Origin of the sequence: Natronomonas salina (assembly GCF_013391105.1) — an archaeon.
Lineage (GTDB): Archaea > Halobacteriota > Halobacteria > Halobacteriales > Haloarculaceae > Natronomonas > Natronomonas salina.
The window spans coordinates 165,876-271,910 of record NZ_CP058335.1 but is presented as its reverse complement, the minus strand read 5'-3'; the positions used below and the strand labels follow the sequence as shown (position 1 = coordinate 271,910).

Annotated in this window: 121 protein-coding genes, 4 tRNA genes and 1 pseudogene (1 of these 126 cut by a window edge); 62 read left to right on the top strand and 64 right to left on the bottom strand. The window is 69.0% G+C overall.

Annotated elements, in window-relative coordinates; genetic code table 11:
• From glmU to HWV07_RS01515, 8 genes are all read left to right on the top strand, one after another.
• A protein-coding gene (glmU, locus tag HWV07_RS01550; RefSeq protein WP_178332608.1) for a bifunctional sugar-1-phosphate nucleotidylyltransferase/acetyltransferase crosses the window boundary here: on the top strand, positions 1-17 show its 3' portion. 1,168 nt of this gene lie to the left of the window's left edge; only the last 17 of its 1,185 coding nucleotides appear in the window; its start codon lies beyond the left edge, outside the window; the stop codon is at positions 15-17.
• A 91-nt stretch (positions 18-108) separates the two neighbouring features.
• Complete coding sequence (locus tag HWV07_RS01545) at positions 109-975, top strand: SDR family oxidoreductase (RefSeq protein ID WP_178332607.1); 867 nt, start codon at positions 109-111, stop codon at positions 973-975.
• A gap of 81 nt (positions 976-1,056) precedes the next feature.
• Positions 1,057-1,239, top strand: coding sequence for a DUF7576 family protein (locus HWV07_RS01540; protein ID WP_178332606.1), 183 nt, complete (start codon positions 1,057-1,059; stop codon positions 1,237-1,239).
• A gap of 102 nt (positions 1,240-1,341) precedes the next feature.
• Positions 1,342-1,773: a hypothetical protein gene (locus HWV07_RS01535; RefSeq protein WP_178332605.1), complete on the top strand. Its 432-nt coding sequence runs from the start codon at positions 1,342-1,344 to the stop codon at positions 1,771-1,773.
• An 81-nt stretch (positions 1,774-1,854) separates the two neighbouring features.
• Complete coding sequence (locus tag HWV07_RS01530) at positions 1,855-2,289, top strand: CBS domain-containing protein (RefSeq protein WP_178332604.1); 435 nt, start codon at positions 1,855-1,857, stop codon at positions 2,287-2,289.
• Positions 2,290-2,351: 62 nt separating this feature from the next.
• Positions 2,352-3,506 carry an acyl-CoA dehydrogenase family protein gene (locus tag HWV07_RS01525; RefSeq protein WP_178332603.1) on the top strand — a complete coding sequence of 385 codons (1,155 nt, stop codon included), beginning with the start codon at positions 2,352-2,354 and terminating at the stop codon, positions 3,504-3,506.
• A 265-nt stretch (positions 3,507-3,771) separates the two neighbouring features.
• On the top strand, positions 3,772-5,235 hold the full coding sequence (locus HWV07_RS01520) for an RtcB family protein (RefSeq protein ID WP_178332602.1): 1,464 nt from the start codon (positions 3,772-3,774) through the stop codon (positions 5,233-5,235).
• Between the two features lie 4 nt (positions 5,236-5,239).
• Complete coding sequence (locus tag HWV07_RS01515; protein WP_178332601.1) at positions 5,240-6,466, top strand: lactate racemase domain-containing protein; 1,227 nt, start codon at positions 5,240-5,242, stop codon at positions 6,464-6,466.
• Positions 6,467-6,470: 4 nt separating this feature from the next.
• Here the strand turns inward: HWV07_RS01515 and HWV07_RS01510 are convergent, their stop codons facing one another.
• The 3 genes from HWV07_RS01510 to HWV07_RS01500 form a co-directional block, all read right to left on the bottom strand.
• Positions 6,471-6,821 (bottom strand): hypothetical protein, encoded by a 351-nt coding sequence (locus HWV07_RS01510; protein WP_178332600.1) that lies wholly within the window; start codon positions 6,819-6,821, stop codon positions 6,471-6,473.
• 110 nt (positions 6,822-6,931) lie between these two features.
• Positions 6,932-7,138, bottom strand: a complete 207-nt coding sequence (locus tag HWV07_RS01505) for a hypothetical protein (RefSeq protein WP_178332599.1) — start codon at positions 7,136-7,138, stop codon at positions 6,932-6,934.
• Positions 7,139-7,242: 104 nt separating this feature from the next.
• On the bottom strand, positions 7,243-10,038 hold the full coding sequence (locus HWV07_RS01500; RefSeq protein ID WP_178332598.1) for an ATP-dependent helicase: 2,796 nt from the start codon (positions 10,036-10,038) through the stop codon (positions 7,243-7,245).
• Positions 10,039-10,147: 109 nt separating this feature from the next.
• On the opposite strand from HWV07_RS01500, the gene HWV07_RS01495 reads away from it, so the two are divergent.
• Positions 10,148-10,909 carry an MBL fold metallo-hydrolase gene (locus tag HWV07_RS01495; protein ID WP_178332597.1) on the top strand — a complete coding sequence of 254 codons (762 nt, stop codon included), beginning with the start codon at positions 10,148-10,150 and terminating at the stop codon, positions 10,907-10,909.
• Here the strand turns inward: HWV07_RS01495 and HWV07_RS01490 are convergent, their stop codons facing one another.
• The 3 genes from HWV07_RS01490 to rqcH form a co-directional block, all read right to left on the bottom strand.
• Positions 10,910-11,977: an mRNA surveillance protein pelota gene (locus tag HWV07_RS01490; RefSeq protein ID WP_178332596.1), complete on the bottom strand. Its 1,068-nt coding sequence runs from the start codon at positions 11,975-11,977 to the stop codon at positions 10,910-10,912. It lies immediately after the preceding gene.
• Positions 11,978-11,999: 22 nt separating this feature from the next.
• Positions 12,000-12,923: a DUF4013 domain-containing protein gene (locus HWV07_RS01485; protein WP_178332595.1), complete on the bottom strand. Its 924-nt coding sequence runs from the start codon at positions 12,921-12,923 to the stop codon at positions 12,000-12,002.
• 108 nt (positions 12,924-13,031) lie between these two features.
• On the bottom strand, positions 13,032-15,140 hold the full coding sequence (gene rqcH / locus HWV07_RS01480; protein WP_178332594.1) for a ribosome rescue protein RqcH: 2,109 nt from the start codon (positions 15,138-15,140) through the stop codon (positions 13,032-13,034).
• Positions 15,141-15,236: 96 nt separating this feature from the next.
• On the opposite strand from rqcH, the gene HWV07_RS01475 reads away from it, so the two are divergent.
• Positions 15,237-15,596 carry a hypothetical protein gene (locus HWV07_RS01475; RefSeq protein WP_178332593.1) on the top strand — a complete coding sequence of 120 codons (360 nt, stop codon included), beginning with the start codon at positions 15,237-15,239 and terminating at the stop codon, positions 15,594-15,596.
• A gap of 16 nt (positions 15,597-15,612) precedes the next feature.
• Here the strand turns inward: HWV07_RS01475 and HWV07_RS01470 are convergent, their stop codons facing one another.
• Positions 15,613-16,758: a S8 family peptidase gene (locus HWV07_RS01470; RefSeq protein ID WP_211694202.1), complete on the bottom strand. Its 1,146-nt coding sequence runs from the start codon at positions 16,756-16,758 to the stop codon at positions 15,613-15,615.
• 306 nt (positions 16,759-17,064) lie between these two features.
• Between HWV07_RS01470 and HWV07_RS01465 the strand changes: the two genes are divergently transcribed.
• The 3 genes from HWV07_RS01465 (at position 17,065) to ddfA (ending at position 18,712) form a co-directional block, all read left to right on the top strand.
• Positions 17,065-17,673, top strand: coding sequence for an MBL fold metallo-hydrolase (locus HWV07_RS01465; RefSeq protein ID WP_178332591.1), 609 nt, complete (start codon positions 17,065-17,067; stop codon positions 17,671-17,673).
• 48 nt (positions 17,674-17,721) lie between these two features.
• A complete protein-coding gene (locus HWV07_RS01460) occupies positions 17,722-18,375 on the top strand; it encodes a helix-turn-helix domain-containing protein (protein ID WP_178332590.1) in 654 nt (217 codons plus the stop codon).
• A 61-nt stretch (positions 18,376-18,436) separates the two neighbouring features.
• On the top strand, positions 18,437-18,712 hold the full coding sequence (gene ddfA, locus HWV07_RS01455) for a DdfA family disk-determining factor (RefSeq protein ID WP_178332589.1): 276 nt from the start codon (positions 18,437-18,439) through the stop codon (positions 18,710-18,712).
• 13 nt (positions 18,713-18,725) lie between these two features.
• Here ddfA and HWV07_RS01450 read toward each other — a convergent pair whose 3' ends face one another.
• From HWV07_RS01450 to HWV07_RS01435, 4 genes are all read right to left on the bottom strand, one after another.
• Positions 18,726-19,760, bottom strand: coding sequence for an NAD(P)/FAD-dependent oxidoreductase (locus HWV07_RS01450; RefSeq protein ID WP_178332588.1), 1,035 nt, complete (start codon positions 19,758-19,760; stop codon positions 18,726-18,728).
• A gap of 42 nt (positions 19,761-19,802) precedes the next feature.
• Positions 19,803-20,480, bottom strand: a complete 678-nt coding sequence (locus HWV07_RS01445) for an MBL fold metallo-hydrolase (protein ID WP_178332587.1) — start codon at positions 20,478-20,480, stop codon at positions 19,803-19,805.
• Positions 20,481-20,557: 77 nt separating this feature from the next.
• Positions 20,558-20,989, bottom strand: coding sequence for an SHOCT domain-containing protein (locus HWV07_RS01440; protein WP_178332586.1), 432 nt, complete (start codon positions 20,987-20,989; stop codon positions 20,558-20,560).
• Between the two features lie 90 nt (positions 20,990-21,079).
• Entirely contained in the window at positions 21,080-22,738 is a 1,659-nt protein-coding gene (locus tag HWV07_RS01435; RefSeq protein WP_178332585.1) for a tRNA uridine(34) 5-carboxymethylaminomethyl modification radical SAM/GNAT enzyme Elp3, read from the bottom strand.
• Positions 22,739-22,871: 133 nt separating this feature from the next.
• Between HWV07_RS01435 and HWV07_RS01430 the strand changes: the two genes are divergently transcribed.
• The 5 genes from HWV07_RS01430 to HWV07_RS01410 all read left to right on the top strand — a co-directional run bounded on the left by HWV07_RS01430 (position 22,872) and on the right by HWV07_RS01410 (position 27,546).
• The gene (locus HWV07_RS01430) at positions 22,872-23,882 is read left to right on the top strand and encodes a succinylglutamate desuccinylase/aspartoacylase family protein (protein WP_178332584.1); all 1,011 of its coding nucleotides are present in this window, start codon (positions 22,872-22,874) and stop codon (positions 23,880-23,882) included.
• A 168-nt stretch (positions 23,883-24,050) separates the two neighbouring features.
• Positions 24,051-24,440 carry a succinate dehydrogenase, cytochrome b556 subunit gene (gene sdhC, locus HWV07_RS01425; protein ID WP_178332583.1) on the top strand — a complete coding sequence of 130 codons (390 nt, stop codon included), beginning with the start codon at positions 24,051-24,053 and terminating at the stop codon, positions 24,438-24,440.
• A gap of 1 nt (position 24,441) precedes the next feature.
• Positions 24,442-24,807 (top strand): succinate dehydrogenase/fumarate reductase transmembrane subunit, encoded by a 366-nt coding sequence (locus HWV07_RS01420; protein ID WP_178332582.1) that lies wholly within the window; start codon positions 24,442-24,444, stop codon positions 24,805-24,807.
• 2 nt (positions 24,808-24,809) lie between these two features.
• Entirely contained in the window at positions 24,810-25,679 is an 870-nt protein-coding gene (locus HWV07_RS01415) for a succinate dehydrogenase/fumarate reductase iron-sulfur subunit (RefSeq protein WP_178332581.1), read from the top strand.
• A 37-nt stretch (positions 25,680-25,716) separates the two neighbouring features.
• The gene (locus tag HWV07_RS01410; protein WP_178335958.1) at positions 25,717-27,546 is read left to right on the top strand and encodes an FAD-binding protein; all 1,830 of its coding nucleotides are present in this window, start codon (positions 25,717-25,719) and stop codon (positions 27,544-27,546) included.
• 69 nt (positions 27,547-27,615) lie between these two features.
• Here the strand turns inward: HWV07_RS01410 and HWV07_RS01405 are convergent, their stop codons facing one another.
• Both HWV07_RS01405 and HWV07_RS01400 read right to left on the bottom strand, forming a co-directional pair.
• The gene (locus HWV07_RS01405) at positions 27,616-27,813 is read right to left on the bottom strand and encodes a hypothetical protein (protein ID WP_178332580.1); all 198 of its coding nucleotides are present in this window, start codon (positions 27,811-27,813) and stop codon (positions 27,616-27,618) included.
• A gap of 96 nt (positions 27,814-27,909) precedes the next feature.
• A complete protein-coding gene (locus tag HWV07_RS01400; RefSeq protein ID WP_178332579.1) occupies positions 27,910-28,473 on the bottom strand; it encodes a DUF420 domain-containing protein in 564 nt (187 codons plus the stop codon).
• A gap of 115 nt (positions 28,474-28,588) precedes the next feature.
• On the opposite strand from HWV07_RS01400, the gene HWV07_RS01395 reads away from it, so the two are divergent.
• On the top strand, positions 28,589-28,723 hold the full coding sequence (locus HWV07_RS01395; protein WP_178332578.1) for a rubrerythrin-like domain-containing protein: 135 nt from the start codon (positions 28,589-28,591) through the stop codon (positions 28,721-28,723).
• Positions 28,724-28,846: 123 nt separating this feature from the next.
• On the opposite strand, the gene HWV07_RS01390 is transcribed toward HWV07_RS01395, so the two are convergent.
• Positions 28,847-28,931 (bottom strand) — tRNA-Leu (locus HWV07_RS01390).
• A gap of 306 nt (positions 28,932-29,237) precedes the next feature.
• On the opposite strand from HWV07_RS01390, the gene HWV07_RS01385 reads away from it, so the two are divergent.
• Positions 29,238-29,657 (top strand): hypothetical protein, encoded by a 420-nt coding sequence (locus HWV07_RS01385; protein ID WP_178332577.1) that lies wholly within the window; start codon positions 29,238-29,240, stop codon positions 29,655-29,657.
• A 661-nt stretch (positions 29,658-30,318) separates the two neighbouring features.
• On the opposite strand, the gene HWV07_RS01380 is transcribed toward HWV07_RS01385, so the two are convergent.
• Entirely contained in the window at positions 30,319-30,639 is a 321-nt protein-coding gene (locus HWV07_RS01380; RefSeq protein ID WP_178332576.1) for an antibiotic biosynthesis monooxygenase family protein, read from the bottom strand.
• Positions 30,640-30,688: 49 nt separating this feature from the next.
• Complete coding sequence (locus tag HWV07_RS01375; protein ID WP_178332575.1) at positions 30,689-30,946, bottom strand: hypothetical protein; 258 nt, start codon at positions 30,944-30,946, stop codon at positions 30,689-30,691.
• A 102-nt stretch (positions 30,947-31,048) separates the two neighbouring features.
• Between HWV07_RS01375 and HWV07_RS01370 the strand changes: the two genes are divergently transcribed.
• Genes HWV07_RS01370 through HWV07_RS01350 form a run of 5 tightly spaced genes read left to right on the top strand, consistent with a single transcriptional unit; the run spans position 31,049 to position 34,930 of the window.
• On the top strand, positions 31,049-31,552 hold the full coding sequence (locus HWV07_RS01370) for a helix-turn-helix domain-containing protein (protein ID WP_178332574.1): 504 nt from the start codon (positions 31,049-31,051) through the stop codon (positions 31,550-31,552).
• A 48-nt stretch (positions 31,553-31,600) separates the two neighbouring features.
• Complete coding sequence (locus HWV07_RS01365) at positions 31,601-32,773, top strand: alanyl-tRNA editing protein (RefSeq protein WP_178332573.1); 1,173 nt, start codon at positions 31,601-31,603, stop codon at positions 32,771-32,773.
• Positions 32,774-32,821: 48 nt separating this feature from the next.
• Positions 32,822-33,949 carry an acyl-CoA dehydrogenase family protein gene (locus HWV07_RS01360; protein ID WP_178332572.1) on the top strand — a complete coding sequence of 376 codons (1,128 nt, stop codon included), beginning with the start codon at positions 32,822-32,824 and terminating at the stop codon, positions 33,947-33,949.
• Between the two features lie 43 nt (positions 33,950-33,992).
• Complete coding sequence (locus HWV07_RS01355) at positions 33,993-34,400, top strand: DUF7522 family protein (protein WP_178332571.1); 408 nt, start codon at positions 33,993-33,995, stop codon at positions 34,398-34,400.
• Positions 34,397-34,930: an HAD family hydrolase gene (locus tag HWV07_RS01350; RefSeq protein ID WP_178332570.1), complete on the top strand. Its 534-nt coding sequence runs from the start codon at positions 34,397-34,399 to the stop codon at positions 34,928-34,930. The genes HWV07_RS01355 and HWV07_RS01350 overlap by 4 nt, the downstream gene beginning before the upstream one ends.
• Here the strand turns inward: HWV07_RS01350 and HWV07_RS01345 are convergent.
• Positions 34,891-35,133, bottom strand: a complete 243-nt coding sequence (locus HWV07_RS01345) for a DUF5822 domain-containing protein (protein WP_178332569.1) — start codon at positions 35,131-35,133, stop codon at positions 34,891-34,893. The genes HWV07_RS01350 and HWV07_RS01345 overlap by 40 nt on opposite strands.
• A 92-nt stretch (positions 35,134-35,225) precedes the next feature.
• On the opposite strand from HWV07_RS01345, the gene panB reads away from it, so the two are divergent.
• A complete protein-coding gene (panB, locus tag HWV07_RS01340) occupies positions 35,226-36,032 on the top strand; it encodes a 3-methyl-2-oxobutanoate hydroxymethyltransferase (protein ID WP_178332568.1) in 807 nt (268 codons plus the stop codon).
• Here the strand turns inward: panB and HWV07_RS01335 are convergent.
• On the bottom strand, positions 36,029-36,442 hold the full coding sequence (locus tag HWV07_RS01335; RefSeq protein ID WP_178332567.1) for an archease: 414 nt from the start codon (positions 36,440-36,442) through the stop codon (positions 36,029-36,031). The two genes, panB and HWV07_RS01335, sit on opposite strands and share 4 nt — an antisense overlap.
• Positions 36,439-37,314, bottom strand: a complete 876-nt coding sequence (locus HWV07_RS01330) for a DUF502 domain-containing protein (RefSeq protein ID WP_178332566.1) — start codon at positions 37,312-37,314, stop codon at positions 36,439-36,441. The genes HWV07_RS01335 and HWV07_RS01330 overlap by 4 nt, the downstream gene beginning before the upstream one ends.
• A gap of 104 nt (positions 37,315-37,418) precedes the next feature.
• On the opposite strand from HWV07_RS01330, the gene HWV07_RS01325 reads away from it, so the two are divergent.
• From HWV07_RS01325 to HWV07_RS01315, 3 genes are read left to right on the top strand one after another with little or no spacing between them, the layout of a single operon-like run.
• Positions 37,419-37,907 carry a GNAT family N-acetyltransferase gene (locus HWV07_RS01325; RefSeq protein ID WP_178332565.1) on the top strand — a complete coding sequence of 163 codons (489 nt, stop codon included), beginning with the start codon at positions 37,419-37,421 and terminating at the stop codon, positions 37,905-37,907.
• Positions 37,908-37,943: 36 nt separating this feature from the next.
• Positions 37,944-39,125, top strand: coding sequence for a DNA primase small subunit PriS (gene priS, locus HWV07_RS01320; RefSeq protein WP_178332564.1), 1,182 nt, complete (start codon positions 37,944-37,946; stop codon positions 39,123-39,125).
• Complete coding sequence (locus HWV07_RS01315; protein WP_178332563.1) at positions 39,122-40,144, top strand: DNA replication complex subunit Gins51; 1,023 nt, start codon at positions 39,122-39,124, stop codon at positions 40,142-40,144. The genes priS and HWV07_RS01315 overlap by 4 nt, the downstream gene beginning before the upstream one ends.
• On the opposite strand, the gene HWV07_RS01310 is transcribed toward HWV07_RS01315, so the two are convergent.
• The gene (locus tag HWV07_RS01310) at positions 40,136-40,897 is read right to left on the bottom strand and encodes an alpha/beta fold hydrolase (RefSeq protein ID WP_178332562.1); all 762 of its coding nucleotides are present in this window, start codon (positions 40,895-40,897) and stop codon (positions 40,136-40,138) included. The genes HWV07_RS01315 and HWV07_RS01310 overlap by 9 nt on opposite strands.
• A gap of 158 nt (positions 40,898-41,055) precedes the next feature.
• Between HWV07_RS01310 and HWV07_RS01305 the strand changes: the two genes are divergently transcribed.
• The 4 genes from HWV07_RS01305 (at position 41,056) to HWV07_RS01290 (ending at position 44,929) form a co-directional block, all read left to right on the top strand.
• Positions 41,056-41,901, top strand: coding sequence for a M48 family metalloprotease (locus tag HWV07_RS01305; protein ID WP_178332561.1), 846 nt, complete (start codon positions 41,056-41,058; stop codon positions 41,899-41,901).
• 132 nt (positions 41,902-42,033) lie between these two features.
• Entirely contained in the window at positions 42,034-42,270 is a 237-nt protein-coding gene (locus HWV07_RS01300; protein WP_178332560.1) for a DUF7127 family protein, read from the top strand.
• Position 42,271: 1 nt separating this feature from the next.
• Positions 42,272-44,545 (top strand): CDC48 family AAA ATPase, encoded by a 2,274-nt coding sequence (locus HWV07_RS01295; protein WP_178332559.1) that lies wholly within the window; start codon positions 42,272-42,274, stop codon positions 44,543-44,545.
• 105 nt (positions 44,546-44,650) lie between these two features.
• On the top strand, positions 44,651-44,929 hold the full coding sequence (locus tag HWV07_RS01290; RefSeq protein ID WP_178332558.1) for a DUF8106 domain-containing protein: 279 nt from the start codon (positions 44,651-44,653) through the stop codon (positions 44,927-44,929).
• On the opposite strand, the gene HWV07_RS01285 is transcribed toward HWV07_RS01290, so the two are convergent.
• Positions 44,888-45,739, bottom strand: a complete 852-nt coding sequence (locus HWV07_RS01285; protein WP_178332557.1) for an eIF2B alpha/beta/delta subunit family protein — start codon at positions 45,737-45,739, stop codon at positions 44,888-44,890. The genes HWV07_RS01290 and HWV07_RS01285 overlap by 42 nt on opposite strands.
• A gap of 80 nt (positions 45,740-45,819) precedes the next feature.
• Here HWV07_RS01285 and HWV07_RS01280 point away from each other — a divergent pair, with 80 nt between their 5' ends.
• The 3 genes from HWV07_RS01280 to HWV07_RS01270 all read left to right on the top strand — a co-directional run bounded on the left by HWV07_RS01280 (position 45,820) and on the right by HWV07_RS01270 (position 48,916).
• Positions 45,820-46,113: a DUF7969 family protein gene (locus HWV07_RS01280; protein ID WP_178332556.1), complete on the top strand. Its 294-nt coding sequence runs from the start codon at positions 45,820-45,822 to the stop codon at positions 46,111-46,113.
• A gap of 261 nt (positions 46,114-46,374) precedes the next feature.
• Entirely contained in the window at positions 46,375-48,318 is a 1,944-nt protein-coding gene (locus HWV07_RS01275; RefSeq protein ID WP_178335957.1) for a DEAD/DEAH box helicase, read from the top strand.
• 31 nt (positions 48,319-48,349) lie between these two features.
• Positions 48,350-48,916: an acyltransferase gene (locus tag HWV07_RS01270; protein WP_246279806.1), complete on the top strand. Its 567-nt coding sequence runs from the start codon at positions 48,350-48,352 to the stop codon at positions 48,914-48,916.
• 3 nt (positions 48,917-48,919) lie between these two features.
• Here the strand turns inward: HWV07_RS01270 and HWV07_RS01265 are convergent, their stop codons facing one another.
• Complete coding sequence (locus tag HWV07_RS01265) at positions 48,920-49,183, bottom strand: hypothetical protein (protein ID WP_178332554.1); 264 nt, start codon at positions 49,181-49,183, stop codon at positions 48,920-48,922.
• Between the two features lie 158 nt (positions 49,184-49,341).
• Here HWV07_RS01265 and HWV07_RS01260 point away from each other — a divergent pair, with 158 nt between their 5' ends.
• The gene (locus HWV07_RS01260) at positions 49,342-49,635 is read left to right on the top strand and encodes a hypothetical protein (RefSeq protein ID WP_178332553.1); all 294 of its coding nucleotides are present in this window, start codon (positions 49,342-49,344) and stop codon (positions 49,633-49,635) included.
• Between the two features lies 1 nt (position 49,636).
• Entirely contained in the window at positions 49,637-49,852 is a 216-nt protein-coding gene (locus tag HWV07_RS01255) for a hypothetical protein (protein WP_178332552.1), read from the top strand.
• A gap of 35 nt (positions 49,853-49,887) precedes the next feature.
• Here the strand turns inward: HWV07_RS01255 and HWV07_RS01250 are convergent, their stop codons facing one another.
• Positions 49,888-50,679 (bottom strand): mechanosensitive ion channel domain-containing protein, encoded by a 792-nt coding sequence (locus HWV07_RS01250; protein ID WP_178332551.1) that lies wholly within the window; start codon positions 50,677-50,679, stop codon positions 49,888-49,890.
• A complete protein-coding gene (dacZ, locus tag HWV07_RS01245; protein WP_178332550.1) occupies positions 50,679-51,488 on the bottom strand; it encodes a diadenylate cyclase DacZ in 810 nt (269 codons plus the stop codon). The genes HWV07_RS01250 and dacZ overlap by 1 nt, the downstream gene beginning before the upstream one ends.
• A gap of 175 nt (positions 51,489-51,663) precedes the next feature.
• Between dacZ and HWV07_RS01240 the strand changes: the two genes are divergently transcribed.
• On the top strand, positions 51,664-52,197 hold the full coding sequence (locus tag HWV07_RS01240; protein ID WP_178332549.1) for a hypothetical protein: 534 nt from the start codon (positions 51,664-51,666) through the stop codon (positions 52,195-52,197).
• 1 nt (position 52,198) lies between these two features.
• Here HWV07_RS01240 and HWV07_RS01235 read toward each other — a convergent pair whose 3' ends face one another.
• Entirely contained in the window at positions 52,199-53,419 is a 1,221-nt protein-coding gene (locus tag HWV07_RS01235; protein ID WP_178332548.1) for a hypothetical protein, read from the bottom strand.
• Between the two features lie 211 nt (positions 53,420-53,630).
• Between HWV07_RS01235 and HWV07_RS01230 the strand changes: the two genes are divergently transcribed.
• The gene (locus HWV07_RS01230; RefSeq protein WP_178332547.1) at positions 53,631-55,064 is read left to right on the top strand and encodes an NAD(P)/FAD-dependent oxidoreductase; all 1,434 of its coding nucleotides are present in this window, start codon (positions 53,631-53,633) and stop codon (positions 55,062-55,064) included.
• A gap of 14 nt (positions 55,065-55,078) precedes the next feature.
• On the opposite strand, the gene HWV07_RS01225 is transcribed toward HWV07_RS01230, so the two are convergent.
• Complete coding sequence (locus HWV07_RS01225) at positions 55,079-55,645, bottom strand: type 1 glutamine amidotransferase domain-containing protein (protein ID WP_178332546.1); 567 nt, start codon at positions 55,643-55,645, stop codon at positions 55,079-55,081.
• A 66-nt stretch (positions 55,646-55,711) separates the two neighbouring features.
• Positions 55,712-56,341 carry an FAD-dependent oxidoreductase gene (locus tag HWV07_RS01220; protein WP_178332545.1) on the bottom strand — a complete coding sequence of 210 codons (630 nt, stop codon included), beginning with the start codon at positions 56,339-56,341 and terminating at the stop codon, positions 55,712-55,714.
• A 134-nt stretch (positions 56,342-56,475) separates the two neighbouring features.
• On the opposite strand from HWV07_RS01220, the gene HWV07_RS01215 reads away from it, so the two are divergent.
• Positions 56,476-57,210 (top strand): esterase/lipase family protein, encoded by a 735-nt coding sequence (locus HWV07_RS01215; RefSeq protein ID WP_178332544.1) that lies wholly within the window; start codon positions 56,476-56,478, stop codon positions 57,208-57,210.
• Between the two features lie 15 nt (positions 57,211-57,225).
• On the opposite strand, the gene HWV07_RS19695 is transcribed toward HWV07_RS01215, so the two are convergent.
• Positions 57,226-57,630: a hypothetical protein gene (locus HWV07_RS19695; protein ID WP_246279805.1), complete on the bottom strand. Its 405-nt coding sequence runs from the start codon at positions 57,628-57,630 to the stop codon at positions 57,226-57,228.
• A 139-nt stretch (positions 57,631-57,769) separates the two neighbouring features.
• Between HWV07_RS19695 and HWV07_RS01205 the strand changes: the two genes are divergently transcribed.
• Positions 57,770-58,618 carry a hypothetical protein gene (locus HWV07_RS01205; protein WP_178332543.1) on the top strand — a complete coding sequence of 283 codons (849 nt, stop codon included), beginning with the start codon at positions 57,770-57,772 and terminating at the stop codon, positions 58,616-58,618.
• Positions 58,619-58,683: 65 nt separating this feature from the next.
• On the opposite strand, the gene HWV07_RS01200 is transcribed toward HWV07_RS01205, so the two are convergent.
• The 3 genes from HWV07_RS01200 to HWV07_RS01190 form a co-directional block, all read right to left on the bottom strand.
• Positions 58,684-59,331 carry a hypothetical protein gene (locus HWV07_RS01200; RefSeq protein ID WP_178332542.1) on the bottom strand — a complete coding sequence of 216 codons (648 nt, stop codon included), beginning with the start codon at positions 59,329-59,331 and terminating at the stop codon, positions 58,684-58,686.
• A 357-nt stretch (positions 59,332-59,688) separates the two neighbouring features.
• A tRNA-Leu gene (locus HWV07_RS01195) sits at positions 59,689-59,773 on the bottom strand.
• Between the two features lie 39 nt (positions 59,774-59,812).
• Positions 59,813-60,277: an MOSC domain-containing protein gene (locus HWV07_RS01190; RefSeq protein ID WP_211694270.1), complete on the bottom strand. Its 465-nt coding sequence runs from the start codon at positions 60,275-60,277 to the stop codon at positions 59,813-59,815.
• 118 nt (positions 60,278-60,395) lie between these two features.
• Here HWV07_RS01190 and HWV07_RS01185 point away from each other — a divergent pair, with 118 nt between their 5' ends.
• The gene (locus HWV07_RS01185) at positions 60,396-60,704 is read left to right on the top strand and encodes a cyclin family protein (protein WP_178332540.1); all 309 of its coding nucleotides are present in this window, start codon (positions 60,396-60,398) and stop codon (positions 60,702-60,704) included.
• A gap of 24 nt (positions 60,705-60,728) precedes the next feature.
• On the opposite strand, the gene HWV07_RS01180 is transcribed toward HWV07_RS01185, so the two are convergent.
• The 11 genes and pseudogenes from HWV07_RS01180 to HWV07_RS01130 all read right to left on the bottom strand — a co-directional run bounded on the left by HWV07_RS01180 (position 60,729) and on the right by HWV07_RS01130 (position 69,138).
• Positions 60,729-61,220, bottom strand: coding sequence for a phosphopantetheine adenylyltransferase (locus tag HWV07_RS01180; RefSeq protein ID WP_178332539.1), 492 nt, complete (start codon positions 61,218-61,220; stop codon positions 60,729-60,731).
• A gap of 51 nt (positions 61,221-61,271) precedes the next feature.
• Positions 61,272-61,772: a winged helix-turn-helix domain-containing protein gene (locus HWV07_RS01175; protein ID WP_178332538.1), complete on the bottom strand. Its 501-nt coding sequence runs from the start codon at positions 61,770-61,772 to the stop codon at positions 61,272-61,274.
• A gap of 55 nt (positions 61,773-61,827) precedes the next feature.
• Positions 61,828-62,904 (bottom strand): glutamate--cysteine ligase, encoded by a 1,077-nt coding sequence (locus HWV07_RS01170; RefSeq protein ID WP_178332537.1) that lies wholly within the window; start codon positions 62,902-62,904, stop codon positions 61,828-61,830.
• A gap of 83 nt (positions 62,905-62,987) precedes the next feature.
• Positions 62,988-63,614, bottom strand: coding sequence for a fibrillarin-like rRNA/tRNA 2'-O-methyltransferase (locus HWV07_RS01165; RefSeq protein ID WP_178332536.1), 627 nt, complete (start codon positions 63,612-63,614; stop codon positions 62,988-62,990).
• A pseudogene (locus HWV07_RS01160) lies at positions 63,611-64,449 on the bottom strand (NOP5/NOP56 family protein). Before HWV07_RS01160 ends, HWV07_RS01165 begins: the two are co-directional and overlap by 4 nt.
• Positions 64,450-64,510: 61 nt before the next feature.
• On the bottom strand, positions 64,511-64,798 hold the full coding sequence (locus HWV07_RS01155; RefSeq protein WP_178332535.1) for a hypothetical protein: 288 nt from the start codon (positions 64,796-64,798) through the stop codon (positions 64,511-64,513).
• A gap of 108 nt (positions 64,799-64,906) precedes the next feature.
• Positions 64,907-65,836, bottom strand: a complete 930-nt coding sequence (locus HWV07_RS01150) for a ring-cleaving dioxygenase (RefSeq protein ID WP_178332534.1) — start codon at positions 65,834-65,836, stop codon at positions 64,907-64,909.
• Positions 65,837-65,899: 63 nt separating this feature from the next.
• Positions 65,900-66,826, bottom strand: a complete 927-nt coding sequence (locus HWV07_RS01145; protein ID WP_178332533.1) for a VOC family protein — start codon at positions 66,824-66,826, stop codon at positions 65,900-65,902.
• Positions 66,823-67,479: an alpha/beta hydrolase gene (locus tag HWV07_RS01140; protein ID WP_211694201.1), complete on the bottom strand. Its 657-nt coding sequence runs from the start codon at positions 67,477-67,479 to the stop codon at positions 66,823-66,825. The genes HWV07_RS01145 and HWV07_RS01140 overlap by 4 nt, the downstream gene beginning before the upstream one ends.
• A gap of 86 nt (positions 67,480-67,565) precedes the next feature.
• Entirely contained in the window at positions 67,566-68,192 is a 627-nt protein-coding gene (locus HWV07_RS01135) for a ferritin family protein (RefSeq protein WP_178332531.1), read from the bottom strand.
• 85 nt (positions 68,193-68,277) lie between these two features.
• Positions 68,278-69,138: a sulfurtransferase gene (locus HWV07_RS01130; protein WP_178332530.1), complete on the bottom strand. Its 861-nt coding sequence runs from the start codon at positions 69,136-69,138 to the stop codon at positions 68,278-68,280.
• Between the two features lie 258 nt (positions 69,139-69,396).
• Here HWV07_RS01130 and HWV07_RS01125 point away from each other — a divergent pair, with 258 nt between their 5' ends.
• Positions 69,397-70,182 (top strand): sulfurtransferase, encoded by a 786-nt coding sequence (locus HWV07_RS01125; RefSeq protein ID WP_178332529.1) that lies wholly within the window; start codon positions 69,397-69,399, stop codon positions 70,180-70,182.
• Between the two features lie 175 nt (positions 70,183-70,357).
• The gene (locus tag HWV07_RS01120) at positions 70,358-71,596 is read left to right on the top strand and encodes a hypothetical protein (protein WP_178332528.1); all 1,239 of its coding nucleotides are present in this window, start codon (positions 70,358-70,360) and stop codon (positions 71,594-71,596) included.
• Positions 71,597-71,919: 323 nt separating this feature from the next.
• Here the strand turns inward: HWV07_RS01120 and paaE are convergent, their stop codons facing one another.
• From paaE to paaA, 5 genes are read right to left on the bottom strand one after another with little or no spacing between them, the layout of a single operon-like run.
• Positions 71,920-72,090, bottom strand: coding sequence for a 1,2-phenylacetyl-CoA epoxidase subunit PaaE (gene paaE, locus HWV07_RS01115; RefSeq protein WP_178332527.1), 171 nt, complete (start codon positions 72,088-72,090; stop codon positions 71,920-71,922).
• Complete coding sequence (paaD, locus tag HWV07_RS01110) at positions 72,087-72,515, bottom strand: 1,2-phenylacetyl-CoA epoxidase subunit PaaD (protein ID WP_178332526.1); 429 nt, start codon at positions 72,513-72,515, stop codon at positions 72,087-72,089. Before paaD ends, paaE begins: the two co-directional genes overlap by 4 nt.
• Entirely contained in the window at positions 72,508-73,398 is an 891-nt protein-coding gene (gene paaC, locus HWV07_RS01105) for a 1,2-phenylacetyl-CoA epoxidase subunit PaaC (RefSeq protein WP_178332525.1), read from the bottom strand. The genes paaD and paaC overlap by 8 nt, the downstream gene beginning before the upstream one ends.
• A complete protein-coding gene (locus HWV07_RS01100; RefSeq protein ID WP_178332524.1) occupies positions 73,395-73,724 on the bottom strand; it encodes a phenylacetic acid degradation protein PaaB in 330 nt (109 codons plus the stop codon). Before HWV07_RS01100 ends, paaC begins: the two co-directional genes overlap by 4 nt.
• 2 nt (positions 73,725-73,726) lie before the next feature.
• Entirely contained in the window at positions 73,727-74,668 is a 942-nt protein-coding gene (gene paaA, locus HWV07_RS01095; protein WP_178332523.1) for a 1,2-phenylacetyl-CoA epoxidase subunit PaaA, read from the bottom strand.
• A gap of 200 nt (positions 74,669-74,868) precedes the next feature.
• Between paaA and HWV07_RS01090 the strand changes: the two genes are divergently transcribed.
• A complete protein-coding gene (locus HWV07_RS01090) occupies positions 74,869-75,921 on the top strand; it encodes a hypothetical protein (RefSeq protein WP_178332522.1) in 1,053 nt (350 codons plus the stop codon).
• A gap of 120 nt (positions 75,922-76,041) precedes the next feature.
• Here HWV07_RS01090 and HWV07_RS01085 read toward each other — a convergent pair whose 3' ends face one another.
• Both HWV07_RS01085 and HWV07_RS01080 read right to left on the bottom strand, forming a co-directional pair.
• Complete coding sequence (locus HWV07_RS01085; protein ID WP_178332521.1) at positions 76,042-76,206, bottom strand: zinc ribbon domain-containing protein; 165 nt, start codon at positions 76,204-76,206, stop codon at positions 76,042-76,044.
• A gap of 108 nt (positions 76,207-76,314) precedes the next feature.
• A complete protein-coding gene (locus HWV07_RS01080) occupies positions 76,315-76,779 on the bottom strand; it encodes a MaoC/PaaZ C-terminal domain-containing protein (RefSeq protein ID WP_178332520.1) in 465 nt (154 codons plus the stop codon).
• A gap of 187 nt (positions 76,780-76,966) precedes the next feature.
• Between HWV07_RS01080 and HWV07_RS01075 the strand changes: the two genes are divergently transcribed.
• Positions 76,967-77,116, top strand: coding sequence for a hypothetical protein (locus tag HWV07_RS01075; RefSeq protein WP_178332519.1), 150 nt, complete (start codon positions 76,967-76,969; stop codon positions 77,114-77,116).
• Here HWV07_RS01075 and HWV07_RS01070 read toward each other — a convergent pair whose 3' ends face one another.
• From HWV07_RS01070 to HWV07_RS01060, 3 genes are all read right to left on the bottom strand, one after another.
• Complete coding sequence (locus HWV07_RS01070; protein WP_178332518.1) at positions 77,117-78,811, bottom strand: hydantoinase B/oxoprolinase family protein; 1,695 nt, start codon at positions 78,809-78,811, stop codon at positions 77,117-77,119.
• Positions 78,808-80,811, bottom strand: coding sequence for a hydantoinase/oxoprolinase family protein (locus tag HWV07_RS01065; protein ID WP_178332517.1), 2,004 nt, complete (start codon positions 80,809-80,811; stop codon positions 78,808-78,810). Before HWV07_RS01065 ends, HWV07_RS01070 begins: the two co-directional genes overlap by 4 nt.
• A 107-nt stretch (positions 80,812-80,918) precedes the next feature.
• Positions 80,919-81,620, bottom strand: a complete 702-nt coding sequence (locus HWV07_RS01060) for a hypothetical protein (protein ID WP_178332516.1) — start codon at positions 81,618-81,620, stop codon at positions 80,919-80,921.
• 168 nt (positions 81,621-81,788) lie between these two features.
• Between HWV07_RS01060 and HWV07_RS01055 the strand changes: the two genes are divergently transcribed.
• Both HWV07_RS01055 and HWV07_RS01050 read left to right on the top strand, forming a co-directional pair.
• Positions 81,789-82,964, top strand: coding sequence for a thiolase domain-containing protein (locus HWV07_RS01055; protein WP_178332515.1), 1,176 nt, complete (start codon positions 81,789-81,791; stop codon positions 82,962-82,964).
• On the top strand, positions 82,961-84,343 hold the full coding sequence (locus HWV07_RS01050) for an ACP synthase (protein WP_178332514.1): 1,383 nt from the start codon (positions 82,961-82,963) through the stop codon (positions 84,341-84,343). The genes HWV07_RS01055 and HWV07_RS01050 overlap by 4 nt, the downstream gene beginning before the upstream one ends.
• Here the strand turns inward: HWV07_RS01050 and HWV07_RS01045 are convergent.
• On the bottom strand, positions 84,340-84,936 hold the full coding sequence (locus HWV07_RS01045) for a hypothetical protein (protein WP_178332513.1): 597 nt from the start codon (positions 84,934-84,936) through the stop codon (positions 84,340-84,342). The two genes, HWV07_RS01050 and HWV07_RS01045, sit on opposite strands and share 4 nt — an antisense overlap.
• A 102-nt stretch (positions 84,937-85,038) precedes the next feature.
• Between HWV07_RS01045 and HWV07_RS01040 the strand changes: the two genes are divergently transcribed.
• The 7 genes from HWV07_RS01040 to HWV07_RS01010 all read left to right on the top strand — a co-directional run bounded on the left by HWV07_RS01040 (position 85,039) and on the right by HWV07_RS01010 (position 92,443).
• Positions 85,039-85,515: a YbaK/EbsC family protein gene (locus HWV07_RS01040; RefSeq protein WP_178332512.1), complete on the top strand. Its 477-nt coding sequence runs from the start codon at positions 85,039-85,041 to the stop codon at positions 85,513-85,515.
• A gap of 98 nt (positions 85,516-85,613) precedes the next feature.
• Entirely contained in the window at positions 85,614-86,615 is a 1,002-nt protein-coding gene (locus tag HWV07_RS01035) for a metal ABC transporter solute-binding protein, Zn/Mn family (RefSeq protein ID WP_178332511.1), read from the top strand.
• Positions 86,612-87,352 carry a metal ABC transporter ATP-binding protein gene (locus HWV07_RS01030; RefSeq protein ID WP_178332510.1) on the top strand — a complete coding sequence of 247 codons (741 nt, stop codon included), beginning with the start codon at positions 86,612-86,614 and terminating at the stop codon, positions 87,350-87,352. Before HWV07_RS01035 ends, HWV07_RS01030 begins: the two co-directional genes overlap by 4 nt.
• Complete coding sequence (locus tag HWV07_RS01025) at positions 87,352-88,392, top strand: metal ABC transporter permease (protein WP_178332509.1); 1,041 nt, start codon at positions 87,352-87,354, stop codon at positions 88,390-88,392. The genes HWV07_RS01030 and HWV07_RS01025 overlap by 1 nt, the downstream gene beginning before the upstream one ends.
• 84 nt (positions 88,393-88,476) lie before the next feature.
• The gene (locus HWV07_RS01020; protein ID WP_178332508.1) at positions 88,477-90,570 is read left to right on the top strand and encodes an acetate--CoA ligase family protein; all 2,094 of its coding nucleotides are present in this window, start codon (positions 88,477-88,479) and stop codon (positions 90,568-90,570) included.
• Positions 90,567-91,622: a phosphotransacetylase family protein gene (locus HWV07_RS01015; RefSeq protein WP_178332507.1), complete on the top strand. Its 1,056-nt coding sequence runs from the start codon at positions 90,567-90,569 to the stop codon at positions 91,620-91,622. The genes HWV07_RS01020 and HWV07_RS01015 overlap by 4 nt, the downstream gene beginning before the upstream one ends.
• 110 nt (positions 91,623-91,732) lie before the next feature.
• The gene (locus HWV07_RS01010; RefSeq protein ID WP_178332506.1) at positions 91,733-92,443 is read left to right on the top strand and encodes a methyltransferase domain-containing protein; all 711 of its coding nucleotides are present in this window, start codon (positions 91,733-91,735) and stop codon (positions 92,441-92,443) included.
• A 90-nt stretch (positions 92,444-92,533) separates the two neighbouring features.
• Here HWV07_RS01010 and bioD read toward each other — a convergent pair whose 3' ends face one another.
• The 5 genes from bioD to trxA form a co-directional block, all read right to left on the bottom strand.
• Entirely contained in the window at positions 92,534-93,214 is a 681-nt protein-coding gene (gene bioD / locus HWV07_RS01005) for a dethiobiotin synthase (RefSeq protein ID WP_178332505.1), read from the bottom strand.
• A complete protein-coding gene (locus HWV07_RS01000; RefSeq protein ID WP_178332504.1) occupies positions 93,211-94,410 on the bottom strand; it encodes an aminotransferase class I/II-fold pyridoxal phosphate-dependent enzyme in 1,200 nt (399 codons plus the stop codon). Before HWV07_RS01000 ends, bioD begins: the two co-directional genes overlap by 4 nt.
• Before the next feature lie 4 nt (positions 94,411-94,414).
• Positions 94,415-95,491 carry a (S)-8-amino-7-oxononanoate synthase BioU gene (gene bioU / locus HWV07_RS00995; protein ID WP_178332503.1) on the bottom strand — a complete coding sequence of 359 codons (1,077 nt, stop codon included), beginning with the start codon at positions 95,489-95,491 and terminating at the stop codon, positions 94,415-94,417.
• Positions 95,492-95,523: 32 nt separating this feature from the next.
• The gene (gene bioB, locus HWV07_RS00990; RefSeq protein ID WP_178332502.1) at positions 95,524-96,642 is read right to left on the bottom strand and encodes a biotin synthase BioB; all 1,119 of its coding nucleotides are present in this window, start codon (positions 96,640-96,642) and stop codon (positions 95,524-95,526) included.
• A 191-nt stretch (positions 96,643-96,833) separates the two neighbouring features.
• Positions 96,834-97,223 carry a thioredoxin gene (gene trxA / locus HWV07_RS00985; RefSeq protein ID WP_178332501.1) on the bottom strand — a complete coding sequence of 130 codons (390 nt, stop codon included), beginning with the start codon at positions 97,221-97,223 and terminating at the stop codon, positions 96,834-96,836.
• 119 nt (positions 97,224-97,342) lie between these two features.
• On the opposite strand from trxA, the gene HWV07_RS00980 reads away from it, so the two are divergent.
• Complete coding sequence (locus tag HWV07_RS00980) at positions 97,343-97,636, top strand: PRC-barrel domain-containing protein (RefSeq protein ID WP_178332500.1); 294 nt, start codon at positions 97,343-97,345, stop codon at positions 97,634-97,636.
• Here the strand turns inward: HWV07_RS00980 and HWV07_RS00975 are convergent.
• On the bottom strand, positions 97,633-99,102 hold the full coding sequence (locus HWV07_RS00975) for a DHH family phosphoesterase (RefSeq protein ID WP_178332499.1): 1,470 nt from the start codon (positions 99,100-99,102) through the stop codon (positions 97,633-97,635). The two genes, HWV07_RS00980 and HWV07_RS00975, sit on opposite strands and share 4 nt — an antisense overlap.
• A gap of 124 nt (positions 99,103-99,226) precedes the next feature.
• Between HWV07_RS00975 and HWV07_RS00970 the strand changes: the two genes are divergently transcribed.
• A tRNA-Lys gene (locus HWV07_RS00970) sits at positions 99,227-99,300 on the top strand.
• A gap of 441 nt (positions 99,301-99,741) precedes the next feature.
• Here HWV07_RS00970 and HWV07_RS00965 read toward each other — a convergent pair.
• From HWV07_RS00965 to guaB, 3 genes are all read right to left on the bottom strand, one after another.
• On the bottom strand, positions 99,742-100,329 hold the full coding sequence (locus HWV07_RS00965; protein ID WP_211694198.1) for a metal-dependent hydrolase: 588 nt from the start codon (positions 100,327-100,329) through the stop codon (positions 99,742-99,744).
• 72 nt (positions 100,330-100,401) lie between these two features.
• On the bottom strand, positions 100,402-100,833 hold the full coding sequence (locus HWV07_RS00960; protein WP_178332498.1) for a MaoC/PaaZ C-terminal domain-containing protein: 432 nt from the start codon (positions 100,831-100,833) through the stop codon (positions 100,402-100,404).
• Between the two features lie 519 nt (positions 100,834-101,352).
• Complete coding sequence (guaB, locus tag HWV07_RS00955) at positions 101,353-102,831, bottom strand: IMP dehydrogenase (protein WP_178332497.1); 1,479 nt, start codon at positions 102,829-102,831, stop codon at positions 101,353-101,355.
• A 259-nt stretch (positions 102,832-103,090) separates the two neighbouring features.
• Between guaB and HWV07_RS00950 the strand changes: the two genes are divergently transcribed.
• The 4 genes from HWV07_RS00950 (at position 103,091) to HWV07_RS00935 (ending at position 104,850) form a co-directional block, all read left to right on the top strand.
• Positions 103,091-103,279, top strand: a complete 189-nt coding sequence (locus HWV07_RS00950; protein WP_178332496.1) for a DUF8099 family protein — start codon at positions 103,091-103,093, stop codon at positions 103,277-103,279.
• Between the two features lie 3 nt (positions 103,280-103,282).
• Positions 103,283-104,185 carry a DUF5794 domain-containing protein gene (locus HWV07_RS00945; protein WP_178332495.1) on the top strand — a complete coding sequence of 301 codons (903 nt, stop codon included), beginning with the start codon at positions 103,283-103,285 and terminating at the stop codon, positions 104,183-104,185.
• A 41-nt stretch (positions 104,186-104,226) separates the two neighbouring features.
• Positions 104,227-104,451, top strand: a complete 225-nt coding sequence (locus HWV07_RS00940; RefSeq protein ID WP_178332494.1) for a DUF5795 family protein — start codon at positions 104,227-104,229, stop codon at positions 104,449-104,451.
• 218 nt (positions 104,452-104,669) lie between these two features.
• Positions 104,670-104,850 (top strand) — tRNA-Trp (locus HWV07_RS00935).
• A gap of 224 nt (positions 104,851-105,074) precedes the next feature.
• Here HWV07_RS00935 and HWV07_RS00930 read toward each other — a convergent pair.
• Both HWV07_RS00930 and HWV07_RS00925 read right to left on the bottom strand, forming a co-directional pair.
• A complete protein-coding gene (locus tag HWV07_RS00930; protein WP_178332493.1) occupies positions 105,075-105,278 on the bottom strand; it encodes a hypothetical protein in 204 nt (67 codons plus the stop codon).
• Between the two features lie 350 nt (positions 105,279-105,628).
• Entirely contained in the window at positions 105,629-105,787 is a 159-nt protein-coding gene (locus HWV07_RS00925) for a hypothetical protein (RefSeq protein WP_178332492.1), read from the bottom strand.
• Between the last annotated feature and the right edge of the window lie 248 nt (positions 105,788-106,035).

Below are 106,035 nucleotides of genomic sequence, written 5' to 3'. Positions count from 1 at the left end.
TCACGAAGGACCGCTGAACCGCCAGCGGGGGTCCGACGGCCCATCGAGGGCTCGCAGACGTTACCACTCTTCTCGGGATTTAAGGCGGAGCCCGCGGATGGGAGGGGTATGTCGCTGAATCCACCGGATCTTTCGGGACAGACCGCCTTCATCACCGGCACCACCCGCGGTATCGGGAAGGCCCTCGCGCTGTCGCTGGCCGAACAGGGCTGCAACATCGTCTCCACGGGCAAGACCAGCGAGGAGGACGACTACGGCGAGGACAAGGACCTCGAGGGCACCATCGAGCAGACCGCCCGGGAGTGCCGCGAGAAGGGCGTCGAGGCCTACCCGATCCAGCTGAACGTCCGCGAGGAGGAGAACGTCGAGGCCGCCGCCCAGGAGGCCATCGACCACTTCGGCGAGGTCAACATCGTCATCAACAACGCCAGCGCCATCCAGATGGCTAACGTCGAGGACCTGCCGGCGAACCGATTCGACCTGCTGACCGACGTGAACGTCCGGGGCACCTACCTCACCACCCGCGCGTTCATCGACCACCTCAAGGACGTCGAGGAGGACGCCTGGATCCTCGCGAACGCGCCGCCGGTGACCGTCGACCGCGCGCCCGGCGAGGCCCCCTACGCCTGGTCGAAGATGGGCATGTCGTTCATCACGCTCTCGCTGGCGACCGAACTCGGCGGCTACGACATCGGCTGCAACTCCTTCTGGCCCGTCACGGCCATCGACACCCGCGCGACACGGTACTTCGGGATGGGGACCGAGGACGACTGGCGGACGCCCCAGATCGTCGCCGACACCGTCCTCGAGATGCTGGGCCGCGACCCCGCGGAGTTCACGGGGCAGGCGGTCTACGACGAGGACTTCCTGAAGGAGGCCGGCGTCGACGACTTCTCGGAGTACAACCTCACCGAGGGCGACCCGGCGCCCATGTCCGCACAGATGTTCGATTCCAGCTACGAACGGCCGGAGTGACCGCCCGTACGAGCGGTCGCGGGCCGGGAGGCCTGCGCGAACATAATCGTTCATATGGGTGCCTGCCGACCGTACCACAAGATGGTCGACCCCACTTCGGACCTCGGCGAGGACGTCACCGAGGACGACGCGCCGAGATGCGAGGTCTGCGGAGAACCGATCGTGAGCGAGTCGACACACCGGGTCGTCACGTGGACCGAGGACGACCAGGTCGAGACGGCCCACTTCTGCGACGACGACTGCCGGAGCGACTGGGACCCCTGACCGCACCGGTACCGCCGCTCCCGGTTCGCTTCAACTGGTTGAATATTTTGACTCGACGTCTACAAAAATTATTATACGAGGGGCCCTACCAGCCGCTGAGTGATGACCCCGGCAACGCGGCGCGAGCGACGACCGGTGACCGTCTACGTCACCGCCCAGGTCGTCGGGATCTTCTTCGCCCTCGGGGCGGGATGGACGCTGCTGCGAGCCGACGTCGCGCCGTGGGGGGCCGCAGCCTGCTGGCTGGTCGTGTCCGCGTACCTGTCGCGCAAGCGCCTCCCGTCGGAAGCCCTCGGCACCGCCCTCCAGTTCGGCGCCGTCGTCGCCGTCTTCGCGCCCGCGGTACAGTACCTACCGGCGGTCCTAAAGGGCGCTGACCTTCGCGCGGTCTCGGTCGCCCGGGAGCTGTTCGGACCTGCCCTCCTCCTGGTCGTCGTGGCCGCCGCGGCCTACGTCGTCGGCCTCCTCCTCAAGCGCCGGGCCGAGCGGAAGCTGACGAGGCGGGCCCGGAAGGGCGTCTACCGGTCGGGGTGACCCAGGACCGGAGTCGACTCGGATAGGCGACCAGCGACTACAGGGCGTAGGCTTATGGCCGTTCGCTCGGTCTGTTGGAGTATGCCGGAACAAGACTCTAACGTCGAGGAGTTGATGACCTCGCCCGTCCAGACGGTCTCCCCGGAGGCCACGATGGCCCAGGCCGCGCGCCTGCTCGACGAGAACAGCATCGGTTCGCTCATCGTCGGCGAGGGCCGCATCGAGGGCATCATCACCGAGACCGACATCGTCGCCGCCGTCGGCGACACGCGAGACCCCTCGACGCCAGTCTCGGACCTCATGTCGGACCCGGTCGTGAGCATCCAGCGCCACGAGACCCTCAGGGCCGCCGCCGAGCGGATGGGCCACAACGGCGTCAAGAAGCTCCCAGTCGTCGAGGACGGCTCCGCCGTCGGCATCGTCACGACCACCGACCTCGCGCTCCACCTCCCGGACTACGAGGTCAAGATGGCCCACCAGGCGGAACCCGACATCGTCGACGGCGAGTTCGAGTGACCGCTTCTTTACACTGTTAATCGGACACGGGGTTTTAACGTACATCGGTCACAGTACGGGGTATGGAGTTCGAGCTGACCGACGAACAACGCCAGATAACGGAGGAGGTCGGCCGCTTCGCCGACAACGAGATCCGCCCCGAGGCCAAGGAGTACGACCGCGAGGAGAAAGCGCCGCTCGACCTCGTCGAGAAGGGCGCCGAGATGGGCCTGACCGGCGCGCAGATCCCCATCGACTACGGCGGCGCGGGCTACGACATGCTCACCGTCGCGCTCATCGTCGAGGAGCTGTACTCGGCCGACCCGGGCATCGCCGGCAGCATCCTCGGCACCGCCTTCGGCAGCGAGGCGATCATCGCCTTCGGCACGGAGGACCAGAAAGAGCGGTGGCTGCCCGAACTCGCCGCTGGCGAGGCCATCTGCGGCTCGGCTATCTCAGAACCCCACGCCGGCAGCGACGTCTCCTCCATCTCCACGCGCGCGGAGAAGGACGGCGACGAATACGTCATCGACGGCAACAAGATGTGGATCACCAACGGCTCCATCGGCGACTTCTTCGTCGTCCTCTGCAAGACGGACCCGGACGCCGAGGGCCGCTACAACGGTTTCAGCCAGATCGTCGTCGAATCCGACCGCGACGGGTTCGAATCCGACAAGATCACGGGGAAGATGGGGATTCGCGCCTCCGACACGGCCGAGCTCATCTTCGACGACGTCCGCGTCCCCGAGGAGAACCTCGTCGGGACGGAAGGTGCGGGCTTCCTCCAGCAGATGCAGTTCTTCGACGAGACGCGCACCCAGGTCGCGGCCCAGGGGATCGGCATCGCCAAAGGCGCAAACGAACGCGCCCTGGAGTACGCCCAGGAGCGCGAGCAGTTCGGCCGGCCGATCGGCGACTTCCAGGCCATCCAGCACAAGCTCGCCGACATGCACACCCGGACCGAGGCCGCCCGGCAGCTGACCTACAAGTCCGCGTGGTCCGTCGAGAACCGGGACGACCAGTTGACGATGCTCGCCTCGATGGCCAAGGAGTTCGCCTCCCGGGTGGCGGTCGACTGCGCCAACGAGTGCGTCCAGATCCACGGCGGGTCGGGGTACGTCGACGACTTCGACGCCGAGCGGTTCTACCGCGACGCGAAGATCACCCAGATATACGAAGGGACCACCGAGATTCAGAAGAACATCATCGCCCGCGAGCTGCAGGGGAAGGGGATGTAAGGACCCCAGTGAGAATCCTTCGGGTATCGAACGGACAGCGATCACGAGCATCCGCGAGCGAACGGAGTGAGCGAGCGGTTCCCGGCGACGAACGAGCGTAGCGAGTGAGTCGCCGTAGCGCGCGCGGACTGGAGCGAGCGCAACGAGCGGAAGGAGCACGCGCGCATATTTTCCCCACGTTTTTGCCGGCCCCCGAGCGACAGCGAGGGGGCCGTGCAAAAAGTGGGTCGTAACTTATTGGACGCGGCACCGCGAACCTCCGGGTATGACCACCTTCGAAGCGGGCGATATCACGCTGCACAAAGTCCGCGACTACGTCTGGGAGATCCCGCAGGACCAGGAGGCGGGAATGCGCGTCCCGGCCCGGGTGCTCGGCAGCGAGGCGCTGCTCGAGGAGATCTCCGACGACAAGACCCTCGAACAGCTGAAGAACACCACCCACCTCCCGGGCATCCGGAAGTATGCCCTCTGCATGCCGGACGGCCACCAGGGGTACGGTTTCCCCGTCGGCGGGGTGGCCGGCATCGACGCCGAGGACGGCGTCATCTCGCCCGGCGCAGTCGGCTACGACATCAACTGCGGCGTCCGGATGGTGAAGACGGACCTCACCTACGGCGACGTCGAGGGCAAAGAGGAGGAGCTCGTCGACGCGCTGTTCGACGCCGTCCCGTCGGGACTGGGCGGCGGGGGCGTCGTCCAGGGCGACGCCGCCACAGTCGAGGCGGTCCTCGAACGCGGCGTCGACTGGGCTCTGGAGGAGGGCTACGCCGTCCAGTCGGACCTCGACCACTGCGAGGACGAGGGGATGCGCCCGGACGCCGACGCGTCCGCTGTCTCACAGAAGGCGAAGGACCGCGGGCGGAACCAGATGGGGTCGCTCGGCTCCGGGAACCACTTCCTCGAGGTCCAGCGCGTCACCGACGTCTTCGACGAGGAGATCGCCGGCGCCTACGGCCTCCGGGAGGACCAGATCGTCGTCCTCATCCACTGCGGGTCGCGTGGGCTGGGCCACCAGGTCTGCAACGACTACCTCCGGGAGATCGAGCAGACCCACAGCGGCCTCCTCTCGCAGCTGCCGGACAAGGAACTCGCGGCGGCGCCCGCCGGCTCGCAGCTCGCCGAGGACTACTACGGTGCGATGTGCGCCGCCATCAACTTCGCGTGGGTGAACCGCCAGCTCATCACCTTCCGGACCCGCAAGGTCTTCGAGGAGGTCTTCGGCGAGCCGTGGGAGGACCTCGGGATGGAGCTGCTCTACGACGTGTCCCACAACATCGCGAAGAAGGAGGTCCACGACGTGGACGGGGAGGAGACGGAGCTGTTCGTCCACCGGAAGGGCGCGACGCGGGCGTTCCCGGCCGGCCGTCCGGAGGTGCCGTCGGCCTACCGCGACGTCGGCCAGCCGGTCATCATCCCGGGGAGCATGGGCGCGGGGTCGTACGTCCTCTGCGGCGGCGCCGAGTCGATGGACCAGACGTTCGGCTCGACGGCCCACGGCGCCGGCCGCCTGATGAGCCGGACGCAGGCGAAAGACGAGTTCTGGGGCGGCGACGTCCAGGACGACCTCCGGAACCAGCAGGTGTACGTGAAGGCCCAGAGCGGCGCGACCATCGCCGAGGAGGCCCCGGGCGTCTACAAGGACGTCGACGAGGTCGTCCGCGTCAGCGACGCGCTCGGCATCGGCGACAAGGTCGCCCGCGTCTACCCGGTCTGCAACATCAAGGGCTGACCCGATGGCGCCCTTCGAACTGCCGCTCGGCGACGGGACCGTCTCCGTGGACCTGCCGGACTGCGAGGTGACGGTGGCCGAACCCGCCGGCGGCGAGGCGGTCGACGTCCGAGCGGCGGCGGAACGGGCCGTCGATTCCCCGCTCGGCCCCGCGCTCACCGAACTGGTCGATCCCGACGACACGATCGCCATCGTCGTCACCGACGTCACGCGCGCGACCCCCGACGACGTCCTCGTCGACGTGCTCCTCGAGGAACTCCAGCAGGTCGGCGTCTTCCGCGAGCAGGTCTCCGTCGTCGTGGGGCTGGGCCTTCACCGTCCGATGACCGACGCCGAACTCGAGGAGATGCTCGGCGACCGCGCCGACCTCGCGGAGAACCACGACCCCGACGACACCGTCGACGTGGGCGAGGTCGACGGCGCGACCGTCGAACTGAACCGGACCGTCGCGCAAGCCGACCGGGTGCTCTCGACGGGGATGGTCGAACCCCACCAGTACGCCGGCTTCTCCGGCGGGGGGAAGACGGTCGCCATCGGCGCGGGCGGCGAGCCGATCATCCGCTACACGCACGGCCCCGAGATGCTCTCCCGCGATGGCGTCCGACTGGGCAGCATCGAGGAGAACCCGTTCCGGGAGGCCGTCGACGAGGCGGGCGACCTCTGCGGGCTGGACTTCTGTCTGAACGTCACGCACGGCCCCGCAGGAATCCTCGACGTCGCCGCCGGCGAGCCGCGACTCGTCGTCCGAGAGCTCGCGGACAGCGCGACAGAGGCGCTGTCCGTCGAGGTCGCGGACCGGTACGACGCCGTCGTCGCCGGCGTCGGCGCGCCGAAGGACGCGAACCTCTACCAGGCGACCCGCGCGGCGACGTACGTCGTCCTGGGGGCCACCAATCCGCTTCGAGAGGGGGGCCGCGTGGTCGTTCCGGCGGCGCTCCCGGAGGGCGCCGGCGAGGGTACCGGGGAGCAACGCTTCTACGAGTGGCTCTCCGGCGCGGAGAGCGCCGAGTCGTTGTACAAGGAGATGCGCGAGGGCTACGAACCCGGCGCCCAGCGCGCGTTCGTCGTCGCACGGGCTCTCAGGGACCACGACGTCTACGTGACGAACAGCGAGGCGCCGGACGTGGTCGACGAGTGCCTGCTGCACGCCCGCGCGTCGGTCGAGGACGCCGTCGAATCCGGCAGCGACGTCCTGGTCGTCCCCGACGCCCTGAACACGCTGCTGGTCTGAGCGCTCAGAGTCGCTCGGGGCCGTCCCCGTCGTCCGTCTCCTCCTCGTCCTCCCCGCCGATGGGGAGCTTCCCGCGGATGTCGTCGGCGAAGGACTGGACCTGGTTGCGGATCGTCTTGATCTCCTCCTCGAACTTCTCGACCGACCGCTCGACGTAGTACACCTTGTGGTCGGGGATGCGCCGGACCACGTCGTTGCCCTCGCTGTCCTCGCCGGCCTTCAGCAGCCAGTGGTCCTGGAAGTAGACGATCTGCTCGTTCTCGACGGTGCGCTCGACCGTCCCGTCCTCGGGGTCCTCGTAGACGATGGTGGCCTGTCCGATGTCGCGCTCCAGCTCCAGCGTTTCGCTTGACATGAGTGGAGACGTAGCCGCGGGAGGGGGAAGAGTCGCGGGATAGTTCAACCGCGGCGGCTGACCGTACGCCCGCCGTACCGGCGGTAGGGACACCGTTCGCCCCGGCGAGGCTAGTCGCGGTGACGGAGCGCGACCTTATCGACGTTCGAGGAGCCGCAGACCGGACACTCCTGGTGGGGCGAATCGGTCAGCCACTGCCCGCACTCCCGGCACTCCGAGCGGTCGGTGGCCGCCCCGACGGTCCCGCAGTACTCGCAGCGCTTCCGGGAGCCGGTGAACTCGGCGCCGCAGTCGCCGCACCTGTACGTGTGTTGCACGTTACCAGGGAGTTAGGGGCGGAGGGCGATAAGTCCGTTCCCGACGGCGGGGCGGGCGGTCGTCCAGTCGTCGATCTCGACGCCTCTCGTGGCTCCGGAACTGGTCAGTCGTCCGTTCCCACGGTGAGGGCGCCCGGCCCGTCGTCGCCGATCTCGTCCATGACCCGGTCGTGAAACTCCTGGAGGACGGCGGACTCGTCCTCCGCGAGCACGACGTCGCTGGCCATCAGCGTCGCCAGGCCGAACGCCCGCGGCGACGGCGACTCGACCTGGTGGAGCGCGACGTCGACCTCGCCGGTCTGGACGCTCGCGACGAAGTTCTCGAGGGCGTCCACGTCGAGTTTGTCCTCGAGGATCTCCCGGTAGGTCTCCTCCATCACCGCGAACTCCTCCCTGTCCTGGGCGAAGCCGATGAGCATCTCGCTGGAGACCTGCTGCTGGCTCGCGGACTTCTCGTAGCCCTTGTAGCGCTTGAGGATCATCAGCGACCGCGTCGCGTTGATGCGGAAGTACCGCTTCAGGAGGTCCGTCCCGTCGAGCGACGCCCGGAGGTCCGGGCGGACGTCCGTCGGGTCGATGTCCCGCAGGATGCCCCGGACGTTGATCTTCCGGTTGAGCGGCATCGAGAGGGTGAAGCCGTGGTCGGCGACGGCGACCTTGACGTTCGCGTTGGCCTCCTGCGCGCAGCGGTAGGCGAGCAGCCGCGAGAGGCCGTCGTTGAACCGCCGGCCGTAGTTCGAGTGGACGTAGTAGTTGCGCTTGTAGTCGTCGTGGTCCAGTTCCACCTCGATGGTGAGTCGGCTGTCCGTCGAGACGCTCTCGACGCCCGCGTACTGGATCTGGGCGTCGAACATCCGGGTGATGGCCCGGACGGTGTTCTCGTCGAGCGGGAGGTCCCGGAGCCACCGGCGGACGGCGGGCGGGCCGCGCTCCTCGTACCGTTCGAGGAGGTCGCGCTGGAAGGCGAGTATCTCGCGGCCGAGGTCGTAGGAGAGTGGCAGCCGCTCGGAGAACCACGAGGGGACGGTCGGGCGGGCGCTTGTGTGGTCGACGTAGACCTTCGAGCCGCGGCGGTAGCGGTACTCGAAGTGCGAGCCCCCGAGGACGAAGACGTCGCCGGCCTCCAGGGTGTCGAGGTACTCCTCGTCGAGTTGGCCCACCCAGTCGTCGCTGCCGCGGACGTAGACGTCGCAGGTGAAGGAGTCCGGGATGGTGCCGATATTCGTCATGTAGATGACGCGGGCCATCCGGCCGCGCTTGCCGACCAGCGGCGTCCCGGGTTCGTACTCGTCGTAGTAGTGCTCGCCGCCGGGCGCGTCGTTCTCGTCCCGCCAGATCTTCGCGTAGACGTTCTTCTCCTCCATCCCCTCGTAGTCGGCGGTGAGGTAGCGGAACAGCTGCTCGAACCGGTGGTCGTCGTAGTCGCGGTACGGGTACGCGCTCCGGAGGGTGGCCCGCAGTTCGGCCTCCGGGAGCGGGCCGTTGATGGCCATCCCGTAGACCTGCTGGACGGCGACGTCGTGGGCGTTCTCGGGGACGAACACCCGGTCGACGAACCCCTCCTCGGCCTTCTTCAGCATGACGGCACACTCGATCAGCTCGTCTCGGTCGAGGGCGACGACCCGGCCCTTGACGGTCTGGCCGAGCTGGTGGCCGGCGCGGCCGATCCGCTGGAGCAGCGAGGCGACGGACTTCGGTGAGCCGACCTGGACGACGAGGTCGACGTGCGGCATGTCGATGCCGAGTTCGAGCGACGTCGACGTCGTGACGACGTCGAGGTCGCCGGCCTTCAGCCCCTCCTCGATCTCCCGGCGCCGGCCCTTCGCTAGCGAGCCGTGGTGGCAGCCGGAGTTCGACTCGTCGTAGCCGCCGCGCTCCCGCAGGTTGTGCAGGACGCGCTCGGCGCCCGAGCGGGTGTTCGTGAACACGATGGTGTTCTCGTGCTCGGCGACGAGGTCGTCGAGTTGCCGGTAGAAGCGGTCGGTGACCCGGTCCCGCGGCGTGTTGACGAGGTCGTCGGTCGGGCAGGTCAACTCGACGTCGAACTCCCGGACGAACCGGGCGTCGACGATCTCGTAGTCGCGGGGCTCCCAGTCGCCGGTGGCGGGGTCGTAGTCGCCGCCGACGAGGAACTCGCCCATCGTCTCCAGCGGCTCGACGGTCGCCGAACAGCCGATGCGCGTCGGCGAGGTCTCGCAGAGCCGCTCCAGCCGCTCCAGCGACACCGAGAGGTGGGTGCCGCGCTTGTTGTCGGCCAACGAGTGGATCTCGTCGACGACGACGTACTCGACGCTCCGGAGCTTCTCCTTGAACTTCGGGCTGTTGAGCAGGATCGCCAGCGTCTCCGGCGTCGTGTTGAGGATGTGCGGCGTCTCCTCCAGCATCTTCTGGCGGTCGTTGCTGGAGGTGTCGCCGTGGCGGATGGCGTGTCGGATGTCGACGGCCTCCCCCCGGTCCTCGAGGTTCTCGGTGATGCCCTCGAGGGGCTCGGTGAGGTTGCGGTGGATGTCGTTGGCCAGCGACTTCAGCGGCGAGACGTAGAGGCAGTAGACGCTGTTCTCGAGGCCGTCCTCGGAGGACTCCGCCTGGTGAAACAGGTCGTTGATGATGGCCGTGAACGCCGAGAGGGTCTTCCCGGACCCGGTCGGCGCACAGACCAGCGTGTTCGTCCCCTCGTCGATGAGCGGGACGGCCTCCTTCTGCGGCGGCGTGAAGAATCCGCCGTTCTCCGGGACGAACGCGCCGAACTGGTCGACCCACCACTCCCGGACGGCGGGGTCGAGCCTGGCGAACACGTCGGCGTCGTCGACGGCCACCGACCCGGGGTCGAACCCGAGGTCCCGCCCCGACAGGTGCTCCCGTGCGACGGCCTCGGCGTCCTCCGACGCGGCGTCTCCCATCGGTTTCTCGTTGGGCGCCAGACGACAAGTGGGTTTGGACTCCGGAGTGAAAGTGAAACCCGGGCGGGCGACCCCAGCGCACTTCCGCCGGGCCGCCGAACCCCGGCCCATGCGCGTGACATTCCTCGGTACGGGCTCCGCGATGCCGACCGGCGAGCGCTACCAGACCGGCCTGCTGCTGGAGGACCCGGACGGCGACGCCGACCCCCTCATGGTCGACTGCGGCAGCGGCGCCCTCCACGGCCTCGCCGAGACGGACGTCGGCTACGAGGGCGTCGATACACTGCTGTTGACCCACCACCACCTCGACCACGTCTCGGACCTCATGGTCCTGCTGAAGGCCCGCTGGCTGTCCGGCGAGACCGAGATGGAGATCGTCGGTCCCGAAGGCACCGAGGAGCTCGTCCGCGACCTCCTCTCGGTGCACGAGTACATGCAGGACCGCTTCGAGTTCACCTTCCGGGAGGTCGCCCCCGGCGAGTTCTCTGTGGCCGGCTACGACGTCGAGGCCGTCGAGACCGTCCACTCGATGTACTGTCTGGCCTACCGCTTCGAGACCGACGACGCGGTCTTCACGTTCTCCGGCGACAGCGAGGCCATCGACGAGATAGCCGACCTCGCGGACGGGTCGGCGATCCTGGCCCACGACTGCTCCTTCCCCGACGACGTCGACGTCGACAACCACCCGACCCCGTCGCAGCTCGGCGAGACCCTCGCCGGCCACGACCTCGGCCGGGTGTACCTGACGCACCTCTACCCGCACACCGACGGGCGCCACGAGGAGATGCTCGAGTCGGTCCAGGAGGCGGGCTTCGACGGCGACGTCCGGATGGCCGAGGACGGGCTGACGGTGGACCTCCGGCGGCGCTGATCAGTCCAGTCGGTACCGCAGCAGGGCGGCGATGCCACCGAGGTTCGCCAGCTGTCGGCCGGGGTCGAACTCGTGGGAGAAGACGGTCACCTCGCCGCCCTGCCGCTCGACGCTCTCGACGACGTCGTTGACGTCGACGTCCCAGTCGCCCTCGCCGGAGCGCTCCTCGCGGAGCCGCTCGTCGAGGACGAGCAGCGTCTCGACGGCGCCGTACTCGGTGGCGGTCTCGACCTCGTCGATGCCGTAGGCGGCCTTCGCGCCCTCGCCGATGCGCTCCATCAGGTCGTCGATTAGTTCGGCCTCCTTCGAGATGCGGGTCTCCGTCTGGACGCGGTCGACCGCGCCGCGCTTGAGCACCTCGTGGACGCCGCGCTCGCCCACGGCGGAGGTGTCGACGGTCTGAATCTTCTCGGCGACCTGGGGGGCCTCGTCCTCGATGTAGTCCAGGGCGTCCTGTTTGGTGAACCCCGGGCCGGCGAGGATGATGGCCTCGACGTCCATCCGCTCGAGGACCTCGGTCACCTGCTCGAACAGCTCGTCGCGGCCGCGGGCGTACTCGCCCTTGCCGGTCGTGCCGGTGATGGAGGCGCGCTCGTCGACGCCGTACTGGGCGACCGTGTGGACGTGGGCCTCGCCCTCCTCGACGGTGGCGATGGCGACGGTCGGGTTCTCGGCGGCCTCGACGGCCTCCTGGAGGCGCTCGAGCTGGTCGACCTGCCAGACCTTCTCGACGGTCAGCTCGTCGTGCTCCTCGACGTTGAGGGTGTGGTGGAAGCCGAGCTGGTCCTCCCGCGAGCAGTCGACGATCTCGCCGCCGACGCGGAGCCGGTTGGCGAACTTCGCGAACTCGACGTCCTCGACCTCGATCTGGAGCCACATCGGTTCGCGCTGGCCGCCGGTGTCCCGCATCTTGTCGTCGTCGCGCTGGATGCGCCGTGTGGTGTCCCCCGAGACGAGGTCGCCCGGCTCGAGGACGTAGGTGAGGTGCCAGAGGTCGTCGAGGCTCTCGGGGACGACGGTGATCCGTTCGCCCCGGCCCTCGACGGACTGGCGGTCGGCGATGCGCATACCGGGAGTCCGGGCGGGACCCCTAAGTGCGCTCCCCTTCGCCGCGCTCCCGGGCGGGGTACTCGAAGGGGTCGTCCTCGGCCTCGGTCGGGTCGGTCGCCTCGGTCCCGCCGGAAGCGCGCAGCGCCGGTTCGTCGGACTCCTCGATGGGGCGGACCGCCGTCCGGAGGTCGCCGGCGTCTATTTCGCCGGCGGACTCGTCGAGGAACGAGTCGACGGGGTCGAGATCGAGTGCGGCGCCGACGCCCTGGCCGTAGCAGTACCGGACGCCCATCGCGACGAGGAAGTGGAGGTAGAAGCCCACGAGGACGACCTTCAGGGCGTACGCGACGGGCAGCACGAGCAACTGCAGGAGCAGCGAGACGGCCCAGGCGACCACGTAGTCCTCGGTGGCCGCGCCGGAGACGACGGTCCGGACGTCGAGGGCGGCCCGCAGTCGACCGGTGTGGGCGAACCGCGTCACGGCGACGGGGAGGACGTACAGGCCCCCGATGACCGCGAAGAGGGCGAACAGCGCGACGACGCCGGCGCCGGCGGCGACCCCCGCGGCGACCGCCTCGGGAACGCGGCCGCCGAGCACCAGCGTCACGAGGTCGCTCCCCTGGGCCCGCACGTAGACGAAGGGGGCCAGCACCGCGACCCCCGGGAGGAGGTAGGCGACGGCGATCAGCGCGGCCGCAATCCCGTCGCGAAGGAGGCCGAAGAGGTCGTCGAACGCCGGGGGCGTCGGGTACTCGTGGCCGGCCGTCGTCCGGAGCACCCGGACGTAGTAGCCGCGGACGAGGAGCCACGGCACGAGCGCGACGAGCGCCGCTGGGGCTAGGAGGGTATGTAGGGTCGCGACGGCGGCGACCACCTCGGTGACGAGGAGCAGCGTCCCCCCGACCAGGACCGCCCGACCGCCGCGGGGCGGCCGCGTCGAGTAGTCCAGGGCGTCGCGAAACATGGCGAGAACCACGCGAGGGCGGCGCTTATACCTCCCGGAGTGTTCCGGGACTGAGCTTTGGCCGCCGGCGCCGACCGGGAGTCGCTCCCGCTCTCTTCCGATCGGCTCCTACTGGTCTTTCATCCGGCTGCCGCCGTTCGGACAGAACTCCTGGATCCGGTCGGCGCTGGCGACCTTCCGGACGAAGCTGGTGTCCTCGAACCGCTCGCGGAGCGTCCGGTAGATGCGCTTGGCGATGTCGTTCTGGGCGTACTGGCCGGGTTCGAGCCGGACCGAGGTCTCGACCCGCGGCTCGATGGCCGACGGCGGCCCGCCGATCACCCGGGTGTCCGGCTCGCACTTGACGCCGACGGCGACCCCGACCGGGACGTCGCGGTAGTACTCCCGGTCGCCGCGGATGACGAAGCTCCCCTTCTCGATGTACTCGCCGCTCTCCGGCGTCTTCGAGACCTGGTCGGGGTCGACCTCGTAGGCGTCGCCCTCGAACTTGCCGTCCTTCCAGACCGACGAGTACGAGACGGCGAACTGCGCGGCCTCCTCCCTGCTGGAGTCGGGGATGTCGACGTCGCGGGCGGCCTCGTCGGGGTCCGTCGCCTTCAGGATCGTCACCGGGGCGCCGTGGGCCTGTGCGTGGAAGAACCGGTCGGAGGGCTCCATGTACTTCTTGACGAGCGCCTCGTTCTGGTCGGCGTTCCGGCCGCCGATGACGAGGAAGTCGTCGGAGGTGCGGAACCAGCGGAACTGCTCGTACCACTTCTCGTCGTACCGGATGGGGATCGACCCCATCGAGAGGTAGTCGCGCTCGACGGGCTCGCCGTCGTCATCGTCGTCCTCCTGGTCGGCCTGCTCCCAGCGGTCGCGGCGCTCCTTGACCGCCTCGAGGTCCTCGCGGGTGTCCTCGATGGCCGCCAGCGCCCCCTCCTTCTTCTCCCGGATGCGCTTGGCTTCGGTGTAGAGGCGGTCGGCGTTCTTCTCGACGCCCATCGAGGGGTCGACCTCGATCCGCGTGCCGTCGATCTCGACGGTGACCGTCCCCTCGGCCGCGTCGACGTCCGCGACCGCTTCGGCCTCGGGGATGCCCTGTTCGGCCCCCTGCTCGAACTTCGCCTCGATGTCCTCCCAGGGGACGCCCTCCTCGCGGGCCTCGCGGACCGTCGAGCAGATGTCGTCGACGAGGTCGTAGTTGCCGTAGAGCATGTCGGCCTTCTCCTGTTCGGCCTCGGCCTGCTCCTCGAAGTCGTCGATGGCGCCCTGCTGCTGCTCGATGATGCGCTCGTGCTTCTCGATCTCGGCCTCGAAGTCCGGCCGGTCGGTCCCGTCCTCCTGGGAGACGTCCTCGGCCTCCCGCTCCAGGCGGTGGAAGTACTCGTCGATGGCGCCGTTGAAGTTCTCGAAGGCCGTCGCCGCGTACCCCTCGGCCTCGTGTTCCTCCAGCGGCAGCGGCGTCGCGTCGACGACCTGTTCGTCCTCGTTCTCGTAGAGCCGCGGCTCCGTCCGCCCGGCGAGGATCGGTTCCCGGAGCCGCTCGAGGGCGTCGAACAGCGCCTCGTACTGCTCCTCCGTCGCGTCCTCGATATCGACGGTCTTCTCGACGCCCGCCCGGGTGCAGAGCTCCTCGGCGTAGAGCCCGCCGAAGTTCAACTGCGTCGCCAGCGTCCGCACCAGGTCGGTGTCGGATTCCTCCATCTTCGCCGCGAAGGCGTCGTAATCGCAGTCCAGGGGGCTGAACCGCTCGTCTGGATAACCGTACTGGGCGCCGGGGGCGACGGTCCGCGAGCGGAGCCGGACGGTCTCCAGGGAGTCGATGACCTCCAGGTCCTCGTTGGTGACCGCGACGTTGCCGTCGCCGAACAGCTCCGCGACGATGAGCGTCGTCTGGTCCTCGCGCTCGAACCGGAAGGTGAGGATGCGGTCGAAGCCGTACTGCTCGACGCCGACGAAGTTCGCGCCGGCGATGCGGTTCCGCAGCATCATCGCGAAGTTCGGCGGCCGACCGGGGGCGTCGGGGACGTGCTCCGGCGCGGCGACGTGGGCGCGCTTGGGGTCGCCCACCTCGACGAAGAGTTCGATGCGGCCGCGTTCGTAGTCCCGCATCTTCAGCCGCACGAGGTCGTCGCCGTAGAGGTAGGCCTTGTCGACGACCGCCCCGGCGTAGTCCCGCAACTCGCCGACCAGCGCCGCGAGGTCGACGCTGGTCATCGCCCGCTTTCTGTCCATGTCGTCGCCTGGCGCGGCCCGGAGAAAGGCCTGACGGGTTCGCGCCGCCGCGACGCGCTTCGCAACCCCTTAGGCGGCCCTGCCCGGAGCGACGGTATGGACGACCGCGTCACCGGAGCCGTCGCCGTCGTCGTCGGCCTCGCGCTGGCCGCCGTCGGCACCGCAGAGTACGTCCTGCCGGGGCTGGTCCCGCCGCCGGTGGACCCCTTCGTCAGCGGCGTGCTCGTCGTCGCGGCCGGGCTCTCCCTCGTCGTATCGGGCGCGCTCGCGGTCTCGGCGACCGTCGACCACCTGGCGCTCCGGGCGGCGACCGCCGTCGGCGCGGTCGCGCTGCTCCTCGCCGTCCGCGTCCCGGAGTCGCTCCTGATCGGCGGCGTCTTCTGGCTCGCGCTCGTCGCGGGCGGGCTGGTCGCCGCCGGCGCCTACCGGACGGTCGCACACGTCCGGGAAGAGTGAGCCGGCGATTTGCCCACTAAACCTCGTCGAGCGCGTTCGCGACGTTGAGCCGCCCGGCTCCGAGTTCGGCGTCCCCCTTCCCCTCGACGAGGTCGGCGCCGGCTTCGAGTGCACGTTCCACCTCGTTCGCGTTCGCACCGGGGGCCAGTTCCCGCACCGCCGCGACGGCGCCGGTGACCTGCGGTGCGGACATCGAGGTCCCGGCGAGGTAGGCGTACCCCGAATCGTCCAGGTCCTTGGGGAACGTCGAGAGCACCAGGTTCGTGGGGTAGGGCCACTCGACTGTGTCATCCTCGAGCGTCTTTTCCAGTGTCTCGTAGCCACCGCCCGGGGCTCCGAGGTCTATCTCGTTCGTCCCCCAGTTCGAGTAGAACGTGAGTTCGTCGCTCGGTCCGGTCGCGCTGACGCTCACTACGCCCGCCAGACTGTTGGGGAGCGTCCACCGGCCCTCCTGCTGGAGGCTCTCGCCGTGATTCCCGGCACTGCCGACGACGACCGTCCCCCGTCTCGCCGCGTGCTGCATCACCGGTTCGGTTACCCCACGAATCCCGCCGGCGTTTGCCCCGCCGTCGAGCGTCTCGACGGTCCCGATGCTCATGTTGAGGGAGTCCGCACCGAGGTCCACCGCCGCGTACTCGATGGCTCGCAGGAGGTCGCTCCAGAAGTTGTCCTGTTCTTCGTCTTCGGACGGGAAGACGCGGAGCGAGACAAGTTCGGCGTCGGGTGCAGTCCCGACGACCCCGACCTCGCCGGTCGCGGCCGCGATGCCGCCGACGTGGGTCCCGTGGCCGTGGACATCTCCCGTGTGGTCGTGGACCTCCCCACCGATGAAGGCGGCACTCGCGGTCTCGTTGACATAGAGGTCGGGATGGGTGTGGTCGATGCCCGTATCCAGGATGGCGATAGTGGTCCCGTCCCCGGTCGCCGATTCGTGGGCGGTCTCGACGTCGGTGACGTGTTTGTCCCATTGGCTGTCGTAGTACGCTGGGTAGCCGCTGTCTTCTTTCGACCCATCCGAATCGGTGCTCTTCGGTTCAGAGAGCTCCGGCCTGCTCAACTCGAAGCTGAAGTCAGGGATGGCGACTTCGACGCCGTCGGTACCTTCGAGTTCGTCGCTGGCGCTGTCGGTTCCGGTCACGACGAGCACTTCGCCGTCCGCCATGCTCCTCTCCACACTGAACCCCCGGCGTCCGAGGTTGCTTTCGGCGGCAGGGTCACTCCGCTGGACGAGGTAGCGCGTCTCTCCGTCCGCTGACGCGATCCCGGTTACTGCGACAGTCAGTCCACCTCCGGCGATTCCCCTCAGGAGGTCACGTCGATTCGGTGTCGTGTTAATCATACTCACTCACGGCTAATATGGAGCGATTATTGCATGATAAAACCTCGGCTATGACCGGAATCAACACGCCAATTATGTACAACCAATCGGCGACAGAGGACCTATGTGAATCACCCGCGTGGGTGAGGTATGCCGACCGAGATCCTCCCGGGCGTCCACGACGTCACGTGTTCGGAGACCGAGACGGGCCGGATCCGCGCGTTCCTCTTCGACGACGGCACGCTCGTCGACTGCGGGCTCCCCGGGACCGCCGGGGCCCTGACCGCCGGCATCGCCGAGACGGGCGTCGAGGTCGAGCGGCTGATCGTCACACACGACCACCGCGACCACGTCGGCGGCTTCGACGAGGTCGTCCGCACCCACTCGGCCGAGACGTACGTGCCCGAAGGTGCCGCCCTGGACACCGAGTACGAACCCGACGAACGCTACGGCGACGGCGACCGGATCGGCCCCTTCGAGGCGGTCCACGTCCCCGGCCACCGCGACCACCAGCACGCCCTCGTCGACGAGGACCGCGGCGTCGCCGTCCTCGCAGACGCGCTCTCCGGAGCCGACCAGCGCGGGCTCCCGCAGGGCTTCTTCCACCTGCCGCCGGCGGTGTACACCGACGACCTGCAGCAGGCCGAGGCGTCCCTGGAGCGGTTGCTGGAGTACGAGTTCGACGCCGGCCTCGTCTACCACGGGTCGTCGGTGCTGTCCGACGCCGACGAGAAGCTCGACGCCTACGTCTACGGGTAACGGCCGGACGGACCGCCCCGTTTTCACCGTGGGGGCCCAAGGGTTCCCATGCTCATCGCGTCCTTCCGGCTCGACCCGGAGGCCGTCGCCCTCCGCGAGACGTTCGAGCGGCTGCCCGACCTGGAGGTCGAGGTCGAGCGGATCGCCGCCCACGGGACCGAGTCGACGATGCCCTGCCTGTGGGCCAGCGGCGTCGACTTCGCCGCCCTGGACGAGGCCCTCGCGGCCGACGCCTCCGTCGCGGGGGTCATCGAGGACCTCGCGTTCCCCGAGGAGAAGTACTACCAGATCGACTGGAGCGAACTCGTCGAGCGCCGCGTCGACGCGTTCATCGACCACGAGGCGTCGATCCTGCAGGCCGAGGCCGACGCCGAGGGCTGGCGGCTCCGGTTCCGGTTCGTCACCCGCGACCAGTTCGACGACTTCCGGACGTTCCTCGCCGAGCGCGACTACCCGTTCAGGCTGCTGGACCTCGCGGAACCCGAGGCGCCCCGCCGCTGGTACGGCGACCTCACGGCCGCCCAGCGCGAGGCGCTCGTCGTCGCCTGCGAGCGCGGCTACTTCGAGGTGCCGCGGGACGTCACGACCCGCGAACTCGCCGCCGACCTGGACGTCTCCCACCAGGCCCTCTCGGAACTCCTCCGGCGGGCGACGGCGAACCTCGTGCGGTCGACCGTCGCCGACGGCCGGCGCGACGACTAGTATATAACGTCCGGCACGGGCAAGGCGAGACCTCATCCCCCGCTGGCCACTACCCCCGCTGATGCAAGGGAACGACGATCGCACGCACATCGAGTCGGACGCGACCGCCAGCGAGGCGGTCGTCGCGACGGTGGCCGACCGCGCCGACGCGGACCCGACCGACCTCCCGCCGCTGTACGACGCGATCGACCCCGACGCCCTCGACGCCATCTTCCGGGACGGCCGCCCCGGCCGCGTCTCCTTCGAGTACGCCGGCTACGAGGTGACCGTCTGCGGCCGCGACCAGGTGACCGTCGTCTGCGAAGCCCCGGCGGCCGAGACCACGACCCAGGGGTGAGCGGAGCGCCGAATCACGATGGCCCCGCGGCGTCGGCGATTCGCTCGCCCGCCTCGAGCCCGCTCTCGATAGCGAGGTGGACGCGACCGTCGCCCGCGACCCAGTCGCCGGCGAAGTAGAGGCCTGTTCTTTCTGCCTCCCGCAGCGGTTCGGTCTCGACACCCTCGTTCGGCAGCGCGTCCCGCCACGGTTCGTGGTCGGTCCAATCGGGGGCCGCGAACCGCTCGTCGTCGAGGAGCTCCGCCACCGAGTCCGCGACGTCGACGGTCAGTTCTCCCGGGTCGTCGCTCCGCCCGTCGGCCCATCCGGGCGCCATCTGGACGACCAGCAGCGTCTCGCCGGGCGGTACGTGCCCGGACTTCAGTTCCTCCCGCGAGAGCCAGCCGATGTCGTGCTCCCGGTCCGTGTTCACCAGCGCGTACCACGGGTAGTCGACCGCGAAGGGGTAGTGCAGCACCGCGGCGTAGATCGACCGGTAGGAGACGGCGTCGACGGCCGCCTGGAGGTCGGCGAGGAGCGGACTGTCCCACTCGGTCGCGGCGAGGACGTCGGCGGTCCGCGGCGCCGGCGGCGTGAGCAGCACCGCGTCGAACGTCCCGAGGTCCGCGCCGGCGTCGTCGAGCAGCCACCACGTGCCGCCGCCGTGAGAGAGCCGCCCGACGCGGGTTCCGAACTCGAGCGTCGCGTCCGTCTCCGCGAGGAGCCGCTCGGGCAGCTCCGCGATGCCCGCCTCGTAGGTCCACTTGTGCGCGTCGCGGTCGTCACCCGCCGAGATCGCCCCCGACGCGTCGAAGGTCCAGACCGGTTCCGCCACGTCGACCAGCCCCGTCGTCGGGAGTTCCTCGGTCACTAGTTCGGCGACGCGGGCGCTGTCGGCCTTCACGTAGTTCGCCCCGTAGTCGTACCGACAGTCGTTCTTCCGACCGGACGCCGCGCGACCGCCGACGCCCTCGTCCGCCTCGAAGATGGTCACGTCGACCGGCGCGTCCCGGAGCGCGTAGGCGGCCGCGGCGCCCGCGGCGCCGGCGCCGACGATGGCGAGGTTCATACCGCCGGTACGGCCCGGGGGGTCGAAAAACGTCCGCTCGGGTCAGATCTCCGCCGCCAGCTCCCGGAGGACGACGTCCGCGTCGGGGGTCAGCGGATCGCCGTGGGCGACGCAGGCGTGGTCGAACCGCTCCTGGGAGACCCGGCGGACGCTGGCGGCGATGCGGTCGGTGTCGTAGGAGTCGAACCACATGGGCGGCGTGAACGCGCCGTCGTCCTCCCAGACGAGGTCGCCCAGCAGCGCCGCCCCCGAGTCCGCGTGGACGTACACCGTGTGTCCGGGGTTGTGCCCGGGGGTGTGGATCGCCCGGAACCCCCCGATCTCGTCGCCGTCCTCGACCGGCCGGAGGTCGACGTCCGACAGCGGGAAGAGCCTGCGCGTCAGCCGGTGGAAGGCCCCCTTGTGGTGGGTCCACGACGGCGACCACTCCCGGCGGACCAGGCCGACGTCGCGGGCGCCGAGGTACACGGGGACGTCGGCGCCGAGCCTTCCGAGCGCGCCCACGTGGTCGACGTCGTAGTGGCTCAACAGCACGCGGTCGAGGTCGTCGACGGCGTACCCGGCCCGCCGGATCTCGGTGGCGACGCGGCGCCTCGGAATCGGCATCCCCGCGTCGGCGAGGGTCAACTCGCCGTCGTCGATCAGGTAGACGTTCGAGCCGAGCGGCTCCGGCCAGCTCACCTCCAGCAGGTACACGCCGGCCGCGACGCGCCTCACCATGTTGGGCTCCCTTCTGCGGCCGCCCATATCACCCTGGCGAGTCGCTCCCCGCCGCGGTCGCTCCGGTGGGCCGTCATTCAGCGCTCCCGCTCCGTCCGGTTCCGGCGTCCGTTCCGGGCGTCCGCTCCATCGCCGACTCGGTCCGCATCCACTCGTCGTCGGGCGTCCTCGACGTCCTCGATGGTCTCTGTCTCGAGCAGGCGCTCCAGCTTCCGCTCGAACTGCTCGTCGGTGAGTTCGCCCCGAGCGTACCGGTCCCGGAGGGTCTCGAGCGCGTTTCGGCTGTCGCTTCGCTCGGAGACCGGTTCCGCTGCCGGTTCGACGTCCGACTCGCTGTCGTCCTCCACGCCGAGCAGGACGGACAGGAGTGGGACGACCACCGCGAAGCCCAGGACCCAGACAATCCAGAACCTCGATATCCCGAGGAATATCGCCAGGAACCCCGCCCCCAGGACGAGCAGCGTGACGACCGCGACGGCGCGGTTCCGCCAGTCCTCGTCGTCGCTCATGCGTCGGGGCTGGGCACCCTGCATAATATCACTACTGCAACCCGCATCGAGGAACTGTCAAATGAGACCGAACGACGACCGTCGGGGCCGCTACAGCCGCTTCGAGACGTACGGACCGTCCTGGTAGTAACCGAGCTTCTCCCGGTAGTACTCGCGGACGCCGATGCCCGAGATGACCGAGAGCTTCTCGAAGCCGGCGTCGGCGGCCAGGTCCTCGGCCGTCTCCAGGAGCCGGCGGCCGTAGCCGCGGTGCTGGTGGTCGCCGTCGTCGCCGCCCTGCCCGACGCCGACCTCGTTGCCGTAGACGTGGAGCTCGCGGACGAGCGCGGCGTTCTCCAGCTCCCGGCGGACCGGATTATTGGGGAACCGGAGCCGACAGAAACCGACCAGCAGGTCCTTCTCGAAGTCCTCGAAGGAGATGAAGTGCTCCCTGCCGCCCGCGGCCTCGTAGGTCATGACGTCCAGTTCGACGTCCTCGGGCTCCTCGTCGTTCATCCCGACCTCACGGCAGCGGATGCACTCGCACTCCCACCCGTGTTCCTCCATCCGCTGGCGGGCGAGCTGGCGGAGGTTAGACTTCCAGACGCCGGCGTCGATGAAGTCGGCGGGGATGTCCCGCTGGACGCGCTGGAGGCGCGTGTACCGGGGGATCATCGACTTGATCTCGGCGACGAGTTCAGCGGCCTCCTCGTTCTGCAGCGGCTCGTACTCGTCGCGGCGCCACATGTCGTAGGTGACGGTGTCGCGGACGACGAGCGTCGGGTAGATCTTCAGGTAGTCGGGTCGCCAGTCGGGGTTCTCGAAGATCTCCCGGAAGTCCTGCAGGCACATCTCCCGCGACATGCCGGGCTGGCCGGGCATCATGTGGAAGCCCACCTTGAACGCCGAGTCGCGGAGCCGGCGGTTGGCGTCGAGGCTGGCCTGCACGCCGTGGCCGCGGTGCATCTCGCGGTTGACCCGCTCGTAGGTGGTCTGGACGCCGACCTCGACCTTGGTGCCGCCGAGGTCGAGCATCCGGTCGATCTGCTCGGGGTCGCACCAGTCGGGCTTCGTCTCGAACGTCGTCCCGATGTTGCGGATGTCGTTCGTCTCGTTCTCGGCGATGACGTCCTCGAGGTAGGTGAACTCGGTCTCCCCGGGGTCCGGCTTGAAGGACTCCTCCTCGCTCGGCTGGGGCTCGCTGTCGAGGTCGTAGTCGTTCATCGCCTCGAGGGCGCGCTTGACGAACCACTCCTGGTAGTCGTGGGAGCGGGCCGTCATCGTCCCGCCCATCAGGATGAGTTCGACCTTGTCGACGGGGTGGCCGATCTCCCGGAGCTGGTGGAGCCGCAGCGTCACCTGCCCGTAGGGGTCGTAGTCGTTCTGGACGCCGCGGGCCGCCGCCGGCTCGTGGCCCGTATAGCTCTGCGAGGAGGAGAACTCCGAGGCGGGACCGCCGGGACAGTAGAGGCACTTCCCGTGCGGGCACATGTGCGGCGACGTCATGATGGCGACGGGCGAAACGCCCGAGGCGGTCCGCACCGGCTTCCGGCGGACGACCGACTCCAGCTCCTCGCGGCGCTCCTCGGGGGCGTAGTCGAGCAGGTCCGTGTTCTTGGGGACCTTCGGCGAGGAGTACTCCCGGCAGGCGTCCATCTTGGCGGACTCGAGGTCGTCACCGTCGATCTCGCCCGCCAGGATGTCCTCGACGAGGGACTCACAGACCCGCTCGAACGCGTCGGACTCGGCCGGGTCGGCGTCGGTGCTCATTCGCTGTCGGGACAAGGACCCCCGGCGGTAAGTGGCTAGCGGTTGCGAGCCCGCCGGGCCGGCCGGAGATTCCGCCCGGATCGACGACGTACCGAGTGCGTGCCCTTTTGTAGCAGACCCGCCTGGGTCGGATATGGCGGAGGCGTTCACGTACGACGGCGGGTCCGTCGCGCCGGGGGAGCGGGTCAACGTCAGGTACACCGTCAGCGAGACCTACCTGGGCGACCCGGTCAGGATCCCCGTGACCATCATCAACGGCGAGCGCGAGGGCCCGACGCTGTTCCTCTCGGCGGCCGCCCACGGCGACGAGCTCAACGGCATCGAGATCGTCCGCGAGGTCGCCCACGAGTGGGACCTCGAGGACCTCCACGGGACGCTCGTCTGCCTCCCCGTCCTCAACGTGCCCGCGTTCATCGCCCAGCAGCGCTACCTCCCGATCTACGACCGCGACCTCAACCGCTCCTTCCCGGGCAACGACTCGGGGACCAGCGCCAAGCGCATCGCGGCCCGCATCTTCCGGAACTTCATCGAGCCCTGCGACTACGGCCTCGACTTCCACACGTCGACCCGCGGCCGGAGCAACATGCTCCACGTCCGCGGCGACACGGACACCGAGGCCGTCGAGCGGCTCGCGAAGGCCTTCGGGTCCAACGTCATCATCTCCAGTGAGGGGCCCAGCGGGACGCTCCGCGGCGAGGCTACCGACGCCGGGACGCCCACCGTGACGATCGAGCTCGGGGAGGCCCACCGCTTCCAGCGCAACCTCATCGACAAGGCCCTCGAGGGGGTCCTCTCGGTGATGGCGGAGTTCGGCATCCGGCCGACCGAGACGGTCAAGTGGCCGGGCTGGCGGACCGTCATCGACGGCGCCGACGAGAAGACGTGGCTCCGCGCCGACGCGGGCGGCGTCGTCGAGATGCACCACGGCCGCGGCTCGCTCGTCGAGGAGGGCGACGCCGTCTGCTCTATCACGAACCCCTTCAAGACGGACACGACCGTCGTCGAGGCGCCGTTCACCGGACTCGTCGTCGGCATCCTCGAGAACCCGCTGGTCTACCCGGGCAACCCCATTTGTCACCTCGTCGCGCTCGACGACGTGACGACCCGCGCCCTCCGGCTCAGCCAGACCGGCGAGCGGGCCTGACCGGCGACCGCCGGAACGGCGGCCACCGGACCGCGGACCGCCCGCGAACGTCCCTCGACGGACGTGGGGTTCCGCGGGGCGATTCGCCGGCGAACGTTGCTGCTTCGCGCCTGTGAGACGTTCGCAGATAGTTACTACTATACCAGCGCGGTACTGACCCTTCGATGCATGAGTCAATCGTACGACCGGGGTCTGATCGAGGACTTCGGGCGGTGGCAGGAGTTCTCCGCCGGGATGTGGGCCTGGATCTTCCACAAGTTCACCGGCTGGGTGCTCATCGGCTACCTCTTCACCCACATCGCCGTGCTCAGCACGGCCACGGTGAACGGGGAGGTGTACACCGCGACGCTGCAGGGCCTCGAGGAGCTGATGCTCGTCCGCTTCCTCGAGGTCGGACTGCTGGCCGTCGCCGTGTTCCACATCCTCAACGGGGTCCGCCTGCTGTTCGTCGACCTCGGCGTGGGGCTGGACGCACAGGACAAGGCGTTCTACGCCGCACTGATCGCTTCCGCGGCCATCACGGTCGCGAGCATCCCGACGTTCCTCGGAGGGTTCTGACATGGCTGAACACTACTCCTCGTTCGACCGGAAGGGCACCCGCTGGCTGCTCCAGCGGGTCACGGCCGCGTTCCTCGTGGTCGTGCTGGCGTATCACTTCATGTTGCTGCACTTCGTCAACCACGCGGCCGAGATCACCTTCGCCGGGACGACGGCCCGGATGACGCAGGTCGGGTACTTCTCGACGATGGTGATGTTCCTGATCACGGCCGCCTTCCACGGGGTCAACGGCGTCTACAACGCACTCATCAACCAGGGCCTCGAGGGCACACAGAAGAGCGTCGTGAAGTGGGTGCTCGTCGCCGCCGGCGGCCTGCTCGTCGTCCAGGGCGTCCGCGTCGCACTCGCCATGACGAACATCGTCTAACTATGAGCACGCAAGTCACCGAACAAGAGACCGAGACGGAACCGGAGACCGAACAGGAGTCGGCCCACCAGCAGCGGCGGATGGCCGAGAAGCGCGAGCGCGCGGACATGCGCAAACGCGCCGAAGAGGAGCTGGACGAAACCGAGGAGACGGTCCGCATCAAGGTCTTCCGCTACGACCCCGAGGTCAAGGGCAAGCGGGACCCGCGGTTCGACACCTTCCGCATCCCCTTCAAGAAGGGGATGACGGTCCTCGACGCGCTCATCTACGCGCGCGACCACTTCGACTCCAGCCTGACGTTCCGGCACTCCTGCCGGCAGGCCATCTGCGGCTCCGACGCGCTGTTCATCAACGGCCGCCAGCGGCTCGGCTGCCAGACGCAGATGTCGGACCTCGACTGGCCGGTCCGCATCGAGCCGCTCCCGCACGCCGACGTCGTCAAGGACCTGGTCGTCGACATGGAGCACTTCTACGACCAGATGGAGTCCGTCGAGCCGTACTTCCAGACGAACGACCTGCCGACCGGCAAGCTCGACGAGCAGCGACAGGACCGCGAGAACCGCGAGAAGGTCAAGATGTCCACGCGCTGCATCTGGTGTGCGGCCTGCATGTCCTCCTGTAACATCGCCGCCGGGGACAACGAGTACCTCGGCCCGGCGGCCATCAACAAGGCCTACCGGTTCGCGATGGACGAACGCGAGGGCGAGGACATGAAGGAACACCGGATCAACATCATCGAGCAGGAACACGGCGTCTGGCGCTGCCAGACCCAGTTCTCCTGCACCGAGGTGTGCCCGAAGGACATCCCCCTCACCGAGCACATCCAGGAGCTGAAGCGCGAGGCTGTCAAGAGCAACCTGAAGTTCTGGTAACCGAACGCCGAGTACACCACCCATTCAAACTATGACGATACACGAACACGACGTCATCGTGGTCGGTGCCGGCGGCGCCGGCCTCCGTGCGGCCATCGCGGCCCACGAGGCGGGCGCCGACGTCGCCATGGTCACGAAACTCCACCCGGTCCGGAGCCACACCGGCGCCGCGGAGGGCGGCATCAACGCCGCGCTCCGGGACGGCGACGACTGGGAACTGCACGCGTACGACACGATGAAGGGGTCCGACTACCTCGGGGACGCCCCGGCCATCGAGACGCTGGCCCAGGACGCCCCCGAGGAGGTCGTCCAGCTCGAGCACTGGGGGATGCCGTTCTCCCGCGAGGAGGACGGCCGGGTCTCCCAACGGCCCTTCGGCGGCCTCTCGTTCCCCCGGACGACCTACGCTGGGGCCGAGACCGGCCACCACCTCCTGCACACGATGTACGAGCAGGTGGTCAAGCGGGGCATCCAGGTCTACGACGAGTTCTACGTCTCCCGGCTGGCCGTCACGGACCACGACGACCCGGAGGACCGCGAGTGCCACGGCGTCGTCGCCTACGACATCAAGAACGGCGAGGTCGTCGGGTTCCGCGCCACCGGCGGCGTCATCCTCGCGACCGGCGGCGACGGCCAGGTATTCGACCACACGACGAACGCGGTCGCCAACACCGGCGACGGGCCGGCGATGGCCTACCGCGTCGGCGTCCCCGTCGAGGACATGGAGTTCGTCCAGTTCCACCCGACGACACTCCCGTCGACCGGCGTGCTCATCTCCGAGGGCGTCCGCGGCGAGGGCGGCATCCTCTACAACAGCGAGGGCGAGCGCTTCATGTTCGAGTACGGCTACGCGAACAACGCCGGCGAACTCGCCTCCCGCGACGTCGTCGCCCGCGCCGAGTTGACGGAGGTCAACAACGGCCGCGGCATCGAGGACGAGTACGTCTACCTGGACATGCGGCACCTCGGCGAGGAGCGCATCTACGACCGCCTGGAGAACATCATCCACCTCGCCGAGGACTTCGAGGGCGTCAACCCCGTCGACGAACCGATGCCCGTCAAACCCGGCCAGCACTACCACATGGGCGGCATCGAGACGAACGAGCACGGCCAGACCTGCATCGACGGCCTCTACGCCGCCGGCGAGTGCGCCTGCGCGTCGGTCCACGGGTCGAACCGCCTGGGCGGCAACGCGCTGCCGGAACTCATCGTCTTCGGCGCCCGCGCCGGCCACCACGCCGCCGGCCGCGACCTCGGCGAACCCGAGGTGCCGACCGGCCTCGGCGCGAAGAGCGAGGACGAGGACAGCCTCGACACGCCGGTCGAACCCGGCGCCGTCGCGGGCAGCGACGAGGACGTCGCCGCCGACGGCGCGCTGGTCGAACCGCGCGAGGTCGTCGAGCACGCCGTCGAGACCGAACGCCAGCGCATCGAGACGCTGCTCGAACGCGACGGCACCAACCACGCCGAGATCCGCGCCGACCTCCAGAAGGCCATGACGGAGAACGTCAACGTCTTCCGGAACAAGGAGGGCCTCCAGGAGGCCCTCGAGGTCATCCGCGAGTGCCGGGAACGCTACCAGGACGTCGCCGTCTCCGACCCCTCCCGGACGTTCAACACCGACCTCATCCACACCATCGAGACGCGGAACCTCATCGACGTCGCCGAGACCATCACCCTCGGCGCCCTCGCACGCGAGGAGTTCCGCGGCGCCCACTGGCGACAGGAACACCAGGAGCGCAAGGACGAGAACTGGCTGAAACACACCATGATCGCCTGGAACGACGGCACCCCCGAACTCTACTACAAGCCCGTCATCCTCGAGGGCGAGGACAAGGAGTACGAGCCGAAGGTCCGCTCGTACTGACCCGACTCTCGGGTTCCTCGCTCCGGAGAAGAAGTTCGTTTTGCGTCGATCCGCCCGTTCTCGCCGACGTTAGTCGCCGTCCAGCCCTGCCCGCGTCTCGACCATCGAGGAGACCTGGTTGGGGTTGCGGTCGGCGACGGACTCCGCGGCGTCCTCGTCGAGGACGCGTTCGCCGACGTCCAGCGTCGTCTCGTCGCCACAGGCGTTCCTGGCGACCAGCAGCGTCGTCGACTCGATGGCCCAGCGGGGGAGGTCGAAGAATGACATTTCGACAATAGGAACGTCGGGTCGGCGGGGGGTAACGGCTGAGCCTAAAATCCAAGGCAGGGCAAGCGCGTCGATCGTTCGTCGCAGGATCGCCGGTCAGAACACGTGGTAGAGCATCGCGTATATGGAGACGCCCATAGCGAAGGAGACGAGCCACAGCGCGGCGGCGACGCGGCCGGCAGTCCGGTGGCGCGTCTCGTAGATGTCGGCGACCGGCCGCGTCCCGGCCGTCAGCAGCGCGTAGAAGACGAACGGGACGCAGACGATGGCGAAGGCGATGTGGACGAGGAGGAACGGGTAGTAGACGTACGTCCGGATCGTCGCCGGCCCCGGGAACTCCGTCGGTCCGACGATGGCGACGCGGTAGAGGTAGAGCCCGAGGAACAGCGCGAACAGCCCGAAGCTCGCCACCATCAGCAGCCGGTGGCGGGCGACGTCGCCTCGGCGGATGGCCCGGACTCCCGCGACGATCGTCCCGATGGCGGTGAGGCTGATGACGGCGTTGAGGTGCGGGATCGCCGCCAGAAGCGCGTCGGGGCTCGGCAGGGCGTCGACCGGGAGCAGTTGGAGTGCGGCGCCGAACACGAGCGCCAGCGAGACGGCGGTCAGGAGGGCCGTCAGGGCCGGCACGTGCTCTCTGGCCCACGTCCGAGTTTGCATGTCTCGGGATAGGGCGGGCCGCCGAATAGGTGTTGGTGGTTCGGCCGGGACAGCCGGATGCTCGAACCCATCCGTGATAACGTTTAACACACCTCGGTACGAAATGGTGCTCGATATGCGGGGAACGCAACCGACGGGAGAGAGCCTCTACGAGTGCATCGACTGCGGAGACCGCCAGCGAGATCCGGACGGCCGGCTCTGTTCCTGCGGCGGGTACCTGAAGAACATCAGCGTCTCGCGGAGTCTGTAGGGACTGGCCACGGGAGAGCCGTTCTCGCCAGCCGTCGCTGTTCGACGTGGCTTCGGTAGGAATTTGCGTGGGTGCTGTCTTCGAGCACCCGCACTGAGTGGGCGGCCTGTGGGCCGCCTGCAGTGCGTGGGACCGGATTTGAACCGGCGGACCTCTACAGGACAGCGCCCTCAACGCTGCGCCGTTGGCCTAGCTTGGCTACCCACGCACACGTGGTCTCTTGCTGCATCTCTTGTTGAGCAGTGGGGACTTATATTGGTTCTGATTCCACCGCCGTATGCCCCTCTGCAACGCACGCGGGCCTGGGTTAGAGGCCTGTCTGGACCATCCGGCATCGACCCGTCAGTCCGTGTCTGACCCACGAGCAGGTTCACACAACTGATGCAGTCTCTCGTCCCTGGACCCATCCACACTCGTGTCGGTCGATACAGGAGGTAGACGAGGCAATTTCTGGTGGCCATTGATGAACTGAGTACCCAGAAAGAGTTTACGCCGTTTCATCGATTCGCAGATCATGGCCCTCCAGAGACGAACGCTCCTCCACGTCGCCACTGGAGTCGGTATCGGACTCGCCGGGTGTAGCAGTATCGACGGAACGACTACGGGGACGCCGACAGACTCGCCCGACCCGAACCCAGCGGCCCAAGCCATCCACGTCGTCGTCCACAACGAGATCTCCCGGCCCATCACGGTCACTGTAGAACTGACCTCCGGGGATACCGCACTCCTCGAAGACCAGGCGACCATTAGACCGAGCGAGTTCACGGGGTTCGAGACGGGCATCGACGAACCGGGTGACTATACTCTCAAGGTCGCCAGGAAGGACCGCGTAGAGGATACTAGCTTCGATATCGGGGCGTTCGACCTCGATTCCGGCTCGGATATCATCGTCCGGATCTACGAGGACGAGATTCGATTTCTCACAGAGGACTGAACGGACGGGGGGCGATGCGTCAGCGGAGCTCGACTTCGAGCGGCTACTGGGCCAGCCTAGTCGTTCGGCTGATTCGTCTCATCACGATCGGTCCATACCACTACCGAGTCGGTCGGAACAGGGGTGCTATTCCTCGGTTCGGTAGAAGACGATGAATTTGGAATCACAAGGTCGACAGTTGACCCAGACCTTTCCATCGGCCTCATCTTCCCGTTCGATAATCGTGCTCTCTCTCGGGACTATAGCGACGGCATCTGACCCACACTCGGGGCAAGTGACTTCTAGCCCGATTGGGGGGTTGGCCATTATAGCCCCCATGAAGACAGGGTATAAAAGTAGTTCGAATATCGAAATCCATCCCCCAAATTGAAGTGGTAACTATGTGTAACTCGAAGTCTGTAGAAAGGATATCTCGAGTTTCTAAATTGAAGCTCCCTCGGCAGACTACTTCACGTGGCTGGTTTAGTTTCGTTGCGTTGACACCTGTCCCCTCCGAATCGGTCTGTACGCAGTCCTGGTCGTTTGGCCCGTCCAGTCTCGTCGAACTGGAACCATCCCTTCAGGCGTCGGGCTCTGGAGGGAAGATACCGCACGGTCGGTGAAGAGAGGGAAGCTTGTTCTACCACCACATATCGCACCAATCGAAGACGCCCCGATGGTCCTATACAGGTGGGTCTGCATCGTCCCCGAACCCGCTCCCGTATGCCTCGACAACTTCTGTAATAGTGACTTCGTACGCGTCGTACCACTCTGTCCACCGTTGTTTCGCCCGTTCGTGGTCAGAGTCCTCCCCGAAGGAGTCCAGTGCGTCCAGCGACTCCCAGTAGTACACGACGAGAACCTCCTCACTCTCCGGGGCGTGCCACGTCCGCTTGCCCAGATATCCCTCCGTGTCCTCGGCAGCCGCCTGTATCGCGTCGTTCAACTCGTGAAACTCCGCGTCGTACTCCCCCGGGGCGAGCCGGAACGTGACGAGATACATTACTATCGTTCACTCCCGTACGCGAACAAGACGTTTACTCTCCGGCGGCTTATCGCTCGGTGCGGGGAGCGTCGGCGTACTGTTCGTCGTCGAGGACTATCTGCAGGCGATCGGTCTCGAAGAGGCGGTCGATCTGGTCGCGGGTGAACCGACCGTCGCACTCCGGGCCGTGGAACGCGATGCGGTCGTCGGTCGCCTCGACGACGGTGGCGAGGCCGTCCCCGTCGCGCCAGTGGTACCGGACCGTACTGCCGACGAACAGCGCCGCCGCCCTGGTCCGCGTCGCGTCCGCCGCGTATCGACTCATAGCGAAGCAGCGAGCGGAGACCGGCATATACTTTCCGTCCAGTACAGCGGCTCGAACCGCGGGAGCGCGGGGTTGAAGTACGTACCTGCAGTGATACGACGTATGGCGAAGTACTCGACCGGCGGAGTCGGGGGCGACTCCAGCGGCGCTTGCGAGCTCTGCGGCGCCGAGGACCGCGACCTCAAGTCCGCGACCGTCGCCGGCGCGAAACTGGACGTCTGCAAGGAGTGCGCCAAGCACGGCGAGGCCGACTCGGGCGGTGGCGGCTCGGAGCGGAACCGGGACCGCGACGAGCCCAACCGGCGGAAGAAGGCCGCACAGAACGTCGCAAAGCTCGACGACGCCCGGAAGGCCGACACGGACTTCGAGGAGGGGACCGACTACGAGGACGACCCGCTGCCGTACCTCGTCCGCGGCTACGGCGACAGGGTGGAGGAAGCCCGCCAGGACGCCGGCCTCCAGACCGAGGAGCTGGCCGAGGAACTGGACGTCGACGAGGACGACGTCGTCGCCGTCGAGCAGGGCCGCGCGGCCCGCGCGGGCGTCGGCGGGTCGGTCGTCGAGGCCCTCGAGGAGCGACTCGGCGTCGAACTCGTCGACGAGTAGCCCGCCGCTTCCGACCCGTTTTTGGTGCCGAGGCGCCTGCCGGTAGCCATGGCTCGATCGAAGGCTCCGGACGACCCCGAGACGCTCGCCTTCGAGGCGACCGTCGAGGACGGCGGCAGGGAGGTCGTCCTCTCGGAGACGTACTTCTACCCGGAGGGCGGCGGCCAGCCGGCCGACCGCGGCACGCTCGGCGGACTCGAGGTCCTCGACGTCCAGACGACCGACGAGGGCGTCGTCCACGTCGTCGACGGGGCGATCGAAGCCGGCGAGACGGTCGAGGGAGCGATCGACCCCGAGTTCCGGCGGTACTGCAGGCGCGCCCACACCGCCAGCCACGCGCTGTTCGGCGCCGGCCGGCGCCTGTTCGAGGACCTCGGCTACGGCGGCTTCGGCATCACATCGGAGAAGGTCCGCGTCGACCTCACGACGCCGACGCCGATCGACGACGGGACGCTGGTCGAACTCGAGCGGCTGGTGAACCGCTGCGTCTGGGAGTCCCGCGAGGTGTCGTGGGAGCGGCTCCCCCGCGACGAGGCCCTCGGCCGCGAGGACGTCGCGTTCAACGCGAAGACCGAGGAGGGCATCGCCGGCGACACCGTCCGCGTCGTCGAGATAGACGGCTGGGACGCGGCGGCCTGCGGCGGCACGCACGTCCGGCGGACCGCCGAGATCGGCCCCGTGACGATACTCGGGCGGTCGAACCCCGGCGAGGGGCTGACCCGGATCGAGTTCGCCGTCGGACCGGCGGCCATCGACCGCCGTGCAACCGAGAAGGCGGCGGCCCTCGAGGCGGCGGAGAGCCTGGATACGAACGTCGGGTCGCTGCCCGGGGCCGTCGAGGGACTCCGCGGGAAGCGCGACGCCCTGGTGGAGGAACGCGACGCGCTGGAGGCGGAGCTCCTCTCGAGCCGCGTCGACGAGTTCGCCGCCGACGCCTTCGAGCGCGACGGGACGACCTGGGCAACGGGCGTGATCAGCGCCGACGTGAACTCGCTGGCCGAGCGGGTCGAGGAGCGACCCGATGGCGTGGACGTGCTGGTCCTCGCGACCCCAGACGGCCAGATCGCCGTGGGTGCGGACGACGGACTCGACGCCAACGATGTGGTCGACGAGGTGACAGAGGAGTTCGGGGGCGGTGGCGGCGGCTCGGCGTCGGTCGCCCAGGCCGGCGGCCTGTCCGGCTCCGGCGACGACGTGGTTGCCTTCCTCCGGACGGACTGACCGCCCTCGCAGGGGACGATTTTTGCCGGTCGGGCGCGTGGGGAGGGCATGGACCTGACGCCGGAACAGGCGGCCATCCGGGAGTCCGTCCGGGAGTTCGCCGTCGAGGAGATCCGTCCGACCGCGCGGGCGGCCGACGAGGAGGAGTCGTTCCCCGAGGGGGTCTGGGACGACCTCGCCGAGCAGGAGCTGACCGCGATGACCGTCCCAGAGGAGTACGGCGGCCTCGAGGTCGACGGCCTGACGTACGCGCTCGTCAACGAGGAGGTCGCCTACGGCCAACTGGCCGTCGCGACGGCCCTGTCCGTCCACTGTCTCGCCACCTCCTGCATCGCGGAGTTCGGCAGCGAGGAGCAGAAAGAGCGGTGGCTGCCGGAGATGGTCGAGGGCCGACCCGTCGGCGCGTTCGCGCTCTCGGAGCCCCACGCCGGCTCGAACCCGGCGGAGATGTCCACGGAGGCCCGGAAGGACGGCGACGAGTACGTCATCGACGGGACGAAGCAGTGGATCACGAACGGCGAGCGCTCGGGCGTCGTCGTCCTCTTCGCGAAGACCGACGCCGACGCCCCCGGCACCGTCACGCAGTTCGTCGTCCCGAAGGACGTCGACGGCCTCGAGGTCGGCAAGAAGGAGGAGAAGCTGGGCCTCCGCGCCAGCGACACGACGACGCTGACCTTCGACGACGTCCGCATCCCCGAGGAGAACCGCCTGACGCCGGTCGGCGAGGGCCTCGCCGCCGCGTTCTCGATCCTCACCGGCGGCCGGGTCGCTATCGCCGCCCAAGCCGTCGGGCTGGCCCAGTCGGCACTCGACCTCGCCCTCGAGTACGCCCAGGAGCGCGAGCAGTTCGACGGCCCCATCGCCGACATCCAGAGCGTCCGGCACAAGCTCGCGGAGATGCACGCCCGGACGCAGGCCGGTCGGCTGTTGACCTACGACGCGGCCCGCCAGCTGGACGACGGCCGGCCGCCGGCGCTGGCCGCCAGCACCGCGAAGTACTTCGCCAGCGAGGCGGCGATGGACGTCACCAACGAGGCCGTCCAGATCCACGGCGGCTACGGCTACACCACCGACTTCCCCGTCGAGCGGCTCTACCGCGACGCGAAGATCACGACCATCTACGAGGGGACGACCCAGATCCAGAAGAAGGTCGTCGCCCGCGAGTTGCTGGACTGAACCGCCCACAGTCTTAAGCTACCGCCGACCGGACGTTCGGGGTATGTCCGACGGGGAAGGAGACGTCGTCGACTTCGACGCGGAGGCGGTCCTCGAGGCGGCCCAGGGAGCCGCGGGCGAGCGGTCGGTGTTCTCCTGCGTCGTCTACGACGACACCGACTTCGAGACGGTGTACGTCGACGACCGCATCCAGGCGACCTACGACGACGAAGCGGCTCGCGAGGAACACTTCGGCCAGATACACTCCTACGTCCACCTCGACTTCACCGAGATGGAGCTGTTCCGGGAGCTGTTCCGCGAGCCGGGCAGCATCCGTGCGTTCGTCACCTACATGGACGCCTTCGTCGCGGTCCGGATCGTCGCCGAGAAGCAGGGCGTGTTCCTGTCGGTCGCCCCCGGCGCGCCCGTGACGGACCTCGTCGACGCCGTGGAGGACGTCCTGGAGCGATGACCGGCGACCACGAGACCCTCGTCTTCGACCTCGACGGCACGCTCGTCAGGCTCGTCGTCGACTGGGACGCCGTCGCGAGGGACGTCGCCGAGACGCTCCGCGAGCGCGGCGTCGCGCCCCCGGAGGACCTCTGGGGGATGCTGCGGACCGCCGACGAAGCGGGGTTCCGCGAGCCGGTCGAGCGCGTCATCTCGGAGTTCGAGCGCGCCGGCGCCCGGGACTCGGAGCGGTTGCCCGCCGCCGACACCGTCCCCGACCGCTCGACGGGCGTCTGTTCGCTGAACTGCGAGGACGCCTGCCGCATCGCCCTCGACGTCCACGACATCGGGGGCATCGACGCCGTCGTCGGCCGGGACACCGTCGCGACGGAGAAACCCGACCCCCAGCCGCTGCTCGAGACGGTCCGGCGCCTGGAGGGCGACCCGGCGGAGACGCTGTTCGTCGGGGATTCCGACCGCGACCGCGTGACCGCAGAGCGGGCCGGCACCGGCTACGTCGACGTCTCCGAGTGGCTCCGCGCGTACGCGTAGACGGGGATGCCGATGCAGAGCCAGACGACAGCGCCGACCCTGATCGCGAAGTTCGCCCGCGCCGACCACGACCCCAGCTCGACGAGCAGGGAGAGCAGGGCGACCGCGGGCGCGCCGACGACGATGGTGAGGACGAACGTCGTCTGCATGACCCAGCCGTAGTCGACGCCCTCGGGGTCCGTCGTCCCGACGCGTTTCGGCATTGCTCGGAGTGGGTGCGTCGGCCTGTAAGCGGTTACGGTTTCCCGCGCAGGGAGTGGTAGCGTTTAACCCGGACCGGTACCCACTCGGTGGCATGCGCGCGAAGGACATCCGCGAGAAGGCCGGCGAGGAGCCGATCACGATGCTGACGGCGTACGACGCGCCCACCGCAGAACTCGTCGACGAGGCGGGCGTCGACGCCGTGCTCGTCGGCGACTCCGTCGGCAACACCCGCCTGGGCTACGACTCGACGCTGCCGGTCACCGTCGACGAGATGGCCAGCCTCACAGCGGCGGTCGCCCGGGCGACCGACGACGCCCTCGTCGTCGCGGACATGCCGTTCCTCTCCTACGGCGCCGACGAGGACGAGGCCGTCGAGAACTGCGGGCGGATGCTCAAGGAGGCCGACGCCGACGCCATCAAACTGGAGTCCGGACCGCACACCGTCGAACTGACCCGGCGGCTGACGCGGCTGGGCGTCCCGGTGCAGGCCCACCTCGGGCTCACGCCCCAGCGCGAGAACGAGACGGGGCTGTTCCGGCAGGGGACCGACGAGGAGTCCGCACGGCGCATCCTCGACCTCGCGCGCGAACACGAGGCCGCCGGCGCCTTCTCGCTCGTCCTCGAGCACGTGCCGGCCAACCTCGCCGCGTCCGTCACCGAGGCCCTCGATATCCCGACGATCGGCATCGGCGCCGGCCCGGACTGCGACGGCCAGGTGCTCGTCGTCGACGAGGTGATCGGCCTCTCCGAGCGGACCGCGCCGTTCTCGCAGAAGTTCGGGGACGTCCGCGGCGAGATGCGCGAGGCCATCGGCGACTACGCCGAGGCCGTCGAGAGCGGCGAGTTCCCCGCCGACGAGCACAGCCACCACGAGGACGAGGTCGACGACGTCTACTAGACGTCGAAGACGACGTACGCGCGCCAGCCGGACCGTGTCTCGACCAGTTCCATCTCGGAGTACGTGACGGCCTTTATCTCGCGGGCGTCGACGGCCTCGAACGGGACGCCCCGAGCCGTGGCCTCGACGGTCCCCCCGTCTCCGTCGCCGCGGATCACCACCTCGTGGTCGGCCGGCAGGACGCTCCGGACGTCGCGCTCGTAGACCAGTTCGTCGAGGTAGTCGAACAGCAGCGCCTCCCGGGACTCGGCGGTGACGGTCAGTTCGAACCGCTCGCCGACGTCCGGCGGGACGGCCTCGCAGTGGGCGGCCGTGAGCCCCTCGGCGACGGCCGCGAACGTCTCCGCGAGGGTGTCGGCGGTCGCCTCGACGGCGACGTCGGCGGTGTGCTCCCGGAGGACGAAGCTCATCGTCGCCCGCCGTCGCGTCCGTCGTCTGGTGCGGTACCCGATTCCGACTCCGTCTCCGCGTCCGCCTCCCGCTCGTCGGTCGGCTCCGCGCCCGGGTTCGGGGCGGGCGTCCCGTCGACGCGGGCGACCGTGGCGTGGTCGTCGAGGTTGCCGAGGTTCCGCAGTCGGTCCTCGCTGACGTCGGTCATCGTCTCCTCGTCGTGGCCGATGGCGACGCCGCTGGTGACGATCGAGCGGATCCCCTCCTCGACGGTGAGGTCGACGTCGACGACCCGCTCGCGGGAGACGTGGATGACGAACCCGCCCATGACCGGGTTCGGCGCCATCGGCATGAAGAGGGTGATCATGTCGTCGTTCCCGGTGTCGCGGGCGATGACCTCGGGCGTCTCCGCGGTCTTGAAGGCGACGACGTAGGAGTCCTCGCCCGGGTACTCGACCAGCTTCACGTCCTGGAAGCTGTCGGTGTCGGAGTCCAGCAGCAGCTCCGTCATCTCGTTGAAGCTCGTGTACACCGAGCCGATCCCCGGGATGGAGGCCATGAACTCGTCGAACTGGTCGTTGAGGTGGTGGTCGCCGGGCGTGAACTCCGCGGCGAAGCCGATGGCGAGGACGATGCCCAGGAAGAGCGCGAGGGTGATGGCGGTCACGAGCGCCTCGCTGTCCGTGACGCCCGTGCCGACGACGGCGCCGACGAGGGGCGCGAGCTGTTCGAAGACGAACCCCAGGACGAAGGAGACGACGAACAGGGTGACCACCAGCGGGAGGAGGATGGCGACGCCCTTGACGAGCGAGCGCCAGACCACCTCCTTGGGGTCCGGCCGGTCGGCGACGAGTTCCTCGGCGGCCTCCAGGTCGGCCGGGGCAGACGGCATCGGACGAACGCACTCGCCGACGGGCCGAAAGCCTTGCGGGGTGAGGCGGTCGTCGCGGACGCTGGGCGGTGGAGTTATATTCGACGCAGTCCTAGTCCGCGGCAGTGAGTGTCACTATCGACTCCCGGGAGATAGGGACCGGCGACGACGAGTTCGTCGGGCAGGCCTGGGAACTGAAGGAGCAGATCCGCCGCTCGGAGGGTGTGCTCAAGCAGCGCCGGGGCTTCTTCACGGACGCCTACCGCCGGTCGCGGGTCTACGCCCTCTTCGAGCCGGGGTTCGACGAGGAGTCGCTCGTCGGGTTCGCCGCCACGAGGCGGGACGGCTACATCCTCTTTCTCGCCGTCGCCCCCGACTACCGCGGCGAGGGCCTCGGCAAGCGCCTCGTGGCCATGGTCGCCGACGACCACAGCTCGGTGACCTGCCACGCGCGGGCGACGAACGACGACGCGCTGTCCTTCTACGAGCACCTCGGCTTCGAGGTCGAGCGCCGCGTCGACAACTACTACGAGGACAACGGCGACGCCTACTACCTCCGGCTCGGCGACGGCGGCCTCGCCTCGAGGCTCTCGAAGTTCATGCCGGGGAACTAGGCAACGTTTTTTCACGCCTGGGGCGAAGCCGGTGGCATGGACGGCCGCACGCGCGAGTACCTGAAGGGGCGGTTCGGCGACCACTACCGCCGGACGGCGCCGTCGCCGCCGCCCGCGGCCAACGAACGGGAGTGGGGGTACATCACCTGGAGTTCCGGGGGGACGACGATGGTCAGACACCACTCGTACCTGGACCTCGTCGGCGGCGGCGACCTCGGCGACTTCCTGGCCGGCGAACGTCCGCGCCACGTCTACTTCTCGGCGGGTCGGTACGACGACCCCGGCGCCGGGACCATGGGTCAGAAGGGGTGGCGCGGCTCCGACCTGGTCTTCGACCTCGACGCCGACCACCTGCCGGGCGTCGACCCCGAGGCGGACAGCTACGCCGAGATGCTCCGGGAGTGCAAGGGCGCGCTGTTGCGCCTGCTCGACCTCCTGGAGTCGGACTTCGACTTCGACGACATGACCGTGGTCTTCTCGGGCGGCCGGGGGTACCACGTCCACGTCCGCGACCCGGGCGTCCAGGGGTTGAGCCGGACGGCCCGCCGCGAGATCGTCGACTACCTCCTCGGACAGGACCTCGAGTTCGAGGACATCGTCGCCACCGAGGCGGTGGCGGGCAGCGCGGGCCGCTCCTCGCCGGCGCAGAAGCGGACGCTGCCGGACGGCGGCTGGGCGGGGCGGACCCGCGAGCGCCTGGATGCCTTCGTCGAGGAACTGCTCGCCGTCGACGAGTCGGAGGCGGTAGAGCGGCTCCGGGAGTTCGACGGCATCGGCGAGGGGAAGGCGACGGCGGCGCTGAACGCCGCCCGGAACAACCGCCGGGAACTGGACCGCGGGAACGTCGACGTCCACCCCGCGGTGTACAGCATCGCCCGGCACCTCTTCGCGGAGGTCCTCGACGACGAGACGGCCCCCATCGACGAGCCGGTGACGACCGACATCAACCGCCTCATCCGGCTGCCGGGGAGCCTCCACGGCGGCACCGGCCTGGCGGTCCAGCACATCGACCGGGCCGCAGTCGACGACTTCGACCCCCTCGTCGACGCCGTCCCGGAGACGTTCCGGAACAACGACATCGCGGTCTACGTTCGCGAGGAGACGACCGTCGAACTCGGGGGGGAAAGCTTTAGGCTGACGGAGGGAGTCGAGTCCGTACCAGAGTACGCGGGCGTCTTCGCGATGGCCCGCGGGCACGCGACCAAGGCAGGAGAATGAACCTCGACGAACTACAATCCGTGCAGGCGCGGGAACGGCAGTCGAGCGACCTGCAGCACCTGCGTTCGTCGTTCTACCGGGAGGTCGGCGAGTACATCCAGTCGCTCTCCGAGGAGCGCGACGCGCTCGTCGAGCGGGCCGACGACCCCTTCTCCTCCTCCGAGGTCCGACAGCTCAGCGACGACATCGAGACGGCCGAGAAGACCGTCGAGGCGATCTACGAGCGGCGGGTCGGCAAGGTCGTCAAGAAGGCCTCCATCGCCGCCGCGGGCATGCCAGTCGACGACGACGGCCTGACCGAGGAGGAGGAGACACTCTTCGAGGACCTCGTCGCCCGCATCGAGCGGAACCGCGACACCGTCCTCTCGGTGCTCGACGGCGAGACCCCGGACCTCTCCGGCTCCGTAGACACCGGGATGGACACCCCAGGCGATACCGCTTCGTCCCCGGCATCGGAGCAGGCCCCACCCGCCGACGAGACGACCGACCCCGGAACGGACCCAGCTTCGGCCGACGACGCCGACGGGGTCAGCGCGGCCGACCTGATGGGTAGCGGTCCCGACGAGGACTCGGCGTCCGACGACGACCCCGCAGCGCCCACCGATTCGGCGCCGGACGTTCCGAGCGACGACCCGCTGGCCGCGGACGAGGGAGGGTCGACGACCGAGGTGCCCCCGGAGGCGGGGCCGCCGGGCGGAACAGTGTCGAACGACGATGCGCCGGAGAGAAACGACCCGGGGCCCACGTCGCCGGAGTCCAATGGCCCGTCCCATGGAACCGACCCGTCGAAGTCGACTGGTTCGACGGAGTCGGACGCTGGCCGGCAGCGGGACTCGACCTCCAGCGACCGGGATATCCCGGGCATCCCGCGGACCACGGTACGCATCACCGCCGACGTGGGAGAGGTCGTGGGCGCCGACGACCGCGACTACGACCTCGGGCCGGAGGACGTCGTCACGCTGCCGGAGCCGAACGCCGACGTGCTCGTCGAGAAGGACGCGGCCGAGCGGCTAGAGTAGGAACGACCGGACGGCGTCGTTGAAGACGTCGGGTCGCTCCAGCATCGGCATGTGCGCGGCGTCGTCGATCTCCACGTACTCGCAGTCCGGGAGTTCCGCCGCCAGGTACTCGTGGAACCTCGGCGGCGTCATCGGGTCGTGCTCGCCGCAGAGCGCCAGCGCAGGCGCGTCGATCTCGCCGAGTCGCTCGCGGACGTCGAAGGCGTTGCAGGTCCGGAAGTCCCGCAGCGTGACGGAGCGGCCGGTCTCCAGGAGCCCCCGCTTCGACACCTCGACGAGGTCGTCGTCGGGCTCGTGGAACAGCGTGTCGGGGACCTGCAGCGACGCGACGGCGCTCTCGAAGTTCCGGTCGAGCGACTCGAGGAACCCGTCCTCGACGCCGAGCTTCGCGCCGGTGTCGGCGAGGACCAGCGCCTCGACGTCGAGGTCCCGCTCGAGGGCGACCCACAGCGAGACGGCCCCGCCCATCGAGTTGCCGCAGAGGACCGACGCGCCCGTCGCCTCGCAGACCGCGACGACGTCGTCCGCGTAGGCGTCCAGAGTCGCTGCACCCGCTTCGGCGTCCACGTCGTCGCTGTCGCCGTGCCCCGAGAGGTCGAGGGCGACCGCCGGCGGCCCCTCGCGGTCGCCGTACTGTTCGACCCAGACGTCGTGGCTGCCGCCGGCGCCGTGGACGTAGCAGACCGTCGGCCCGTCGCCGAAGTCGGTCGCCCGGTACGCCGTCGTCCGCCCGTAGTGCGTGACCGTCTCCATACCCACTCCTGGAACGTTCGGGCGATAAACGCGACGACCGAGGGGAGGCGATTCCCAGTCCTCCGTCCGGACTCGTATCGCCAGAAGACGGACCGGAGGACGTTTTTCCGCCCGAAATCCTCCTAAAGATTTTTGTACAGCCTCTGGAACCCGCGGTCATGAGACATACTGGTCTCAAAGTGCGGATGGTGGTGGCGATGGGGATCCTGTTCGGATTCTACGCCCTCGTGGCCTCGCTGTTCGCGCCGCTGGTCGGTATCCCGGTCGTGGTGGCCGGGAGCGTGCTGTTCGTCGGCGTGCAGTACGTCGTCGGGAAGAAGCTGGCCCTCCGGAGCGTCGGGGCGGAGTCCCTCTCGAGGGAGGAGCGCCCCGAGATCCACGAGCGCGTCGAGGAGCTCTCGGCGGCGATGGGGATCGAGAAGCCGGCGCTGAAGGTCGGCCGCATGGGCGTGCCGAACGCCTTCGCGATCGGGCGGCGCGGCGCGGGCACGGTCGTCCTCTCGGAGACGATGCTCGCGATGGTCGACGAAGGGCACATGTCGATGGACGAACTGGAGGGCGTCCTGGCCCACGAGCTCGCCCACGTGAAGAACCGCGACGTCGTGCTCATGCTGCTCGGGCAGTCGGTGGCCTCCATCGTCGCGCTGACCGTCTTCTTCGTCGTCCGGCTGGTGACCGACGACATCCCGCTGGTCGGGTTCGTCGTCGCCTACCTCGCCAGCATCGTCACCCAGATGCTCGTGATGGTGTTCGTCCTGGCCATCTCCCGGTACCGCGAGTACGTCGCCGACGAGGACGCCGCCGAGTACACCGGGGACCCGGAGGCGCTGGCGAGCGCGCTCTCGCTCATCGCCGAGGTCGGCTCTCACCGGGAGGCCGCCGACGTCGAAGGGTCGACCGCCGCCATGTGCATCTTCGGTGGCAAACGGGGCCTGCTCTCGGCCATTTTCGCCACCCACCCGCCGATGGAGAAGCGAATCCAGCGACTCGCCGACCTGGCCTGATCGGGTCCCTCCGGTTCGTCGGCAGGCGGCGGTCGGTGTGAACCGCAATTCTACTACTCTCCACTGATACTATACCGTACGGCGATTACCGTAGCAAAGTATATATACTAAGAGAACTAACTCAGAGTTAGCATGACAGAATACACGCAGTCGGTTCGAGGCGACTCGGACGCCCTGGTGCGCCGCTACGAGTACGACGACGAGGCGCTCTTCGTCGCGGACTTCGGCCACGCCGAGGGCACCGTCGACCTCGTCGACGGCACCGCCATCGTCGTCGTCGGCGACGAGCAGTACGAGTTCGACGTCCCTGCCACGGCGTCCCGTGGTATTATGAACAACGGAATCGTCACTGTCGAGGTGGAGCGATAAGATGAAGCTGACGGTCAAACCTCTCAAGCAGAAGGACGCGGGTCGGGGGCTGGCGGCCATAGACCGGTCGGCTATGGACGAACTCGACCTCGAGAACGGCGACTACATCGTCATCGACAGCGGCGACTCCCGCGCGGTCGCCCGCGTGTGGCCCGGCTATCCGGAGGACGAGGGCCAGGGCGTCATCCGCATCGACGGTCGGCTCCGGCAGGAGGCCGACGTCGGCATCGACGACAGTGTCGAGGTCGAACCCGCCGACGTCAACCCGGCCAAGCAGGTCACGGTGGCGCTCCCGCAGAACCTCCGCATCCGGGGGAACATCGGCCCGCACATCCGCGACAAGCTCAGCGGGCAGGCCGTCACGAAGGGCCAGAACGTCCCCTTCTCACTGGGGTTGGGGCCGCTCTCCTCGCGCAGCGGCCAGCGCATCCCGCTGAAGATCGCCGACACCGACCCCAGCGGGACGGTCGTCGTCACGGACTCCACCGAGATCCAGGTCAGCGAGAAGCCCGCCGAACAGATCGCCGGCGAGGGCGGCGGCGGTAGCCACCCCGGCGAGGCCGGCACGCCCTCGGTCACCTACGAGGACATCGGCGGCCTCGACAGCGAACTCGAGCAGGTCCGCGAGATGATCGAGCTGCCGATGCGGCACCCCGAGCTGTTCCAGCAGCTCGGCATCGAGCCGCCGAAGGGCGTCCTCCTCCACGGCCCGCCGGGGACGGGGAAGACCCTGATGGCGAAGGCCGTCGCCAGCGAGATCGACGCCCACTTCACCAACATCTCGGGCCCCGAGATCATGTCGAAGTACTACGGGGAGTCCGAGGAGCAGCTCCGCGAGGTCTTCGAGGAGGCCGAGGAGAACGCCCCGGCCATCGTCTTCATCGACGAGATCGACTCCATCGCGCCCAAGCGCGGCGAGACCTCCGGCGACGTCGAGCGCCGCGTCGTCGCCCAGCTGCTCAGCCTGATGGACGGGCTGGACGAGCGCGGCGACGTCATCGTCATCGGCGCGACCAACCGCGTGGACGCTCTCGACCCGGCCCTGCGCCGCGGCGGGCGCTTCGACCGCGAGATCGAGATCGGCGTCCCGGACAAGGCCGGCCGCAAGGAGATCCTGCAGGTCCACACCCGCGGGATGCCGCTGACCGACGACGTCGACCTCGACCAGTTCGCAGACAGCACCCACGGCTTCGTCGGCGCCGACCTCGAGAGCCTCGGGAAGGAGGCCGCGATGAACGCGCTGCGGCGCATCCGTCCCGAACTCGACCTCGAGGCCGACGAGATCGAGGCCGAGGTCCTCGAGTCGATGGAAGTCACCGAGAAGGACTTCAAGGACGCGCTGAGGGGCATCGAGCCCTCCGCACTCCGCGAGGTCTTCGTCGAGGTCCCGGACATCTCCTGGGACCAGGTCGGCGGCCTCGAGAACACCAAGGAGCGGCTCCGCGAGACCATCCAGTGGCCGCTGGAGTACCCCGAGGTGTTCGAGGCCATGGACATGCAGGCCGCGAAGGGCGTCCTGCTGTACGGCCCGCCCGGCACCGGGAAGACCCTGATGGCGAAGGCCGTCGCCAACGAGGCGCAGTCGAACTTCATCTCCATCAAGGGCCCCGAACTCCTCAACAAGTACGTCGGGGAGTCCGAGAAGGGCGTCCGCGAGGTGTTCGAGAAGGCCCGGGCGAACGCGCCCACGGTGGTCTTCTTCGACGAGATCGACTCCATCGCCGGCGAACGCGGCCAGCGGATGGGCGACTCCGGCGTCGGCGAGCGCGTCGTCTCCCAGCTGCTGACCGAACTCGACGGCCTCGAGGAGCTCGAGGACGTCGTCGTCATCGCGACGACCAACCGGCCGGACCTCATCGACTCGGCGCTGCTGCGCCCCGGTCGACTCGACCGCCACGTCCACGTCCCCGTCCCCGACGAGGACGCCCGGAAGGCGATCTTCGAGGTCCACACCCGCGAGAAGCCGCTGGCCGACGACGTCGACCTCGACGAGCTGGCCGCGAGGACGGAGGGGTACGTCGGCGCCGACATCGAGGCGGTCGCCCGCGAGGCCTCGATGGCCGCGACCCGGGAGTTCATCAACAGCGTCTCCCCGGAGGAGGCCGCCACGAGCGTCGGGAACGTCCGCGTGACCCGCGAGCACTTCGAGACGGCCCTCGACGAAGTCCGTGCCAGCGTCGACGAGGACACCCGCGAGCGCTACGAGGAGATCGAAGAGCGGTTCGGCCCCGGCCAGGAGCCGGACGAACCCGAGGTCAGCCGGACGTTCCAGTAGTCCGGTAGCCCTCGGTGCCACTATATACCACTATTTTCCGCTGTTCGCCCTCAATCCCCGTTACAGACACAAGGCGTTTATAACCGCAGTGCCAACCCTCACTCGATGACCCCCGCACGTGGACCCTCGGCCCGGTCGCCAGGCAGGAAGAGCGTCCTGTTCTGCCCGACCTGCGATCACGAGGCGCCGTTGGACGGGGACTGGTCGCACCGCGACCGCACGGACGACGACGGCTCCAGGACCGACGTCACCTGCCCGGAGTGCGGCGACCTCGTCGTGAGCCAGCCCCGGCTGACGACGGGCGACGGCGGGGAGGGCCTCGGCGGGTCGATCCGGCCGGTCCTACAGCTTCTGAATGCCGTCGTTCGTCACGACGTTCTCTAGGAGGTGCGTCGGCGTCGCGTCGTAGGCGGGGTTCTCGATGCGGAACCCCTCGGCGGGTTCCCGCATCACCTCGCTGGTCGACCGGAAGTCGTTCTCGAAGGCGAACCCCTCCTCGATGATCTTCGCGCTGGAACCGAACACCGACACCGGGACGTCCAGTTCCGCGGCCGTCGCCGCGATGGGGAACGTACCGACGCGGTTGTACAGCGTGTCGTCGACGATGCAGTCCATCCCGATGGCGACGCGGTCGCACTCGTCGAGGTAGTGGCCGGCAGCGCTGTCGACGACCAGCGTCGCGTCCACCCGGTCCAGCGACGCGAGCGTCCGCGCGGTCTTCCGCCCGAGGAACCGCGGGCGGGCCTCGGTGACGTACACCTCGAGGTGCCGGCCCTCCTGGACGGCGAGTTCGACGGCCTCCAGAACCGTCGAGGAGTAGTCGTGGGTCAGGATGGTCGCCCCGTCGGGGAGCAGTTCGACGCCGTTCGACGCCGCGTCGTGCTTCGCCGTCTCGACGGCCGAGACGATCTCCTCGATGACCGACTCCGTCTCGGCTTTGGCCTCGTCGACGGTCTCGGGGTCGGCGTCCCGGACCCGGCTGATGATCTCCCGCTGGGTGTTCTGGAGGGAGGCGTGGGAGCGCTGGGCCCGCCGGAGCGCGTTGCTGTTGCGCTCCAGCGACCGGACGTACTCCTCGACAGTGGCGAACTCGCGGTCGACCATCTCGCGGAGGGCCTCGGCCGCCTTGATGGCCACCGTCGAGGAGGAGTGGGTCTGCATCTCGCTGATCTCGTCGACGGTCTCGTCTATCATACCGGGACAGTCGACCGGCCCACCCATATTCCTTCGGGACCGTCCGACGGCCCTATGGCGGTTCAGCGCCACGCTCCGGTATGGTCGAGGTCTCCTACCACTGCCCGCGCTGCGGCGCCGTCGCCGAACTCGAACGGGACGCCTACCTCGACGACAAGTGCGTGACCGAGGCGCCGCTGGACGAGTGGGAGTACGCCGACGCCTACGGGGACTTCGAGGACGCCGACGGCGTGGTCATCGTCTGCGGCGCCGCCGAGACCGACGGCGAGGGCTGCGGCGAACCGTACTACCTGAACTTCGTGAAGTTCGAGGACGGCGAGGAGGTCGACCCGGGCACCGGCGTCGAGGGGCCGCGGTTCGACTTCCTCCGTTAAACGCACGTTTGACCATCGCGAACGCGCTTGCCTCCGTCGCCGCGAGGCCACGGCGTGAAACGCAGAGCCCTCCTCACCGCGGCCGGGACGACCGCAGTCGGCCTCGCCGGCTGTCTTCGCGGCTCGTCCGGCGAACCCGACGGAGGCGACTGGAGCCACGACGTCGGGGGCCGGATCCTGGCCGTCTCCGACGGCCGGGTCCCGAGTAGCCCCGGCCCTCGAAAAGTGGGCTTTTGGTCGCTCGCCGCCAACGTGGAGTCAGTGATAGACGAGGCCCCCGACGACGAGGAAGCGCCCGACGAGGCTCCGAACGGGCGGAGCGAGCCGGAGGAGGAGCAACCGGTCGACGTCGCTGCGTTCTACGACGCCCTGGAGGACCGGACGCGACCGGTCGTGACGGCCAGCGAGGTGGCCCGCGTCGCCGACTGCTCGCAGGCCGAGGCCGTCGAGGCGCTGCGAGACCTCGCCAACGAGGGCCAGGTCGAGCGCCTGAACGTCGAATCGGACCCCGTGGTCTGGTTCCCCAGCGACTACCGGGAGACCGCGGCCAGGGAACGCATCACCGTGTTCCCGAAGCGCCGGGAGATCCTGGCCGACCAGCCCACGCAGTTCACGCGCGCACAGCTCTCGCAGTTCGCGCACCTCCGCGATACGAACCGCGAGGGCGCCTACATCTACGAGGTCCGCGAGCAGGACGTCTGGAGCGCGCCGCACGACTCCTACGAGTCCCTCCGGACGACGATGCGGTCGGTCCTCGGCGGCCGCTACGACGCCCTCGAGGAGTGGGTCGAGGGCCAGTGGGAGCGCGCCCACAAGTTCCGGCTGGCGACCCACGAGGACGGCTACGTCGTCCTCGAGGCGCAGAGCCCGGACCTGCTCGGCAACGTCGCCGAGCAGCACCTCGAGGACGGCGTCCTGCGGGCCCGCATCGGCGACGCGACGGCCTGGGTCGCCGAGGACCGCACCGCCGAGGTCAAGCGGACGCTCTACGAGGCCGGCTACCCGGTCCAGGACTACCGCGACCTCGAGTCGGGCGACGCGCTGCTGGTCGACCTCACCCTGGAGTTGCGCCCCTACCAGGCCGACTGGGTCCAGCGGTTCGCCGACGCGAAGTCGGGCGTCCTGGTCGGCCCGCCGGGGTCGGGCAAGACCGTCGCCGCGCTGGGCATCATGGCCGACATCGAGGGCGAGACGCTGATCCTCGTCCCGTCGCGGGACCTCGCCGCCCAGTGGCGCGAGCGCATCCTCGCGGACACGACCCTCACCCCCGACCAGGTCGGGGAGTACCACGGCGGCTCCAAGGAGATCCGACCGGTCACAATCGCGACCTACCAGACCGCCGGGATGGACCGCCACCGGATGCTGTTCGACTCCCGGAAGTGGGGGCTCATCGTCTACGACGAGTGCCAGCACATCCCCAGTCCGGTGAGCCGGCGGAGCGCCGACCTCCAGACCAAGCACCGCCTCGGGCTGTCGGCCACCCCCATCCGGGAGGACGACCTCGAACGCGAGATCTACACGCTCATCGGCCCACCGATCGGCACCGACTGGAACGCGCTGTTCGACGCGGGCTACGTCGCCGAGCCCGAGGTCGAGATCCGGTACCTGCCGTGGGCCTCCGAGATGCACCGCAACGAGTACGGCTCCAGCGAGGGCCACGAGAAGCGCCAGCTCGCCGCCACCAACCCCGCGAAGGTACAGGAGATCGAGGCCATCCTCCGGGAGAACCCAGGGTCGAAGGCCATCGTCTTCGTCGAGTTCATCGACCAGGGCGACGCCATCGCCGAGGCCCTCGGCGTCCCGTTCATCAGCGGCGAGACGCCGCACGCCCGCCGGAGCCGCCTGTTCGACCGCTTCCGCTCGGGGCCGCTGGACACCATCGTCGTCTCCCGGGTCGGCGACGAGGGCATCGACCTGCCGGACACTGAGGTCGCCATCGCCGCGTCGGGGCTCGGCGGCTCCCGGCGGCAGGGCGCCCAGCGCGCCGGCCGGACGATGCGCCCGGTTGGGAAGGCCCGGATGTACGTCCTGGCCACCCGCGGCACCCGGGAGGAGGACTTCGCCCGCCAGCGCACCCAGCACCTCGCGGCCCGCGGCGTCAGGGTCCGGGAGGCCGACCCGGTCGCGTTCGGCGACGGTCGGGTGGTGGAGACGGCCGACGAGGGGCCCGGAGACGATGGCGAAGACGACACCGTCGAGGAGTAACTTGAAACGGGTCGCCGACGATACCTCTGCCGTGACAGACGGCGACGACCCGGAGGGGGACGCGAGGCGACACGACCGGCTGGTCCGGCACGCGACGCCGGGGCCGCGGAACTCCCTGCAGTCCTGGCCCGACGCCAAGCACCCGCTGCGGCTCGCCGTAAACTACCCCGTAATCGTCGCCGCCCGCCACTCGCCGAGCCTGAAGCTGAAGAACTGGCTGCTGCGGCGCATCGGCGTCGACGTCGGGACCGGCGTCTCGTGGGGCCTGGAGTCGACGCCTGACGTCTTCTGGCCGGAGCTCATCACCGTGGAGGACGACGCCATCATCGGGTACGACGCGACCCTGCTCTGCCACGAGTTCCTGCAGGACGAGTACCGGACCGGCGAGGTCCGCGTCGGCGAGCGGGCGATGATCGGCGCCGGCGCCGTCGTCCTGCCGGGCGTCGAGATCGGCGCCGACGCGCAGGTGGCCGCCAACTCCCTCGTCGCGGAGGACGTCCCGCCGGGCGAGACCTGGGCCGGCGTGCCCGCCGAACCCGTCGGAACCGGTGCCGACGACGGCGAGGAAGCGGACGCCGATCCCAGGGCCGAGGAGTGAGGGCTACTCGAAGACCTGGCTCTCCTCGCGCATCGCCTCGACGTCCTCGACGATGCCCTCGACCTGCTCGGGGAACATCGCGACCTGGACCTCGTTGCCCGCCTCGTCCTCCGCGACGACCTTCACCTGGCTGTCGCCGAACGCCCGCGCCTCGACGGACTCGGGGTGGAACAGCTTCGCCGTCGCCGACTTCGTCGTCGGGCCGACGTTCTTGACGCTACCCTCCTCGAACTCGACCATGAAATCGTCCAGGTTGAGGTTGAGCACACCCGGTCTGGGACCGCCACCGTGAAATCCGTGGTGATGGCCGCAGTCGCCTCCAACCGTGCCTCCGGGGTTCGCGGCACGTTCCAGGGCCCGGGACGCCGCTTCGAGTTCCCGAAACCCGGACAGGACTTTTGTCGAGACCTCCCCTCCAGCGAGCCATGTACGACGCGAACGAACCGGGCGCCGTCGTCAACGAGTTCCTCCTCACGGTGTTCGTCCCTGGAATCGTCGCGTTCGTCTCCATCTGGACCCTGTTCAGACTCGTGCTGCACGAACACTTGCTCGCGGTCGGACTGGAGGCCATGGTCCCACGGTCGGGCGCCGGCGCGCTCTCCGCGGGCTACGGACGGTTCCTCCTCGCCGTCCTCCTCACCGTCGCAGTGCTGCTCCCCTACGTCGCGGTCTACCGCCGGTTCCTCCGCCAGCCGCTACGGGAGCGGGGGTACGTGTGAGATGAACCGTGAAGACCTCGCGGGACTCGTCGCGGCCCTCGGGATATTCCTGCTGGCGTTCGGTGTCGCCGGGAGCGTCTCACTCGAGACGCCGATGCTGGGCGAGGTACTCGGCTTCTCGACGCGACTGTCGCTCCGGCTGTCTGGGACAGGCGCGGCGATCCTGATCTCGGTCGCGGTCGCCGGCTCGCTCCTGAAGGACGACGACCCTCGATAGGTGCGGAGAAGCGTCGTATCCCCCGCTTTCGGCAGCTAGTTCCGAACCCGCATCGCGCCCTCCCGGAACACCTTCCGGTTGGGGATCATGTACTCCTCGCCGTCGTCCTCGACGTAGGTGACGAAGACGTCGACCTCCTGGACGATGCCGCGTGCGCCGTCGATCTCGACCTCGTCGCCGATGCTGTACGGTTCGGTGAGCAGCAGGTAGACGCCGGCGGCGGCCGAGGACATCAGGTCCCGGAAGGCGAGGCCGCCGAGGAAGAAGACGCCGAAGGCGTAGGCGGCCAGCAGGATGAGCAGGGCGCCGGTCGCGACGCCGAGCTGCGAGAGGGCGACGAGGACGGCGACGTAGATGATCGAGAGCTTCACGAGCTGGGGGATGAGCGTCAGTTCGGGGAGCTTGACGCTCTTGAGTCGCTCGCTGACGACGAGTTCGGCCTTGTCGCCGAGGATGAGCCCGACGATGAGGACCAGCGCCGCGATGAAGAGCCGCGGGAGGAACCGGCTGATCTCGTCGACGAGCGCCTGCGAGGGGACGACGCCGAGCGTCCGGGTGGCGTACAGCGCCGCGACGGTGAAGACGAACAGCCCGCAGAGCTGCGCGAGCAGGCGGACGCTGGAGCTGCCGAGCTGCTGGGCGGTGCGCTCGAAGGGCGTCCCCTCGACGGCCTCGTCGACGCCGAAGGCCAGGAGGATGCGGCGGACGAGCCACGCGGCGAGCGCCGCGAGGACGAGGCCGGCCAGGACGATGCCCGCCGCGACGATGAGGTCCTGGCCGGGCGGCGACAGCCCCTCGAACCACTCGCGGACCACGAGCGCGGTCATCAGTACTCCTCCGGATCGAGCTCCAGGACGATGTTGCCCCCCGAGAAGGCGCGGACCAGCCCGTCGGACTCCGAGAGGACGACCGCGACGGCGTTGGTGTCGCGGGTGATGGCGCCGGCGGCCATGTGTCTGGTCCCGAGGCCCTTCGGGATGTCGACGCCCTCCGCGGAGGGTTCGAGGTAGCGGTACGCGGAGACGATCTTCCCGGAGTCGGAGATGACGAAGGCGCCGTCGAGCCGCGAGAACTCCTTGAGCATCACGTTGACGATGGGGTCGCCGACGTGGACGTGGCTCTTCTCGAAGGGGTTGTACGACAGCGGGCGGGACTTGTTCATCACCTTGCCCGCGTCGCCGACGACGAACAGCGCGCCGACGCGCTTGCCCTTCTGGCCCTTCTTCCCGAGCTCGATGGCGACCTCGAGGACGTGGCGGATGACCTCGGGTTCGGCGCGGCTGTTGACGAAGAGGTCGTAGACGCCCGAGCGGTCGAAGTCGCCGGCGCGGACCCGGGTGACCGTGTCGATGTCGGCGGAGAACAGCTTCGCGGCGCAGGCGATCTGGTCGCCCTCCTCGACGAACTCGTTGTCGAGGCCGCCCTCGACCCCGAAGCGGACACGCTCGCCCAGGTCGTTGAACTCCAGGGGCAACTCGACGTACCGCTCGGCGTCGACGGTGTTCTCCGGCGCGACGACGACAACCGGTAGTTCCGACGCCTCGAACTCCGAGTAACGCGACCCGCTCGGCGAGAACAGGAAGACGCTGTCGACGTCGGCCACGATGTCGTCGAGAAGATCGCCGAGTTCACTCATCACCCCTACCCCCACGCCGACGGGAGAAAGGTCTTGCGGGCCGTCCGACGCGGGTCCGCCGGAGGACGCACGCGCGACGGACGCGCGTCCGCTCTCCCGCCGGTTGATTACCGGATAGGTTCGATTAGTTGCCCGTCGAGGTGATGTTTTGACCCTCCACGTAGAACGTGACAATATGGCGACCGAAAACGCAGTCCGGCCCGTCAAAGTCCGGGACTTCGAAGGTATCGTCGGCGGTGGCCTCTTCGGCGCGCTCCTCGCCGGCGGGTTGATGAACCTCATCTCCTACGAACTGATGATACAGTTCGCACAGATCGTCGGGTCCTCCTCCCACGACGTCGCGTGGCTCGTGATGTTCGGCCTCGGCGTCCTGTTCGCCGGCGGCTTCGAACTCTACGCCGGGAAGGCCTTCGACCCGTTCGTCCGCTCGATCATGGCACTGACGAAACGGAGCAGCATCCTCAAGAAGATGCTCCAGCCGATGGTCCACCTCTCGCCGATGGGCTCGGTCTGCTACCTCCTCGGACAGGGCTACGGCCTCGCGATCGGCATCGGTCACGTCGTCCTCGTCCCGCTGTGGCTGACCTACGTGATGGGCGAACCGACGGCGTTCCCGATGCTCAACCTCAACGGAGTCCTCGCCGTCGTCGGCTGGGTCGTCTACGGGTCGATGATGGGCCTCGTCTTCGGGGCCATCCTCGAGTCGTAATCTAGCGCGCCTGGTCGACCACCGAGCGGACCGTCCCGCCGACGGCCCCGCCGATGGTGGCGTCGACGGCGACCAGGACGGTGACCAGGACCATCACGAGCAGCGGGCCCCAGTCGCCGAACGCTCCGAGTTCCGGCGCGAGCGGGCCGAGTACACCCCCGAGCAGCGTCGCGGGCTCGAGGAACAGTCCGATGAGCGCCCCGATGAGCGCCGTCAGGTAACCGACCGCGATGCCGCCGATGATCCCGACCGCGAGGGCGTGCAGCGCGCCGCGGAACGTCCCGCCGGCGATGTAACCAGAGACGAACCCGGCGATGATGCCGGCGCCGATGGCGGCGAGCAGCGGCACCATCATCGTCACGATGTCGATGAAGACGAGCAGTCCGACGCCGACAGCGATAGCGGTGACGCTGATGGACCAGGGGATCCGACTCAGCAGTCCGTCCTCCTCGTCGGTCGACGTCCGCTGACGGGCCGGGGTTCGCGTCGGTGATATAGCCGGCGTTCCGGACGTCTCCGAGGTCGTCCGCGGCGTTCCCGCGGTGCTCGTCGTCGACTCGGTCTCCCGTCGCCTCCGGATCCCCGACTCGTCCGTCGCGTCGTCGCCAGTGAGCCCCTGCAGTCCGATGGGGCCGACCGTCCGTTCCGAGGTCGACTCCGACTCGTCGATGGTCCCCTCCTCCGACGTTCTGACCCGGGCCTCGTTGGGTGGCGTCGTCGCCGAATCTCCCGATCGACCGGTACCGGCGTTCGTCGGTGACGATGCCGCCTTACCGCTCGTCGCGTTTCCCCGGCCCTGCTGGTCGTCGTCGAGCGGGTTCACCCAGAGGTTCGAGTTGTCGGTCTCCTGGCGTTCGCCCGCAGTGCGCTCGGTATCCGCGGGACGACCGGAGACGTCGTCGTCGGTTCCGGCCGCGGTCGGTCTGCCCTCGGAGAACTCTCGGGCGCTACGCGACCGCTCCTCGCGCACCTGGTCGCCGACGCTCGAGGACGACCCGGTGGGGGCTGTTCCGCCGGTCGTCTCGCGGTCGTCGGACCGGCGCGACGGTTCGTCTGCGATCGCTTCCTCCGCGCTGGACAGGTCCGGATCGGCCACGTGGCCCTCGTCGTTGACAGCAGGCTCGTCGTCGTTCGACCCGTCGGCGACCGCATCGTCGGACTCGTCGTCGCCGAAGAGTCCCTTCCAGCCGATGGGGCCGAACGTGCGCTCCGGGGGTGACATGTAGTATCTTTGACCAAGTCGCGAAATAAGGGCTGTTCATCGTGCAGGTGCGTTCCGGAGAGATAACCCGCGCTTAACCGCTCCCGGTTCGGTCGTCGACCCCGGATATCACCGACTAACCGGCTCGTGGGATTCGGGCTGGAGCCGCCTGGGGCCGCTGCTGGCGCAAATTCTGCGGTGGGACTATTGCGGACGCGACCCACCACCGACCATGCGCGTCGCGGTACTGGGAGCGGGGTACGCCGGGCTGACGGTCGCGCGCCGCCTCGAACGGACGCTCCCCGAGCGAGTCGAACTGGTCGTCGTCGACGAATCCCGCGACCACCTCGTCCAGCACGAACTCCACCGGGTCGTCCGCCGACCCGACCTCGAGGAGACGATAACCGTCCCGCTGGACGACGTGCTCGACCGGGCGACCGTGCGGCGAGCCCGGGTCCGCGACGTCGACCCGGAGCGTGGGACCGCCGCATTGTCGACGGCCGGGGACGAGCGGTCGGAGACGCTGACCTACGACGTCGGCGTCGTCTGCCTCGGCGCCGAGACGGCCTTCTACGACCTGCCGGGCGTCGAGTCACACGCCGTTCCGCTGAAGCGCCTCGAACACGCGCGGCGGATCCGACGCGAAGCCCTCGCGGCCGAAGGCGGGACCGCCGTGGTCGGCGGTGCCGGACTCTCCGGCGTCCAGGTGGCCGGGGAACTGGCTGCGCTCTCCCGCGGGGCGGACCTCGGGCTGGACGTCCGCCTCGTCGAGATGGCCGACCGGGTCGCGCCGGGGTTCGACCCAGTCTTCGCGGACGCCATCGGGCGCGAACTCGAGGCGCGGGGCGTGTCGGTCACGACTGGCGTGGCGATCGACCGCGCGGAAGCCGACTCGGTCCACCTGGCGGACGGACGCCAGATTCCCGCCGACGTCCTCGTCTGGACGGGCGGGATCCGCGGGTCCGCGGCCCTCGACGGCGAACGGCTCCCCGTCGACGCGGACCTGCAGGTCTCGGACTCGACGTTCGTCGTCGGCGACGCTGCCGCGGTGGTCGACGCCGGCGGCCGTAACGTCCCCGCCAGCGCCAGGACGGCCATCGGCGAGGCCCGGGTCGCCGCGAAGAACGTCGTCCGGCGGGTCAACGAATCGACGGTGGCCGAGGAGACGGCCGGTACCCCGCCCCGGCGGTACAGCTACGAGTTCGACGAGCTGGGCTGGGTCGTCAGCGTCGGCGACGGCGCCGTCGCGCAGGTTGGCTCGGTCGTCCTGGGCGGCGACCCGGCGCGGGCGATGAAGGCCGTCGTCGGCGCCGGCCACCTCGGCTCCGTCGGGGAGGTGCGGCAGGCCTCCGAACTCGTTCGCCGGGAGCTGGGCTGGCCCGACCCGGGCGCGGTGGACCTGCCGTTCGACCCCGCGGCGGTCCCCGACGGGGTCGACCCGGCCGTGCTCGGAACGCTGCAGGACTCGCTGCTGGGTGCTGCAGTCGCCCTCTCCCGCCGGGCGTCCCCGGACGAGACCGTGGACCTGACCGGCGTGACCCGGCTGGGTGACCGCTCCCACCCTGACAGCTCGGTGAACGCGCTGGGCCGGCTGGTCTCCAACTCCATCGACGCCGCGCGAGCGTTCGGTCGGCGGCGCTCGGATAGCGGTCGGGACGAGGAATAGCGGTATCGCGGACGTCAGGCGGCCGCGTCGGCGAACTCCTCGACGAGCGTCTCGCAGAACGCGTCGAGGTCGTCGGGGTTGCGGCTGGTGATCACGCCGTCGTCGACGACGACCTCCTCGTCGACCCACTCGCCGCCGGCGTTCTCCACGTCCGTCTCGAGGCTCGAGTAGGAGGTCAGCGTCCGGCCCTCCGCGAGGTCCGCCTCGACGAGCGTCCACGGGCCGTGGCAGATGACGCCCACGGGCTTGCCCGCCTCGACGTGCTCGGACAGGAACTGGACCGTCTCCTCGTCGGCGCGGAGCTTGTCGGCGCCGACCGTCCCGCCGGGAACGACGAGCGCGTCGTAGTCGTCGGGAGATGCCTCGGCGATGTCCCGCTCGACCTCGTAGGTGTCGCTCTCCTCGAGGTCGTTGTTCACGGTCTGGACCTCGCCCGTCTCGGGCCCGAGGACCTCGACGTCGGCGCCCGCGTCCGTCAGCGCGTCCCTCGGCTCGACGAACTCGACCTCCTCTGAACCCTCCGGCGCCAGGAGGATGCCGACCGATACACCGTCCAGCCGCTGCTGTTCGGATTCGCTCATCACCATTATCTCGGGGCCTCGAGCGGGTAACCGTTGGACTTGCTGATGCAGGGCCGAGGCCCGTAATCAGCCGAAGTTCTCCACCTTCGCGGCCGTCCAGTCTCCGCCGGCGCCACCGACGGCGCGCTCGGCCGCCTCGACGAACGGTTCGAACCCGTAGACGAACGTCTGGCCGTCACCGACCGCGGCGGCCACCGCGTCCGCGAAGCGGTCCTCGCCGACGACGAAGACGTCGACGCCGGCGAGCGCCAGCCCGGAGAGCCGCGCCTCGTGGACGAGCGCCTCGGACCGGTAGACGACGGCCGCGTCGTTCCGTTCCTGAATGGCGCGCTCGGCGACGGCGACCGCCGGGCCGATGCCGGGGCCCGCCGCGAGGACGACCGCCCGGGACTCGCCCTCGTAGTAGACGCGACCGAAGGGGCCGTCCACCTCGACGGCGTCGCCGGGCGAGGCGTCGGCCAGCCACGGCGACAGCGTCCCCCCGGGGTCGACGCCGACGGTGATCTCGAACGTCTCCGTCACACGCGGCGAGGAGACAGTGTAGTGTCGCGTGACCGCCTCGCCGTCGACGGTCGCCCGGACCTGGACGAACTGCCCGGGTCGGGCGTCGAAGTCCCGCGGCGCCTCCACGGCGAGTGCGACGGTGTCCGGTCCGACGTCGGAGACGCCGACAATCTCGACTTCCGTTCCGTCCATGCCTCGGTCGAGGGCCGGAGTCCTAGTGAACGTGGCGTCTCGGGGTGGACCGCGTCGCCGCCCGACGGCAGGTACTTAATCCACCGGCAGACTCCGGGGAAGGAGGCTTGGTTACGGTCCGTAAGCGGTCCACAATGCCAGATTCTGACACGACCGCGACGACACGACGTGGACTGCTCCGCTCCGCCGCGGCCGGCGGGACGGCGTTGCTGGGCGCCGCCTCGCTCGGGAGCGCCAGCGCTCGCACGAACCGTGACCCGGTCCTCCTCGTCCACGGATACATGGATACCGGCGAGACGCCGTGGTGGGACGTCCACGTCGGCTACCTCCAGGACGTGGGATACGACAGCGAGGAGATCCACGTCCTGAGTCTCGGAGACATCCCCGGGACCACGACGGACTCGCCCTCCGAGTACGGCGAGGTCGTCGCGCGGGAACTGGACCGGATCGCGGCGGAGAACGGCGGACCCGTCGACGTCGTCGCCCACTCCATGGGCGGTCTCGACACCCGCTGGGCGGTCGAGAAGGAGGGCGCCGCCGACCGCGTCGACGACCTCGTCACGCTCGGGACGCCCCACCAGGGGACGTACGTCGCCTACGTCGGCATCGGCACCGAGGGCGGCCGTGACATGATCCCGGGGAGCACGCTCCTCGAGGAACTCAACGACGACGGCCTCGCCCCCGGCGTCGACTACACCGCGGTCTGGTCGCACGCCGACGAACTCATCGCCCCGAGTTCGTACGCCAGTATCTCCGAGTACATGCTCGCCGACTCCCGGGGGCGGAACATCAACTCGGGGTACCAGGAGCACATCCAGCTGATCTTCGACCGCGGGGTGTTCGACCAGTACGTCCGCCACCTCGACTGAACACCGCCGGCGGGCTCAGGGTTCCGACCGGAACTCCGAGTCGCGCTCCAGGTCCAGGACGACCTCGTCGTCGATGCGCAGGATCCGGTCGCCGGGGACCTTCATCTCGTCGCGGTCGCCCTCCCGCCAGTGGAGGGTGCTCATGATCTTCTCCGTCAGCGACGGGTCGGGTTCGACGTAGAGGGTCTGGCCGTCGACGTCGGAGACCATCCCCAGGTCCTCGCCGTGGGTGTCGACGACGCGCTTGCCCTGGTCGGCCAGTTGGGGGATCGCCCGGACGTCGTCGCCGGACGCCTGGGCCCCAGACTCGTCGCCGCCCGACTCGCTGCCGTGGATTGCCGGGTTCTCCTCGCCGTGGTCGACGTCGGTCGCGGTGTCCGTCTCCGCGTCGGCGTCGGGGTCTGTGATGTCGTCGGTCACTCGTAGAGATTCGGCCGTGTCGCGGAAAAGGACTGTTCCGGGTCGCGTGCGGGATGGTTGCGGCAATACTGACCCGGTGAGGCTTCTATTCGACACGTTTAGAGGCAAAATACATGCTGTATGCCTCGAACGTGCCGACATGCGACGCCGAACCCTGTTGAAGACGGCCCCCGCTGCAGCGTCCCTCCCCCTGGCCGGCTGCCTCGACCCGGTCTCGAGCGGCGAGGACGAGCCCTCCGACTCGTACCCCGACGACTGGTACCACGCCGACCCGATCGACAGCGAGTACGTCGCCTTTGAGGCAGGCACTTTCGACACGACCGCCGGCAACCCGCCCGAGGAGGACGCCACCCTGGACGGCAACGAGGCGTGGCAGTTGGTGACGGAAACCGCCTGGGCGCTCCGCGAGGTGTCCTTCCAGCTCTCCGTCGAGTCCAAGATCGTGGAGGGGCAGTACGAGGGGCGGTGGCGACGGTCGCTGTGGCGGAACGCCGAGACCGGCGTGGTCTACCAGCGCCAGGAGATAGAACGCCAGTCCGAACCCGACGCCACCGTCCGGGACTACAACGACGGGACGCGCTACGTCGCGACGGACCACGGCGGCGAGACGGAGCACTTCCACGTCCCCGATCCCAATCGACACCGCGACCGCGTCGACTCACACCTCCTGATGTCGTTCTTCCAGCTCTCGGAGTTCGAGATCCAGGATACCGTCACCGTCGACGGGGCGGAGCTACGACACGCTCGCCACACGGAGGCTACGTCCGAACGACTGGAGATGGAGTTAGCGACGTTCTTCACCGGTGTCGACGGCATCGTCCGGAACGCCCAGGCCCAGTACGGCACCCCGCCGGGGACGCCGACGGAGGACCGGTACAGCATCGACGGCGGGGTGGAGATCACGGCCGGAACGCCGACCATCGAGGAACCGGAGTGGACGGAGGACGCTCTCGAGGAGGAGCGGGAGCCCTTCGAGAGTCCGGCCTAAGAAGCATCAGGGACGAATTCCGACTTGAGAGGAGCTCCGATCTGACTATCGCGAAGGATGCTGTTTCAGAAGAACTGTTCGGGCTGATCGTCGAGAGTCCAGGTCAAGACAGCACCCCGATGGTGGACCTCGTGTTGTAAGTCCGAGAAACGAGCGACCGTGTCGATGCTGATGGAGTAGTCGGTCCAGTGGGCCACGTCGGCAGCGAACTTGTCTGCTATCTCCCTGCTCGTAATCTCCGTTCCTGCCCCGTCGACAGGTCGATAGTATATCCCGAGGAACGTCTTCGGATGCCGGATGTCTGCGGCAGCCAGCTTCTCTATATCGTGTATGAAGGACCGCGGGTTACGGTCCTGGTAGGGGTTGAACACCTTGCTGAACTCCTGGGCGTACGGATTGCCGTTCGCCTTCTGGAATCTGAAGAGCTTTGCCTCGCAGTACTCCGAGCGTCCATCCGCTTCAAGATATAGGTCGGCTGACTGCCCTCCCGGATATCGTACTGCCGTCGCATCAGCTTTCGCCGTGGCAATCGTTCCGTCGAAGAGGTCCCGTTCACGGACGGCGTTCACTAACGCATCTATCTGATCGTCTTCGTCGTGCGGACCGATACCTGCTCCATATGTTCTGTTCTCACCGATATCGGCATCCACGTCCTGAATTACCTCGGCGAAAGATTCGGCGAGGGCTCCGACGAGACTCCGCGATTCACTCATGGCCGTATTCAGGGAGCTCCTACGCTTGACTGTTCCCCAGATTGGACGCTATAAACTCATAACCAGCAAATCTGGTCTCATGAGGACAGGCGAGCATCCGCGCGAGCGTAGCGAGCGCGGTTCACCGGCGGCGAACGAAGTGAGCCGCCGGGGAGTTTTGCCCCAAGTTTTTGCGAGGAGTGGTTCCCGCAGCGAGCGTAGCGAGCGAGGAAACCCGACGAGTAAAAAGTGGGAGTGCGCGGGACCGGATTTGAACCGGAGGAAGACGTTCCTGCTCGCTTCGCTGCGCGGGCTGCGTCTTCCAGGGTTCAAATCCTCAGTGCGCATACATGCCTCTCACGTTCGTTCGAGGCAGTATGCGCGGGACCGGATTTGAACCGGCGGACCTCTACAGGACAGCGTCCTAAGCGCTGCACCTTTGGCCTGGCTCGGTTACCCGCGCGCACTCCACGGTTCCTCCCTCCACCAAAAATACCTGTCGCTACCTGCCGACCCGCTCGCGGATGTTGGCCACCAGCCCCTCGAAGTTGCCCATGTCCTCCACGTCGCCGACCTCGTCGCCGACCGCGATCGACCCGGGCTCGGCTACCCGGGCGCAGATGCCGCCGCGCCCGTCCATCAGCGCCCGCATCACGCCGTCTTCGCCGGCGACCTCCTCGACGTGGCGGCACGGCGGCCGCGGGCGAGTTCCTTCGAGGGTCGCCCCGCCGAGTTCGAAACGGGTGTTCAACAGGTCGTGGATGTCGCCGCCGCGGACGACGACGTTCCGGCGGTGGCGACCGTCGGTGAGGTCGATGCCGGTCGTCTCGCGGATCTCCTCGATGGCCTCCGCCTGCACCAGCGTCACCTCGCAGACGTCGAACGGCGAGTAGTAGCCGCGGCCGGTGCAGTAGCGGTCGCCCTCCAGGCCGCCGTGGACAGCCGCGACGGAGTCGCGAGACTCCATCGGCTCGCCGGCGGCCTCGGAGACGAAGATGGATTCGACGCGCACGACCGATATAGGGGCGCCGACCACATACGTCCCGCGCCGACCGTTTATGTAGCTCCGCGACGGAGAGAGGGGCGTGTACCGCGCCCGCGACCAGGTCGAGAACGAGGAGTGGCTCGCCGCCATCGACGAGACGGCCGAGCGGCTGGACCTGAGCGGAGACGCGAAGTCCCGGGCGACGGACCTGTTCCTCTCGACCGTCCCGGAGCAGGACCGCTCGAAGAAGGCGACGGTGGCGGCGAGCGTCTACGCCGGCGCGCTCATCGCCGGCGACCGGCGCTCGCAGTCGGACGTCGCGGAGGCCGCAGGTGTCTCCCGGTTGACCGTCCAGCAGCGCTGGAAGGACCTGCTGGAGGAGGCGGGGCTCGAACCGCCGAAGTGGTAGGACGGAGGTACGGCGTCGGAGACCCTATTCTCCTGCCGGCGGGCGCCCCTCGCGCTCTGGCGTGAGGTTGCCGTGCTCGTCGATCTCTCCTGAGACGATGCGCGTCGAGGAGATGATGTCGCCGTCCTCGGCCTCGACGTGGTCGACGACCTCGATCTCCAGGGGGTCGAGTCCCTTCTCCTCGCGGATCTCGTTGACCTTCCGGCCGCCGTCCTCGGTCTCCGGGGAGACGATGAGGACGTCGAAGCCGGGTTCGGTGGCGATGCCGGTCGGCTCGGTCAGCTCGCGGACCTCGTACTCGCGGTCGTACTCCGCGGCGAGGGACGCGAGTTCGGCCTCGAGGTCCTCGCGTCGCTCGTCGAACGGGCGGACGTGCCGGTCGACGCTCCGCGTCTTCGGCGCGAGGTCGTCGCTCGTCAGGCCGACGGTCACGTCGCCGAGCTCGAAGGCGCGGTCGAACAGCGCCCGGTGACCGTCGTGTACCGGGTCGAACGTCCCGCCCAGAACGACCTTCATGGACGCGAGAACGCGCGGGCCGGGTTTAGTGGCTTCGATGGTGGCAGTCCGTCAGTCGTCGGCGGCGTCCTCGAGGTCGCGGACCGTGATGTCGACCGGCTCGGCGGTCCCCCCGCTGGAGAGCCCGAGGTGGGCGTCCAGGTTGAACACCGTGTTCAGCTCCGACTGGACGTCCTCGACGATGCTGGCGACGAGGTCGCTCGGCGCGATGGCCGTGTACTCGTAGGGGTTGTTGCCGGCGCCGCTGGACTCCCGCTTGCTGCGCTGGACCTTCTCCTCGCCGTTCAGTTCCGCGAGCGCCTCGCGGACGGTGCTCGGGTAGAGGCCGGTCCCCTCCGCGATCTCCTGGCTCGTGCTGCCCGGGTTCTGCCGGAGGTAGACGTAGATGCGCGCACGCGTCTCGGTGTCGAGCACCCACGCGAGCAGGTCGACGATCCCGTCGTCGAACTCGTTGGCCGCCCGCTCGGCCTCCTCTTCGAGTTTCCCGCGCACACCCTCGTCCCCCTCGACGGGTTCAGGGCTCCCGTCATCCGCTGGTTCATCGGTAGACATACGTCGTAATCAATCGGACACAAGGAGTACCCACACATAAAACCAGTGCCAATTCTCAACCGAGTAACAAGCGCTCACAAACAAGATCCAAACCACCCTCCGTCACGAGACGGCGCTGACACGCGGCCCCGCTCTCCTCGTCGTAGAGGTCCTTGATGCCCGAGACGCCGAGGCGGCTGCTCTCGCGGTCGACGAGTTCGCCCAGCGGCACGGAGTCGCTGCAGTCCCGCGAGAGCAGTTCGGCGTCGTGGCCGTACCGCAGCGCCCGCCACTTGTGCTCGTCGAGGAGTTCGCGGCGGTGCTCGCGGCCGTCCTCGCCGTCCTCGTAGCGGGCCGCCAGGTCCTCGACGAGCGCCTCGGTGTACTCGACGAACGCCAGGACGTACTCGGGGTCGGCCTGACCGTCCGGCGCCCGTACCTCGACGGTCCCGTGGGCGGAGTGCGGCCGGACGTCGTACCACAGCTCCCCCCGGTCGTTTATCGAGCCGTTCTCGACCATCGTCCGTTCGAACCGCTGGAACGCCTCGAAGTCCTCGAAGGTGGTCGGCATGCCCGTGTTCGGCAGCCCCTCGAAGATTTTCGCCCGCGCCGACGCGAGTCCGGTGTCGAAGCCGTTCCAGAACGGCGAGTTCGCCGACAGCGCCAGCATGATCGGCAGGTGCCAGCGCAGTTCGTTGGCGATCCAGACGGCCTTGTCGGCGTCGTCCACCCCGACGTGGACGTGCAGCCCGGCGGTCGTGTTCCGGTGCTGGGGGTACTGGATCCGGTCGAGCTGCGCGCGGTAGCGCGGCTTCTCGGCGTGCTCGAGCTCGCGCCACTTGGCCGCCGGATGCAGACCCGCGCCGGCGATGCCGTAGCCGTGGGCTTCGGCGTGGTCGACGAGTGCCTCACGGACCGCCCGGAGCTGCTCGTCGGCCTCGGCGAGGGTCTCGACAGTCGGCGTCTGCGTCTCGACGACGCACTTGAACAGCTCGTGGTCGAGTCGACCCTCTAGAATCTCGGGGGGCTCGCTCCGGTAGACCAGCTCGTCGGTCCCGGCGGTGGGCCGCCCCGCCTCGTCGACGACGAAGAACTCCTCTTCGATTCCGAGCGTGCCCATCCGGTCGAAGGCGTCGCGCGAGCCCAGGTCCATCGTCGGTCCGTTCGAATCGGTTCACTAAATACCATGTGACCTTCCGCGGCGAACGTGCACGGACGCGAGCGGACCCCTCGGGGCTACTCCGGCCGCGCGACGACGCCCAGGTGGTCGTCGTGGAACGGCTCCAGCGACCGCGTCTCGAGGACCTCGTACCCCTCCTCCAGGGCCTCGAGGACCTCGTCGAACACCTCGTCGGGGTCGCGAGCGACGTCTTCGCTGCGGGCCTTCACGGCCAGCAGGAGCCGTCCGTCGTCGCGGAGGAACTGCCGGTTGGCCAGCGCCACCTTCGCCTGCCCGCGGGTGGCCACGTCCTGGACCAGCACGTCGACCGGCTCGACGACGTGCGCGTACGTCTCCGGCTTCCGGGCGTCCTTCAACAGCGGGAAGAGGTTCTCCCGGGGCTCCGCGGCGTCGAGCAGGTCGCGGGCCGGCCGCGCGGCGAACTCGACGGCGTAGGTCGGCCCCGCGAAGTCCGCGACGTGGCTGACTGTCGTCCCGGCGGCGGCACCGAGGTAGAGGACGGTCTCGCCGCCCTCGAGGCCGGTGTCCATCCCGGTCTCGAGCATCGCGCCGAGCTTCGAGCGCCGGTGGTCCCACCGCCGCCAGTCGTCGACCGTCGGCTCGCCGTAGACCGCCTCGCCGTCGGTCGCCAGCGACTCGCTCCCGTCGAACGGCCGGCGCTCGACGCCCTCGGGCAGGCTCATTCCGTATCACGCGCCTGGATGCGCTCGATGCGGTCGGCCAGCTCCTGGTCCAGTTCGGGCTTCCGCTCCCCGGAGTAGTGGTCGACCCGCGCCGCGATAGCGAGTTTGCCGGCCAGCGCCCGGGCCGCCGACCCGCGGTTCTCGGGGTGGGTCCCCTGGACGGCCTCGTGGACGAAGATGACGCCGTGCTTCGGCGACGGCGCGTGCCCGCGGAGGTGCGCGAACAGCGCCTCCTCCGCGCCGAGCACCTGCACCGTCCCCGCCGGCTTCCGGGCAAGCTGCTTCAGCCCGCCGGCCAGCGCGACGAGCCGCGCCGCGAGGACCGGCCCCGCCAGCGCCGCGAGGTTCGGCGCCACCTCGGGGGCGGTCCGCTCGACGTGCGACCGGAGGTCGGCCGCCTCGTCGTCGAGGTCTCGGACCCGCCGCGCCAGCGAGAGCAACGGGTCGTCGCCGTCCTCCTCGGCCAGCTCTCTCGCGTACTCGACGCCCGTCCCCGCGCCGTCCCGGCGGCTGCCCGCCCACTCCGCGACGCGCTCGGCGAGCTCGTTGGCCACGCGCTCGCAGTCGTCCATCGCGCGGGACCGCGTGGATCAACTGCTGGTCGCCCGCCGTCTCGGCTTCGGTCACCGCGGCGCGGGTCGCCGCCATCGACGCCTCGTGGAGCATCTCGTAGTAGCGCTCCTCGTCGGCGGCGAACCCCGCGTCGACGGCCAGGGGACGGCCACGCCGCGGAGGCGTCCGCTTCGCCCTCGCGGATGGCGGCCGCGGCCCCGTCGGTGTCCCCGGGATCCACGCCCGCGAACCACCCCTCGTCCGCGGCACTCCGTTCGGTCATGCCCCACCGTACACCCCGGCCTCCTATATGCGTTCTCGATGCGACCTGCGGCCCGACCGCGTCAGTCGTCGCCGGGCGACGCGACGACCACCGGGTCGGACTCGAAGGGGTCGGGGTCCTCGTGGTAGGCGATGGCCGTCGGGTGCTGCCACGGCGTCGGCAGGTCGTCGGTGTCGACCACGCAGACGTCGTACATCTCGCGCTTGATGGCGACGGCCGGCAGCGAGACGAACTCGAGGTCCTCGATCTCCGCGCCGCAGTCCGGACACGGTGCGCCGACGCGGATGGGGACGGGCTCGGCCGAATCGGACGCCTCGCAGTCAGTGGACCGGTCGGTTCGGGAGGTCATCGACCGGGAGAACGCCTGCAGAGTAGATGGTAATAGACCTCCTAAACTGCCCTGTTCGGGGGAATCCGCCCGAGCGCTGTCTGAGTGGTGAACTCCTAATTCGTCGCTTCAGTTGGCGTCGAGGTCCGGCAGGCCGGCCTCGATCTCGTCGCGGCGGTCCTCGAGCCACTCCGGGAGGACGAGCCGCTCGCCGAGGCTCTCGAGGTCCTCGTCGACGGTGTAACCCGGCGACTTCGTCGCGAACTCGAAGAGCACGCCGCCGGAGGTGCGCGCGTAGACCGACTTGAACCACTTCCGGTCGATGATCTCGGTGGGGCGGAGGCCCCGGTCCAGCAGGACCTCCCGCCACTCTGCCTGCTCCTCCTCGGTCACCTGGAAGGCGACGTGGTGGACGGTGCCGGCACCGGGCTGGCCCCTTGGCGCCTGCGGCTCCTCGAGGAGGTCGACGACGTAGCCGAGGTCGCCGTCGGCGCGGAACCGCTGACGGTCGCCCTCTCCCTCGACGGCGTCGAACCCCATCTCTTCGAGGAGGCCCGCCGTCGGTTCCGCGGTCTGGAGGGTGAGCGCGACGCCGAAGAACCCCCGGACGGCGTGCTCGGCCGGGACCGGGCCCTCCGGGGGGTCCCCGTCGGGCGCGTCGGCCCGCGCGACGAGTTCCAGCGGGAGGCCGTCGGGGTCCCGGAACGGGATCACGGTGTCGCCGAAGCGCTCGACGGGTTCGTCGGCGTCGACGCCCTCGTCGGCGAGGCGGTCGACCCAGTAGTCGACCGATCCCTCGGGGACGAGGAACTGGGTCATGCTGACCTGGCCGGCCCCGACCCGACCCGGCCGGGCGTCGGTGTAGGGGAAGAAGGTCATGCTCGTTCCCGGCGAGCCGCCGCGGTCGCCGTAGAAGAGGTGGTACACGGAGACGTCGTCCTGGTTCACGCTCCGCTTGACCATCCGGAGGCCGAGCGTCCGGGTGTAGAAGTCGTGGTTCCGGCCCGGGTCGCTGGCGATGGCCGTGACGTGGTGGATACCTGGAATAGCGGACGGCATGCCCGGAGATACGCCGACTGGCGGGTTAACGTCTGGGGCGCCGGCGAGTCGCGTGGGAACGGATCAACTGTCGGGCACCTCGAGATCGGGGAGCTGCGAGACGATCATCTCGCGGTCCTCCTCGAACCACTGCGGGAGGCTGAGCGTCGACCCCAGGTCTTCGGGGTTCTCGTCGACGGTGAACCCCGGTTCGGCGGTCGCGATCTCGAAGAGGATGCCGCCGGGTTCGCGGAAGTAGATCGACTCGAAGTAGTAGCGGTCCTTGACGAACGTCGGTTCCAGGCCCGCCTCGAGGAGCCGGTCGCGCCACTCCGGGAGCGACGTGTCGCCGGCGCCGAAGGCGACGTGGTGGATCGTCCCGCTGCCCTCCCGACCGTACTCCGTCTCGACGTCGAGCAGGTCCACGTCGGTCCCGTACTCGCCGGGCGCGCGGTACCTGACCCGGTCGCCCTCCTGGTCGAGCAGTTCGAATCCGAGTACCTCCAGCGTCGCCGCGGTGTGGTAGATACTGGTCGACAGCAGCGTCACGCTGTGGAGGTTCCGGATGGCGCGGTCCGAGGGAACGACGTCCGTAGCGGGACCTCGCAGAGCGTCCCGCTCGACCAGTTCGACCGCCAGTCCGTCCGGGTCGCGGAACGCGACGGTCGGCTCGCCGAAGCGCTCGACGGGTTCGTCGGCGTCGATCCCCCGCTCGAGGAGTCGCTCGTACCAGTAGCCGGCCGACCCCGCTGGCACCGAGAAGGCGACCGATTTCGGCTGGGGCCGGCCGACCCGGCCGTCGTCGTCCCGCGGGTACGGGAAGAAGGTCAGGAGGGTCCCGGGCGTCGCCCGGTCGTCCCCGTAGTAGAGGTGGTAGGCGAACTTGTCGTCGAAGTTGACGGTCCGCTTGACGAACCGCAGCCCCAGCACGTCGGTGTAGAAGTCGACGTTCGCCCGCGGGTCGCTCGCGATGGCCGAGACGTGGTGGAGGCCCGGCGTCGGGGGTCTCACTGCGAGACACCTCCCGCGGAGAGGAGTACCTCGACCCGATCTTCGAGCCACGCCAGTTCGTCGTCGTTGGCGCCGTGTCCCAGCCCCTCGTAGATGCGCTCCGTCACGTCGCCGTCGAGTCGCTCGAAGACCGCGGCCGTCTCGCGGACGCGAGCCAGCGGGACGTACTCGTCGTCGTCGCTGCAGCCGACGAGAACCGGGGCCCCCTCCAGCGACCCGGCGTACCGGGTCACGTCGACGTCCGGACCCATCAGCCCCCCGCTGAGTACCGCCGCGCCGCCGTAACGAGCCGGGGTACGCGCGAGGAACTCGGCCGCCAGGCAGCCCCCCTGCGAGATGCCAGCCACGAGCGTCCGATCCTTCGGGACGCCAGCCTCCTCGACGAACTCGACGGCATCGGCGACGGCTTCCAACCCGGAGGAGAGCCACGGCTCGTTGCGTTCGGTCGGCGCCAGGAACGAGTCCGGGTACCAGCGGTTGCGCTCCGCCTGGGGGGCCACTAACGCCAGCCCGTGCCGGTAGAACTCGTCGGCGAGTGCGACGATACCTTCCGCGGTCGCGCCTCGCCCGTGGAGGAGCACGGCAGCCGCGTCGGCGACAGCGAGCGGCGCGCCGCCGGTCACCAGCGGTCGGTCCTGGTGCGGACCGCTCACGGCGGTGCTCCCTCCCCGGTCGCTTTCAGAAGACTCCGCACGGACGTCCATAGGCGCGGGAGCCCCTTGAACGTCGCCCCGTCGCGTCAGCAGACCGGCTTGGGGTTGACGCCCATCGACTCGAGGCGCTCGGTGTACTCGTCGTAGGCGGCCTGGATGGCGCCGGAGGCGGCCTCCTCGGCGCGGTTCCAGCAGTCATCGTCGTCGCCGCACTCGGCTTCGAGTAGGTCGGTCGCCCGCTCCAGCTGTGCGTCGAGGTCGTCGCCCATCTCGCGGAAGAGCCGGGCCGTCTGCGGGTCCGCCTCGCCGACGAAGAAGCCGGTCGTCTGCTCCTTGGACTTCTCGGCGGCCAGCGTCCGACCGACGAACCCGCCGAGGCGCTCGACGTCGCCCTCGAGGTCCCGGAGGTACGCCTGGATGGCCGACAGCTCGCCGGGGTCGTGGTCGTCGAGTTCGCCCGCGACCGTCGCGTAGTGGTCGCGCTCCTCGGCGGCGGTCTCCGCGAAGGCGTCGGCGACGTCGCCGTCGGACTCGTCGGCCCACTGCTCGTAGGTCTCGGCGGCGTGGTGCTCGGCGGTTGCGGCCGCCCGCAGCACCTCCTCGGCCTCCATCTCGCCCTGCGTGTCGGCGTACAGCGACTTCGACGAACCGAGTCGCGAGAGGGCGGTGTCGTTGGCGTCGCGGACGGCGTCGATGAACTCCGCTGCAGTCATGACTGCGGCTACTGCTCGGGAGCGCTTGTAACCAGCGGTCCTCGCGTCTGCGACAAAAAAGCGGTTTCTCGAACCGGTGGGGGCTCTAGCTACCCTTCTCGATCGGCGCGCCGACGAGGTTGCCCCACTCCGTCCAGGAACCGTCGTAGTTGGAGGTGTCCTCGTAGCCGAGGAGCTCGTGGAGCGCGAACCACGCGACCGAGGAGCGCTCGGCGATGCGGCAGTAGGCGATGGTCGACTCGTCGCCCTCGATGTCGTACTCGCTGTAGAGCTCTTCGAGCTCGTCGCGGCTCTTGAACGTGCCGTCGTCGTTCGTGACGTCGGCCCACGAGATGTTCTGTGCGCCGGGGACGTGGCCGCCGCGCTGGGCGGTCTCCTGCAGGCCCGGGGGCGCGAGGATCTCGCCGGAGAACTCCTCGGGCGAGCGAACGTCGACGAGCGGCAGACCCTTGTCGACGGCCTTCTCGACGTCCTCCCGGTAGGCGCGGATGGACTCGCGGGGACCGCTGGCCTCGTAGTCGGTGCTCGGGAAGTCCGGCTCCTCGTCGGTGAGCGGGTAGTCGTTCTCCACCCAGTAGTTCCGGCCGCCGTCCAGCAGGCGGACGTCGTCGTGGCCGAAGTACTTGAACTCCCAGTAGGCGTAGGCGGCGAACCAGTTGGAGTTGTCCCCGTAGAGGACGACCGTGGTGTCCTCGGCGATGCCGAGGCGCTCCATGAGGTCCTCGAAGTCGTCCTTCGAGAGCAGGTCCCGCTCGACCTGGTCCCGGAGGTCGGCCTCCCAGTCGAGGCCGATGGCGCCGGGCGCGTGGCCCTCCTCGTCGTAGACCTCGGTGTCGACGTCGACCTCGAGCAGCCGGTAGTCGGCGTCGTCGCTCTGGAACTCGTCCAGGTGGTCCTCGACCCAGTCGGCGGAGACGAGGACGTCGGATTTCGCGTAGTTACTCATAGTACGGTCGAACCGTAAACACACCAGCCCCATTAAGCTGGCATTCTCGGCACGTTCGGCCACGCCTCCCGGTCCGCGGCACATATCGCCGGTTTCTCTCACCCGCGTTCACCGGGAGTCGAGACCAACGTCCGACTTACCTAGTGACTGGTGAGGAGCAGCTATCGGCCCGCCGACAGAGGTTGCGGCCAATATATCCGGTACCTTCGACCGGCTGCGAGTGAACGCATTGAAGCCCTCCGGCCGGAAAACCGAACCATGAGCGACGCAGTGGTCCCGGCGGCGTGGGTGGTCGACCGCCTCGATTCGGTCGCGGTGGTCGACGTCCGCGACGCCTGGGAGTACGACGGCATCGGTCACCTGCCCGGCGCGGTGAACGTCCCCTTCGACAGCTTCCGCTCGGATGAGGCCGGCGAGGCGGGCATGCTCCCCGGTGCCGACCGCTTCGCCGAACTCTGCTCCGAGGCGGGTATCGGGAACGACGACGAAATCGTCGCCTACGACGACACACACGGTGTCTTCGCCGCCCGGTTCCTCGTGACCGCGGAGCTGTACGGTCACGACCCCGCGAAGCTCCACCTCCTCGACGGCGACTACTCGTCGTGGAGCCGCGAGCACGAGGTGAGCAAGGACGAGCCCGATCCGAGCCCCACGGAGTACGAGACCTCGTTCCGGACCGACGGCCCGCTCGTGGAGCTGTCGGTCGTGGAGGACGCCCTCGACGACGACGGGACCGTGCTGGTCGACACCCGCGAGGAGTGGGAGTTCGAGGAGGGGCACATCCCGGGCGCGGTCCGGGTCGACTGGCGGGAACTCGTCGACGACGAGACGCGCGGCCTGCGACCGGAGTCCGAGATCCGGGAGCTCCTCGAGAGCCGCGGGGTCTCTCCGGACCGGCGCGTCCTGCTGTACTGCAACACCGCCCGGCGCATCAGTCACACGTACACGGTCCTGCGGCACCTCGAGTACCCCGACCTGGCGTTCTACGAGGGGAGCCTCACGGAGTGGCAGCGCGAGGGCGGCGACCTCGAGACGAGTTCCTGACCGGAGTCCGCCGGCGGTGACTTCGATACTCGACTCGAAACCGGCAGAAACGACTCTCGACTAATAGACGTAACGGCGGTAACAGCTCCTTACCTGTACGGAATGGTTTCCCTCCCTAGTGGTCTCTCACCAGTAGAGACGGGCGACCCGATCGCCCGCGACCGGACAGGAGACCATGAACAGACGGCGATTCCTCGGGGCGACTGCGGCGGTTACGACCGGCCTACTCGGCAACTCCTTCGCGAGCCGGAACGCCGGGATCGGCATCGGCAGCGGCGTGGCCCGCGCGGCGAGCGGCGACACGGTTCCGTCCCGCGCGACCGACGTTGGCGGTCGGGTGGCCGCCGTCGACGGCGCCACCGTGACCGTCGACCTCGTCGCCCGGGACGCGGCGGGACCGACCCGCGCGGCCGTCGTGCGCCGGGAGTACCCCGACGGCGACGTGATCGCAGACGGTCACTCCGAACCCGTCCAGTTACCGGAGCCCGGCGCCTCGGCGACCGTCGACGTCGAGATTCCCTACGGGGGCTACGAGTCGGGCCGCTGGTTCTACGAGGTTTACACCGTCGACGACGCCGGGAGCCTCGCGTACCTCTGTGAGTCGGCGCCGTACCGGTGGCGACAGCGCGCCGAGTACGGCGCCGACCGCGCGGAGCGCGTCACCGGCGGCCAAGAGCCCATTCAGGGACCCAAGTTCGGTCGACGGATGGCCGGCAACGACTACCGGCTCCGCTACCGGTGGCACGACTCCGCCGACCGCGACTGGGACCTCCAGTATCGCCTCCGCCGGTCGGTCCACGAGGCGGCCGTCGCCCGGGAGCGGGGGTACGCGAAGACGTTCGAGGAATCCCAGACGAACCCGTACGCCCGCGACCTCGCGTCCGCCATCTCGTCCGACGCCGTCGTCGAATCCGACGACACGGAGTCGGAGACCACCGCAGCCGACCTGCCGGCGGCGGAGTGGTTCGACCTCGTCGTCAGGTTCGTCCAGGGGCTCCGCTACTCGCGGGACGTCACCACGCTGGGCAGGTACGACTACAACCGGACCGTCGAGGAGACGCTCGTCGCCGGCGTCGGCGACTGCAAGGACAAGACGCACCTCCTCGCGGGGCTGCTCGGCGCGCCGCCGCTGTCCTGCGAGACCGCGATGCTCTTCCAGCCGGCCCACGTCCTGATCGGCGTCGCGTCAGCAGACGTGCCAGACAGGTACGACGACCGCGAGCGACTCGACCTCGGCGGTCGGGAGTTCGTCCCCGTCGACGGTTCTATCCGGTTCGACGTCGGCGACTACCCGGACGCGCCCGTCACCGCGGCCTACGGCGATGACGGGTGGATCCACTACGACGTCGGCGCCATCGGGAGCGGGCTGGACCGCAACCTCAACGACTGGTTCGAGCAGAACGTCGCGAACTAGAACGGTCCGCTATCGTCGACGTTCATCGGTTCGACGGCCTCGTCTGCCGTAGCGCGGCGCCGGGGTCGTTCGGACAGGGAGAAGGATTGCTCGCGGCCGAGCAGCAGGTACAGGAGAGACCCCAGGATGGCCCCGCCGAAGCGACGACGAGCGCCCACAGCACCGCACTCTGTGAACTGTTCTGCCAGGCGTCCCAGAACACGAGACCACCGACCACGACGCGGCAGAACACCACTACCAGGAGGAAATCGGATATCACACCGTTTCCTACCAGGATATTGTATAATAGTATTACGCCACGATTAGTAGAAAAAGAAGATGATCTATCCGAACGCCTCGAAGGGCTCGCCGCAGGCGTTACAGAAGTGCATCGACCGGCAGAGCGACGGCCCCTTCGGGTGCTCCCGTTCGGTGTTGGTCGAGCCGCAGTAGGGACACTCGGCAGATTCAGACTCCTCGTCGACGTCGACGGAGGGGTCCAGCCGCCGCCTCATACGCTCACCCCGAACTCTCTGAGCGCCGTTCGGCCGTCCTCGGTCACCAGTTCGAGGTTCCACTCCGGGCTCCAGACCAGTTCGACCGCTGCACTGTCGACTCCGTCGGCCCGCGCCGCGGCTCGCCGGACGTCCTCCTGCAGGTAGTCCCGCGCCGGACAGCCCGTGTAGGTCAGCGTCATCGTCACGGTAGCGTGCCCGTCCGCGACGTCGACGCCGTAGATCAGCCCGAGGTCGACGACCGAGATGGGCATCTCGGGGTCCTCGACTTCGTAGAGTTCCTCGAAGACGGCGGCTTCCGCACCGGTCGCGCCGTCGCCGGTGGCCGGGAGGTCCTCGGGGTCGGGCCCGCGTTCGTACTCCGTGTACGCGCAGTACGACGGCGCGTCCGGTACCTCGACCGGGTCCGCGTCGGGTTCAGACATCGGCCTCGTCCGGGTCGGGCATGAGCGAGGGCGCCTCGCTCCGTCCGAGCTGCCGGTACGTGAACGTGAACTCGTCGTAGAGAGATTCCCAGGCGTCGGTGTGCGTCCCGTCGCGGCCGCGCTCGTCCGGGAGCAGCGCATCGTACTCTCCGCCCGGCACGTCGAGATCGAGTCCCGTCAGGAACGACGTGACGATGGCCCGCCAGTCGTCCCGCAGGTCCGCCAGCGGGTCAGGTCGGACCCCGAGTTCGATGACGTCCGATTCGTGCTCGGTAGGTTCGAACATCGTGAGGGCGTGCGGGAACAGCCGGTCGAGGGCGTCCTGCAGCCGGCGGCGCCCTTCGGCGGCTTCGCCGCCTCCACGGGACCCCTCCGGCGTCCCGCCATCCTCCGAGAGCCGTTCCAGCCAGTTGTGGGCGTGCTCGCGGTGGTAGTCCTCCTCGCCGAGGACCTTCCCGACGCGGTCGGCGATACGGGGGTAAGTCGTCCCCTCGAGGGATTCGAGCCGCAGCCGCTCGTAGGTGTCGTAGAGGTAGCCGCGCACGACGCAGTCGGCCCAGTCACCGGTCTCGAAGGGCCGTTCGACGAGCGTCGCGTGCCGGAAGTCCGACGGGTCCCGTTCCCATACGAGGTCGACCTGGTCGTAGCCGAAGTCCTCCAGCAGGTCGTACCACAGTCTGGCGTGGCCGAGTTCGTCCTGGGCGATGTTGGCCACGCCGATGTCGGATTCGAGCGTCGGCCCCCGGACCTGCCACTCGGTGTACCGCTCGGCGAGAACGAACTCGTCGTCGGCGAGACACCGGAGCTCCGACTCGACGGCGGCTCGCTCCCGCTCGGAGAGGTCGTCCGGGCCGCCGAGGGACGCTTCGCCGGTCCGGGTCATTCGTCCACCCCGGCGAGGTCGCGCTCGGCCTCCTCCTGTTCGCGCTGGCTGGCCTCGATCTCCTCGGCGAACGTCTCGTCGGTGTTGTAGTTCGTCGCCCAGCGGTACTCCTTCTGGGTGGTGCCGCCCATCGCGACGCCCTGTTCGTCGGCGTGGACCTCCTCGATGTCGTCCCGTGGGACGACCCAGAGGCTGTTGGCGGGCTTCCGGCGCGCGTGCATGATCTGGGCGTACTGCCTGGCGAGTTCTGCGTTCGGCGCGTGGACGTCGCCCACGTGCGTGTGGTAGTCCTTCTTCTTGGCCTGTCGGAACACTTCCCACTTCATGGTCAGTCGTCCGCCGCCGCAGGGTCGACCCCACCCTGCTGGGGTGTCTCGATGGCGTCGCGGACCCACTCGACGGCGTCCTGGGCCCGCCGGCGCTTCTCGATCTGTCCGACGCCGGTCGGGTACTCGTTGGCCGCGACGGTGAAGAACTCCTCCCAGTCGAGGTCCTCCTCGTAGACCTCGTAGTAGTCGTCGTCCTCGTGGTACTCGACGCGAGGGTACTCGGGCAGTTCGAGCCCGTACTTCTCGGCCTTCGGGACGTAGGCGTTGAGGAAGGCGTTCCGCAGGTCGTCGTTGGTCATCGTCTTCAGCCCGACGGCCATCGAGAAGTCGCCATGGGTCGACTGGTCGTCGGTCGGCCCGAAGAACTGCAGGATGCGCGGCCACCACCTCTCGAAGGCCTCCTGGAGGCGCTCCTGGTCCTTGCGGCTGCCCGTCGCCAGCGTCCGCAGGATGTCCTCGCCGTGTTTGATGTGGAAGCCCTCCTCGAAGCAGATCTTGTCGATGGCGTGGGCGTACGGCTCCCACGACGTCCGCTTGAGCGTGGCCTGCCGACGCATCGCCGCGCCGTCGACGAAGAACATGATCATCGGCAGCTCGTACCAGTCGTCCAGCGGGTAGTGGAAGCAATTGAGGAACTTCCCCTCCCCGTTCTCGAGTTCGGCCAGCATCTCCTCGCGCGTCTTCACGCCGAGCTCCTCTGCGGCGCGGTACAGTAGCTGGCCGTGGCCGATCTCGTCCTGGACCTGCGCGCTCACGGCAAGTTTCCGGTCCAGACTCGGTGCCTGCCGGATGAACGGCCGCTCGATGTACGCGCCCATGATCTCGGAGTTCGCGTGGAACTGGATCATCCGGGTCGCCGCCTCGCGGTACTCCCGGGGCATCTCGTCGCCGGGACCGAACTCCCGCGGCCCGGCCCGTTCCGTGACGGTCTCTACGTCCATACCTCGTTCTAGTGTGACGCGTTCACATACCCCTTTCCCACCACATAGAGAGGTACTAAATACTCCAGCGGTACCGAAAGACGCGGTATCGGGCTGTCCTGACGACGAAAGTCGAGTTATCGACGACGACCGCGATTACCGACAACCTCCTGAAAGGCTACCACGGCTGTCGGCGCTGCGTTCGCGCTGCTGCTGGATTGATGACCCGACGGGAGCTATCGACCGCTTCGATTCCCGCCCCGGTCGTTCCGGTCGTTCTGCCGGCGCTGATCCCGCCGGGGCTGCTGGCCCTGGTTCTGTTGGCTTTGCGACTGCTGGCCCCGCGACTGCTGGTTCTGCGACTGTCGGTTCTGCTGCTGATGGCCGCCCTGCTGGTGTTGCTGCCCGGTCTGTCTGTTCCCCTGGTTCTGCTGGTGATTCCGCTGTTGGTGCTGGCCCTGCTGCTGTCGTCGGCCTTGCTGCTGGTGAGACGCCTGGGAGTGCTGTTGTCGACCCTGGTTCTGCCGTCCAGCCTGCCGCTGTCCGCCCTGCTGGTGTCCTCCCTGTCGTTGTCCGCCCTGCTGCTGGTTCTGTGGGTGATTCTGTCGATTGGACTGCTGGCGCTGGCCGCGGTTCTGTTGTTGCTGCTGGCCGCGGTTCTGTTGATGATGCTGGCCATGGTCCTGTTGTTGATGCTGACCCCGGTTCTGTTGTTGGCCCTGGTCGTACTGCTGGCGGTGATCCTGCTGTCTTCGCTGCCCCTGGGGCTGCTGGTCCCGATTCTGCTGGTGCTGCCCCGCGTTCGGATGGTCGGGGTGGTTCTGCTGGTCGCCGGGGGTGGTCTGTTGCTGGGTGTACTCGTGGAGTCGCTCGGACTGCTGGTCGTACTCCTGGGTCCGGTCCGAGTGGTGTTCTCGACCGCGTCCCTCCCCAACCTGCCGGTCGCCCTCCCCATACTGGTCGGGGTTCGCCTTCTCGCTCACGTTCCCGTGGCGGACGCCCTGGTCGCCGTGCTGGCCGCCCTCCTGGCCCTGGCGGTTCGTCCGGTGGCCCTGCTCGCCGCCGGGCGCGCCGACCCCGCGCTGGGGGTGGTCGTCGACCGGGTCCGTGCCCTGCAGCTTCCCGCCGTGGTGCTCGCCCTGGTGGGCGTTCTGCTGGTTCTGGTCGCCGCGCCGCTGCTGCTGGTTGCTGTGGGCCTCGTACTGCCGTTGCTGGTCGCCCTGTGCGTCCTGGCGCTCCTCGTCCCGCCGTCGGTCGTTTCGTACCATGAATAGCTCCCCTCGAGGCCGACCGTCGCCGAAGGGCTGCGGAGCGACGGAGACCTCGTCCGAACTCGGCGACCGTCAGGGGTGTCGATTCTGCTTGCGGCTGCAACCGACGGCCCAGCCTGGGGCTCAGAGTGCCGTGTGGATTCGTCCGCTCTCGCACATCGGGCAGTCGACGTCGTTCGGGTTTGGCGCCTGTGACTCGAACTCGTTCCCGCAGTTCTCGCACTCGTAGCGGTACGTCTCGTCGTCCTCGTCGCCGACGAGCGACCTGACTTTCTCGACCAGGCTCATGTCTGCCGGTCTCTCACAGCGACACTCAAGTCCCGGTGTACGTTCACGGACCACGCGGCGGTAAGTAGCCGTTACCGGTCGGTGGCCGCGGACACGAGCGGTCGACGTTCAATCGTCCCGCCGCCTGAAGAGGAACTTCATGTCGCCCTCGAAGACCGACTCGCCGTCCTGGTTGGTCATCGTCGTGTCGATCTCGACGTAGCCGGCGTCGTCGCGGCTCTCGAGCTCCCGCTTCTCCGTGCACTCGTACTCCGCCGAGAGCGTGTCGCCGATGAAGACGGGGTTCGGGACGTCCATGTAGTTCATCCCGAGGAAGGCGACGACGGTCCGCTCGACGACGCCCGTCCGCTGGAACAGCCCCGTCGCGAGGATGAACGTCATCGGGCCCTGGGCGATGCGGGCGCCGAAGGGGCCGTCCTCGGCGTACTCCCGGTTCGTGTGGAGCTCCGTCCAGTCGCCCGTGAACATCGAGTGGAAGACGAAGTCGGTCTCGGTGATCGTCCGACCGGCGCTCTCGAAGGTCTTCCCGACGGCCATGTCCTCGAAGTGGTGGGGCTCGTAGCTGTACGGCATGCCGTGGCAATGGTTCGGAATTGCCGTAATATTTTCCCGAAGTGGAAGTTCCTCACACAGCCTTCCGATTACAATATCGAGAGCCCTATCGACAGATTCGACGGGTCCGGCGTTTCCCTCGGCCGGCTCATCCCCTACGAACCCATGTGGTAACTACGGTTTTGTCGCCGCTCTCGATGCCTGGGGCATGTCGTCACCCGACGAAGTAGTCGTCGTTCACGTCCGTCTGCCCGAGGACCTCGTCGCCGACGTGGACCGGTTCCGACGTCGGTCCGCCCACGAGGACCGATCGTCGGTCGTCTCGACCGCCCTCGATCGGTTCGCCGACGAACCGTGATCACTCCTCGTGATCGTAGGACTCGCGAGCCGCGTCCGCGGTCAGTTTTTCGAGTCGCAGGTCGCGCTCGATGGCCATCGCATCCCGCTCTGCTGGGTCCCCGTAGCCGCCCGCGCCAGGCGTCCGGAGACTGACTACGTCGCCGGCGTCTAGCTCGTGCGTCGACTTGCCGTCGACGCGCTCCTCGGCCCCATCTCCGCTCTGCCGCACGACGAAGGTCTCTCCCGTCGCGCCGGGCTCGCCCCCCTCCAGGCCGTAGGGCGCGTGTCGCTGTCTGTCGGCCAGCAGGCTGCAGACGGCGTCGGTCCGGACCTCGATGTCCCGCCGCAGCCCGAGTCCGCCGCGGTACTCGCCGGCGCCGCCCGTGTCGGGTCGCAGCGCGTACCGTCGGACGCGCAAGGGGTAGGCCGTCTCCAGGACCTCCGCGGGCGTGTTGAGGGTGTTGCTCATGTGGACGTGGACGGCGTCCATGCCGTCGCCGGCCGCGTGGGCGCCGAAGCCGCCCGCCTGCGTCTCGTAGAAGGCGAACGGCTCGCCCGATTCGTCCGCGCCGCCGAAGGTGACGTTGTTCATCGTCCCCTGACAGCCCGCGACGGCGCGCTCCGGGACGGCCTGGGCGAAGGCGCCCAGGACGACGTCCGTGACACGCTGTGAGGTCTCGAGGTTCCCGCCGACGACGGCGGCCGGCGGGTCCGGGTTGACGACGGTCCCGGATGGGGCGTCGATCTCGATCGGTCGGTAGCAGCCGGCGTTCGGCGGTATGTCCGGGTCGGTCACCGCCCGGACGGCGTAGTACGTCGCCGACGCGGTGACCGCGGCGACGGCGTTGATCGGTCCCTCGGTCTGGGGGGCGGTCCCGTCGAAGTCCACGAGCACGGAGTCGCCGTCGACCGTGACTCGGGCGACGACCGGAAGGTCCTCGTTCCCTCGCCCGTCGTCGTCGAGGGCGTCCTCGAATCGGTACTCGCCGTCGGGAATCTCGGCCAGTTCGGCGCGCATCCGGCGCTCGGAGTAGTCCTGGATCTCGGTCAGCGCGTCCGACAGGGTGTCGAAGCCGTAGCGGTCGACGAGTTCCTCGAACCGCTCGGCGCCGGTCTCGTTGGCCGCCACCTGCGCCCGGAGGTCGCCCCGGCGCTCCTCGGGCGTCCGGACGTTGCGCTCGATGAGGTCGTAGACGGCCGCGTTCGGGGCGCCGCCCTCCCGGAGCTTGACCGGCGGGATTCGGAGCCCCTCCTGGTAGATCTCCGTCGAGTCGGCGCCGACGCTACCGGCGGTCGCGCCGCCGACGTCGGCGTGGTGGGCGCGGTTGGCGGTGAACGCCACCAGGGTCCCGTCGTGGAAGACGGGGGACACGAGCGTCAGGTCCGGCAGGTGTGCGCCCCCCTCGTAGGGGTCGTTCAGCAGGACCGCGTCGCCCGGCTCGAGGTCGGCCGGCGGGAACGCCTCCAGCGCCGCCGCCACCGAGAAGGGCATCGCGCCGAGGTGGACGGGGAGGTTCTCGGCCTGTGAGACGAGCGTGCCGTTCGCGTCGAACAGCGCACACGAGCAGTCCTTCCGCTCCTTGATGTTCGGCGAGTAGCTCGTCCGCACCAGCGTCGCGTTCATCTCCTCGCAGACCGCGGCGCAGGCGTTCCGGACGACCTCGAGGGTGACCGGGTCGACAGCCTCGCCGGCATCGCTCCGGTCGCCGCTCATCCGCCCACCTCCAGGCGGAGCGTCCCGTCCGATTCGACCGAGAGCGCGTCGTCGGGTCGCACGACGACGGTGCTCTCGGACCCCTCGACGACGGCCGGACCGTCGAGCGCCGCGCCGGTCGGGAGCGCCTCGCGCGCGTAGACGGGCGCCTCCCGATCCCGGTCGAAGCCGACCGTCCGGGTCTCCCGGATCGCGTCGTCGGGGTCGCCGGAGACGGTCGGCGGGTCCAGTTCCGGCGGGTCGACGACGCCGCGCGTCCGGACGCGGACGGTCACCAGTTCCAGCGGTTCGCCCGGCGCCGCATGCCCGTACCGCGCCTCGTGGCGCTCGTGGAACCGCTCGGCGACCGCGTCGAGCTCAGCGGCGTCCAGTTCGGCGGGGACGGGAATCCGGAGGTCGAACGACTGGCCCGCGTAGCGGAGGTCGACGTACCGCTCGTGTTCGACGGGGAGTCCTCCGGGGACCCGCCCGGCACCGTCGGCCTCGAACTCCCCGAACGTCTCCTCGAGTTCGCCCGGATCGACCTCGCGCCAGGGGCGTACCCGCGAGGTGGACCGATCGTAGGTGAGGTCCGAGACGAGCAGCCCGAGCGCCGAGAGGACGCCCGCCGCCCGCGGGACGAGCACCTCCGGGACGCCCACGTCGGCGGCGACGCTGGCCGCGTGCAGCGGTCCGGCGCCGCCGAAGGCGACCAGAGCGAATTCCCGGGGGTCGTAGCCGCGCTCGACGCTGACGACGCGGAGCGCCCGCGCCATGTTCGCGTCGGCGACCTCAAGGACGCCGCGGGCGGCCTCCCTGGGTCCGGCGCCGAGTTCCTCGCCCAGGCTCTCGAAGACGGCCCGCGTCTCGTCGATGGCGCCGCCCACGTCGCCGAGGAACGACCCGGGATCGATCCGGCCGAGGACGCAGTGGGCGTCGGTGATCGTCGGCTCGCTGCCGCCGCGGCCATAGCAGATCGGTCCCGGGTCGGCGCCGGCCGAGCGGGGGCCCACCCGCAGGGCGCCGCCGTCGTCGAGCCACGCGACGGACCCGCCGCCCGACCCCACCGTGTGGACGTCGACCATCGGGACGGCGACGGGGTAGTCGCCGACGGTCACGTCCGTCGCGACGCGGGGGTCGCCGTCCTCGACGAGCGAGACGTCGCAGGAGGTCCCGCCCATGTCCATCGTCAGGACGTCCTCGCGGCCGAGGCGCCCGGCGACGTGGGCGGCGCCGCGGACGCCCGCCGCCGGCCCGGAGAGCAGCGTCTCGACGGGGCGGCGGCGCGCGGTCCTCGCGTCCACGATGCCGCCGTTCGAGGCCATGACCCGGAGCGACGCCGTCACGCCCACCTCGGACAGGTCGCCGTCGAGCCGCCCGAGGTAGTCGTCCACTACCGGACGCAGCGCAGCGTTGAGCGCCGTCGCCAGCGTCCGCTCGTACTCGCGGATCTCGGGGAGCAACGCCGAGGAGCGGGAGACACTGTCGACGCCGGACTCCCGGAGGACGTCGCCGACCAAGCGTTCGTGGTCGGCGTTCTCGAAGGAGAACAGCAGGGAGACGGCGACGCTGTCGGCGTCGATCTCGTCGGCGACCGCGCGGACGGCCTCCCTGTCGACGGGCTCGAGTTCCTCGCCGCGCTCGTCCAGCCGGCCCGGGACCTCGTAGCGTCGGTCCCGCGGGACGACCGGCGCGGGCTTCGAACCGTGGAGGTCGTAGATGTCGGGGCGGTCCTGGCGACCGATCTCGAGGACGTCGCGGAACCCCGCCGTCGTCACGAGCGCGGTCTCGGCCCAGTCGCGTTCGAGGACGGCGTTCGTCGCGACGGTGGTCCCGTGGCCGAGGAAGTCGATCGACTCCGGCGGCGCCGTCTCCCCGACCGCCTCGACGCCCGCCCCGACGGCTCGTTCGGGTGCCTCGGGGGTCGACGCGACCTTCTCGACGTGGGCCTCCCCGTCCGATACCACCACGAGGTCGGTGAACGTCCCGCCGACGTCGACGCCGAGGCGAACCTCGTCCATGGCCCACGCTGTGGAGGCCCACCGGCCTCAATGTTCGCATGCGAGGCCCGAAGGCCCGGACGGTGGACTCCTGCGAACCTCGGCCGGGAGAAGAGTGCTCGCTCGGATTACGAGCCGTCGCCGTCGGTGAAGACCTCGATCCAGATGATGTCGCCGTCCTGAAGCTGGTACTCCGTGGGGTCGATGTCGACGTCCCGCTCGCGGATCTGGACCTCGGTGCCGCCCTCGCCGTCGACGTACGTCTCGCCCTCGAACTCCAGGGCGTGGCTGCCGTCGCGGTTCTCGTAGGCGATGTCCGGCAGCGACGCGAGGGCCTCCTGGAGCGTCAGGCGGACGTCGTGCATGTGCCAGTAGTAGGGGTTCCCGTCGTCGTGGAAGTGGAAGTTGGCGCCCGCCGCGCCGCCGGCGTTCGCGCTCGCCTGGGAGTACTTGGGGTCGGTGAACTCGTGGCGATCCCCGTCGATCTCGAGGTAGAGGGTCCCGTGCTCGTGGAGGTCGCCCTCGGTCTCCGTCGGCGTCCCCTCGTCGTCCGTCTCGGTGTCGGTGCCGTTCTCGGTGTCGGTGCCGTTCTCGGTGTTCGTGCCGTTCTGGGTCGTCGTCTCGGTGTCGGTCGGTTCGTCGGTGCCGTTCCCGTCGCCGCCCGTCGTCCCCTCGGGCGTCTCGTCGCTCCCCGATCCGAGCATGTCCGAACAGCCCGCCAGACCGACCGCGACGGCGCTGCCGGAGAGCTGGACGAAGCGGCGACGACCGTGGTTCGACTCGGTCTCGGTCGTCGGCTCTGCGTCGTCCGTCGTGTCGTGTGACGTCATCACCTCGTCGCTCGCGAGGCCGACGGGTTACTATGCGCCAGTTAAAATTGATTAATAGACGACCAACCGGAGAGTTTCGCCGGATGCGGCGGCGGTCGCGAGGGTATCGAACCCACCGGACGGTGCCGGGACCGTGGTAGTTAATAGCGTAACTACTCTGGGTCCGACATGCGCGAAGCCCACGTCGTCGGCGCGGGTCAGTCGAAGTACGGCTCGTTCCCCGACGAGAGCTACCGGTCGCTGTTCCGCACGGCCGTCGAGAACACGATGGCGAGCGTCGACGACGGGATGGACGTCGACGAGATCGACGAGGCGGTCGTCGGGACGCTCGGCGTCGGCGGACGACAGCTCGGACTCCCGGGTCCGGCCGTCACCGAGCACGTCGGCCTCCACGGCGTTCCCGTCACGAGGGTCGAGAACGCCTGCGCCGCGTCGGGCTACGCGGTCCGACAGGCCGTCCAGGCCGTCCGCTCCGGCATGGCCGACGTGGTCCTCGCCGGCGGCGTGGAGGTGATGACCGACCTCTCGGGGGACGCCGTCCGCTACTGGCTCGGCGTCTCCGGCGAGACGGAGTGGGAGCGGATGTCCGGGACGACCTTCGCCGGCGTCTACGCCCAGATGGCCTCCGCCCACATGCGCGAGCACGGGACCACGAAGGAGCAGCTCTCCCACGTCGCCGTCAAGAACCACGACAACGGCGCGAAGAACCCCAAGGCGCAGCTCGGCTTCACCTGCACCCTGGAGGACGCCGTGAACGCCCCGGCCGTCGCCGAACCCCTGACCCTCTATCACTGCTGTCCGACGACGGACGGCGCGGCCGCCACCCTGGTCGTCAGCGAGGACGTCGTCGAGGAGTACACCGACGAGCCGGTCCGCGTCGCGGGCGTCGGCGCCGCCTCGGACAACGTCGGGCTCTTCCAGCGGGACAGCTACAACTCGGTGCCCGCCTCGCGGATGGCGGGCGACACCGCCTACGAGCGCGCCGGGATGGGCCCCGAGGACCTGGACTTCGCGGAGGTCCACGACTGCTTCGCCATCGCGGAGCTGATGTCGTACGAGGACCTCGGCTTCTGCGAGCGCGGCAAGGCCGGCGACTTCGTCGAGTCCGGCGCAACCCGGATGGACGGCGACCTGCCGGTCAACACCTCGGGGGGCCTGAAGTCGAAGGGTCACCCCATCGGCGCGACGGGCGCCGGGCAGGTCGTCGAAGCCTTCGACCAGCTGAAAGGGCGGGCAGGCGACCGACAGCTCGAGGACCCGCGGGTCGGCATGACCCACAACGTCGGCGGGTCCGGGGGCGCGGCCGTGGTTCACATCTTTGAAAAAGAGGAGGTGGACGCATGACCCGCGGCGTCCTCGCGGTCGGCGCCTACGCCCCGGCGAACCGCGTGCCGGCCGAGGCCTTCGAGGAGGCCTGGGGGAGCTTCGACGCGCCCGGCGTCGAGACCAAGGCCGTCCCGGACGCCGACGAGGACGCGTTGACGATGGGCGTCCAGGCGGCGAGGCGGGCGCTCCGCGCCGGCGACACCGACGGCCGCGACCTCGAGTTCCTCTCGTTCGCCTCCACGAATCCACCGCTGGCTGAGGAGGACCTGACGCCGCGGCTGGGCTCGTACCTGGCCGTTCCGACGGACACGACCCGGCGGACCCACACGGGCAGCACCCGCGCCGGCGCCGAGGCACTCTTCGACGCGCTGGAGGCCGACGGCCCGGCGCTCGTGGTCGTCGCGGACTGTCCGGAGGGCGAACCGGACGACAGCCGGGAGCACGCCGCCGGTGCCGGCGCCGCGGCGCTCCTGGTGGGCGACGACGCGCCGGCGACCGTCGCCGACCACGAGTCCTTCACCGATCCCAGACCGGGGACCCGCTTCCGGCAACGTGGCAGCGACGACGTCGACGGGCTGGACATCGGCACCTACGACCGCGCCGCCTTCACCGAGCCGGTCGAGGCGGCCGTCGCCAGCATCGAAGCCGACGACGACTTCGAGGCCGTCGCGCTGCAGGCGCCGAACGGCAAGCTACCCTACCGGACCAACCTGGAGAACGAAGCCATCGCGGCCGTCGAGACGGTCTCGGAGCTCGGCGACACCGCCGCCGCGAGCGTCCCGCTGTCGCTCGCCCGGGCCTTCGAGGAGGGGCACGACCGCACGCTCGCAGTCGCGTGGGGGTCGGGCGCCGGCGCGACCGCGTTCCTCGTCGAGGGGACGGCGCCCGTCGAGGCCTCGCTGGAGGGGACGAACGAACTGAACTACCCGGGATACCTCCGCCGGCGCGGCGACATCGTCGGCGAGAAGCCCGACGGCGGCGCGGCGCACGTCCCGGTGCCGACGTGGCGGCGCAGTCTCCCGCAGCGGCACCGCCACGAGTCCGGCGTCTGCCCCGAGTGCGGGGCGGTGGCGTTTCCGCCGGACGGCGCCTGCCCGGGCTGCCGCTCGCTGGTGGAGTTCGACCCCGTCGAACCCGCACTGGAGGGCACCGTCGACGCGGCGACGACCATCGGCCAGGGCGGCGCCCCGCCGGAGTTCGCCGAACAGCAGGCCCGCCAGGGCGCCTTCGGGGTCGCCGTCGTCCGGTTCGAGGCCGGGGACGGTGAGGTGTCCCTGCCGATGCAGGTGGTCGGCGACGGCGGGGCGGTCGGCGACACCGTCCGAGCGGTGCCGCGCCGCGTCTACGTCGAGGAGGACGTCCCCCGGTACGGGCTGAAGGCGCTGCCGCAGGACTAGGCGTCGGTCGCGGTCGGCTCCGGGGTGTCCTCGCCGCTGCCCGACCGGCTCTCGCTGGTGGAGCCACCGTCGCTCTCGTTTCCGGAGCCGCCGCCGCTGATGGACTCGCTCGCCGACGACGAACCCGACGAGACGCCGCGCTGTTCGACCCGCACCGACGACGGCTCGCTGTTCTCGAAGGTGAACTCGGCGACGTAGTCGATCTCGACGATACAGGTCGAGCAGGCCTCGCCCTCCTCGCTGCCGTCGACGCTCTCGACTTCGACGTAGAGTTCGTCCGCTTCGGAATCGTACTCGGCCGTGACCAGTTCGGCCGTGTAGCAGCCGTTCGAACCGTCCAGGGTGCCCTCGACGGTGACGACGCCGTCGGACTGGGTGACGTCGTGGCCGCCGTAGTCGTCGCCGCACTCCACGCGCCGGACCTCGAAGTACTCGTCGACGAGACGGGGCTCGTCGGACGTCGCGGTCGGCGACGGCGTCGGTTCGTCGGTCGGGCTCGGGTCCGGCTGGTCGCCCGTCCCGTCGTCGAGGCAGCCGGCGATTCCGGTCGTCGTCGCGGCCGCGGCGGCCGCGAGGAGGGCTCGTCGTCTCACGACCGGGCCTTCCCCGGGAGAGACAAAAGAGGTGCCGGACGTTCAAACGGCTCTTTGACACTCATCGGGGGATTCATCTGACGCGGCAGCGAGCGGTCGGGCATGCATCCACGCGCCAGAGAGTTCGCCGAACGGGCCGCCGACGAACACGGCTTCGAGGTCGACGTCCACGAGTTCCCGGAGGGGACCAAGACCGCAGCGGACGCCGCCGCCGCCGTCGGCTGCGACGTCTCGGAGATCGCCAGCGGCATCGTCCTGTCGGCCGGCGACGACCTGGTAGTCGTGGTCACCAGCGGCGCCAACCGCGTCGACACCTCGAAGGTCGCCGACCTGCTCGGCGTCGAGTCCGGATCGGTGTCGATGGCCGACGCCGGCGACGTCAAGGCGACCCTGGGGTGGTCCATCGGCGGGGTGCCGCCGTTCTGCCACGACGGCGACGTCCCGGTGTTCCTCGACGAGACGCTCGCCGACCACGACCGGGTCTGGGCGGCGGCCGGGACGCCGGAGGCCGTCTTCCCAATCGACCCCGACCGGCTCCGGGATATCGCTGGCGCCACCGTCGCGGACGTCGCCGAGTGACGCGTCGTTAACAACGAGCGTCGGTATACGTGGACAGATTATTAAATCTGAGAACTTCGATAATAACGCTTTTACTCGGTCGGGGGCAACTGGTGTCCATGCAACCGACCCGGCGGCAGGTCATCGGCGGCGCGGCCGGTCTGGCCGCCGGCGCCGCGGGCTGCGTCGACGGCATCGGCGGAACCTCGGAGGGCGAACGCGAGGACGTCGCCTACACCGCGTTCTTCACCCTCGAGCAGTTCGCCGACGCCGTCGCCGGCGACGCCCTCGACGTCGAGAACCCGATCCCGGTGGGCGAACTCGGCCACCACTACGAGGTGAGCACCCAGGCGCAACTGGAGGTCGCCCGCTCGCGGGCCTTCGTCTACGTCGACCTCCCGGGGTTCCAGCGCTGGGCCGTCGACACCGCGAACAACCTCGGGGAGAACCACGAGGAGGTCGTGCTCGTCGACGCCACCGAGGGCGTCGACCTCCGGGACGCCAGTCACGGCAGCGGCGACGAGGGAGGCGGCCACGAGGAGAACGGGAGTCACGACGGGGGAGACGGCGGCCACGACCACGGCGACTTCGACCCGCACTTCTGGCTGGACCCCGTCCGCGCCGCCGCCTGCGTGGAGACGATCCGGAACGGACTCGTCGAGGCTGACCAGAAGCGCGCGGAGGCCTACGAGTCGAACGCCGAGCGGTACCTCGACGAGCTCTCCGCGCTCCACGAGCGGTTCACGACCCAGCTCCAGGAGCGAGAACTCGACACGGTCGTCGTCGCGAGCCACGACTCCTTCGGCTACCTCGCCGACCGCTACGACTTCGAGGTCCACTCGCCGGTCGGCGTCTCGCCGAACGCCGAGCCCGGGTCCACGGAGATTCGCGACACCATCGACGTCGTCGACGAGAACGAGGTCGACGTCGTCCTCTACGACGCCTTCGAGTCGGAGAACCTCGCGAAGACGGTGGTCGCCGACTCGAGCGCCGAGAAGACGATGCCCCTGTCGTCCCTCGCCGGGACGACCGACGAGTGGCACGAGAACGACTGGGGGTACGTCGAACAGATGCTGGAACTGAACCTGCCCGCCCTGAAGGCGGCGCTGAAGGTCCGATGACCGACGCCGTCCGCGTCGAGGACGTCTCGTTCGCCTACGGGGACACCCCCGCGCTGCGCGACGTCACCCTCACGATCGAGGACGGCGAGTTCCTCGGGCTCATCGGCCCCAACGGCTCAGGGAAGACGACGCTGCTGAACGTGATGCTCGGCCTGATCGAACCCGACGAGGGCACCGTCGAGCTGTTCGGCGAGCCGATCGACGCGTTCGACGACGGCCACCGCATCGGCTACGTCTCCCAGAAGTCCACGGAGAAGGGCGGCGCCATGCCGGTCACCGTCGCGGAGGTCGTCGAGATGGGCCGGTACGCACACGCTGGGTCGGGGCGGCTCTCGGCGGCCGACCGGCAGGCCGTCCAGAAGGCGCTGGCCCGCGTCGACATCACGGACCTCGCCGACCGGAAGATCAGCACCCTGTCCGGCGGCCAGCAGCAGCGCGCCTACATCGCGCGGGCCCTGGCCAGCGACGCCGACCTGCTGGCCCTCGACGAGCCGACCGTCGGCGTCGACGCCGAGTCCCGCGACCGCTTCTACGGCCTGCTCGACGAACTGAACGCGGAGGGGATCACCATCGTCCTCATCGAGCACGACATCGGCGTCGTCACCGACCGCGCCGGCCGCATCGCCTGCATCAACACCGAGCTGTTCCACCACGGCGACCCCGAGTCGTTCCACGAGAGCGACGCCCTGGAGCGCGCCTACGGCTCGACTGGACAGGTCGTCGGCCACCACCACTGATGGCGGGGAACGCACTCGCGGTCCGGCAGGCGCTCGTTCGGGCGGGCATCGCCGTGACGGCGCTGCTGGCCGCGGTCTCGACGCTCTACCTGCTGGGGACGTTCCTCGAGGCCCACGGCCCCGGCCCGCTGGGTGCCCTCGGCGAGGTGCTCGCATCGACGCTCGTCACCCTCGGGTACGCCGCCGGGCTCCTCGCCGGGACCGACGTGCTGCAGTTCCGGTTCGTCTGGAACTCCCTGGCGACGGGCGTCCTCATCGGCGTCGTCGGGCCGCTCGTCGGCACCTACGTCGTCCACCGGGAGATGGCGCTCATCGGCGAGACGCTCGCCCACACCGCCTTCGCCGGCGTGGCCTTCGGGCTGTTCTTCGCCGCCTCGACGGGCTGGTCGGCGCCCGTCCTCCTGCCGGCGCTCGTCGCGGGCGTCCTCGGGGCCTTCGCCGTCCAGTGGCTCACCGAGCACACCGACGCCTACGGCGACGTCCCCATCGCCATCATGCTCACCGGCTCGTTCGCGCTGGGGACGATCGTCATCAGCGTCGGCGGCGGCTTCTCGGGACTGAACATCGAGAGCTACCTGTTCGGCAACGTCGGCTTCGTCACGCCGGACGGCGCCTGGCTGATGGGCGCGCTGTCGGCCATCGTCGTCGCCGTCGTCGCCGCTCGCCACAAGCAACTGCTGTTCATCACCTTCGACGAGCAGGCCGCCCGCGTCGCCCAGATCGACGTCGGCCGTCACAACACCCTGCTGATCGTCCTCACGGCGCTCGTCGTCGTCGGCGCGATGCAGGTCCTCGGCATCGTCCTCGTCGCCGCGCTGCTGGTCGTGCCCGTCGCCGCCGCCGCCCAGGTCGCCGCGAACTTCCGGGAGTCGCTGTTCCTCGGCGTCCTCTTCGGCGAGGTCTCGGTCATCCTGGGGATGATCGCGGCGTTCGCGCTGAACTCGCCGGCCGGCGGCACCATCGTGATGATCGCCATCGCCATCTACGTCCTCGCCGTCGCCGCGACCTCGGGGGGCTCCGCCGCCATCTCGACGCACTGATTCGTCGCCGACGCGAGCCCCGGACGGCGGCCAAATGCGGGGCGTCGCCCACCTATTTACCGCGCGGGTTCGAAGCCACCGCCGATGAGCGAGCTCTCGGGGTTGTTCGCCCCACGGCGCGTCGCTGTCGTCGGAGCGACGGAACGCGAGGGCGCGATCGGGCGAGTCGTGATGGAGAACCTGCTCGCCGACTTCGAGGGCGAGGTGGTCCCGGTGAACCCCTCGGCCGACCGGCTGTTCGACCGGCCGTGTCACGACAGCGTCGCCGGGACCGGCGCCGACCTCGCGGTCGTCGTGGTGCCCGCCGACGTCGCCCTCGACGTCGTCGAGCAGGCCGGCGAGGCGGGCATCCGGAACGTCGTCGTCATCACCGCCGGCTTCGGCGAGTCCGGCAGCGACGGGACCGGTCGCGAGCAGCGGCTGGTCGAACTCGCCGAGGAGTACGACCTGAACCTCCTGGGGCCGAACTGCGTCGGCGTCATCTCGACACCGTCGGGACTCAACGCCACGTTCGCCCCGCGGAACGCCCTGCCCGGCAGCATCTCCTTCATGAGCCAGTCGGGGGCCTTCATCACGGCGGTGCTCGACTGGGCCGGCGACCGCGACATCGGGTTCAAGGACGTCGTCTCGCTCGGCAACAAGGCCGTCCTCGACGAGACCGACTTCGTCGAGGCGTGGGGCGAGGACCCCGACACGAGCGTCGTCCTGGGCTACCTCGAGAGCATCCAGGACGGCGCCGAGTTCGTCCGGACCGCCCGCGAGGTGACGGCGGAGACGCCGGTCGTCGTGGTCAAGTCCGGCCGGACGGAGGCGGGCGCTCACGCGGCCGCCTCCCATACCGGTGCGATGGCCGGCAGCGAGGCGGCCTACGAGGCCGGGCTCCGACAGGCCGGCGTCATCCGCGCGGAGTCGGCCGAGGAGCTGTTCGACTACGGCGCGATGCTGGCCAGCCAGCCGGTCCCCGACGCCGACGGCGTCGCGGTCGTGACGAACGCCGGCGGCCCGGGTGTGATGGCGACCGACGCCGTCGGCGACTCCGGCGCCGAACTGGCTTCCCTCTCCGAAGAGACCCGCGACCGACTCGCGGAGGTCCTCCCCGACACCGCCGACGCGTACAACCCGGTCGACGTCATCGGCGACGCCCCGACCGAGCGGTTCACTGACGCCCTCGACGTGGTGCTGGACGACCCCGGCGTCGGCGCGGCCGTCGTCATCGCCTGTCCGACAGCCGTCCTGTCGTTCGACGACCTGGCGGACTCGCTGGCGTCGTTCGCCGCGGACCGCAGCCAGCCCCTCGCGGTGAGCTTCATGGGCGGCTCCTCGGCGGAGTCGGCCAACGAGCGGCTCTCCGAAGCCGGCGTCCCGTCGTACTTCGACCCGGCTCGCGCCGTCCGGAGCCTCGACGCCCTGTACGACTACCGGGCGATCCGCGACCGCGAGTACCAGGAGCCGACGACGTTCGACGTCGACCGGGATGCGGCCCGGGACGTCCTCGAGCGGGTCGAGGAGCAGTCGGACAACCGCCTCGGCATCGAGGCGATGGGGCTGCTCGACGCCTACGGCATCCCGACCCCGGACAGCGATATCGTCGACTCGCCGGGGGAGGCACGGGAGGTCGCCGAGCGCATCGAGGGCGACGTCGTGATGAAGATCGTCTCGCCGGACATCCTCCACAAGACCGACGTCGGGGGCGTCGAGGTCGGCGTCGACGACGAGGACGTCGCGGACGTCTACGAGTCGCTGGTCACCAGGGCGCGGAACTACCAGCCAGACGCGCGCCTGCTCGGCGTGCAGGTCCAGGAGCTGGTGGACCTCGACGACGGCGTCGAGACCATCGTCGGCTCGAACCGCGACCCACAGTTCGGGCCGCTCGTTCTCTTCGGCCTCGGCGGCGTCTTCGTCGAGGTGCTGGAGGACACCACCGTCAGGGTGGCGCCGGTCTCCGGGCGCGAGGCCGCCGGGATGATCGACGACGTCGACTCGGCGCCGCTGCTGCGCGGGGCGCGGGGCCGCGAGCCCGTCGACGAGGACGGCGTCGTCGAGACGATCCAGCGGCTCTCCCAGCTCGTCACCGACTTCCCCGCCATCGTGGAACTGGACATCAACCCCCTCGTGGCGACGCCCGACGGCGTCACCGCGATCGACGTGCGACTCACCGTCGACCCAGACAAGCTATGACCGTACTCGTCACCTCACTGGAAGACAGCACAGGCAAGACCGCCGTGTCGCTGGCGCTGGCGAAGGCCGCCCAGGAGCGCGGCGAGCGCGTCGGCTACATGAAACCGAAGGGCACGCGGCTGCAGTCCGCCGTCGGCAAGACCCGCGACGAGGACCCGATGTTCGCCCGCGAACTGCTCGACCTCGACGACGAGATCCACCAGATGGAGCCCGTCGTCTACTCGCCGACGTTCGTCCAGGAGGCCATCCGCGGCCGCGAGGACGCCGACGAGCTCCGCGAGCAGGTCCGCACGCAGTTCGAGGCCCTCGCCGAGGACCGCGACCGGATGGTCGTCGAGGGCGGCGGCACGCTGACCACCGGCGGCATCGTCGACCTCACCGACGCCGACGTCGCGGAGCTACTCGACGCGACCGTCGTGCTCGTCGTCCACTACGAGGAGCCCGGCGACGTCGACGACGTCCTCGCCGCGGCCGAACTGCTCGGCGACCGCCTCGGCGGCGTCCTGTTCAACGCCGTTTCCGACGCCGCCTTCGACGCGTTGGCCACGGACGTCGTCCCGTTCCTCGAGGGCCGCGACATCCGGGTGTACGGCACCGTCCCCCGGGACGCCGACCTGGCCGGCGTCTCCGTGGCCGAACTCGCGGACGAACTCGGCGCCGACGTCCTCACCGACGACGCGCCGACCGACGGCCTCGTCCAGCGGTTCGTCGTCGGCGCGATGTCGGCCTCCGAGGCGCTCGGACAACTCCGCCGGGTCCGCGACGCGGCGCTGCTCACCGGCGGCGACCGTCCGGAGATACAGACCGCCGCCCTCGAAGCCTCGGGCGTCACCTGCCTGGTCCTGACCGGCGGCATGCGACCGCCCGAGACCGTGATCGGCAAGGCCGAGTCGGCCGGCGTGCCCGTACTACTGGTCCGGACCGACACCAAGACCACGCTCGACCGCGCCGAGGACGTCGTCCGGTCCGGACGCACCCGCGACGCCGAGACGGTCGCCCGGATGGGCGAGTTGCTCGTCGACTACGCCGACGTCGACGCGATGTTACACTGAGTCGGCGATCTGTCCATCTGTCCGTCCACGGGGAGATACCGGCAGCTCTCCGGGGTGTTCGGTACCCCGTCACAATAACGCCCATTCCGGAATACCCCGTATCGATTGGCATGGCCGACGCCTTCGGACGGATGGTTCTGGACCACCACCGCGGCGCCTACGACGGCAGCGGTCGGTACAGGAGCTACGACGGTACGACCCGCGAGGCCCATCCAGAGTGGTACTTCGGCGAGTCGTTCCCTCCGGAGACCGAGGCGGCGCTGGAGCGAGTCCGAAGAGTCGACGGTCTCGTGATAGATGCCGGTTGCGGCACCGGTTCGAAGGCGCTCGCGCTGCAACGCGACGACGTCGATGTGCTCGCGACTGACGTCAGCTCTGGCGCCCTGGCGGTCGCGACGGACCGCGGCGTCGACCGAATCGCCCGCGCCGACCTGCGTTCGCTCCCCGCCGTCGCGGACTGCATATTCCTCTCGGGAACGCAGTTCGGAATCGGCGGCACGGTCGATTCGTTCCGGTCGACCCTCCGTGGACTCGCCGCGGCGACGACCGAGGACGGACGCGTCGTCGGCGACCTGAAGGACCCTTCCGACGTCGCCGACAGTCGCATAGCCGGCCGCGACGAACTCCGGTCGTACGACCCCGATCGCGGGGTCGGCCATCGGCGCACGCGTCTGGAGTATCGGGACCTCGAGGGGCCGTGGCTCGAACTCCTCTGTCTCACCCCCGATGCGGCCCGGCGGGCGGTCGCCGAGACCGAGTGGCGGGTGACCGAGGTCGTCGAGGGGGACGGCCCGCGATACTACCTCGTGCTGGACCGGTGACGGGAGGCCGAACGACCACGACACGGCCGCGACCGGAGAATCGTGCCAGCGATTTCCGTGATTGGGATGGGGACTTCGGGATTCGTAGTATTACATCGGAGGGTCTTCCCCTACCCGTCCGTCGAACGCCGGCAGATCCGCTCCGAGTTCTCGAACGTCGTCGCGTGACTCCAGCGGCGACTCCGGCAGCGTCCACACCGGGCAGTCGCACATCCGCTCGAGTTCGTCGGGGTTGGTCCGCTCGGCCACGGATTCCCCCTCGTAGCGGTTCAGGGCGACGCCCAGAACCGATACGTCCCTGCGTCGCAGTGCCTCGACGGTGAGCGCGGTGTGGTTCAGCGTGCCGAGTCCGGACCGTGCGACCACCAGCGCCGGAGCGTCGAGGTCCGCGACGACGTCGACGATCTCCCGGCGCGGGTCGTTCGACAGCGGCACGCGGAGTCCTCCGGCACCCTCGACCACGACGAACTCGGAGTCGTCGACGGCCTCGCGGGTCTCCGACAGGAGTTCGTCGTAGCCGATGGGGTCGTCGGCCCGCCGCGCCGCGACGGCTGGAGCGAGCGGTTCGCCGTAGGTCCGCAGCCGAAGGGCCGCCGCTTCGTCGTCGCAGGCCCACCGGACGTAGTCGGCGTCGTCGTCCTCAGGGAAACCGGTCTGGGTCGGCTTTATCGCGCGGGCGTCGACGCCGTCCCGCCGGAGGCGAGCGACGATGGCGGCGGTGACGACGGTCTTCCCGACGCCGGTGTCCGTCCCGACCACGGCGATGGTCACAGGACGCCCACCTCCTCGCCTGCTTCCTCGATGGCCGCCAGACAGCGGTCTATCTCCGCGTCGGTGTGGGTCGCCTGGGGCGCCAGGCGAAGGCGGCTCGTCCCCTCCGGGACCGTCGGCGGGCGGATGGCCGGCGCGAGGATTCCCGCCTCCCGGAGGCGTTCGTCGAGCGCCACGGCTGCGTCGCGGTCGCCGACGACCACGGGCAGGACGTGGGTGTCGCCCCAGACGTCGTAGCCCATCGCCTCGAGCCCGTCCCGGACTCGGGCGACGTTCGCCCAGAGGTCGTCCCGGCGCTCGGGAGCCAGGTCCAGCGCGCGTTCCGCGGCGGCCGCCGCCGGCGGCGCCAGTCCGGTGGAGAAGACGAACGAGCGCGCGGCGTTCAGGAGGTGCTCGACGAGGGGCTCGCTCCCGGCGACGAAACCGCCCTGCGCGCCGAGGGCCTTCGAGAGGGTCCCGAGCTGGACGTCGACCCGCTCGGTGAGGTCGCGCTCGCCGACGACGCCGCCGTCGTAGACCCCCGTGGCGTGGGCCTCGTCGACCATCGTCCAGGCGCCGTGCTCGTCGGCGACGTCGCAGATGGCCGACAGCGGCGCGACGTCGCCGTCCATCGAGAAGACGGAGTCGGTGACGACGAGCCACGACTCCCCGTCGCTCGCCGCGTCGGCGCGGCGAGCCATCGCGTCGGCCAGCGAATCGACGTCGCAGTGATCGTAGACTACGACGTCGGCGCCGGAGAACCGAACCCCGTCGACGATGCTCGCGTGGTTCAGTTCGTCCGAGAAGATCACGTCCGGGTCTAGCGCGGCGATGGTGCCCACGTTCGCGGCGTAGCCCGACGAGAAGGCCAGCGCGCGTTCGGCGCCCTTCTCGGCAGCGAGGCGCCGCTCGAGCGAGCGGTGGGCGACCGTGTCCCCGACGACGAGGCGGGAGGCGCCGGCGCCAGTGCCGACGTCCTCGGCTGCGGCCGCGGCGGCCGCGGCGACGCGTTCGTCGCCGGCAAGCCCCAGGTAATTGTTCGCACCGAAGACGACGCACTCCTCGTCGAACTCGGGCGGCGCACAGCCGGGGTCAGCTGCTACGTCGGCCCGTCCTGCGACGGCGTCCAACGGCGAGAGGTCGCGCCGGAGGCCGTTCCGCTCGCGCTCGCGCAGTCGCGCCTCGAGGTCGAAGCCGTGGCCGTGCTGGAGGCTCATCGGCTCAGAACCCGGGCATCAGGTCCGCCGGGCCGAAGACGCCGTACTCGCCGGCGCGGTTCCGCCGGACGCCGGCCTTCAGGTAGCCGAGCGCCGGTCCGTTGACGTTGGCCTCCATGCTCGTCGCGTCGTCGAGGGTGAACGTATTGGTACCGACCTCACCGTCGAAGGTGCGGCCGGTGACCCGGACGGTCGTCGTCGTCGGCTTCTCGTCGGAGCGGACGTCGAGGATCCCGCCCACCGTGACGTCCTCGGCGTCGCAGATGCCGGCCCGCTCCAGCAGGACGTCGTCGGCGTGCTCCATGTCGTGGAACTCGATGACGCCGCCGTGTTCGTCGACGATCGCCTCGATCTCCTCGTCGGTGAGGTCCCGTGCCGTCTCGATGTCGTAGCCGTCGAGGTGGGCGATGTCCTCGCGGACAGTCCCCCGGTTGTCCTCGTAACCCGACTTCAGGCCGACGCCCCACCAGATCTCGACCTCGTCTATCTCGACGAACGACTGCGCGGCCAGGGCGGCGGCCCCGGTCAGGAAGCCGGGCGTCGCGCCCGCGCCGCAGACGAACGTGATGCCCGACTCCTCCAGGGCCTCGGCGCGCTCGTCGAGCAGCCCGATGACGCGGGACCGCTTCAGGACGTCCACGAGGACCCCCTCGTAGTCGGCCGCAGCGATGCGGTCTGCGACGCGGGGGATGAAGTCGTGTTCGAGGTTCGGGAGCGCGATCAGGACCGCATCTATCCGGTCGGACTCCGCGATGATATCGTCGATGGGATTCTCCGTCGGCTCGGCCTGTACGGAGGCGGCGACGCCCTTCTGTTCGCCGGACTGCTTGACCGCGACTGCACTTCCGTCGGACGTGTCCGACGACGTTCGGTTCGCGGTGCTCACCTCACCCCCGTCGCTCGCGATGTTGCCTTCGGTCGCCGCGAGGAGTTCGTCGACGTCGAGGCCGTCGTGGTCGACGGCGACGCCGTTGCGGTCGCACGCCGCGACGGGCGTCAGGTGTTCCTTCGTCCGGGAGTAGTCGAGTGCTCGTCGGCCGATACCGCCGGTGCCGAGGACTGCGAAGTTGATGTCGTCCATGGTCCGTGTGTCGTGTGGATCGCGTCGGTCGGTCAGTCGTCCAGTTCCGTGGTCGCGTTGCTCGTCGCCGTCCCGACCGCCGTGTCGGGGTCGGGGTCGGGGTCCCGGTGCCGCTCCTTCACTTCCGCGGGGTCGAAGTCGTTGACCTCGCGGTTCGGCTCCAGGCCGGCCCGCTGCATGATCTCGATGTCGTCGCCCGGGTCCTGGCCCTCCGTGGTGAGGTAGTCGCCGGTGAGGATGCCGTCGGCGCCGGCCTCGAACGGGAGGTGCTGCTCGTCGGGCGCCAGGTTGACCTCGCGGCCGCCGGTCAGCCGGACGCGGGAGTCGGGGTGGAGCAGCCGGTAGACCGCGATGGTCTTGACGACCTCGGACTTCGAGATGTCGGCGTGGTCCTGGTCGCCCATCGGCGTCCCGGCGACGGGGTTGAGGATGTTGACCGGGAGCGACGAGACGCCGATACCCTGTAGCTCGATGGCGGCGTCGACCCGGTCGGTCGGGGACTCGCCCATCCCGAGGATGACGCCGGCACAGAGGTCCATCCCGGCGTTCTTCGCGCGGCGGAGCGTCTTCAGCCGGTCCTCGAAGGAGTGGGTGCCGACGACCTCCGGGAAGTACCGCCGAGAGGTCTCGATGTTGTGGTTGTAGTGGTTGAGCCCCTCGTCGGCGAGTTCGTCGGCCTCCGCCTGTGTCAGCAGGCCCAGCGAGGCGTCGACCTCGACGTCGGTCTCGTCGCGGACGAGACGGATCGCCTTGACGATCTCGTTCCACTCGTCGGGGCGGTGCTCCTTCGAAACGCCCTTCTCGGCGACGACGATGCCGAACCGCTGGGCGCCGTCGGCCTCGGCTCGCTTCGCGGCCTCGAGGACCTTCTCGGGACCCAGGAAGCCGTAGGTGTCGATGCCGGTGTCGAAGTGCGCCGACTGCGCGCAGAAGCCGCAGTCCTCCGCGCAGTCGCCGGCCTTCGCGTTGACGATGCTGCACGCGTCGACCGTGCCGTCCGAGAAGTGCCGCCGGACGACGTCGGCGCCGGCCGCCAGCGCGTCGACCGGCTGGGCGAGCAGCGCCAGCCCGTCGGTCCGGTCGAGCGTCTCGCCGTCGAGGACCCCCCGGACCGCGTTGTCGACCGTTCGGTTGCCTGTCTCGTAAACCACGATAAACTAGGTGGTTGACGGAGTAATAAATCTACTGGACGTTGGAAGTTTCTAGGAGCGAGGCTGCTCGTGAGAACTGCGTCCGCTCCGGAGAGTGGGGTCCGTGCGAATGACGGACACGCCACTCGTTCGTAAACCTGTCGTTGGTTACCAGTTGACGATAGAAAAGCGGCGGTACGGTCTCGTCCGTCTCAGGCGGCGGCCTCGATCTTCCCGACGAGGTCGGCCTTCTCCTGGACGCCGACCATGCGGTCCGCGGGTTCGCCGTCGACGAACAGGTACAGCGTCGGTACGCCCTGGACCTGGTGGGACTGGGCGAGTCCCTGGTGCTCGTCGACGTCGACCTTCGCCACCGTGGCGTCGGTCTCGGCGGCGATCTCCTCGACGGTGGGTTCGAGCATCTTGCAGGGGCCGCACCAGTCGGCGTAGAAATCCACGAGGACGATGCGGTTGTCCGCGACGAGTTCCTCGAAGTGCGACTCGCTCTCGACGTGGACCGGTTCGCCCGTCGAGGTCGCCTTCGACTCCATTTCCTCGCGTTTCTGCTCGCGGATGTCGTCGATGTCGTCGGCGTCACTCATGGACCACCCTAGCCGTCTCCGCCCGTTAACTCCTTCGGGGTGGTGTACCGCCCGTACAACGCGTCGCTCCACGGCGCTTCACCGACAACAATTAAGAGGCGCCCACTCTACCCGCCGCTATGGAAACGGATTCTGCGCCCCAGGAGATCACGTCGCTCGTCGGCCGCGAGGTCTACTCGAACAACGGCGTCTTCGTCGGCGAGGTCGAGGACATCCGCATCGACATGGACCAGGAGGTCGTCACGGGGCTGGCGCTCGGCCAGGTCAACCGCGAACTGTTCGACTCCCGCGTCGACCGCTCGAAGGGCGTGCTCATCCCCTACCGGTGGGTCCGCGCGGTCGGCGACATCGTCCTCGTCAACGACATCGTCGAGCGGCTCAGCGAACCTGAAGAGGAGGAGGCGCCCGCCTAGCTACCGTTCGAGGACTCGCTCCCGCTGCTGGAACTGCTGCCGCTCTCGACGCCCATCGCCTCGAACAGCTTCGTCCTGACGGCCTCCTCGGTCAACTGGAGGAGCGTATCGCGGTTGTCGCCGGTTATCTCCAGGCCAGTGAAGATGCCCAGCGGGATCTCCGCAGAGGCGTCCGTCGAGTGGCCGACGACCTCGCCGATCTCGCCGAAGGCGTCCTGCAGGACGTTGCCGATGTTCATCCGGATGTCCTTCGAGCGCGCCGCGAGATAGATGGTGTCGTCCGCGATGGCGAACACGGCCGACGTGGTGATGCCCTCGAGGTTGAGGAGGTGCTGGGCCGCCTGCGAGAGGGCGTCGCGGTCCCGGATGAACCCCGCGTTGGAGATGAGGTGCGAGCCCTTGACCTCGCGGTTTCGGATCGCCTCGGCGAGGACGTCCAGCGTCTCGGGGCTCATCGACGGCGACTCGACCTGCTCCAGGGTGTCGTGGTTGGCGAACGGGTAGAGGTACGCCGCGGCCGTCAGGTCCGCCGGTCGGGTGTCGCGCTTGAAGTCCAGCGTCTCCGCGCGGATGCCGTACAGCAGCGCCGTCGCCACCTCCTCGGGGAGGCTGAGGTCGAACTCCTGGATGTACTTCGTGAGGATGGTCGACGTCGAGGAGACGTTCGGCCGGATGTCGGTGAACCGTGCGTCGTACTCCACCTCCGGCTCGAAGTGGTCGATGAAGATGTCGATCTCGCCCTTCACGACCCGCTCGGAGGCCTTCGCGCAGTCGACGAGCGCGACCGTGTCGTAGTCGTCGAGGTCGGCGTCGTCGAGCGAGAACAGTTCGATCCCCAGGAGGTTGACGAACGCGCGGTTCTCCTGGTGGCCGATCTCGCCGCGGTAGAGGATGTCGGCCTCGATGTCGCGAGACTCGGCGATGGCCTGCAGCGCGACCGCGGAGGCGATGGAGTCCGGCCCCGGCGAACGGTGCGCGAGGATGGCCAGCGAGTCGCCGGACTCGATGACGTCGGCGAGTTGCGTGGCCTTGTACTCGAGTTCGCCCTGTTCGAGCGCCCGCAGCGCCGAGTCGGCGATGACCGCCGAGGGGTTGATGACGACGTCGGCGCCAGCCTCCTTCAGCTCGTCCGCCGTGACCGGGTCGGACGCGCGGGCGATGATGAACTTGTCGTCGGTCCGCGCGCGGATGTTCCGGACGGCCGCCATGTTGGACTCGACCTCCGAGGAGAGGATGAGGACGACGTCGCGGTCGGTGATGGCTTCGGTCGCCGCCTCGTCCTCGATGTCTGCGGTGCGGGCGTCGAGGTCCTGGTCGCGGAGCGCCTCGACGCGGCCCTCGTCGCGGTCGAGGATGAGGACGTCCTTGCCCTCCTCGACGAGCTCCTCGGCGACGGCGTGGCCGACGCTCCCGCAGCCGAGGATGGCGTAGGTAGACATCGAGGCCATCGAGATGGCGCTGCTCATGTGGACGCCCCGAGGGCGGGGACGCACTTAATTGGTCCGTACCGTCCCGTGGATTGAGAGCGACTGGCGTGCCTGCGGCGGGAACGGAACCTATATCAGGCAACCGCAGTAAGGTGAATTCGCAGGGCCGATAGCTCAGTCAGGGAGAGCGACGGCCTCTTAAGCCGTCGGTCGGGGGTTCAAATCCCCCTCGGCCCGCTTTTCCGAGGAGCAACCCGCCGAGTAGTGCCGAGCGTCAGCGAGGTCTGCTCGGCTCATCGCGACGAGTAAAGCGGTTTGGGGATTCGAACCCTGGAAGTCGCAGCGCGAACGAAGTGAGCGACCGTCTTCCGACGGTTCAAATCCCCCTCGGCCCGCTTCTGTTCCGAACATCCACGAGCAGTGCCGAGCGACAGCGAGGCCTGCTCGTGAACCCGTGAGGAACGAAGACGCCTGAATGAGGATCTGAACCCGGGGAGACGCAGCCCGCGCAGCGAGCGAAGCGAGTGAGCAGGAACGTCTCCACACGGTTCAAATCCCCCTCGGCCCGCTTTTCCGAGGAGCAACCCGCCGAGCAGTGCCGAGCGTCAGCGAGGTCTGCTCGGCTCATCGCGACCAGGAGGGCCAGCGTCGACGAGTATCGGACGACTTCACCCGACGTCACGAGCGCGGTTCCCGGGCCCTACGGGAGCCCCCGAGTCTCGCTCGGAGGTAGTCGAGCCCGGGGCGTCCGTCGGCCCGCCAGCGCCGAATCGCGAATGCCAGGATGACGAACTCGAGGAGCATGAATACCGGCCGGAACGTCAGGGGGAGCACCAGGAGCTCGACGATGGCGGGCGGTTCGAACACCCGCTCCCAGTAGGTGAACTGCCGCTCGGTGACGAGCGGCCACAACAGGTACCGGTTGCGGATGGGGAAGCCGAGGAGGAGCCGCGGCTGGAGGTCGGTGAAGAGGTGGACCAGATGCGAGATCGAGAACGCGGTCGCCGTCGCCTCGCGGTCGTAGACGCGCGCGACGGCGTAGACGACGGCGAGCAGCGGGATGGCCACGATCAGGGAGTGGCCCAGGGACCTGCTCGGGATGATCCCCAGTCCCCACCCGAGGGGTTTGTCGACCAGGTCGGCGAAGATCGCACCCACACCGACCGCCAGGGTGGGCCCCGCGGGTGGTGGTCGGTTCAACCGCCGTCGCGAGTACAGGGAGTACAGGAGGTACGCGACGGCGAAGTGGCCCCAGGGTAGCATCATCGGAACGGACGCCGACCACGGTGTTGAAACCCCCGATACCGGCCACGTCGGCGGTCTCGCGTTGACCCCCAGTTACCGGTCCCAGACGGTCCGGTTCCGCATCTCGAAGACCATCTCGTCGTCGACGTAGGCCGTTCGCCGCGTCGTCACCAGCCCGCGGCCGTTCGCCGAGACCTCCTTGTCGAGGATCTCGAGTTCGACGCGGAGCGTGTCGCCGGGGCGGACGGGGGCCGGCAACCGGACGTCCTGGATGTGGTTCGCGGCGACGAGGTCGGAGTCGCCGTAGAAGTGCTCGACGACGCGGGGCTGGGTCAGCGCGAAGGTGTGGATGCCGCTGGCGATGAGGCCGTCGAACGGCGAGTCCGGCGCGGCCTCGGGGTCGACGTGCATCGCCAGCGGGTCGAACTCCCGGGCGAAGGAGCGGATCTCCTCGCGAGTGACGGTAGTCGTCCCGCAGTCGATTGTCTCCCCGACGGTCACGTCGTCGAACGAGCGTTTGCTCATGGGGGACACACGTCGCCGAGTGCGATTACGTTTTTCCAGCGCCGGCGGCCGAGCTCGTTCGGGGAGCCCCGCCCGATGGGGCCTGTGAAGTATTCCAGACGGGGGTCAACACGACTCCACGTTCAAGTGACGTTCTGGCGCGCGGGCGTCACGGCCACCGTAGTGGTTCGGGGTGCGACGTGCGTCAGACAATTACGCCGTCTCGGAGGATATCGGCCTAATTTTCGGACCATTACGGGGTAACGTTTTAGTAATATCGTGGTAATTATCGGCACGGTCGCGTCGAGGACAGAGGCGACCCGAGAGACAATGAGTCTGAGCAAACACGTCTGCAGGCGGTGCGGCGCCGAGTTCGACGCGCACGCGTCCGCCAAGACGGCGCAACTGGGGTACTGCAGTCCGCGGTGTATGACCACCGTGGGAGAATAAGGGGTATCGGTCGGGGGCCGCATCCACGTGCGACCCGCGACGCCGAGTACTTCTCCGGCGACGGTATCGACGACGAGGGGAGTCCCCCGTCTAGCTGTCGGGGCTGTAGTTCGGAGCCTCGTCGGTGATGACGACGTCGTGGGCGTGGCTCTCGGTCTGGCCGGCCGAGGAGACGCGGACGAACTCGGAGCGTTCCTTGAACTCGGGGATGGTCTCGGCGCCGACGTAGCCCATGCCGGACTGCATGCCGCCGACGAGCTGGTGGAGCTCCTGGGCGAGCGGCCCCTTGTACGGCGTGGCGGCCTCGACGCCCTCCGGGACGAACTCCTCGTCCTCGTCTTCCTCCTTGAGGTAACGGTCGCCGCCGCCGTCGTTCATCGCTCCGACCGAGCCCATGCCGCGGTACTGCTTGTACTTCTTGCCGTTCATCGTGATGACGCGGCCCGGCGCCTCGTCGGTGCCGGCGAAGTACGAGCCGAGCATGACGGCGTCGGCGCCCGCTGCGATAGCCTTGATGGCGTCGCCGGAGTAGCGGATGCCGCCGTCGGCGATGACCGGGACGTCGTGGCGGGTCGCGACGTCGGCGACCTCCGCGACGGCCGTGATCTGCGGCATCCCGGAGCCGGAGACGACCCGCGTCGTGCAGATGGACCCCGGGCCGATGCCGACCTTGATGCCGTCGGCGAAGTCGACGACGGCCTCGGCGGCCTCGCGGGTGCCGACGTTGCCGACGACGACGTCGGCGTCGACCTCCTGTTTGATCTCCCGCGCGGAGTCGATGACGTTGAGGTTGTGCGCGTGCGCGCAGTCGATGAAGAGGACGTCCACGCCGGCCTCGTCGGCGATCTGGGCTCGGTCGGTCTCGAAGGGGCCGACGGCGGCGCCGACGACGAGCGAGCCGTCGTCGGACCGCGCGGCCTCGTCGTACTCGCGGCGCGCGAGGATGCCCTGCATCGTCACGAGGCCGGTCAGGCGGTCGTCCTCGTCGACGACGGGGACGCGCTCGATCTTGTGCTCGTACATCAACTCGAGTGCGTCACGGGCGGTGACGTCCTCGCTGGCGGTGATGACCTCGTCGGTCATCGCCTCCCGGACCTCGTCGCGGTCGCCGACCTCGAGGTACGGCCGGATGTCGGTCCCGGAGATGATGCCGAGGACGACGTCGTCTTCGTCGACGACGGGGGCGCCGGAGACGCCGGCGCGCTCCATCATCTCGTCGACCTCGTGGACGGTCTGGTCGGGGTCGGCGGTGACGACGTCGCGGATGATGAGTTCGTCGGCACGCTTGACCGCCTCGATCTGGTCTGCCATCTCCTCGGGCGTCATGTTGCGGTGGAGGACGCCCAGGCCGCCCTGCCGGGCCATTTCGATAGCCAGGTCGGCCTCGGTGACGGTGTCCATCGCCGCCGAGAGGACGGGGACGCTGAGCCGGACGTTCGTGGAGACGCGGGTCGTGGTGTCGGCGTCGTCCGGTTCGACGCGGCTCTCCTTGGGTCGGAGGAGCACGTCGTCGAACGTCAGCGCCTCGGGCACGCGGAGTTTCTCGGAGAAGGGTTCGTCTGTCGCCATGTAAACCGTGAGAATCCACGGCCCAAAAGCGTTGCGAGACCTGTAGTTAGCGGTACGTGAGACCAAGGCGGGGCCGAGCGAGCGTGGCAAACACAGTGAACAGACTTGTACACCAGCCGCCACCGTTAGACGGATGTCCCGGTAGGTAGTGATATTCCAACATATCGTCAACAGATTCCGCGCTCTACTGGCCGGTCGTCGGATACGTGTGGACGATACTCACACAACACTTATGATTGAGTCAATGCTTGCACTGAGTATGGACTCCGCCAGTCCCATCGCGCAGTGCACCGCCGAGCAGACCAGCGGCGACGCCGGCACGGACTTTACATTCGCGATGCGGACAAATAAAGCGGAGAAATTCTCCTTCGACCGGTTCGCTCTCGACGGCTCGAGAGGGTATCGCGAGGATCACCGCCGGTCCTACGGTGAGGGGCACCCTGCCTGACGGATGAGCGCCTCACGACACCCGATCGCCCTACGCCTCGAGCGGCAGGTAGGCGAGGGGACGCGACTGCTCGCGACCGTCATGGCGCTGCCGCTCGTCGACGGAATCTTCCCCGCGCTCGTCCTCGCGGGCGCCGTCTCGACCGTCCTCGGCATGATTGAGGTCGGCCTGCTCATCTTCGGCGGCAGCGCTACCCTCGCGGTCGTCCTCGCCGAGATGGAGGGCAGCCGCAGCGACCAGGTCAAGAACGTCCTGCTCGTCGGCGCGATCATCGTCCCCGTCGCGGCGCTGCAGGCCGCCATCGCGCCGACCATCGAGTCGGTCCTGGAGATGTACATCTTCGAGCGGTTCGCGGCGCTCGTGATCCTCGCCATCGCGGCGAAGACCGCAAGCGCCACCATCGGCGAGTACCTCCCCCGGCCCAGCCTCATCATCAGCCTCGGGCTGGTCGCCAGCTTCCGGCCGAGCGACTTCGCGTTCGAGTTCGTCGCCGACCCGGCGTACGTCCTCTACGGCACGGGCGCCGCGGCGGTCGGCGTCGGCTTCGCCCTCTCCGTGGCCGTGCTGGCGCCGTGGCTCCGCGGGAACGTCGACATCGACCGCTTCCGCTTCGGGAGCGCCGTCGCGCTCGGCATCCTGCCGTTCACCATCCTCGGGATCATCCCGACGGAGGCGCCGCTGGCCCTCGCCGTCCTCGCGGTGACCGCCCTGCTGGCGTTCAACCCCGACGGCGCCGCGACGCCGTTCGGCGAGGAGGAGCCGACCCCCGACGCCGCGGCCGCCACCGACGGCGGCGCCCCCGACGAGCCCTTCGAGGACACCGAGGACGCCGTCGAACCGGTCGAGTCCGAGGACGACTCGGGCTCACCGGGCGTCTCCGACGGCGACCGGGCGCCGTGGCTGTGACGTCTGCAAAGGCTTAGGAACCTCCGCGACCGTCCTCCCGTATGGCCGACAATCGCGTCGTGGAGGGGCGGATGGTCACGCCCAAGAAGCTCGCCGAGCTCGTCGAGGGTGAGTCGGTGATGGACGCCGAGGACATCGAGGACGCCGACCGCGAGTGCCCGGAGTGCGGCGGCGACGTCGTCTCGGTGGGCTACATGCCCAGCGTCACCGAGTTCGTGACCGGGTACAAATGCCAGGAGTGCGCCTGGAGCGAGACCGACCGCTAGGAGAGAACGTTTCCCCGGAGGGTCAAATCCCTCCGTCCCCACTCGTTTTGCTCCGAGTAGTCACGCGAGGAGCGAACGGTGTCTCGGGGGATTCGAACCCTGGAAGACGAGCGGAGCGAGTCTTCCTCTGGTTCGAATCCCTCCGTCCCCAGTCGATCGGGATAGAGCGTCGGTCGAACCGAAACCCCTTTAGGGAAACCGGAGATACTCGGAGACGAGGGGACGTGGCCAAGCCAGGCATGGCGACTGACTCCAGAGGCCACGCGCCCGGTGACGAGACTCCAGACTGATATACCGAGCGGACGACTGATCATCGCTCCGCGTTGACGACCCTCTGGAGGACCGAGGCGCTACACCGGAGATATCAGTAAATCGGGGGTTCAAATCCCTCCGTCCCCACTCGTTTTGCTCCGAGCGATCACGCGAGGAGCGAACGGTGTCTCGGGAGGTTTGAACGTTGGAAGACGAGCGGAGCGAGTCTTCCTCTGGTTCGAATCGCTCCGTCCTCACTCTGAATTCGACGCTCTTGTCACAGTGTCAGTATCCACAGAGCGGCTGCTCGATGCGCCGGCATAATTCGACGTGAGATGAAGAGGCGCTGCATCTGCATCCGTGACGGGCGTTCAAGTCTCGGACGCCATCCGTTCGACGGCGAGAACCAGTCGGTGGAGCAGGTAGAAGAAGACGAAGAGACCGACCACGAGTATCGCTCTGAATATCGCCTCACTCGCAGTCACGAGAAGAGCGAGAGTGACTGTGATGACTGCGCTGAAGACGAGCGAGAATATCCTCGATTCGTCCGCTCTGTCGGGGTCGGTAGAGGGCATCAGGCGTTATACCCCGGGACCTTTCAAAAGTGTTCGTTCGAAAAATACCGAGTCGCCACCGGAGGGCGCGTGGAGGCCGATTCGTCAGCGTGGACAACTGTGAACCGGGACTGCAGGGAGAGATCGGAATCGGTCCAGCTTCCCCGGCCCCGTTCGAGACCTGAACGACTATAATGAAGATAATGTCGCCGCGTATCGCCGGGCAATTATAAGGGAAGAGTCCAGCCCAGCCCGACGGGACAGTCATCCCCGGGTTACAGTTCCGGGGATCTAGCGGCAAGAGGCCGTCATTTCAGTGACCCGATATTTCCGATGTCGAAGCCTCGACCGGCAGGAGGGCCTGTGAGTTACTACGATTCCATACCGAGCTCCGTATCTTCCCACTGGGAGACGATCGCCTCCGCCAGTTCCCGTTGTCGATGGTCCTCGACGAGGTGGTCCTCGAAGTCCCGCGACGCTTCCAGTTCGACCCGGCACAGCGGACACTCCACCGGCGGTTTCGTGGCCATAATCGTCCGTTCGTCCTCCAGTAGCAAAAGGCCCGGCCGAACGGTGACGTGCGGTCACCTGCTGGAACAGCTTCGGTTCGGTGACGGAGATTCCATCGCCAATCAGATCAACAAGGACAGCAGTATCCCCAGGACGGCACAGACGACGACCACGACGTAGGCGAACAGCATGATCTTCTGGGGAGTCATCGACCTCGTGTCCCAACACCGTTGCTTCCGACCAAGGCTCCGGGTTCGGAATCGGATAT

What these genes read in the sequence shown, in the direction of transcription:
- HWV07_RS01035 (WP_178332511.1), top strand. Translation starts at nt 85,614, where the DNA reads ATGCAACCGACCCGGCGGCAGGTCATCGGCGGCGCGGCCGGTCTGGCC.
- HWV07_RS01365 (WP_178332573.1), top strand. Translation starts at nt 31,601, where the DNA reads ATGGCTCGATCGAAGGCTCCGGACGACCCCGAGACGCTCGCCTTCGAG.
- HWV07_RS01520 (WP_178332602.1), top strand. Translation starts at nt 3,772, where the DNA reads ATGACCACCTTCGAAGCGGGCGATATCACGCTGCACAAAGTCCGCGAC.
- HWV07_RS01010 (WP_178332506.1), top strand. Translation starts at nt 91,733, where the DNA reads ATGGCCGACGCCTTCGGACGGATGGTTCTGGACCACCACCGCGGCGCC.
- HWV07_RS01200 (WP_178332542.1), bottom strand. Translation starts at nt 59,331, where the DNA reads ATGAGTGAATCGCGGAGTCTCGTCGGAGCCCTCGCCGAATCTTTCGCC.
- HWV07_RS01000 (WP_178332504.1), bottom strand. Translation starts at nt 94,410, where the DNA reads ATGAGCCTCCAGCACGGCCACGGCTTCGACCTCGAGGCGCGACTGCGC.
- HWV07_RS00940 (WP_178332494.1), top strand. Translation starts at nt 104,227, where the DNA reads ATGGCCGACAATCGCGTCGTGGAGGGGCGGATGGTCACGCCCAAGAAG.
- HWV07_RS01175 (WP_178332538.1), bottom strand. Translation starts at nt 61,772, where the DNA reads ATGTCTACCGATGAACCAGCGGATGACGGGAGCCCTGAACCCGTCGAG.
- paaE (WP_178332527.1), bottom strand. Translation starts at nt 72,090, where the DNA reads ATGAGGCGGCGGCTGGACCCCTCCGTCGACGTCGACGAGGAGTCTGAA.
- HWV07_RS01030 (WP_178332510.1), top strand. Translation starts at nt 86,612, where the DNA reads ATGACCGACGCCGTCCGCGTCGAGGACGTCTCGTTCGCCTACGGGGAC.
- HWV07_RS01515 (WP_178332601.1), top strand. Translation starts at nt 5,240, where the DNA reads ATGGCGCCCTTCGAACTGCCGCTCGGCGACGGGACCGTCTCCGTGGAC.
- HWV07_RS01060 (WP_178332516.1), bottom strand. Translation starts at nt 81,620, where the DNA reads ATGACGTCACACGACACGACGGACGACGCAGAGCCGACGACCGAGACC.
- HWV07_RS01150 (WP_178332534.1), bottom strand. Translation starts at nt 65,836, where the DNA reads ATGCCGTCCGCTATTCCAGGTATCCACCACGTCACGGCCATCGCCAGC.
- HWV07_RS01170 (WP_178332537.1), bottom strand. Translation starts at nt 62,904, where the DNA reads ATGGACCTGGGCTCGCGCGACGCCTTCGACCGGATGGGCACGCTCGGA.
- HWV07_RS00945 (WP_178332495.1), top strand. Translation starts at nt 103,283, where the DNA reads ATGAGCGCCTCACGACACCCGATCGCCCTACGCCTCGAGCGGCAGGTA.
- HWV07_RS01240 (WP_178332549.1), top strand. Translation starts at nt 51,664, where the DNA reads ATGGCGACCGAAAACGCAGTCCGGCCCGTCAAAGTCCGGGACTTCGAA.
- priS (WP_178332564.1), top strand. Translation starts at nt 37,944, where the DNA reads ATGGACGGCCGCACGCGCGAGTACCTGAAGGGGCGGTTCGGCGACCAC.
- HWV07_RS01500 (WP_178332598.1), bottom strand. Translation starts at nt 10,038, where the DNA reads ATGGGAGACGCCGCGTCGGAGGACGCCGAGGCCGTCGCACGGGAGCAC.
- HWV07_RS01180 (WP_178332539.1), bottom strand. Translation starts at nt 61,220, where the DNA reads ATGAAGGTCGTTCTGGGCGGGACGTTCGACCCGGTACACGACGGTCAC.
- HWV07_RS01295 (WP_178332559.1), top strand. Translation starts at nt 42,272, where the DNA reads ATGAAGCTGACGGTCAAACCTCTCAAGCAGAAGGACGCGGGTCGGGGG.
- HWV07_RS00960 (WP_178332498.1), bottom strand. Translation starts at nt 100,833, where the DNA reads ATGAGCAAACGCTCGTTCGACGACGTGACCGTCGGGGAGACAATCGAC.
- HWV07_RS01420 (WP_178332582.1), top strand. Translation starts at nt 24,442, where the DNA reads ATGGCTGAACACTACTCCTCGTTCGACCGGAAGGGCACCCGCTGGCTG.
- HWV07_RS01075 (WP_178332519.1), top strand. Translation starts at nt 76,967, where the DNA reads ATGTCGTCACCCGACGAAGTAGTCGTCGTTCACGTCCGTCTGCCCGAG.
- HWV07_RS01485 (WP_178332595.1), bottom strand. Translation starts at nt 12,923, where the DNA reads ATGTTTCGCGACGCCCTGGACTACTCGACGCGGCCGCCCCGCGGCGGT.
- ddfA (WP_178332589.1), top strand. Translation starts at nt 18,437, where the DNA reads ATGCAAGGGAACGACGATCGCACGCACATCGAGTCGGACGCGACCGCC.
- HWV07_RS01050 (WP_178332514.1), top strand. Translation starts at nt 82,961, where the DNA reads ATGACCCGCGGCGTCCTCGCGGTCGGCGCCTACGCCCCGGCGAACCGC.
- HWV07_RS01025 (WP_178332509.1), top strand. Translation starts at nt 87,352, where the DNA reads ATGGCGGGGAACGCACTCGCGGTCCGGCAGGCGCTCGTTCGGGCGGGC.
- HWV07_RS00950 (WP_178332496.1), top strand. Translation starts at nt 103,091, where the DNA reads ATGGACTCCGCCAGTCCCATCGCGCAGTGCACCGCCGAGCAGACCAGC.
- HWV07_RS01215 (WP_178332544.1), top strand. Translation starts at nt 56,476, where the DNA reads ATGCCAGATTCTGACACGACCGCGACGACACGACGTGGACTGCTCCGC.
- paaA (WP_178332523.1), bottom strand. Translation starts at nt 74,668, where the DNA reads ATGGACGTAGAGACCGTCACGGAACGGGCCGGGCCGCGGGAGTTCGGT.
- HWV07_RS01300 (WP_178332560.1), top strand. Translation starts at nt 42,034, where the DNA reads ATGACAGAATACACGCAGTCGGTTCGAGGCGACTCGGACGCCCTGGTG.
- HWV07_RS01405 (WP_178332580.1), bottom strand. Translation starts at nt 27,813, where the DNA reads ATGTCATTCTTCGACCTCCCCCGCTGGGCCATCGAGTCGACGACGCTG.
- HWV07_RS00965 (WP_211694198.1), bottom strand. Translation starts at nt 100,329, where the DNA reads ATGATGCTACCCTGGGGCCACTTCGCCGTCGCGTACCTCCTGTACTCC.
- HWV07_RS01415 (WP_178332581.1), top strand. Translation starts at nt 24,810, where the DNA reads ATGAGCACGCAAGTCACCGAACAAGAGACCGAGACGGAACCGGAGACC.
- HWV07_RS01070 (WP_178332518.1), bottom strand. Translation starts at nt 78,811, where the DNA reads ATGAGCGGCGACCGGAGCGATGCCGGCGAGGCTGTCGACCCGGTCACC.
- HWV07_RS01490 (WP_178332596.1), bottom strand. Translation starts at nt 11,977, where the DNA reads ATGCGCATCGCCGACCGCCAGTCCGTCGAGGGCCGGGGCGAACGGATC.
- HWV07_RS01450 (WP_178332588.1), bottom strand. Translation starts at nt 19,760, where the DNA reads ATGAACCTCGCCATCGTCGGCGCCGGCGCCGCGGGCGCCGCGGCCGCC.
- HWV07_RS01120 (WP_178332528.1), top strand. Translation starts at nt 70,358, where the DNA reads ATGAACAGACGGCGATTCCTCGGGGCGACTGCGGCGGTTACGACCGGC.
- HWV07_RS01250 (WP_178332551.1), bottom strand. Translation starts at nt 50,679, where the DNA reads ATGACCGCGCTCGTGGTCCGCGAGTGGTTCGAGGGGCTGTCGCCGCCC.
- panB (WP_178332568.1), top strand. Translation starts at nt 35,226, where the DNA reads ATGCGCGCGAAGGACATCCGCGAGAAGGCCGGCGAGGAGCCGATCACG.
- HWV07_RS01435 (WP_178332585.1), bottom strand. Translation starts at nt 22,738, where the DNA reads ATGAGCACCGACGCCGACCCGGCCGAGTCCGACGCGTTCGAGCGGGTC.
- HWV07_RS01470 (WP_211694202.1), bottom strand. Translation starts at nt 16,758, where the DNA reads ATGGCGGACGGCGAAGTGCTCGTCGTGACCGGAACCGACAGCGCCAGC.
- HWV07_RS01235 (WP_178332548.1), bottom strand. Translation starts at nt 53,419, where the DNA reads ATGTCACCCCCGGAGCGCACGTTCGGCCCCATCGGCTGGAAGGGACTC.
- HWV07_RS01375 (WP_178332575.1), bottom strand. Translation starts at nt 30,946, where the DNA reads ATGAGTCGATACGCGGCGGACGCGACGCGGACCAGGGCGGCGGCGCTG.
- HWV07_RS01165 (WP_178332536.1), bottom strand. Translation starts at nt 63,614, where the DNA reads ATGAGCCTGCCCGAGGGCGTCGAGCGCCGGCCGTTCGACGGGAGCGAG.
- HWV07_RS01400 (WP_178332579.1), bottom strand. Translation starts at nt 28,473, where the DNA reads ATGCAAACTCGGACGTGGGCCAGAGAGCACGTGCCGGCCCTGACGGCC.
- HWV07_RS01100 (WP_178332524.1), bottom strand. Translation starts at nt 73,724, where the DNA reads ATGAAGTGGGAAGTGTTCCGACAGGCCAAGAAGAAGGACTACCACACG.
- HWV07_RS01260 (WP_178332553.1), top strand. Translation starts at nt 49,342, where the DNA reads ATGTACGACGCGAACGAACCGGGCGCCGTCGTCAACGAGTTCCTCCTC.
- HWV07_RS01465 (WP_178332591.1), top strand. Translation starts at nt 17,065, where the DNA reads ATGCCGACCGAGATCCTCCCGGGCGTCCACGACGTCACGTGTTCGGAG.
- HWV07_RS01085 (WP_178332521.1), bottom strand. Translation starts at nt 76,206, where the DNA reads ATGAGCCTGGTCGAGAAAGTCAGGTCGCTCGTCGGCGACGAGGACGAC.
- HWV07_RS01385 (WP_178332577.1), top strand. Translation starts at nt 29,238, where the DNA reads ATGGCCCTCCAGAGACGAACGCTCCTCCACGTCGCCACTGGAGTCGGT.
- HWV07_RS01020 (WP_178332508.1), top strand. Translation starts at nt 88,477, where the DNA reads ATGAGCGAGCTCTCGGGGTTGTTCGCCCCACGGCGCGTCGCTGTCGTC.
- HWV07_RS01535 (WP_178332605.1), top strand. Translation starts at nt 1,342, where the DNA reads ATGACCCCGGCAACGCGGCGCGAGCGACGACCGGTGACCGTCTACGTC.
- HWV07_RS01430 (WP_178332584.1), top strand. Translation starts at nt 22,872, where the DNA reads ATGGCGGAGGCGTTCACGTACGACGGCGGGTCCGTCGCGCCGGGGGAG.
- HWV07_RS01220 (WP_178332545.1), bottom strand. Translation starts at nt 56,341, where the DNA reads ATGGACGGAACGGAAGTCGAGATTGTCGGCGTCTCCGACGTCGGACCG.
- HWV07_RS01310 (WP_178332562.1), bottom strand. Translation starts at nt 40,897, where the DNA reads ATGGAGACGGTCACGCACTACGGGCGGACGACGGCGTACCGGGCGACC.
- bioU (WP_178332503.1), bottom strand. Translation starts at nt 95,491, where the DNA reads ATGGACGACATCAACTTCGCAGTCCTCGGCACCGGCGGTATCGGCCGA.
- HWV07_RS01155 (WP_178332535.1), bottom strand. Translation starts at nt 64,798, where the DNA reads ATGACCTCCCGAACCGACCGGTCCACTGACTGCGAGGCGTCCGATTCG.
- HWV07_RS01445 (WP_178332587.1), bottom strand. Translation starts at nt 20,480, where the DNA reads ATGGTGAGGCGCGTCGCGGCCGGCGTGTACCTGCTGGAGGTGAGCTGG.
- sdhC (WP_178332583.1), top strand. Translation starts at nt 24,051, where the DNA reads ATGAGTCAATCGTACGACCGGGGTCTGATCGAGGACTTCGGGCGGTGG.
- HWV07_RS01380 (WP_178332576.1), bottom strand. Translation starts at nt 30,639, where the DNA reads ATGTATCTCGTCACGTTCCGGCTCGCCCCGGGGGAGTACGACGCGGAG.
- HWV07_RS01355 (WP_178332571.1), top strand. Translation starts at nt 33,993, where the DNA reads ATGTCCGACGGGGAAGGAGACGTCGTCGACTTCGACGCGGAGGCGGTC.
- HWV07_RS01350 (WP_178332570.1), top strand. Translation starts at nt 34,397, where the DNA reads ATGACCGGCGACCACGAGACCCTCGTCTTCGACCTCGACGGCACGCTC.
- HWV07_RS01540 (WP_178332606.1), top strand. Translation starts at nt 1,057, where the DNA reads ATGGTCGACCCCACTTCGGACCTCGGCGAGGACGTCACCGAGGACGAC.
- HWV07_RS01330 (WP_178332566.1), bottom strand. Translation starts at nt 37,314, where the DNA reads ATGCCGTCTGCCCCGGCCGACCTGGAGGCCGCCGAGGAACTCGTCGCC.
- HWV07_RS01370 (WP_178332574.1), top strand. Translation starts at nt 31,049, where the DNA reads ATGGCGAAGTACTCGACCGGCGGAGTCGGGGGCGACTCCAGCGGCGCT.
- HWV07_RS01040 (WP_178332512.1), top strand. Translation starts at nt 85,039, where the DNA reads ATGCATCCACGCGCCAGAGAGTTCGCCGAACGGGCCGCCGACGAACAC.
- HWV07_RS00930 (WP_178332493.1), bottom strand. Translation starts at nt 105,278, where the DNA reads ATGCCCTCTACCGACCCCGACAGAGCGGACGAATCGAGGATATTCTCG.
- HWV07_RS01495 (WP_178332597.1), top strand. Translation starts at nt 10,148, where the DNA reads ATGCGCGTGACATTCCTCGGTACGGGCTCCGCGATGCCGACCGGCGAG.
- HWV07_RS01525 (WP_178332603.1), top strand. Translation starts at nt 2,352, where the DNA reads ATGGAGTTCGAGCTGACCGACGAACAACGCCAGATAACGGAGGAGGTC.
- HWV07_RS00925 (WP_178332492.1), bottom strand. Translation starts at nt 105,787, where the DNA reads ATGGCCACGAAACCGCCGGTGGAGTGTCCGCTGTGCCGGGTCGAACTG.
- HWV07_RS01225 (WP_178332546.1), bottom strand. Translation starts at nt 55,645, where the DNA reads ATGAGCGAATCCGAACAGCAGCGGCTGGACGGTGTATCGGTCGGCATC.
- HWV07_RS01130 (WP_178332530.1), bottom strand. Translation starts at nt 69,138, where the DNA reads ATGAGTAACTACGCGAAATCCGACGTCCTCGTCTCCGCCGACTGGGTC.
- HWV07_RS01530 (WP_178332604.1), top strand. Translation starts at nt 1,855, where the DNA reads ATGCCGGAACAAGACTCTAACGTCGAGGAGTTGATGACCTCGCCCGTC.
- HWV07_RS01510 (WP_178332600.1), bottom strand. Translation starts at nt 6,821, where the DNA reads ATGTCAAGCGAAACGCTGGAGCTGGAGCGCGACATCGGACAGGCCACC.
- trxA (WP_178332501.1), bottom strand. Translation starts at nt 97,223, where the DNA reads ATGAGTGACGCCGACGACATCGACGACATCCGCGAGCAGAAACGCGAG.
- HWV07_RS01090 (WP_178332522.1), top strand. Translation starts at nt 74,869, where the DNA reads ATGACCCGACGGGAGCTATCGACCGCTTCGATTCCCGCCCCGGTCGTT.
- HWV07_RS01475 (WP_178332593.1), top strand. Translation starts at nt 15,237, where the DNA reads ATGGACGACCGCGTCACCGGAGCCGTCGCCGTCGTCGTCGGCCTCGCG.
- HWV07_RS01305 (WP_178332561.1), top strand. Translation starts at nt 41,056, where the DNA reads ATGAGACATACTGGTCTCAAAGTGCGGATGGTGGTGGCGATGGGGATC.
- HWV07_RS01280 (WP_178332556.1), top strand. Translation starts at nt 45,820, where the DNA reads ATGGTCGAGGTCTCCTACCACTGCCCGCGCTGCGGCGCCGTCGCCGAA.
- HWV07_RS01285 (WP_178332557.1), bottom strand. Translation starts at nt 45,739, where the DNA reads ATGATAGACGAGACCGTCGACGAGATCAGCGAGATGCAGACCCACTCC.
- HWV07_RS01440 (WP_178332586.1), bottom strand. Translation starts at nt 20,989, where the DNA reads ATGAGCGACGACGAGGACTGGCGGAACCGCGCCGTCGCGGTCGTCACG.
- HWV07_RS01135 (WP_178332531.1), bottom strand. Translation starts at nt 68,192, where the DNA reads ATGACTGCAGCGGAGTTCATCGACGCCGTCCGCGACGCCAACGACACC.
- HWV07_RS01395 (WP_178332578.1), top strand. Translation starts at nt 28,589, where the DNA reads ATGCGGGGAACGCAACCGACGGGAGAGAGCCTCTACGAGTGCATCGAC.
- HWV07_RS01125 (WP_178332529.1), top strand. Translation starts at nt 69,397, where the DNA reads ATGAGCGACGCAGTGGTCCCGGCGGCGTGGGTGGTCGACCGCCTCGAT.
- HWV07_RS01255 (WP_178332552.1), top strand. Translation starts at nt 49,637, where the DNA reads ATGAACCGTGAAGACCTCGCGGGACTCGTCGCGGCCCTCGGGATATTC.
- HWV07_RS01360 (WP_178332572.1), top strand. Translation starts at nt 32,822, where the DNA reads ATGGACCTGACGCCGGAACAGGCGGCCATCCGGGAGTCCGTCCGGGAG.
- HWV07_RS01545 (WP_178332607.1), top strand. Translation starts at nt 109, where the DNA reads ATGTCGCTGAATCCACCGGATCTTTCGGGACAGACCGCCTTCATCACC.
- HWV07_RS01065 (WP_178332517.1), bottom strand. Translation starts at nt 80,811, where the DNA reads ATGGACGAGGTTCGCCTCGGCGTCGACGTCGGCGGGACGTTCACCGAC.
- HWV07_RS01015 (WP_178332507.1), top strand. Translation starts at nt 90,567, where the DNA reads ATGACCGTACTCGTCACCTCACTGGAAGACAGCACAGGCAAGACCGCC.
- HWV07_RS01460 (WP_178332590.1), top strand. Translation starts at nt 17,722, where the DNA reads ATGCTCATCGCGTCCTTCCGGCTCGACCCGGAGGCCGTCGCCCTCCGC.
- HWV07_RS01055 (WP_178332515.1), top strand. Translation starts at nt 81,789, where the DNA reads ATGCGCGAAGCCCACGTCGTCGGCGCGGGTCAGTCGAAGTACGGCTCG.
- HWV07_RS01290 (WP_178332558.1), top strand. Translation starts at nt 44,651, where the DNA reads ATGACCCCCGCACGTGGACCCTCGGCCCGGTCGCCAGGCAGGAAGAGC.
- paaC (WP_178332525.1), bottom strand. Translation starts at nt 73,398, where the DNA reads ATGACCCGGACCGGCGAAGCGTCCCTCGGCGGCCCGGACGACCTCTCC.
- HWV07_RS01230 (WP_178332547.1), top strand. Translation starts at nt 53,631, where the DNA reads ATGCGCGTCGCGGTACTGGGAGCGGGGTACGCCGGGCTGACGGTCGCG.
- HWV07_RS01205 (WP_178332543.1), top strand. Translation starts at nt 57,770, where the DNA reads ATGCGACGCCGAACCCTGTTGAAGACGGCCCCCGCTGCAGCGTCCCTC.
- paaD (WP_178332526.1), bottom strand. Translation starts at nt 72,515, where the DNA reads ATGTCTGAACCCGACGCGGACCCGGTCGAGGTACCGGACGCGCCGTCG.
- HWV07_RS00980 (WP_178332500.1), top strand. Translation starts at nt 97,343, where the DNA reads ATGGAAACGGATTCTGCGCCCCAGGAGATCACGTCGCTCGTCGGCCGC.
- dacZ (WP_178332550.1), bottom strand. Translation starts at nt 51,488, where the DNA reads ATGAGTGAACTCGGCGATCTTCTCGACGACATCGTGGCCGACGTCGAC.
- guaB (WP_178332497.1), bottom strand. Translation starts at nt 102,831, where the DNA reads ATGGCGACAGACGAACCCTTCTCCGAGAAACTCCGCGTGCCCGAGGCG.
- HWV07_RS01080 (WP_178332520.1), bottom strand. Translation starts at nt 76,779, where the DNA reads ATGCCGTACAGCTACGAGCCCCACCACTTCGAGGACATGGCCGTCGGG.
- HWV07_RS01335 (WP_178332567.1), bottom strand. Translation starts at nt 36,442, where the DNA reads ATGAGCTTCGTCCTCCGGGAGCACACCGCCGACGTCGCCGTCGAGGCG.
- HWV07_RS01190 (WP_211694270.1), bottom strand. Translation starts at nt 60,277, where the DNA reads ATGGAGTCTCGCGACTCCGTCGCGGCTGTCCACGGCGGCCTGGAGGGC.
- HWV07_RS00975 (WP_178332499.1), bottom strand. Translation starts at nt 99,102, where the DNA reads ATGAGCAGCGCCATCTCGATGGCCTCGATGTCTACCTACGCCATCCTC.
- HWV07_RS01315 (WP_178332563.1), top strand. Translation starts at nt 39,122, where the DNA reads ATGAACCTCGACGAACTACAATCCGTGCAGGCGCGGGAACGGCAGTCG.
- HWV07_RS01345 (WP_178332569.1), bottom strand. Translation starts at nt 35,133, where the DNA reads ATGCCGAAACGCGTCGGGACGACGGACCCCGAGGGCGTCGACTACGGC.
- rqcH (WP_178332594.1), bottom strand. Translation starts at nt 15,140, where the DNA reads ATGGACAGAAAGCGGGCGATGACCAGCGTCGACCTCGCGGCGCTGGTC.